The sequence below is a fragment of the Roseovarius sp. B08 genome, from assembly GCF_051417955.1.
Lineage (GTDB): Bacteria > Pseudomonadota > Alphaproteobacteria > Rhodobacterales > Rhodobacteraceae > Roseovarius.
This window is the reverse complement of the sequence record NZ_JBPRLW010000001.1, coordinates 2582344-2692992: the sequence shown is the minus strand read 5'-3', so window position 1 is coordinate 2692992 and position 110649 is coordinate 2582344. Positions and strand designations below refer to the sequence as shown.

The 110649-nt window shown below is 65.6% G+C and carries 109 protein-coding genes and 8 pseudogenes (2 of these 117 cut by a window edge); 72 read left to right on the top strand and 45 right to left on the bottom strand.

The features are described 5' to 3' along the window. Together ACSQ76_RS13630 and cobS are read right to left on the bottom strand one after the other, a co-directional pair. Positions 1-239, bottom strand: the 5' portion of a protein-coding gene (locus ACSQ76_RS13630; RefSeq protein WP_437157008.1) for a hypothetical protein. The gene continues 190 nt to the left of window position 1, outside the view; only the first 239 of its 429 coding nucleotides appear in the window; the start codon lies at positions 237-239; its stop codon lies off the left edge, out of view. 3 nt (positions 240-242) lie between these two features. Further along, the gene (cobS, locus tag ACSQ76_RS13625; RefSeq protein WP_437157007.1) at positions 243-1229 is read right to left on the bottom strand and encodes a cobaltochelatase subunit CobS; all 987 of its coding nucleotides are present in this window, start codon (positions 1227-1229) and stop codon (positions 243-245) included. A gap of 141 nt (positions 1230-1370) precedes the next feature. Here cobS and ACSQ76_RS13620 point away from each other — a divergent pair, with 141 nt between their 5' ends. The 4 genes from ACSQ76_RS13620 (at position 1371) to msrB (ending at position 3817) form a co-directional block, all read left to right on the top strand. Next, positions 1371-1919 carry a sigma-70 family RNA polymerase sigma factor gene (locus ACSQ76_RS13620; protein ID WP_437157006.1) on the top strand — a complete coding sequence of 183 codons (549 nt, stop codon included), beginning with the start codon at positions 1371-1373 and terminating at the stop codon, positions 1917-1919. Further along, entirely contained in the window at positions 1916-2611 is a 696-nt protein-coding gene (locus ACSQ76_RS13615; protein WP_437157005.1) for an anti-sigma factor, read from the top strand. Before ACSQ76_RS13620 ends, ACSQ76_RS13615 begins: the two co-directional genes overlap by 4 nt. A gap of 107 nt (positions 2612-2718) precedes the next feature. Next, on the top strand, positions 2719-3273 hold the full coding sequence (locus ACSQ76_RS13610; RefSeq protein ID WP_306130623.1) for a fasciclin domain-containing protein: 555 nt from the start codon (positions 2719-2721) through the stop codon (positions 3271-3273). Positions 3274-3346: 73 nt separating this feature from the next. Next, a complete protein-coding gene (msrB, locus tag ACSQ76_RS13605) occupies positions 3347-3817 on the top strand; it encodes a peptide-methionine (R)-S-oxide reductase MsrB (protein ID WP_437157004.1) in 471 nt (156 codons plus the stop codon). A gap of 79 nt (positions 3818-3896) precedes the next feature. On the opposite strand, the pseudogene ACSQ76_RS13600 reads toward msrB, so the two are convergent. The 5 genes and pseudogenes from ACSQ76_RS13600 to moaA form a co-directional block, all read right to left on the bottom strand. Further along, positions 3897-4519, bottom strand: a pseudogene (locus ACSQ76_RS13600) (J domain-containing protein). 106 nt (positions 4520-4625) lie between these two features. Further along, positions 4626-5039 carry a DUF4177 domain-containing protein gene (locus ACSQ76_RS13595; protein ID WP_437157003.1) on the bottom strand — a complete coding sequence of 138 codons (414 nt, stop codon included), beginning with the start codon at positions 5037-5039 and terminating at the stop codon, positions 4626-4628. A gap of 78 nt (positions 5040-5117) precedes the next feature. Beyond that, positions 5118-6158 (bottom strand): glycosyltransferase family 4 protein, encoded by a 1041-nt coding sequence (locus tag ACSQ76_RS13590; RefSeq protein ID WP_437157002.1) that lies wholly within the window; start codon positions 6156-6158, stop codon positions 5118-5120. A gap of 34 nt (positions 6159-6192) precedes the next feature. Then, on the bottom strand, positions 6193-7479 hold the full coding sequence (locus ACSQ76_RS13585; RefSeq protein WP_437157001.1) for a 3-deoxy-D-manno-octulosonic acid transferase: 1287 nt from the start codon (positions 7477-7479) through the stop codon (positions 6193-6195). Further along, complete coding sequence (gene moaA, locus ACSQ76_RS13580; protein ID WP_437157000.1) at positions 7479-8486, bottom strand: GTP 3',8-cyclase MoaA; 1008 nt, start codon at positions 8484-8486, stop codon at positions 7479-7481. The genes ACSQ76_RS13585 and moaA overlap by 1 nt, the downstream gene beginning before the upstream one ends. Before the next feature lie 86 nt (positions 8487-8572). Here moaA and ACSQ76_RS13575 point away from each other — a divergent pair, with 86 nt between their 5' ends. Continuing rightward, the gene (locus ACSQ76_RS13575) at positions 8573-9070 is read left to right on the top strand and encodes a hypothetical protein (RefSeq protein WP_437156999.1); all 498 of its coding nucleotides are present in this window, start codon (positions 8573-8575) and stop codon (positions 9068-9070) included. Between the two features lie 15 nt (positions 9071-9085). Here the strand turns inward: ACSQ76_RS13575 and ACSQ76_RS13570 are convergent, their stop codons facing one another. From ACSQ76_RS13570 to glmU, 3 genes are read right to left on the bottom strand one after another with little or no spacing between them, the layout of a single operon-like run. Beyond that, positions 9086-9760, bottom strand: a complete 675-nt coding sequence (locus ACSQ76_RS13570; protein WP_437156998.1) for a DNA alkylation repair protein — start codon at positions 9758-9760, stop codon at positions 9086-9088. Then, a complete protein-coding gene (gene glmS / locus ACSQ76_RS13565; RefSeq protein WP_437156997.1) occupies positions 9757-11580 on the bottom strand; it encodes a glutamine--fructose-6-phosphate transaminase (isomerizing) in 1824 nt (607 codons plus the stop codon). Before glmS ends, ACSQ76_RS13570 begins: the two co-directional genes overlap by 4 nt. Continuing rightward, entirely contained in the window at positions 11580-12935 is a 1356-nt protein-coding gene (gene glmU, locus ACSQ76_RS13560; RefSeq protein WP_437156996.1) for a bifunctional UDP-N-acetylglucosamine diphosphorylase/glucosamine-1-phosphate N-acetyltransferase GlmU, read from the bottom strand. Before glmU ends, glmS begins: the two co-directional genes overlap by 1 nt. Before the next feature lie 146 nt (positions 12936-13081). On the opposite strand from glmU, the gene ACSQ76_RS13555 reads away from it, so the two are divergent. Beyond that, positions 13082-13759, top strand: a complete 678-nt coding sequence (locus tag ACSQ76_RS13555; RefSeq protein ID WP_437156995.1) for an HAD-IA family hydrolase — start codon at positions 13082-13084, stop codon at positions 13757-13759. 85 nt (positions 13760-13844) lie between these two features. After that, positions 13845-15044, top strand: a complete 1200-nt coding sequence (locus tag ACSQ76_RS13550) for a DegT/DnrJ/EryC1/StrS family aminotransferase (protein WP_437156994.1) — start codon at positions 13845-13847, stop codon at positions 15042-15044. Positions 15045-15216: 172 nt separating this feature from the next. Here the strand turns inward: ACSQ76_RS13550 and ACSQ76_RS13545 are convergent, their stop codons facing one another. Together ACSQ76_RS13545 and ACSQ76_RS13540 are read right to left on the bottom strand one after the other, a co-directional pair. Next, positions 15217-15684, bottom strand: coding sequence for a CreA family protein (locus ACSQ76_RS13545; RefSeq protein WP_437156993.1), 468 nt, complete (start codon positions 15682-15684; stop codon positions 15217-15219). After that, positions 15684-16154 carry a pyridoxamine 5'-phosphate oxidase family protein gene (locus ACSQ76_RS13540; protein ID WP_437156992.1) on the bottom strand — a complete coding sequence of 157 codons (471 nt, stop codon included), beginning with the start codon at positions 16152-16154 and terminating at the stop codon, positions 15684-15686. The genes ACSQ76_RS13545 and ACSQ76_RS13540 overlap by 1 nt, the downstream gene beginning before the upstream one ends. Before the next feature lie 147 nt (positions 16155-16301). Between ACSQ76_RS13540 and ACSQ76_RS13535 the strand changes: the two genes are divergently transcribed. The 5 genes and pseudogenes from ACSQ76_RS13535 to ACSQ76_RS13515 all read left to right on the top strand — a co-directional run bounded on the left by ACSQ76_RS13535 (position 16302) and on the right by ACSQ76_RS13515 (position 20434). Continuing rightward, positions 16302-17465, top strand: a complete 1164-nt coding sequence (locus tag ACSQ76_RS13535) for an isovaleryl-CoA dehydrogenase (protein ID WP_437156991.1) — start codon at positions 16302-16304, stop codon at positions 17463-17465. 35 nt (positions 17466-17500) lie between these two features. Continuing rightward, positions 17501-17785 (top strand): hypothetical protein, encoded by a 285-nt coding sequence (locus tag ACSQ76_RS13530; protein WP_437156990.1) that lies wholly within the window; start codon positions 17501-17503, stop codon positions 17783-17785. Between the two features lie 70 nt (positions 17786-17855). Then, positions 17856-19353, top strand: a pseudogene (locus ACSQ76_RS13525) (AMP-binding protein). After that, positions 19350-19826, top strand: a complete 477-nt coding sequence (locus ACSQ76_RS13520; protein WP_437156989.1) for a lysozyme inhibitor LprI family protein — start codon at positions 19350-19352, stop codon at positions 19824-19826. Before ACSQ76_RS13525 ends, ACSQ76_RS13520 begins: the two are co-directional and overlap by 4 nt. 2 nt (positions 19827-19828) lie before the next feature. Next, complete coding sequence (locus ACSQ76_RS13515; RefSeq protein ID WP_437156988.1) at positions 19829-20434, top strand: hypothetical protein; 606 nt, start codon at positions 19829-19831, stop codon at positions 20432-20434. Between the two features lie 80 nt (positions 20435-20514). Here ACSQ76_RS13515 and ACSQ76_RS13510 read toward each other — a convergent pair whose 3' ends face one another. Then, positions 20515-21126, bottom strand: coding sequence for an OmpW/AlkL family protein (locus tag ACSQ76_RS13510; protein ID WP_437156987.1), 612 nt, complete (start codon positions 21124-21126; stop codon positions 20515-20517). 158 nt (positions 21127-21284) lie between these two features. Here ACSQ76_RS13510 and ACSQ76_RS13505 point away from each other — a divergent pair, with 158 nt between their 5' ends. The 33 genes and pseudogenes from ACSQ76_RS13505 to ACSQ76_RS13345 all read left to right on the top strand — a co-directional run bounded on the left by ACSQ76_RS13505 (position 21285) and on the right by ACSQ76_RS13345 (position 52268). Further along, positions 21285-22889, top strand: coding sequence for a carboxyl transferase domain-containing protein (locus tag ACSQ76_RS13505; protein WP_437156986.1), 1605 nt, complete (start codon positions 21285-21287; stop codon positions 22887-22889). A gap of 98 nt (positions 22890-22987) precedes the next feature. After that, positions 22988-24937, top strand: coding sequence for a biotin carboxylase N-terminal domain-containing protein (locus ACSQ76_RS13500; protein ID WP_437156985.1), 1950 nt, complete (start codon positions 22988-22990; stop codon positions 24935-24937). Next, positions 24934-25587, top strand: coding sequence for a glutathione S-transferase family protein (locus ACSQ76_RS13495; protein ID WP_437156984.1), 654 nt, complete (start codon positions 24934-24936; stop codon positions 25585-25587). Before ACSQ76_RS13500 ends, ACSQ76_RS13495 begins: the two co-directional genes overlap by 4 nt. After that, a complete protein-coding gene (locus ACSQ76_RS13490; RefSeq protein ID WP_437156983.1) occupies positions 25584-26267 on the top strand; it encodes a glutathione S-transferase family protein in 684 nt (227 codons plus the stop codon). The genes ACSQ76_RS13495 and ACSQ76_RS13490 overlap by 4 nt, the downstream gene beginning before the upstream one ends. Beyond that, positions 26254-27113, top strand: a pseudogene (locus tag ACSQ76_RS13485) (hydroxymethylglutaryl-CoA lyase). Before ACSQ76_RS13490 ends, ACSQ76_RS13485 begins: the two are co-directional and overlap by 14 nt. A gap of 63 nt (positions 27114-27176) precedes the next feature. Then, entirely contained in the window at positions 27177-27965 is a 789-nt protein-coding gene (locus ACSQ76_RS13480; RefSeq protein ID WP_437156982.1) for a crotonase/enoyl-CoA hydratase family protein, read from the top strand. Between the two features lie 81 nt (positions 27966-28046). Continuing rightward, a complete protein-coding gene (locus ACSQ76_RS13475) occupies positions 28047-29309 on the top strand; it encodes a hypothetical protein (RefSeq protein ID WP_437156981.1) in 1263 nt (420 codons plus the stop codon). Positions 29310-29627: 318 nt separating this feature from the next. Then, positions 29628-29993 (top strand): NADH-quinone oxidoreductase subunit A, encoded by a 366-nt coding sequence (locus ACSQ76_RS13470; RefSeq protein WP_057789898.1) that lies wholly within the window; start codon positions 29628-29630, stop codon positions 29991-29993. Then, positions 29984-30619: a NuoB/complex I 20 kDa subunit family protein gene (locus ACSQ76_RS13465; protein ID WP_306128809.1), complete on the top strand. Its 636-nt coding sequence runs from the start codon at positions 29984-29986 to the stop codon at positions 30617-30619. Before ACSQ76_RS13470 ends, ACSQ76_RS13465 begins: the two co-directional genes overlap by 10 nt. 21 nt (positions 30620-30640) lie before the next feature. After that, a complete protein-coding gene (locus ACSQ76_RS13460; RefSeq protein WP_306128810.1) occupies positions 30641-31252 on the top strand; it encodes an NADH-quinone oxidoreductase subunit C in 612 nt (203 codons plus the stop codon). 27 nt (positions 31253-31279) lie between these two features. Further along, entirely contained in the window at positions 31280-31447 is a 168-nt protein-coding gene (locus ACSQ76_RS13455; protein WP_306128811.1) for a hypothetical protein, read from the top strand. Between the two features lie 14 nt (positions 31448-31461). Further along, positions 31462-32697, top strand: coding sequence for an NADH-quinone oxidoreductase subunit D (locus tag ACSQ76_RS13450; RefSeq protein WP_437158206.1), 1236 nt, complete (start codon positions 31462-31464; stop codon positions 32695-32697). 73 nt (positions 32698-32770) lie between these two features. Beyond that, positions 32771-33061, top strand: coding sequence for a hypothetical protein (locus ACSQ76_RS13445; RefSeq protein ID WP_437156980.1), 291 nt, complete (start codon positions 32771-32773; stop codon positions 33059-33061). After that, positions 33061-34302, top strand: a complete 1242-nt coding sequence (locus ACSQ76_RS13440) for an NADH-quinone oxidoreductase subunit E (protein WP_437156979.1) — start codon at positions 33061-33063, stop codon at positions 34300-34302. The genes ACSQ76_RS13445 and ACSQ76_RS13440 overlap by 1 nt, the downstream gene beginning before the upstream one ends. Positions 34303-34652: 350 nt before the next feature. After that, on the top strand, positions 34653-35306 hold the full coding sequence (locus ACSQ76_RS13435; protein ID WP_437156978.1) for an endonuclease: 654 nt from the start codon (positions 34653-34655) through the stop codon (positions 35304-35306). Between the two features lie 13 nt (positions 35307-35319). Further along, positions 35320-35532: a DUF5337 domain-containing protein gene (locus tag ACSQ76_RS13430; RefSeq protein ID WP_437156977.1), complete on the top strand. Its 213-nt coding sequence runs from the start codon at positions 35320-35322 to the stop codon at positions 35530-35532. Between the two features lie 10 nt (positions 35533-35542). Further along, on the top strand, positions 35543-36838 hold the full coding sequence (gene nuoF / locus ACSQ76_RS13425; protein ID WP_437156976.1) for an NADH-quinone oxidoreductase subunit NuoF: 1296 nt from the start codon (positions 35543-35545) through the stop codon (positions 36836-36838). Between the two features lie 6 nt (positions 36839-36844). Next, a pseudogene (locus tag ACSQ76_RS13420) lies at positions 36845-37224 on the top strand (DUF3291 domain-containing protein); the annotation flags it as partial. Positions 37225-37370: 146 nt separating this feature from the next. Beyond that, positions 37371-37724, top strand: a complete 354-nt coding sequence (locus ACSQ76_RS13415; RefSeq protein WP_437156975.1) for a hypothetical protein — start codon at positions 37371-37373, stop codon at positions 37722-37724. Positions 37725-37846: 122 nt separating this feature from the next. Then, positions 37847-38260: a DUF5333 domain-containing protein gene (locus tag ACSQ76_RS13410; RefSeq protein WP_437156974.1), complete on the top strand. Its 414-nt coding sequence runs from the start codon at positions 37847-37849 to the stop codon at positions 38258-38260. Between the two features lie 6 nt (positions 38261-38266). Continuing rightward, positions 38267-40276: an NADH-quinone oxidoreductase subunit NuoG gene (gene nuoG / locus ACSQ76_RS13405; RefSeq protein ID WP_437156973.1), complete on the top strand. Its 2010-nt coding sequence runs from the start codon at positions 38267-38269 to the stop codon at positions 40274-40276. Next, positions 40273-40680, top strand: coding sequence for a hypothetical protein (locus tag ACSQ76_RS13400; RefSeq protein WP_371931312.1), 408 nt, complete (start codon positions 40273-40275; stop codon positions 40678-40680). The genes nuoG and ACSQ76_RS13400 overlap by 4 nt, the downstream gene beginning before the upstream one ends. Before the next feature lie 7 nt (positions 40681-40687). Continuing rightward, complete coding sequence (nuoH, locus tag ACSQ76_RS13395) at positions 40688-41725, top strand: NADH-quinone oxidoreductase subunit NuoH (RefSeq protein ID WP_437156972.1); 1038 nt, start codon at positions 40688-40690, stop codon at positions 41723-41725. Positions 41726-41730: 5 nt separating this feature from the next. After that, a complete protein-coding gene (nuoI, locus tag ACSQ76_RS13390) occupies positions 41731-42225 on the top strand; it encodes an NADH-quinone oxidoreductase subunit NuoI (RefSeq protein WP_103761514.1) in 495 nt (164 codons plus the stop codon). Then, positions 42222-42635: a carboxymuconolactone decarboxylase family protein gene (locus ACSQ76_RS13385; RefSeq protein WP_306128823.1), complete on the top strand. Its 414-nt coding sequence runs from the start codon at positions 42222-42224 to the stop codon at positions 42633-42635. The genes nuoI and ACSQ76_RS13385 overlap by 4 nt, the downstream gene beginning before the upstream one ends. Then, on the top strand, positions 42632-43240 hold the full coding sequence (locus ACSQ76_RS13380) for an NADH-quinone oxidoreductase subunit J (RefSeq protein ID WP_437156971.1): 609 nt from the start codon (positions 42632-42634) through the stop codon (positions 43238-43240). Before ACSQ76_RS13385 ends, ACSQ76_RS13380 begins: the two co-directional genes overlap by 4 nt. A gap of 134 nt (positions 43241-43374) precedes the next feature. Continuing rightward, positions 43375-43680, top strand: a complete 306-nt coding sequence (gene nuoK / locus ACSQ76_RS13375) for an NADH-quinone oxidoreductase subunit NuoK (RefSeq protein ID WP_437156970.1) — start codon at positions 43375-43377, stop codon at positions 43678-43680. A 222-nt stretch (positions 43681-43902) separates the two neighbouring features. Beyond that, positions 43903-45975: an NADH-quinone oxidoreductase subunit L gene (gene nuoL / locus ACSQ76_RS13370; RefSeq protein ID WP_437156969.1), complete on the top strand. Its 2073-nt coding sequence runs from the start codon at positions 43903-43905 to the stop codon at positions 45973-45975. After that, a pseudogene (locus ACSQ76_RS13365) lies at positions 45975-47524 on the top strand (NADH-quinone oxidoreductase subunit M). Before nuoL ends, ACSQ76_RS13365 begins: the two are co-directional and overlap by 1 nt. 4 nt (positions 47525-47528) lie before the next feature. Beyond that, positions 47529-48962, top strand: a complete 1434-nt coding sequence (nuoN, locus tag ACSQ76_RS13360) for an NADH-quinone oxidoreductase subunit NuoN (RefSeq protein WP_437156968.1) — start codon at positions 47529-47531, stop codon at positions 48960-48962. 87 nt (positions 48963-49049) lie between these two features. Beyond that, positions 49050-49802 (top strand): biotin--[acetyl-CoA-carboxylase] ligase, encoded by a 753-nt coding sequence (locus tag ACSQ76_RS13355; protein ID WP_437156967.1) that lies wholly within the window; start codon positions 49050-49052, stop codon positions 49800-49802. 21 nt (positions 49803-49823) lie between these two features. Further along, on the top strand, positions 49824-50594 hold the full coding sequence (locus tag ACSQ76_RS13350) for a type III pantothenate kinase (protein WP_437156966.1): 771 nt from the start codon (positions 49824-49826) through the stop codon (positions 50592-50594). 6 nt (positions 50595-50600) lie between these two features. Continuing rightward, positions 50601-52268, top strand: coding sequence for a ribonuclease J (locus tag ACSQ76_RS13345; protein ID WP_437156965.1), 1668 nt, complete (start codon positions 50601-50603; stop codon positions 52266-52268). A 118-nt stretch (positions 52269-52386) separates the two neighbouring features. Here the strand turns inward: ACSQ76_RS13345 and ACSQ76_RS13340 are convergent, their stop codons facing one another. From ACSQ76_RS13340 to ACSQ76_RS13325, 4 genes are all read right to left on the bottom strand, one after another. Further along, entirely contained in the window at positions 52387-53880 is a 1494-nt protein-coding gene (locus tag ACSQ76_RS13340; protein WP_437156964.1) for a DEAD/DEAH box helicase, read from the bottom strand. 181 nt (positions 53881-54061) lie between these two features. After that, a complete protein-coding gene (locus ACSQ76_RS13335; protein WP_437156963.1) occupies positions 54062-55033 on the bottom strand; it encodes a glycosyltransferase family 2 protein in 972 nt (323 codons plus the stop codon). Positions 55034-55111: 78 nt separating this feature from the next. Beyond that, a complete protein-coding gene (locus tag ACSQ76_RS13330) occupies positions 55112-55729 on the bottom strand; it encodes a hypothetical protein (protein WP_437156962.1) in 618 nt (205 codons plus the stop codon). Next, positions 55726-57333 carry a peptide chain release factor 3 gene (locus tag ACSQ76_RS13325; protein ID WP_437156961.1) on the bottom strand — a complete coding sequence of 536 codons (1608 nt, stop codon included), beginning with the start codon at positions 57331-57333 and terminating at the stop codon, positions 55726-55728. Before ACSQ76_RS13325 ends, ACSQ76_RS13330 begins: the two co-directional genes overlap by 4 nt. Before the next feature lie 228 nt (positions 57334-57561). Between ACSQ76_RS13325 and ACSQ76_RS13320 the strand changes: the two genes are divergently transcribed. Beyond that, a complete protein-coding gene (locus tag ACSQ76_RS13320) occupies positions 57562-57930 on the top strand; it encodes a SnoaL-like domain-containing protein (RefSeq protein ID WP_437156960.1) in 369 nt (122 codons plus the stop codon). A gap of 6 nt (positions 57931-57936) precedes the next feature. Here ACSQ76_RS13320 and ACSQ76_RS13315 read toward each other — a convergent pair whose 3' ends face one another. Then, positions 57937-58953, bottom strand: coding sequence for a Hint domain-containing protein (locus tag ACSQ76_RS13315; RefSeq protein ID WP_437156959.1), 1017 nt, complete (start codon positions 58951-58953; stop codon positions 57937-57939). 172 nt (positions 58954-59125) lie between these two features. Here ACSQ76_RS13315 and ACSQ76_RS13310 point away from each other — a divergent pair, with 172 nt between their 5' ends. The 5 genes from ACSQ76_RS13310 (at position 59126) to ACSQ76_RS13290 (ending at position 62776) form a co-directional block, all read left to right on the top strand. Continuing rightward, complete coding sequence (locus tag ACSQ76_RS13310; RefSeq protein WP_437156958.1) at positions 59126-59905, top strand: SDR family oxidoreductase; 780 nt, start codon at positions 59126-59128, stop codon at positions 59903-59905. Between the two features lie 177 nt (positions 59906-60082). Then, positions 60083-60307 carry a twin-arginine translocase TatA/TatE family subunit gene (locus ACSQ76_RS13305; protein WP_306128839.1) on the top strand — a complete coding sequence of 75 codons (225 nt, stop codon included), beginning with the start codon at positions 60083-60085 and terminating at the stop codon, positions 60305-60307. Positions 60308-60315: 8 nt separating this feature from the next. Beyond that, positions 60316-60930 (top strand): Sec-independent protein translocase protein TatB, encoded by a 615-nt coding sequence (gene tatB, locus ACSQ76_RS13300; RefSeq protein WP_437156957.1) that lies wholly within the window; start codon positions 60316-60318, stop codon positions 60928-60930. Continuing rightward, positions 60927-61940: a twin-arginine translocase subunit TatC gene (gene tatC, locus ACSQ76_RS13295; RefSeq protein ID WP_306128841.1), complete on the top strand. Its 1014-nt coding sequence runs from the start codon at positions 60927-60929 to the stop codon at positions 61938-61940. The genes tatB and tatC overlap by 4 nt, the downstream gene beginning before the upstream one ends. Continuing rightward, positions 61937-62776 (top strand): ATP-binding protein, encoded by an 840-nt coding sequence (locus ACSQ76_RS13290; RefSeq protein WP_437156956.1) that lies wholly within the window; start codon positions 61937-61939, stop codon positions 62774-62776. Before tatC ends, ACSQ76_RS13290 begins: the two co-directional genes overlap by 4 nt. 292 nt (positions 62777-63068) lie before the next feature. Here the strand turns inward: ACSQ76_RS13290 and ACSQ76_RS13285 are convergent, their stop codons facing one another. The 5 genes from ACSQ76_RS13285 to ACSQ76_RS13265 all read right to left on the bottom strand — a co-directional run bounded on the left by ACSQ76_RS13285 (position 63069) and on the right by ACSQ76_RS13265 (position 67129). Next, on the bottom strand, positions 63069-64187 hold the full coding sequence (locus tag ACSQ76_RS13285) for a peptidoglycan DD-metalloendopeptidase family protein (protein ID WP_437156955.1): 1119 nt from the start codon (positions 64185-64187) through the stop codon (positions 63069-63071). Positions 64188-64319: 132 nt separating this feature from the next. Continuing rightward, the gene (locus ACSQ76_RS13280; protein ID WP_437158205.1) at positions 64320-64973 is read right to left on the bottom strand and encodes a protein-L-isoaspartate(D-aspartate) O-methyltransferase; all 654 of its coding nucleotides are present in this window, start codon (positions 64971-64973) and stop codon (positions 64320-64322) included. Between the two features lie 5 nt (positions 64974-64978). Continuing rightward, positions 64979-65761: a 5'/3'-nucleotidase SurE gene (gene surE, locus ACSQ76_RS13275; RefSeq protein WP_437156954.1), complete on the bottom strand. Its 783-nt coding sequence runs from the start codon at positions 65759-65761 to the stop codon at positions 64979-64981. 339 nt (positions 65762-66100) lie between these two features. Further along, positions 66101-66226: a hypothetical protein gene (locus ACSQ76_RS13270; RefSeq protein ID WP_437156953.1), complete on the bottom strand. Its 126-nt coding sequence runs from the start codon at positions 66224-66226 to the stop codon at positions 66101-66103. Positions 66227-66475: 249 nt separating this feature from the next. Then, on the bottom strand, positions 66476-67129 hold the full coding sequence (locus ACSQ76_RS13265; protein WP_437156952.1) for an SDR family NAD(P)-dependent oxidoreductase: 654 nt from the start codon (positions 67127-67129) through the stop codon (positions 66476-66478). Between the two features lie 222 nt (positions 67130-67351). Here ACSQ76_RS13265 and ACSQ76_RS13260 point away from each other — a divergent pair, with 222 nt between their 5' ends. Continuing rightward, a complete protein-coding gene (locus tag ACSQ76_RS13260; protein ID WP_437156951.1) occupies positions 67352-67921 on the top strand; it encodes a biotin transporter BioY in 570 nt (189 codons plus the stop codon). Positions 67922-68055: 134 nt separating this feature from the next. Here the strand turns inward: ACSQ76_RS13260 and ACSQ76_RS13255 are convergent, their stop codons facing one another. From ACSQ76_RS13255 to ACSQ76_RS13185, 15 genes and pseudogenes are all read right to left on the bottom strand, one after another. Beyond that, complete coding sequence (locus ACSQ76_RS13255) at positions 68056-68487, bottom strand: DUF1284 domain-containing protein (protein ID WP_437156950.1); 432 nt, start codon at positions 68485-68487, stop codon at positions 68056-68058. Positions 68488-68517: 30 nt separating this feature from the next. Continuing rightward, a complete protein-coding gene (locus ACSQ76_RS13250; protein WP_306128849.1) occupies positions 68518-68781 on the bottom strand; it encodes a hypothetical protein in 264 nt (87 codons plus the stop codon). Positions 68782-68985: 204 nt separating this feature from the next. Beyond that, positions 68986-70463, bottom strand: a pseudogene (gene purF, locus ACSQ76_RS13245) (amidophosphoribosyltransferase). 156 nt (positions 70464-70619) lie between these two features. Further along, positions 70620-71066: a DMT family transporter gene (locus ACSQ76_RS13240; protein WP_306128850.1), complete on the bottom strand. Its 447-nt coding sequence runs from the start codon at positions 71064-71066 to the stop codon at positions 70620-70622. 10 nt (positions 71067-71076) lie between these two features. Then, entirely contained in the window at positions 71077-71676 is a 600-nt protein-coding gene (locus tag ACSQ76_RS13235; protein ID WP_437156949.1) for a CvpA family protein, read from the bottom strand. A gap of 34 nt (positions 71677-71710) precedes the next feature. After that, the gene (radA, locus tag ACSQ76_RS13230; RefSeq protein WP_437156948.1) at positions 71711-73075 is read right to left on the bottom strand and encodes a DNA repair protein RadA; all 1365 of its coding nucleotides are present in this window, start codon (positions 73073-73075) and stop codon (positions 71711-71713) included. A gap of 67 nt (positions 73076-73142) precedes the next feature. Further along, a complete protein-coding gene (locus ACSQ76_RS13225; RefSeq protein ID WP_437156947.1) occupies positions 73143-73847 on the bottom strand; it encodes a DNA repair protein in 705 nt (234 codons plus the stop codon). A 182-nt stretch (positions 73848-74029) separates the two neighbouring features. Then, the gene (locus tag ACSQ76_RS13220) at positions 74030-74491 is read right to left on the bottom strand and encodes a paraquat-inducible protein A (protein WP_306128854.1); all 462 of its coding nucleotides are present in this window, start codon (positions 74489-74491) and stop codon (positions 74030-74032) included. A gap of 120 nt (positions 74492-74611) precedes the next feature. Next, entirely contained in the window at positions 74612-75358 is a 747-nt protein-coding gene (locus ACSQ76_RS13215) for an ABC transporter ATP-binding protein (protein ID WP_437156946.1), read from the bottom strand. Further along, positions 75355-76140, bottom strand: coding sequence for an MlaE family ABC transporter permease (locus ACSQ76_RS13210; RefSeq protein ID WP_437156945.1), 786 nt, complete (start codon positions 76138-76140; stop codon positions 75355-75357). The genes ACSQ76_RS13215 and ACSQ76_RS13210 overlap by 4 nt, the downstream gene beginning before the upstream one ends. After that, positions 76137-77177: an alanine racemase gene (gene alr, locus ACSQ76_RS13205; protein WP_437156944.1), complete on the bottom strand. Its 1041-nt coding sequence runs from the start codon at positions 77175-77177 to the stop codon at positions 76137-76139. The genes ACSQ76_RS13210 and alr overlap by 4 nt, the downstream gene beginning before the upstream one ends. A gap of 62 nt (positions 77178-77239) precedes the next feature. Then, positions 77240-78742: a replicative DNA helicase gene (locus ACSQ76_RS13200; RefSeq protein WP_306128858.1), complete on the bottom strand. Its 1503-nt coding sequence runs from the start codon at positions 78740-78742 to the stop codon at positions 77240-77242. Positions 78743-79035: 293 nt separating this feature from the next. Continuing rightward, entirely contained in the window at positions 79036-79710 is a 675-nt protein-coding gene (locus tag ACSQ76_RS13195) for an orotate phosphoribosyltransferase (RefSeq protein WP_437156943.1), read from the bottom strand. 64 nt (positions 79711-79774) lie between these two features. After that, a complete protein-coding gene (gene pyrC, locus ACSQ76_RS13190) occupies positions 79775-80812 on the bottom strand; it encodes a dihydroorotase (protein WP_437156942.1) in 1038 nt (345 codons plus the stop codon). A 42-nt stretch (positions 80813-80854) separates the two neighbouring features. Continuing rightward, on the bottom strand, positions 80855-81820 hold the full coding sequence (locus ACSQ76_RS13185) for a phosphoadenosine phosphosulfate reductase (RefSeq protein ID WP_437156941.1): 966 nt from the start codon (positions 81818-81820) through the stop codon (positions 80855-80857). 191 nt (positions 81821-82011) lie between these two features. Here ACSQ76_RS13185 and ACSQ76_RS13180 point away from each other — a divergent pair, with 191 nt between their 5' ends. The 5 genes and pseudogenes from ACSQ76_RS13180 to ACSQ76_RS13160 all read left to right on the top strand — a co-directional run bounded on the left by ACSQ76_RS13180 (position 82012) and on the right by ACSQ76_RS13160 (position 88917). Further along, the gene (locus ACSQ76_RS13180) at positions 82012-82920 is read left to right on the top strand and encodes an AAA family ATPase (RefSeq protein ID WP_437156940.1); all 909 of its coding nucleotides are present in this window, start codon (positions 82012-82014) and stop codon (positions 82918-82920) included. A gap of 151 nt (positions 82921-83071) precedes the next feature. Further along, positions 83072-84324 (top strand): annotated as a pseudogene (locus ACSQ76_RS13175) (vWA domain-containing protein). Positions 84325-84449: 125 nt separating this feature from the next. Continuing rightward, positions 84450-86801, top strand: a complete 2352-nt coding sequence (locus ACSQ76_RS13170; RefSeq protein WP_437156939.1) for an OmpA family protein — start codon at positions 84450-84452, stop codon at positions 86799-86801. 156 nt (positions 86802-86957) lie between these two features. Next, on the top strand, positions 86958-87926 hold the full coding sequence (locus tag ACSQ76_RS13165) for an XdhC family protein (RefSeq protein ID WP_437156938.1): 969 nt from the start codon (positions 86958-86960) through the stop codon (positions 87924-87926). Then, positions 87923-88917 (top strand): annotated as a pseudogene (locus tag ACSQ76_RS13160) (molybdopterin-binding protein). Before ACSQ76_RS13165 ends, ACSQ76_RS13160 begins: the two are co-directional and overlap by 4 nt. 41 nt (positions 88918-88958) lie before the next feature. Here ACSQ76_RS13160 and ACSQ76_RS13155 read toward each other — a convergent pair. Together ACSQ76_RS13155 and ACSQ76_RS13150 are read right to left on the bottom strand one after the other, a co-directional pair. Beyond that, entirely contained in the window at positions 88959-89390 is a 432-nt protein-coding gene (locus ACSQ76_RS13155; protein WP_437156937.1) for an SRPBCC family protein, read from the bottom strand. Then, complete coding sequence (locus ACSQ76_RS13150; RefSeq protein WP_437158204.1) at positions 89387-89728, bottom strand: ArsR/SmtB family transcription factor; 342 nt, start codon at positions 89726-89728, stop codon at positions 89387-89389. Before ACSQ76_RS13150 ends, ACSQ76_RS13155 begins: the two co-directional genes overlap by 4 nt. Before the next feature lie 224 nt (positions 89729-89952). On the opposite strand from ACSQ76_RS13150, the gene ACSQ76_RS13145 reads away from it, so the two are divergent. The 6 genes from ACSQ76_RS13145 to ACSQ76_RS13120 all read left to right on the top strand — a co-directional run bounded on the left by ACSQ76_RS13145 (position 89953) and on the right by ACSQ76_RS13120 (position 95933). Then, the gene (locus tag ACSQ76_RS13145; RefSeq protein WP_437156936.1) at positions 89953-90438 is read left to right on the top strand and encodes a (2Fe-2S)-binding protein; all 486 of its coding nucleotides are present in this window, start codon (positions 89953-89955) and stop codon (positions 90436-90438) included. A gap of 6 nt (positions 90439-90444) precedes the next feature. Further along, positions 90445-90894, top strand: coding sequence for a VOC family protein (locus tag ACSQ76_RS13140; protein ID WP_437156935.1), 450 nt, complete (start codon positions 90445-90447; stop codon positions 90892-90894). 47 nt (positions 90895-90941) lie between these two features. Then, positions 90942-93305 (top strand): xanthine dehydrogenase family protein molybdopterin-binding subunit, encoded by a 2364-nt coding sequence (locus tag ACSQ76_RS13135; RefSeq protein WP_437156934.1) that lies wholly within the window; start codon positions 90942-90944, stop codon positions 93303-93305. An 11-nt stretch (positions 93306-93316) separates the two neighbouring features. After that, the gene (locus tag ACSQ76_RS13130) at positions 93317-94105 is read left to right on the top strand and encodes an FAD binding domain-containing protein (RefSeq protein ID WP_437156933.1); all 789 of its coding nucleotides are present in this window, start codon (positions 93317-93319) and stop codon (positions 94103-94105) included. Positions 94106-94515: 410 nt separating this feature from the next. After that, positions 94516-95100 (top strand): HNH endonuclease, encoded by a 585-nt coding sequence (locus ACSQ76_RS13125; protein ID WP_306128872.1) that lies wholly within the window; start codon positions 94516-94518, stop codon positions 95098-95100. 74 nt (positions 95101-95174) lie between these two features. Next, entirely contained in the window at positions 95175-95933 is a 759-nt protein-coding gene (locus ACSQ76_RS13120; protein WP_437156932.1) for a nitrilase-related carbon-nitrogen hydrolase, read from the top strand. Between the two features lie 88 nt (positions 95934-96021). Here the strand turns inward: ACSQ76_RS13120 and ACSQ76_RS13115 are convergent, their stop codons facing one another. After that, positions 96022-97317: a DEAD/DEAH box helicase gene (locus ACSQ76_RS13115; RefSeq protein ID WP_437156931.1), complete on the bottom strand. Its 1296-nt coding sequence runs from the start codon at positions 97315-97317 to the stop codon at positions 96022-96024. Between the two features lie 432 nt (positions 97318-97749). Between ACSQ76_RS13115 and ACSQ76_RS13110 the strand changes: the two genes are divergently transcribed. Next, a complete protein-coding gene (locus ACSQ76_RS13110; RefSeq protein WP_306128875.1) occupies positions 97750-98148 on the top strand; it encodes a nuclear transport factor 2 family protein in 399 nt (132 codons plus the stop codon). 98 nt (positions 98149-98246) lie between these two features. After that, positions 98247-98600, top strand: coding sequence for a MerR family transcriptional regulator (locus ACSQ76_RS13105; RefSeq protein WP_437156930.1), 354 nt, complete (start codon positions 98247-98249; stop codon positions 98598-98600). 118 nt (positions 98601-98718) lie between these two features. Here the strand turns inward: ACSQ76_RS13105 and ACSQ76_RS13100 are convergent, their stop codons facing one another. The 4 genes from ACSQ76_RS13100 to ACSQ76_RS13085 all read right to left on the bottom strand — a co-directional run bounded on the left by ACSQ76_RS13100 (position 98719) and on the right by ACSQ76_RS13085 (position 102094). After that, positions 98719-99258, bottom strand: a complete 540-nt coding sequence (locus ACSQ76_RS13100; protein ID WP_306128877.1) for a bactofilin family protein — start codon at positions 99256-99258, stop codon at positions 98719-98721. Next, complete coding sequence (locus tag ACSQ76_RS13095; protein ID WP_437156929.1) at positions 99248-100570, bottom strand: DUF5930 domain-containing protein; 1323 nt, start codon at positions 100568-100570, stop codon at positions 99248-99250. The genes ACSQ76_RS13100 and ACSQ76_RS13095 overlap by 11 nt, the downstream gene beginning before the upstream one ends. A gap of 241 nt (positions 100571-100811) precedes the next feature. After that, complete coding sequence (locus ACSQ76_RS13090; protein WP_437158203.1) at positions 100812-101612, bottom strand: ferritin-like domain-containing protein; 801 nt, start codon at positions 101610-101612, stop codon at positions 100812-100814. Positions 101613-101632: 20 nt separating this feature from the next. Beyond that, positions 101633-102094, bottom strand: a complete 462-nt coding sequence (locus ACSQ76_RS13085) for a peroxiredoxin (protein ID WP_437156928.1) — start codon at positions 102092-102094, stop codon at positions 101633-101635. 107 nt (positions 102095-102201) lie between these two features. On the opposite strand from ACSQ76_RS13085, the gene ACSQ76_RS13080 reads away from it, so the two are divergent. The 7 genes from ACSQ76_RS13080 to lpdA form a co-directional block, all read left to right on the top strand. Continuing rightward, a complete protein-coding gene (locus ACSQ76_RS13080) occupies positions 102202-105297 on the top strand; it encodes a hypothetical protein (RefSeq protein WP_437156927.1) in 3096 nt (1031 codons plus the stop codon). Next, positions 105294-105608, top strand: coding sequence for a hypothetical protein (locus ACSQ76_RS13075; RefSeq protein WP_437156926.1), 315 nt, complete (start codon positions 105294-105296; stop codon positions 105606-105608). Before ACSQ76_RS13080 ends, ACSQ76_RS13075 begins: the two co-directional genes overlap by 4 nt. Then, positions 105605-106672 (top strand): tRNA preQ1(34) S-adenosylmethionine ribosyltransferase-isomerase QueA, encoded by a 1068-nt coding sequence (gene queA / locus ACSQ76_RS13070; protein WP_437156925.1) that lies wholly within the window; start codon positions 105605-105607, stop codon positions 106670-106672. Before ACSQ76_RS13075 ends, queA begins: the two co-directional genes overlap by 4 nt. Continuing rightward, positions 106669-106956, top strand: coding sequence for a hypothetical protein (locus ACSQ76_RS13065; protein WP_437156924.1), 288 nt, complete (start codon positions 106669-106671; stop codon positions 106954-106956). Before queA ends, ACSQ76_RS13065 begins: the two co-directional genes overlap by 4 nt. Positions 106957-107136: 180 nt before the next feature. Next, the gene (locus ACSQ76_RS13060; protein ID WP_437156923.1) at positions 107137-108402 is read left to right on the top strand and encodes an MFS transporter; all 1266 of its coding nucleotides are present in this window, start codon (positions 107137-107139) and stop codon (positions 108400-108402) included. 133 nt (positions 108403-108535) lie between these two features. Further along, positions 108536-109120, top strand: coding sequence for a DUF924 family protein (locus ACSQ76_RS13055; RefSeq protein WP_437156922.1), 585 nt, complete (start codon positions 108536-108538; stop codon positions 109118-109120). Positions 109121-109268: 148 nt separating this feature from the next. Further along, on the top strand, positions 109269-110649 hold the 5' portion of the coding sequence (lpdA, locus tag ACSQ76_RS13050; protein WP_437156921.1) for a dihydrolipoyl dehydrogenase. Its footprint extends 14 nt past the window's final position; 1381 of the gene's 1395 nt are visible here — the first part of the coding sequence; the start codon lies at positions 109269-109271; its stop codon lies beyond the right edge, outside the window.

Below are 110649 nucleotides of genomic sequence, written 5' to 3'. Positions count from 1 at the left end.
CAGTCGAATTCCGTGCCGCGCGCTCGGTCGCGACCATGCACCGGGTTGGAGCGCATAATCTGGCGGTAGATCCGAACCGCGTTCAGAAAGCCGTGACAGCGCGCTGTCACGAAATCGGGTTCCGATACGAGCCTTTCCGAAATGGGTAAGAACGACTGTTCCTGATCCAAAGCCTTGCCCGGTGCCGGGGATAAAGCCGCAAGTGCGGAGAAGCCCAGGATCACGGCGAAACCTTTCACGGATCACCCCAAACTTACGCTCGCCGCGCTTTCGGGCAGTTCCTCGTCGAAGCAGCGCTGGTAGAATTCGGCCACGGTCTGGCGCTCCAGCTCGTCGCACTTGTTGAGGAAGGTCAGGCGGAAGGCGTAGCCCACGTCGCGGAAGATGCGGCTGTTCTGGGCCCAGTTGATGACGGTCCGGGGGCTCATGACGGTCGACAGGTCGCCGTTCATGAAGGCGGTGCGGGTGAGGTCGGCGACGGTGACCATCTGGCTGATCGTCTTGCGCCCGGCCTCGGTGTTCATCTGCGGCGTCTTGGCGATGACGATGGCGGTCTCGGCGTCGTGGCTGAGGTAGTTCAGCGTGGCCACGAGTGACCAGCGGTCCATCTGCGCCTGGTTGATCTGTTGCACGCCGTGGTAGAGGCCCGTGGTGTCGCCCAGACCCACGGTGTTGGCCGTGGCAAACAGGCGGAAGCAGGGGTGGGGCGTGATGATCTCGTTCTGGTCCAGAAGGGTCAGCTTGCCGTCATGTTCCAGCACGCGCTGGATGACGAACATCACGTCGGCGCGGCCCGCGTCGTATTCGTCGAACACGATGGCGACGGGGTTGCGCAGCGCCCAGGGCAGGATGCCCTCGTGGAACTCGGTCACCTGCACGCCTTCGCGCAGCTTGATCGCGTCCTTGCCGATCAGGTCGATCCGGCTGATGTGGCTGTCGAGGTTGACGCGTACGGCAGGCCAGTTGAGCCTTGCTGCGACCTGTTCGATATGGGTCGACTTGCCGGTGCCGTGATAGCCCTGCACCATGACGCGGCGGTTATGGGAAAAGCCCGCGAGGATAGCCAGCGTCGTGTCGGGGTCGAACTTGTAGGTGCTGTCGATGTCCGGCACGCGCTCGCTTTTGTCGGAGAATCCCTTGATGACCATGTCCGTGTCGATCCCGAAAACGTCGCGGACCGAAAGCTCCTCGGTCGGTTTCATGTCGTGATCCATGTTGCCGTCGGCCATCTGGCATGTCCTTCAATCGTCTGTTTTCCGCTCGCCCTTCCGTGCAACATATCGCCGGGAAGGGCAAGGGAAAGGGAAAGAATTACTGGCGCTCGCCATATGCCTGCCCTAGTTTCCGGTTTCGAAAGGAATGCGCGTTCCATGAAAGACCTCGAGGCTATCGAAAACCTTATCGGCCGGTGCGCCCTGAAGGACAGGAGCGCATTTTCCGATCTTTATTCCGCGACGTCTGCGAAACTATTCGGCGTGATCCTGCGTGTGTTGAACAACCGGGCCGAGGCCGAAGAGGTGTTGCAGGAGGTCTATGTCAAGATCTGGCGCAACGCCGATCGGTACAGCACGGGCGGGTTCAGCCCCATGACGTGGCTGATCACGATCGCGCGAAACGCGGCCATCGACATGCTGCGCAAGCGCAAGGGGACGGGCGAGCAGATGCCGGAGGGACTGGCTGAAGCGATGCCCGATTCCGCACCGGGGCCGGAGTCGCAGGCCGTGCAGGCCTCGGAGCGGGAAAAGTTGGACGGGTGCTTTGACGAGCTCGAGGCCGACCGCGCGCAGGCCGTGCGCGGGGCGTATCTTGACGGAGAGACCTATGCCGACCTGGCGGCGCGGTTTGACGTGCCGCTGAACACGATGCGAACCTGGCTGCGCCGCAGCTTGTTGAAACTGAGGGAGTGCCTGTCGCGATGAGCGAGGTGCCGGAAAAAGACGACGACGTGGTCCTGGCGGGTGAATACGCGCTGGGATTGCTGTCGGCCGAGGAGGCCGCGGCCTTCGAGGCGCGTCTTGGCGCCGAACCCGCGTTGCGCGCGCTTTACGTCCAATGGGCGGAAGATTTCGCCCTGCTGGCCGAGGAGATTCCGGAAAAGACCCCGCCGGCGCGGGTGAAGGCGACGCTGGACCGCCGCCTGTTCGCGGACGAACGTCCGGCGCGGCGCGGATTGTTCGGGTGGTTCGGACTGACAGGACTGGCCGCGGTGGCGCTGGTGGCGGCACTCTTCTTCGTGGTGGACCTGCCTGGTACGGGCGTGCAGCCCCCCGAAAACCCGGTCTATCATGCCGATTTGCGGGCCGAAGGTGAGGAAGAGATCATCCTGGCGGCCGGCTATGACGCCACCACGCAGGAGATGTATGTCGAACGGCGCGGTATGCAGGACCGCCCCGGCCGCGATATCGAGATGTGGCTGATCGCTGGGGAGAACCCCCCGGTGTCGCTGGGCGTGCTGCCCGACGATGAACGCATTCGTCTGCCGATGACGCCGGAACAGATCGAGGTGTTGCAGGGCAGCACCTTGGCGATTTCGGATGAACCCGAGGGCGGCTCGCCCACCGGGGCTCCGACAGGCGACATCCTGGCTACCGGTCCGCTTGAGGACGTCTGACGGAAAATTTCCGAAGACAGCTGAAACTTTCCGCCCACCGCTTCCGTGACTGCGTGTGAGTTGGGCAAAAAGCCCGGCTTGAGTGCATTATGTTAGGGAGTAGAGATATGTTTAACCTGAAATCCATGACCGCCGCCGCGGCCGTCGCGACCACCGCGACCGTTGCCCATGCCGACAATCCGATGGTCGGTGGCGCGGCGATGTATGCCGACAGGACGATCGTCGAGAACGCCGTGAACTCGGCCGATCACACCACCCTGGTCACTGCTGTTAAGGCTGCGGACCTTGTCGATACGCTGTCCGGTGACGGCCCGTTTACCGTGTTCGCGCCGACGAACGCCGCCTTTGGCGAGCTGCGTGAAGGCTCTGTCCAGGCTTTGCTGCAACCGGCGGCGAAGAAACAGCTGACCGAGATTCTGACCTGCCACGTGGTGTCGGCTGATGCGATGTCGACGGCGATCAGGGGCATGGTCGACGATGACGGTGGCGCGCACATGGTGCCGACCGTGGGTGGCTGCATGCTGAAGGCCACGTACCAGGGCAACACCATCATGCTGGAAGACGAGCGCGGCCGCGTGGCCAACGTGACCATCGCCGATGTCGAGCAGTCCAACGGCGTGATCCACGTGATCGACACGGTGATGCTGCCTGCCAGGCAGTAACAACCTCGCTAGCTGGGGAACGGGGGGCATCCGCCCCCCGTTGACGTCCGAACGACCACCTAAGGAGGATACGATGCAACGACGCAAATTCATTCTGTCGGCCCTCTCGGGGGGGACCATCCTGACCGCTTTGCCGGGCTTTGCCGCGCCGGGGTCGTTCGAGGTGACACGCACCGAGGCGGAGTGGCGCGAGATGCTGACCGATCTGGAATACGAGGTCATGCGCGAGGAAGGCACCGAACGCGCCTTCAGCAGCCCGCTGCACGATCTGTATAAATCGGGGACATATCATTGCCGCGGTTGCGACCTGCCGCTTTATTCGTCCGAGACCAAGTATGACAGCGAAACCGGCTGGCCCAGTTTCTGGAAGGCGATGCCGAACGCCATCGGCACCAAGCCGGATCGTTCGCTCTTCGCGACGCGGACCGAGTGCCATTGCCGCCGTTGCGGCAGCCACCTTGGGCATATCTTCGACGACGGGCCGCAGCCCACGGGCAAACGGCACTGTCTGAACGGCGTCAGCCTGACGTTCCGCGAAGCCTGAATTCCGGGCCCGAGTGCGCGCCGGGGAGTTTCAGGGCCCGGAACGGTACGAGTGACCCGGCGCGCCCCTTCGATGGCATCTACTTGAAGTTGCGGCTCTGCTTGATCTGGTCCCAGGCCCAGACAACCTGTTGCAACTGCTCTTCCTGGCTGCGGTCGCCGCCGTTGATGTCGGGGTGCAGCACCTTGATCAGCGCCTTGTAGGCCTTGCGGATCTCGGCCTTGGAGGCGTGCTCGCTGGCCTCGAGAATCTCGATCGCGCGACGTTCGGTGGGGGCAGCTTGCGCTGGCCGCCGCGGTTCTTGCCGGGGTTTTGCGTGGCATTGCCGCCCAGCACCTGATGCGGGTCCTCGATGCCGAGGCGCGCCCAGGCCCGGGCCTCGGGGTCGTTGAACGCCTTGGTCTTGCGCTCCCACACCTTGTCCGAGGACATCTGGGCATTCATCTCGGCCTCGGTGGTGCCGTTGAAGAAATTCCATTTCAGGTTGTACTCGCGCACATGCTCTTGGCAGAACCAGTAATAGTCGTCGAGCACATCGGGCGCCTTGGGGGCACGATAGACGCCCGGCTTGTCACAGCCATCGTGGTCGCAGATGCGCGTCGAGGTTTCGGACGCGCCGGACATGCCCCGCCGGCCGCGCGGATTTTTCTTTTTCGCGGACGAAACGGACATGTCGAAACCAAACGGATCGGATTTAGCCATTGGCATTCCCTTTGCGACTCGAGGCCAAGAGTGTATGTGATTGCGCGGCAAATTGAAGAGGAAAGATCGGGAATTTCCCCGCTTGCTTCGATCTGCCTCGCCCGGGTTACTCGCGCGGTTTGTCGGGGTCTTGGGGCAGGTCGGGTTCGTCGTCCCCGGTGTCGGTGGCGTCGATGCTATCCTCTTGCGAGGACTGAATTTGTTCTGCCTCGCCTTCGGTCTCCAGCGTCTCTTCCTCATACTCGTCCCAGGGCAGCGGCGGCGGGCTGTCGACGCCTTCAAGCTCTAGTGGGCGGCGGAATACCAGCATGCTGCGATAGACCGTCTGCGACGAGGTCAGGCCCTGGCGCTCTTCGCTGGGCAGGATGTCGGCGCGCAGGTATTCCCAGCCCTCGAGCGCCAGTTCGTTGATCACCGTCTCGAGCCCGTGGGCGAAACGGCCCTCGGCGCCCTTGACGCCGGGGCCCTTGCGGCCCTTGGCGGGGGCGGGGATGACCTTGTACTCGTATTTCTGGATCACGGGGAAACCTCCGAAAATTGGCAGGACATCGTAACGTTCCTGAGCCCGGGTGCAACATCAAACCTGAGGGGGCGGCGGTCAAGCGCCGGACCAGAGATCCTCGTAGACCTGTGCGATAATCCCGGCTTCTTGCGCGACGCTGAAATGGGTGCAGGCAATGTCGCGGGCGGCGTGCGACATGGCAGCGTGGCGATCGGGGTCTGACAGGAGGGCGGCCAGCGCGTCGGCGACCTGGCCCGGGTCGTCGGGGACGATGATGCCGGTCTGACCCTGGCTGGAAAAGCTGCGGTAATAGCCCGTGTCGGTGGCGACGAACGGCACGCCCGAGGCCATGCCCTCGAGCGGGGTCATGCCGTAGCCTTCGTAGCGGGGCAGCTGGACGATGGCGGAAAGTGACCGTGTGAGCGCGGGCAGGGCGTCGGGCGCGACCTCGCCGGGAAAGAGGATGCGATCGGTGAGGCCGGCGGCGGCGATCTGCGCCTTGAGCTTGTCGAGGAAGGGCTGGTCGGACCTGGCTGCGCGGCCGATGACGAGAGCGGTGAGGCCGGGTCGTTGTGGCAAGAGGCGCAGCATGGTGGCGACGAAGCGGTCGGTGCCTTTCTCGGGCCGGATGCGGCCGATGGTGGCAACGCCATGGGTGCCGGGATAGCCGGTGGCGGCCCATGCGGCGGCTCGGTCGGTGGCAGGCGTGAAACGGGCGGTGTCGACGCCGTGGGGCGCGACGGCGCGGACATGGGGGACAAAGCCGGCAGCGGCCTCGGTCGTGGCGATGACGGCATCCATGCGCGAGATCAGCCAGCGCGGGAAGGCCGAATGCCGCCGGATCGCGGCGGAGGTAAAGACGATGCGGATGGGGCGGCGCAGCACGTCGCGGACGCAGAGGGCCGCGCGCATTTCGGGATTGCGGCGGACGTGCCAGATGGTGAAGGGGCGGCCCGGTGGTGGCGTCCTGGACAGGGTGGCGGCCTGCGCCTTGCTGACGGGATCGGGGCAGCCGGGCAGGCGGTGGCCCGCGAGCGCGAGGTCGTATTGCTCGACCTGGCAGCGCACGACGCTGGCGGCGGTCGAGGACACGCCGGTGAAATTGCGGTTGAAATTGGTGACGATGAGGTCCGGCACGCGGATCGGCTTTCCTTGAGGCTCGGGGATCGTGCTAGCGCAGGCCGAGCGCCTTGGAAAGGGTGGCAGCAAAGTCGTCCAGCACATCGGCCTGCGTGGCGGCGAAGGTGCGGGTGCGGTCGCGCAGGGCGTCGAGTGCGGCGGGGTCGTCCAGATAGGTGGTCAGCTTGGCACCGAGGTCATCGGAGTCGGCCACTTCGATACAGGCGTCTCTGGCCTGCATCTGGGCGTAAGCCTCGGCAAAGTTGGCGTAGCGGGGCCCGTGCAACACGGCGGAACCGGCATGGGCGGGCTCGAACGGGTTGTGGCCGCCGACGTCAGAGAACGTGCCACAGACACAGGTGAGCGGGCTGAGGGCGTACCACAGCCCCATCTCGCCCAGCGTGTCGGCGAGGTAGACGCGGGTCTGTCCGGTGATGGTCATGCCCGTGGAGCGGCGGGCGCCTTCGAAGCGGTGCTCGGCGATGAGGCGCTCGATATCGTGGGCGCGTTCGGGATGGCGCGGCACGAGGATCAGGAGCGCGTCGGCATTGCCGCCGGTCATGGCGCGGTGGGCCGTGAGCACAACCTCGTCCTCGCTCGGATGGGTGGAGGCGGCAAGCCAGACCGGCCGGCCGGCGATGATCGCCTGCATCCGGTTCAACTCTTCGCGGTTATAGGGCAAAGGGCCGGCGACGGATTTGAGGTTGAGCCCCGGTTCTGCCTGGGCAAGGCCGAGGTCGCGCAGGTGGTTTGCGGTGCGCTCGTCCTGGCAATGGATCAGGCGGAAATGGTTCATGAGATGGCGCGCGGTGCGGGGGAACCGCTTCCAGTTGCGGGCGGAGGTGTCGGAGATGCGGGCGTTGACCAGTGCCAGCGGGACGCCGGCCTGGTGGGTGAGGCGCAGCATCTGGGGCCAGAGCTCGCTTTCGACGAAAACCGCGGCCGAGGGGCGCCAGTGGTCGAGGAAGCGGGTCACGACGCGGCGGGAATCAAGTGGTGCGAACTGATGCGTGGTGCGCGGCGGCAGACGGTTGCCGACGATCTGGGCCGAGGTGGCGGTGCCGGAGGTTATGAGGAAGGACAGGCCGGTATGGGTTTCGCCCAACTGCTCGATCAGGCGCAGGACCGAGAGGCTTTCGCCGACCGAGGCCGCGTGGAACCACAGCAAATCGCCCTCGGGCCGCGTCGCGGTGGCGTGGCCCAACCTTTCGGTCAGGCGGTTTGCCGGAATACCCTGCCGGGACAGGTTTTCCGAGACGCGGCGATAGGCCAGCCGCTCAAGCAGATTGGCCGCCACGCCGTAAAGACGCACGGGCAGGGGCGCGGCAGTGTGGGGCATCAGCCGCCGGTGTGGCTCATGTGGCGGGAGACGCGCCCGTCCACGGTCTGGCGGGAGTAGTCGAAATCGTGGCCCTTGGGCTTGCGGGTGATGGCCTCGCGGATGGCGGCCTCGAGCGGGGCGTCATCGTTCGGCGTGTTGCGCAGGGGCGCGCGCAGGTCGGCCATGTCTTCCTGGCCGAGGCACATGTAAAGCTCGCCGGTGCAGGTCAGGCGCACGCGGTTGCAGCTTTCGCAGAAATTATGGGTGAGCGGCGTGATGAAGCCGATCTTCTGGCCGGTTTCTTCCAGCCGCACATAGCGGGCGGGGCCGCCGGTACGCTCGGTCAGTTCGGTCAGGGTGTATTGCTCTGCCAGGGTGCGGCGCAGGTCGGAGAGTTTCCAGTACTGGTCCAGCCGATCCTCGTTGCCGATATCGCCCATCGGCATGACCTCGATGAAGGTCAGGTCCATGTCGCGGGATTTGCACCAAGCGACGATGTCGAAAAGCTCGTCCTCGTTGAAGCCCTTGAGGGCGACGACGTTGATCTTGATCCGCAGGCCCGCCGCCTGGGCCGCGTCGATGCCCTTGAGAACCTGGGGCAGGCGGCCCCAGCGAGTGATGTCGGCGAATTTCTTCTCGTCCAGCGTGTCGAGCGACACGTTCACCCGGCGCACGCCCGCGGCATGGAGATCTTCGCTGAACCGGGCGAGTTGCGAGCCGTTGGTGGTGAGCGTGAGTTCCTTGAGGTCGCCGCTGTCGAGGTGGCGTTTCATGCCGTGGAAGAAATGCATGATGTTGCGCCGCACCAGCGGTTCGCCGCCGGTGATCCGCAGCTTTTCCACGCCCATGCGCACGAAGGTGCTGCACATGCGGTCAAGCTCTTCCAGCGTCAGAAGTTCCTTCTTGGGCAGGAAGGTCATGTTCTCCGACATGCAGTAGACGCAGCGAAAATCGCAGCGGTCGGTGACGGAGACGCGCAGGTAGGAGATCGCGCGCTGGAACGGGTCTATAAGTGGTGCGGTCATGGGGCAGAACGTATGCAACCCGCCGATAAACGGCAAGGGGCATCTTGGCAATTGAAGCCCGGGCGCAAGGATCATAAGGTGACCGTATGAAACGATTTGTCTGCCTTGTCGCCTGTACGTTCGGCCTTTCGGCCTGTGATATGTTGCCCACCATGCAGCAGCAGGCGCCGCCGTCCGAGCCCGCGCCCGAGAGCGCCGAAGCCGGGGCGGAGGCACAGACCGCGGGTATCGCCCCGCCGGCCAATGCGCAGACCGCCGATCAGTTCGACACCACCACCGAAGAAGAACGGACGGCGGCGGTCGAAGAGGCGCAGGGCGGTGGCGGCGACAGGGACCTTGGCACCACGGTCGCGTCGCTGGGCGCAGTGGCCGAGCCGGGCATCTGGATGAAGACCCCGCTGGTCTCGGCCCCCGGCAAGGGCCGGGTGGAGTATCCCGCGAAGGGAACCACCGTGGCTGTGGACCTGATCCCACTGGACGGGGAGGCGGGATCGGGCAGCCAGCTGTCGCTGGCGGCGATGCGGCTGTTGGAAGCGGATTTGACGGGGTTGCCCGAGGTAAGGGTTTTCGCGACAGGCGAGTGAACCCTGCCGCTGAAACTACAGCAGCTTTTCGGCTTCCTTTCGGGCGAAGGGCTTCATGTGGCGGCCGTTCTCGGCCATGAAGGCGCGCACGCGGTCCGGGTCATGCTTGGACAGGTCCCGCAGCCACCATGCGACGGATTTCTGAATGAACCACTCGCTGTCCTGCACGTAGGCCGCGGCCCAGGCCAGCACGCGTTCGCGCGCTTCGGCCTCAGTCGGTCTGAGATTGTTGAGCTTGGCCAGAGGCAGGGTGACGACCATCGCGGCGCGGCGGATCCAGTGGCTTTCGGAGGTGGTCCAGGTCTCGACCTCGTCCATGCGGGTGAGATCGGCCATGAGCCGCTTTTGCCCGGCCGTCATGGCGTGGTCGGCGATGGCCCAGCTGTCGAGGTCGGGCAGCCACGCGGTGATGAGCGCCCAGACGGCATCGTCGGGCGTGATCCGGGCTTGAGTCAGCAGCTTGGCGGCGGCGAGGCGGGCCTCGAAGATGTTCGTGCGCCAGAGCGCGTCGGCCAGCGCCACACGTTCCTCGACGCCAAGCGCGCGGCGCCATTCGGTCGTCAGGTCATTGATCGCCGGGTTGGGCACGCCGAGATAGTCGCGCGGCACCTTGTGATAGTCCGCCATGCCTTCGGCCCGGCCGGGTTCGGCATGGCCGCGAAGCTGGTCCAGGGCATCTTCGAGCGTCATTCCACGGTCACGGACTTTGCGAGGTTGCGCGGCTGGTCCACGTCGGTGCCCTTGGCGACGGCGGTGTGGTAGGCCAGAAGCTGTGCGGGCACGGCATAGAGGATGGGCGACAGGACCGGGTCGACCTGTGGCAGGACCAGCGTCATCCAGGTGTCGTCGGCGGCCGCCTCGGCGCCGGGGGCGTCGGTGATCAGCATCACCTTGCCGCCGCGGGCCATGACCTCCTGCATGTTGGACACCGTCTTGTCGAACAGCCCGTCGCGCGGGGCCATGACGATCACCGGCATCTTCTTGTCGATGAGCGCGATGGGTCCGTGCTTCAACTCGCCCGAGGCATAGGCCTCGGCGTGGATGTAGCTGATTTCCTTGAGTTTCAAAGCGCCTTCGAGGGCCAGCGGATACATCAGGCCGCGCCCGAGGAAGAGCGCGTTGTCGGCCGTTGCCAAGCGATTGGCGGCCTTGTGGAAATCGGCGTTCAGTTCCAGCGTGTTGTTGATGGTCGAGGGCAGGCCGCGCAGGTGCGACAGCAGGTCCGAGATGCGCGCAGGATCAAGCGTTTCGCGGTCGGACGCGGCCTTGATCGCCATCAGCAAGAGCACGGTCAGCTGGCAGGTGAAGGCCTTGGTGGAGGCCACGCCGATTTCGACGCCCGCATGGATCGGCAGGGCGAGGTCGCTTTCGCGGGCGATCGAGCTTTCGGGGACGTTGATGATCGACAGGATCTTGGCCGCGCGCCCTTCGCAGAAACGCAGGGCGGCGAGCGTGTCGGCGGTTTCGCCCGACTGGCTGACGAAAATGGCGCCGGTCCTGGCAGGGATCGGTGGCTCGCGGTACCGGAACTCGGATGCGATATCGACATCGACGGGCAGGCCGGCCAGTTGCTCGAACCAGTATTTCGCGGTCAGGCAGGCGTAATAGGCGGTGCCGCAAGCCACCATGGTCAGGCGGTCGTACTGGGTGAAGTCGAGTTCCGGCTGCGGCAGGGTGAGGCCGTTTCCGGCCTCGGACAGATAATGGCGCAGGGTGTCGCCGATCACCGCGGGCTGTTCGGCGATTTCCTTGGCCATGAAGTGCTTGTGCCCGCCCTTGTCGACATGGGTGCTGTCGATCTGAATGGTACGGACGGCGCGGTTGGCGCGGTTGCCGCGGGCGTCGATGATGTCGAGCGTGGTGCGGGTGACGACGGCGATGTCGCCTTCCTCCAGATAGGTGATCCGGTCGGTGAGGGGGGCGAGCGCAATGGCGTCGGAGCCGACATACATCTCGCCGTCGCCGTGGCCGATGGCCAGCGGGCTGCCCTTGCGGGCGGCGACGATCAGGTCGTCCTCGCCATCGAACAGGAACCCGAGCGCGTAGGCGCCTTCCAGCCGGGCGATGGCGGATTTGGCGGCCTCGACAGGGGTCTGGCCTTGCTGCATCAGGTGATGGACCAGCATGGCGACGGTCTCGGTGTCGGTGTCGGTCTCGTGCGCGAGGCCCGCATCGGCCAGTTCGCTGCGCAGTTCGCGGAAGTTCTCGATGATGCCGTTGTGGACCACCGCCACCGGCCCGGCCTTGTGCGGGTGGGCGTTGACGGTGTTGGGTGCACCATGCGTGGCCCAGCGGGTGTGACCGATGCCGGACTTGCCGCGCAGGGGCTCGTGCACCAGTAGGTCCGACAGGTTCACCAGCTTGCCGACGGCGCGGCGGCGGTCGAGCTGCTTGCCGTTGATCGTGGCGATCCCGGCGCTGTCATAGCCGCGATATTCAAGGCGTTTCAGCGCCTCGACGAGGATGGGCGCGGCTTCGTGCTTGCCGAGGACCCCTACAATTCCACACATTATCCTGCCTCTTTCGCTTGCTTGGCCCGTCTGGACTTTAGCATTTCGAACAATTTGCGCGCCATGCCCGGCTTGTTGGCCTGCGGGCTGCGGGCGATGGCGAGCGCACCTTCGGGCACGTCGCTGGTGATGACCGAGCCGGAGCCTGTCATCGACTCGTCGCCCAGTTTCACCGGCGCGACCAGCATGGTGTTGGAGCCCACGAAGACCCGCGCGCCGATCTCGGTGCGGTGCTTCATCACGCCGTCGTAATTGCAGGTGATGGTGCCCGCGCCGATGTTGCTGGCCTCGCCCACCGAGGCGTCGCCGATATAGCTGAGGTGATTGACCTTGGCGCCTTCGCCGATGAGGGCGTTCTTGACCTCGACGAAATTGCCGATGCGGGTGTCCTCGGCCAGTTCCGCGCCGGGGCGCAGGCGGGCATAAGGGCCGACGATGGCGCCGCGCGAGACGTGGCAGCCTTCGAGATGCGAGAAAGCGCGGATCGTGGCGCCGGATTCGACGGTGACGCCGGGGCCGAAGACCACGTTGGGTTCGACGATCGTGTCGCGGCCCAGCACGGTGTCATAGGCGAAATGGACGGTCTCGGGGGCCGTCAGCGTGATGCCGTCATCGAGCGCCGTGGCGCGGGCGCGAGCCTGGAAGGCGGCCTCGGCCACGGCCAGTTCGGCGCGGGAATTGATGCCCATCGTCTCGGCCTCGGGGCAGGCGATGGCGGTGGCCGAGAGGCCCCGGTCGTGGGCGATGCCGACGATGTCGGTGAGGTAGTATTCGCCCGCCGCGTTGTCGTTGGTGACGGCGCGGATGAGGTCGAACAGCATCGGCGCGGAGGCGGCGATGACGCCGGAATTGCAGAAGGTGATGGCGCGGGTGCTGTCGTCGGCGTCCTTGAATTCGACAATTTTTTCAAGGCGGTCGCCGGACATGACCAGACGGCCATAGCGTCCCGGATCGGCAGTGTCGAACCCCAGGACGACCACGTCGTGCCGGGTGCGGGCCTCGACCATGCGGTGCAGCGTCTCCTCGGAGATGAAGGGCGTGTCGCCGTAGAGGACGATGGCGTCGCCCTCGTAGCCCGCGAGCGCGGCCTCGGCCTGCGCAACGGCGTGGGCGGTGCCGTCCTGGGTGGCCTGATGCGCGGTCAGGATGTCCGGGTCATAGTCGGTCGCCGCCGCCGCCACGGCCTCGGACCCGTGGCCGGTGACCACGACGGTGCGATCGGGGGACAGGGCCGACCCGGCCCGCAGGGCGTGGACCAGCATCGGCGCACCGGCGATCTGGTGCAGCACCTTGGGCAGGTCCGATTTCATGCGGGTGCCCTGGCCCGCGGCCAGGACGATCAGGCTTATGCTCATATGGTTTCTCTTTCCTTCCTGACGCGCCCGTTTTATCCGGTTGCGCAAGCCGTGCAAGGCTGGGCCGTATCAAAGATGATTGCGGGATGTGACAGGGGCGGGCGGAATTGTGCCGACCGTTGCAGGATGACAAGAGGGGGCGAAGTATGGGTGATGGTCCGGGCACGGTGGTGTTCGATCTGGACGGGACGCTGGCGGATACGAGCGGCGACCTGATTGCCGCCGCCAATGCCTGTTTCCGGGGGATGGGCGTCGGCGATCTGCTGGATCCCGTGGCGGATGCGGGCACCGCGCTGCGCGGGGGGCGGGCGATGCTGACGCTTGGCATGAAGCGGCTGGGGCGGGCAGATGATTTTGACGAGATCGACCGGCAATATCCAATTCTTCTGGAGGCTTACGGCGAGGCGATCGACACGCACACGGTGTTCTATCCCGGTGCGATGGACGCGGTGGAGACCCTGCGGCTGGCGGGGCATCCGGTGGCGATCTGCACCAACAAGCCCGAGGCGCTGGCGCTGAAGCTGATGACGTCCCTGGGCGTGCTGGACCGCTTTGGCGCGTTGGTGGGGGCCGACACGCTGGCCGTGCGCAAGCCCGATCCCGAGCCGTTGCGCGAGGTGGTGCGGCGGGTGGGCGGCGATCCGGGCCGCTGCCTGCTGGTGGGGGACACGGTAACGGACCGCGAGACGTCGAAGGCGGCCAAGGTGCCGTCGGTACTGGTGACGTTCGGGCCGGGCGACGAGGATGTGCGGGCGCTGGAGCCCGAGGCGACGATCGACCATTTCGACGAGTTGCCCGAGGTAGTGCGCAGGCTTTTCGCCTGAAACCCGGTTTCGGGAAAGCGAAATGCCGCTTTTCGGCAGGCGCTTGGGCGTTGACCTGCGCCGCGCGGGACCGCAATAAAAGCCCATGAGCGAGGTTTTCACACGCAGTTTCACCCAGCAGGAGCCGATCCCCGAAGAGGGGATTCGTGCCGCGATGGAGGTGATGCAGAGCGGGCGTCTGCACCGCTACAACCTGACGCCCGGCGAGCTGGGCGAGGTGGGCCTGCTGGAGCAGGAATTCGCGGCCTACACGGGCGCGAAATACGCGCTGGCCGTCGCCTCGGGCGGGTACGCGATGGCCACGGCGCTGCGGGCACTGGGCGTGCAGCCCGGCGAAAAGGTGTTAACGAATGCTTTCACCCTGGCGCCGGTGCCGGGAGCGATTGCCAGCGTCGGTGCGGTGCCGGTGTTCGTCGGCGTGACCGAGAGTCTGACCATCGACCTTGAAGATCTGGTTAACAAGGCGGGCGAGGCGCGCATCCTGATGCTGAGCCACATGCGCGGACATCTGTGCGACATGGACCGGGTGGTGGAGATCGCCTGCGCGCATGACCTGACCATCGTGGAGGATTGTGCCCACACGATGGGGGCGGCGTGGAACGGTGTGCCGTCGGGGCGGCATGGGCTGATCGGGTGCTATTCGACGCAGACCTACAAGCACATGAATTCGGGCGAGGGCGGCCTGCTTGTGACGGACGACCCAAGCGTCATGGCGAAGGCCGCGATACTGTCGGGGTCCTATATGCTGTATGGCCGGCACGGGACGGTGCCGCCGGAGGAGGAATTCGAGAAGGTAAAGTACGACACGCCCAATGTCTCGGGCCGGATGGACCACCTGCGCGCGGCGATTTTACGCCCGCAACTCAAGGCGTTGGATGCGCAATGCGCCAAATGGAACGCGCGGTATCGCGTGGTCGAGCAGGGCCTGCGGGGCACGCCCGGACTGACGTTGGTGGAGCGGCCGGAGGCGGAGACTTATGTTGGCTCTTCGATCCAGTTCCTGTTGCTGGACTGGAGCGACGGGGCCATCGCGGAGGTGGTCGAACGGTGCGCGAAACGGGGCGTGGAACTGAAGTGGTTCGGGGGCGCGGAGCCGGTGGGGTTCACCAGCCGCTACGACAGCTGGCGCTATGCGCAGAGCATGCCGATGCCCGCAAGCGACAGGGTGCTGAAAGGCATTCTGGACATGCGCCTGCCGCTGACCTTTACCCTGGACGATTGCGCGCTGATCGCGCGGATCATCCGGGCGGAAGTGGGGGCGGTGCAACAGGCCGCTGCGTCCTGAGCCGACAAGGTTAACGGCGAATCGGAGGGCAATTCCGGACGTCGGTATCACGTCGGTATCCGGGGGGGGCGGCGCGTCGGTGCGATTGTCAGACGTTGGCGGGCTTAACGAAACGCACGCGGTTAATGCACCGCGCGGTCGTCCGGCCTTGCTGCCGGCCTGTCCTGGCGGGTCATTTCTGTGAAATATCTGTTGGAATCGGGACCGTGGAGATCGAAACCTTGGCCGAGCCTTGCGACAGTTCGCGACCGTGCGAGATGTAGACCAGCGTGTTGCGGTCCGCATCGAGGATGCGTTTCACGCGCAGGGTCTTGAAGATGATCGAGCGGCTGGCGCGGAACACGTCCTCGCCGTCTTCGGAGCGGTCGATGTCGCCGATCGTGATCGGGCCGGTCTGCTGGCATTCGATGGCGCTGTTCGAGGGGTCCTCGAACCAGTTGCCGTTGGCAAGACGGTCGATCAGGCCGCGCTCGAAATAGGCGAGATGACAGGTGACGCCCTCAACCTCGGGGTCCTCGATCGCCTCGAGGATGATGTCGTTGCCGGCCCAGTCGACGCCGATCTCGCCCACCTGCTCGGCGCGGGCGGGCGAGATCATGGGAATCGTCAGCGCGGCGATCCCGAGAAGCGCGAGGCGCATCAGAACGTGACCGTGCCGTGGGTGCCCACGTCGGGCTTGTCGTTCTGGAGCGAGGCGCGGGCGAACTCGAAGAGCGACTTGGCATTGCCGTCGGTGGCCCAGACGGCGGCCTTTTTCGGGCGCATGGACACCAGCACGATGTCGTCGTCCTGACGACCGTCCTCGAACCAGACGGCGGCCATGGGCGACCAGATCTCGTCCAGCTTGGCCTCGCTGGTTTCGACTGACAGCGCGCCGTCGATATCGGCGTAGAGCTGCGCATCGGGGCAGGCGGCGATGAACTTGCAGGTCTCGCCGTTGGCCGCGGCATCGGCGATGTCGGTGCCCTTGGCGGTCACGAACCAGATGGCGTTGTCCTCGTCGGTGATGCTGGGGGCCATGGGGCGGGGCGGGGCGCTGGGTGAGGACAGCATGCCGGCTTGCAGGCTGTCGAGGCGCTTCCACAGGGTTTCTCGCAGATCATCGGACATCGGAAGACTCCTTTGTTAGAATGAGGGTGTCTGGGGGCCCAACCCGTGGCCGGCGGAATCGGTTCCGGCGCTGCGCGCGGGATTGACGGGAGGCCGGGCCGGGACTATAAATGAACAAGTGTTCAATAAACGCCGGGAGGGGTGAGAATGTTCGACGCGGTGATGAAGTTCGACCTTGGCGACGACGTGCACAGCTTGCGCGAGATGGTGCATCGCTGGGCGCAGGAGCGGGTCAAGCCGATGGCGGCCGAGATCGACCGGACGAACGTGTTTCCGTCCGAGCTTTGGACCGAGATGGGCGAGCTGGGCCTGTTGGGCATCACCGTGCCGGAGGAGCATGGCGGCGTCGGGATGGGGTATCTGGCGCATGTCGTCGCGGTGGAGGAGGTGGCGCGGGCCTCGGCCAGCGTGTCATTGAGCTATGGCGCGCATTCCAACCTGTGCGTGAACCAGATCAAGCTGAACGGCAGCGATGAGCAGCGGGCGAAATATCTGCCGGGGTTGATCAGCGGCGAACATGTCGGCGCGCTGGCCATGTCCGAGGCGGGCGCGGGCAGTGACGTGGTGTCGATGAGCCTGAAGGCCGAGAAGCGCAACGATCACTATCGCCTGAACGGCAACAAGTACTGGATCACCAACGGGCCGGATGCCGATACGCTGGTGGTTTATGCCAAGACCGAGCCGGAGGCGGGGGCCAAGGGAATCACCGCGTTCCTGATCGAGAAGGCGATGACGGGCTTCACCACATCGGCGCATTTCGACAAGCTGGGGATGCGCGGCAGCAATACCGCCGAGCTGATCTTCGAGGACGTGGAAGTGCCGTTCGAGAACGTGCTGGGCGAGGAAGGCAAGGGCGTGAAGGTGCTGATGTCGGGTCTGGATTACGAGCGCGTGGTGCTGGCCGGGATCGGCCTGGGGATCATGGCGGCCTGCCTGGACGAGATCATGCCCTACATGGCCGAGCGCAAGCAGTTCGGGCAGCCCATCGGGAACTTCCAGCTGATGCAGGGCAAGATCGCGGACATGTACACGGCAATGAACTCGGCCCGGGCCTATGTCTACGAGGTGGCCAAGGCGTGCGACCGGGGCGAGGTGACGCGGCAGGACGCGGCGGCCTGTTGTCTTTACGCCAGCGAGCAGGCGATGGTGCAGGCGCACCAGGCGGTGCAGGCGATGGGCGGTGCCGGGTTTTTGAACGATGCCGCCGTGGCGCGGATCTTTCGCGATGCCAAGCTGATGGAGATCGGAGCGGGCACGTCCGAGATCAGGCGGATGCTGATCGGGCGCGAGCTGATGGGGGCGATGGCATAGGCCCATGAAGTTTTCCGGGGTCTCCGTGGTTCTTCGTGCCGCTTCTGGCGCTGGTCTGCTGTGGCGCCGTGCTGGCGCTTCTGTTGGGCGGGCGGTCGGTGACAACGACGGAAACCGCCGTGATCGAAGCGGTGGCGGACAGGTACGTGGCCGAGGCAGGCGCCGGGGCCGAGCGGAGCGATTGCCAGGCCACGCCGGCGGAATCGGTGTCGCTGTGGCTGGTGGTGACCTGCGGGCGTGCGGGCGGTGTGCGAGTGGAGTATTTCGTGGACCGCTTTGGCGAGGTAACCGACCGGCAAGAGATGAAGGAAGGCACGTAAGGTGTTGGAGAAAAAGTCATATGATGCGTTGAGGGCCGGATTTTCCTGGGACCTTCCGGCGCGGCTGAACATGGCGACGCAGGTCTGTGACGACTGGTCCGGGCGAGAGCCGGAACGCGTGGCGATCAAGGACCTGGCGGAGATGGGCCGGGAGCTGAGCTATGGCGATCTGCGGGACATGGCGGACCGGCTGGCGCATGCATTGGTGGCGCGTGGCGTGGCACGGGGCGACCGGGTGGGCGTGTTGCGCAGCCAGGGGGGATGGTGCGCGGCGGCGCATATAGCGATCTGGAAAATCGGGGCGGTGTCGATCCCGCTGTTCAAGCTGTTTCGCGAAGATGCGCTGACCAGCCGGGTGCGGGACGCGGGGGCGAAGATCGTCGTCACTGACGTTGAAGGTATTGATATGCTTTCGGTTTTGCCGGAAGTGGAGGCCTTCGTGCCGGAGCAGGTGGACTTGCCCGACGCGGGCTGCTTCGACACGGCCGAGACCGGGCCGGACGACCCTGCCGTGCTGATCTATACCAGTGGGACGACCGGCAGCCCCAAGGGCGCGCTGCACGGGCACCGGGTGCTGACAGGGCATCTGCCGGGGGTGGAGATGCCGCATGATTTCCTGGGCCAGCACGAAGGCGACTGCCTGTGGACGCCGGCGGACTGGGCCTGGATCGGGGGCTGTTCAATATCCTGATGCCGGGGCTTTGTCTGGGCGTGCCGGTGGTGGCGGCACGTTTGCCGAAGTTCAGTGTCGATGATTGTGTGAATATCATCCGGCAGGGCACTGTTCGGAATATATTCTTTCCGCCGACCGCCTTGCGGATGCTGAAGGCGGCGGATGCGCGGATCGACGGGCTGCGCACGGTCGCGAGCGGGGGCGAGCCGCTGGGCGCCGAGATGCTGGATTGGGGGCGGCAGGCGTTCGGGCTGACGATCAACGAGTTTTACGGGCAGACAGAGTGCAACCTTGTGGCTTGTTCGTGCCAGAGCCTGTTCGACCCGAAACCGGGGTGTATCGGCAAGGTGGTGCCGGGGCACGAGGTGGCGGTGCTGGACCGCGACGGCCGGCCCACGGATGAAGAGGGCGATGTCGCCGTAAGGCGCGGGTCGGCCAGCATGATGCTGGAATACTGGAACCGGCCCGAGCAGACGGCGGAGAAGTTCAAGGGCGATTGGATGCTGACCGGCGACCGGGGGTGTGGGACGAGGAGTTCCTGCGCTTCGTCGGGCGCGAGGATGACGTGATTACCAGTTCCGGCTACCGGATCGGGCCGGCGGAGATCGAGGATTGCCTGCTCACGCATGACGCGGTGGCGACGGTGGGCGTGGTGGGCAAGCCTGACGCGTTGCGGACCGAGATCGTGAAGGCCTATGTGGTGGTGCGGGACGGCGCGACGGCGGATGAGGCCTTGGCCGAGGCGTTGAAAACCCATGTGAAAGAACGGCTTGCGGGGTACTCTTACCCCCGCGAGGTGACGTTCCTGGACGCGCTGCCGATGACGGTGACGGGCAAGGTCATTCGCAAGGAGTTGAAGGCGCGCGCCGTGGCGGAAACGGAGGGTGAGGCATGATTGGACGCAGTATTGCGATTGTCCTGATAGCGGCAGGTGCCGCGCAGGCGCAGGAGGCACGAGTGGACGAGACCACGGTGGCGGCCTGTTTCAACGGCGCCCCGCGCGATGCGGGCGTGCCGAGCTGCGTGGGCGATGCCGCCAACCAGTGCCAGACGCAGCCGGGCGGGTCCTCGACCATCGGCGTCGTTGCGTGTGTGCAAGCCGAGACGGCGGCGTGGGATGCGATTCTGAACCGGGAGTACAAGGCGACCCGGGCGCAGGTGGATCAGTTCGATACCGGCCAACCGCCTGTGTCCGAGGCGCTTTTGACGGCGCAGCGGGCGTGGATCGCGTTTCGCGACGCCGAGTGCAGCCTGGCCTATGAGCGCAACCGGGGCGGCACGATCCGGTCGGTCGCGGCGGCGTCCTGCCTGATGCGAATGACCGCGCAGCGGGCGCTGGAACTGCGCGACATGCGCGGAGGGCTGTAGGCATGGCGTGGCGGCGCGAGTTGGTCCTGATGCTGGCGCAGGCGGCCCTGTGGCCCGCGGTGGCGCTGGCCGATGACGCGCCGCTGCCGGATTTCGCCACCTGCCTGCGCGGCGAGATCCTGCGTTACGAGCAGGCGGTCGACGCGTTTGCGCCGACCCCGGCGGAGAAGGCAGGCTACCCGCTGGCCAATGTGAACGGGGTGGAGTTTTGTGGCACGATCGGGATCGTGATCTGCGACCGGTCCGAGGAACCGCTGGGCTGTCAGAAGGCGCTGGCGGTGGAGCAGGATATCTGGCGGGCGCGGGTGCTGACCGAGTTGCCGGAGCCCGAAAACGCGGAAATCGCGGAGGCGGAAAAACCTTTTGCGGACGTGCTTTACGAGCAGCTCTTCCACCTGGCGCATGGCATGTCGGCGGGGCGGGATTGTGCCGGGCACAGCCCACGGATGGAGATGTGGTGCCGGGCCCGCGAGGCCAACGGGCGGCTGCGCGCGGCCGTGATCGCGTGGCAGGTGGCGCGCCATCAGGACATGGTGCCGCCTGCCTTCAAGGCAGGCTGGATCGCCGCGCCGGACCCGGTGCGGCCGCGTTCGAGGCCGGAAGAATGACTCAGACGCTGCGTGCCACATACGGAAACGGGGCCGGCCCGAAGGCCCGCCCCGCCTGCTTCCCCGTCCCCCAGGAAGGATCAGAACGTGTGCACGTAGGACACGCCGAAGACCCACGGGTTGATCTTGGCCTTGCCGATGTCCACGCCGTTCAGCTTGACGTCGCTTTCGATGTTCATCCAGCGGATATCGGTTCGCAGGGCGCCGCGGTCGGAGACCTTGTAGTCAAGGCCCGCGTGCAGGGCGAGGCCCCAGCTGTCGTCGAGGTCGAGGTGATTGCCGGCAAGCGGGCCGACGGCCTTCGACTCGGTGAAGGTGGTATAGTTGATGCCCGCGCCGATGAAGGGTGTGACGTTGCCTTTGTTGGTGAAGTGGTATTGCAGCGAGAGGGTGGGCGGCAGGTGCTTGACCTCGCCGATCCGGGCGCCGCCGGTGTCGATGTCATGGGCGAAGGGCCAGGCCGCCAGAAGCTCGATCCCGAGGTTGTCGGCGATGAAGTATTCACCGGTCAGCGACAGCGAGTAGCCGTTGTCGATGCTGATCGGCGTGGGGCCGGCGAGCACGCCGTTGCCGCTTTCGGGGATGACGCCGGCGAGGCCGATGCCGAGAGAGACGTCGCCGCGCTCCTGCGCGAGGGCGGGCGCGGTGGTGGCGGCGATTGCTGCGAGTGCGAGGGCGGTGAGGTGTTTCATGGTCTTTCCACTTCTGTCTTGAATGGGTGGAGTATGCCTGCGCAATCGCTAAGCCGCCTTGATGCAAGTCAAAATAGCGACGGAATGTTGATGTGGCGCCGACGGGCGCCGCGCTGCTGCGCTGCGGCGGTGGAAGGGTATGTGAAAGGAGCGGTGCGATGAAGATTGCCTCGAAGATCCTGACCGGATCGGCGGAGTTCCAGGCCAACCGGGAGGCGCATCTGGAGGCGTTGGCGGTGGTGGAAGACGCCGCGCGCGCGGCGGCCGAAGGTGGCGGCGCGGCCGCGCGGGAGCGCCACAAGAGCCGGGGCAAGATGCCTCCGCGCGAGCGGGTGGCGAATCTGCTGGACCCGGGCAGTCCGTTCCTGGAGGTGGGTGCGGTAGCGGCGCACGGGCTCTACGACGGCGCGGCGCCTTGTGCAGGCGTGATCGCGGGCGTGGGGCGCGTGCAGGGGCGCGACTGCATGGTTGTGTGCAATGACGCCACGGTGAAGGGCGGCACGTATTATCCGATGACCGTCAAAAAGCACCTGCGCGCGCAGGAGATCGCCGAGGAATGCCGCTTGCCCTGCATCTACCTGGTGGATTCGGGCGGGGCGAACCTGCCCAACCAGGACGAGGTGTTCCCTGACCGGGATCATTTCGGGCGGATTTTCTACAACCAGGCGCGGATGAGCGCGAAGGGGATTGCGCAGATCGCTGTCGTCATGGGGTCGTGCACGGCGGGCGGGGCTTATGTGCCGGCGATGAGCGATGTGACGATCATCGTGCGCGACCAGGGGACGATTTTTCTGGCCGGGCCGCCGCTGGTGAAGGCGGCGACGGGCGAGGACGTGACGGCAGAAGACCTGGGCGGGGGAGATGTGCACACGCGGCTGAGTGGCGTGGCGGATTACCTGGCGGAGGACGATGCGCATGCGCTGGCCCTGGCGCGGCGGGCTGTGGGGTCTTTGGGGGGTGGGTTGTCACCCACCCTACGGCTGGAGGCGCCGGAGGAGCCGGCCTATGACCCCGAGGAGATCCTGGGCGTGGTGCCGGGGGACCTGCGCACGCCTTACGACATCCGCGAGGTCATCGCGCGGCTGGTGGATGGCAGCCGGTTCGACGAGTTCAAGGCGCGGTTCGGGGAGACGCTGGTGACGGGTTTTGCCCATGTGGAGGGATGTCCTGTGGGGATCGTCGCCAACAATGGCGTACTGTTCTCCGAAGCCGCCCAGAAAGGCGCGCATTTCATCGAGCTGTGCAGCCAGCGCAAGGTGCCGCTGGTGTTCCTGCAGAATATCACCGGGTTCATGGTGGGCCGGCGGTACGAAAACGAAGGGATCGCGCGGCACGGGGCCAAGATGGTCACGGCGGTGGCGACGACCTCGGTGCCCAAGGTGACGATGCTGGTGGGCGGGTCGTTCGGGGCCGGGAACTATGGCATGGCCGGGCGGGCCTATCAGCCGCGCTTTCTGTGGACCTGGCCGAATTCGAGGATTTCCGTGATGGGCGGCGCGCAGGCGGCGGGCGTGCTGGCGACAGTGAAGCGCGATGCGATCGAGCGGAAGGGCGGGACATGGAGCGCCGAGGAGGAAGCGGCGTTCAAGCAGCCCACTGTCGATATGTTCGAGGCGCAGAGCCATCCGCTTTATGCCAGCGCACGGCTTTGGGATGACGGGATCATCGATCCGCGGAAGTCGCGGGCCGTGTTGTCGCTGAGCCTGCGGGCGGCGCTGAATGCGCCGGTGGAGGAGACGCGGTTTGGTCTGTTCCGGATGTGAGGTGCGTGGGCGAGGGGCCAGCCCCTCGCGCTCCCCGGGATATTTTTGGCCAGAAGAAGAGGCGGCGCAGGAGATGGCGCGGAGTTTGGAGACCGAAGATGTTTGACACGATCCTGATTGCCAACCGGGGCGAGATTGCCTGCCGGGTGATGGAGACGGCGCGGGCCATGGGGGTGCGCTGCGTTGCGGTCTATTCCGATGCCGACCGGGCGGCGCGGCACGTGGCGCTGGCGGATGCCGCTGTGCATATCGGCGGGGCGGCGCCGGCGGAGAGTTACCTTGACGGCGCCAAGATCATCGCGGCGGCGCGGGAGAGCGGCGCGCAGGCGATCCATCCGGGTTATGGGTTTCTGAGCGAGAACCCGGATTTCGTGGAGGCGGTCGAGGCGGCGGGGCTGACATTCATCGGGCCGTCGGCCAAGGCGATCCGGGCGATGGGGCTGAAGGACGCGGCCAAGGCGCTGATGGACGAGGCCGGGGTGCCTGTTGTGCCGGGCTATCATGGCGAAGACCAGGATCCGGGGCACCTGGAGGTGGAGGCGGACCGGATCGGGTATCCGGTGCTGATCAAGGCCGTGGCGGGCGGCGGCGGCAAGGGGATGCGGCTGGTCGAGGACGCGAAAGATTTCGTCGATGCGCTGGAGAGTGCAAAGGCCGAGGCCCGTACCGCGTTCGGCAACGACGCGGTGCTGATCGAGAAGTATATCCAGCAGCCGCGGCATATCGAGGTGCAGGTCTTTGGCGATGGGCAGAGCGCCGTGCATCTGTTCGAGCGGGATTGTTCGTTGCAGCGGCGGCACCAGAAGGTGATCGAGGAGGCGCCGGCGCCGGGGATGACGCCAGAGGTGCGGGAGGCCATGGGGGCGGCGGCGGTGCGCGCGGCGGAGGCGATCGGCTATGCCGGGGCGGGGACGGTGGAGTTCATCGTGGACGGCTCGGATGGGCTGCGCACGGACGGGTTCTGGTTCATGGAGATGAACACGCGGTTGCAGGTGGAGCATCCGGTGACGGAAGAGATCACGGGTGTCGATCTGGTGGAGTGGCAGTTGCGGGTGGCCGCGGGCGAGGGTCTGCCGAAGCGGCAGGAAGAGCTGAGCATCAATGGGCACGCTTTCGAGGCGCGGCTCTATGCGGAGGACGTGCCGAAAGGGTTCCTGCCGGCGACCGGGCGGTTGCGGCATTTGGCGTTTCCGGCAGGCGCGCGGGCGGACACCGGCGTGCGGGCGGGGGACGAGATTTCCCCGCATTACGATCCGATGATCGCCAAGCTGACCACGCATGGGCCGACGCGGGCCGTGGCGCTGCAGCGGCTGGGCGCGGCGCTGGAGGCGACGCAGGTGGCCGGGACGGTGACGAACCTGGCCTTCCTGGGGGCGCTGGCACGGCACGCGGGGTTCGGCCGGGGGGAGGTGGATACCGGGCTGATCGCGCGGGATCTGGAGGCGTTGAGTGCGGCGCCGGTGGTGACTGACAGGACCGTGGCGCTGGCGGCGTTGGCGAGCCTTGGGTTGTTGGACGGCGGCGGGCCGGCGACGGGCTTTGTCCTGTGGCGGCCTTTGCGGTGGAGCGCGGTGCTGCGGCGCGAGGGCGAGGAGGTTCAGGTAAAAGTGCAAAGCCTGTCGGCGGAGGCGCATGACGTGGAGGTCGGTGAGCGCATGGTTGAGGCGCGGCGCGTGGGCGGGCGCTGGCAGCTGGACGGCCAGCTTGCGCCGGAGGTGGCGGTGACGGGCGACCTGGTGACGGTCTTTGCGGGCTACGGGATCGGGTTCGACATTCTCGATCCGCTGGAGCGGGGCGAGTTTGCCGCAGGCGACGCCAGCGTGATCGAGGCGCCGATGCCGGGGATGGTCAAGGCGGTGTTCGCCGAAGCCGGGCAGGAAGTGGCCAAGGGCGACCGGCTGGCGGTGCTGGAAGCGATGAAGATGGAGCACAGCCTGCTGGCCCCGCGCGACGGGGTGGTCGCCGAGGTGCTGGCCGATGCGGGCAGCCAGGTGGAGGCGGGCGCGGCGCTGATCCGGTTGGAGGAGGACGCGGAGGCGGCGGCGTGACGGAGGGGCTGCGGCTGACCGGCTATCGTTTCAGCGTCTATACGCGCAGCGTGCGGATGGTGCTGGCGGCGAAGGGGCTGGGCTATGACTATGCCGAGTGCGACCCGTTCGGCGAAGGCTCGGGGGCGCTGAGCCGGCTGCATCCGTTTGGCCGCGTGCCGGTGCTGGAGGCAGGGGCGTTCCGGCTGTGGGAGACGCAAGCGATACTCGATTACCTTGAGGGCATCGCGCCGGAACCGCGCTTGGTACCCGAAGCCCCGGAGGCCAGGGCGCAGATGCGGCAGGTCATGGGGATTGCGGACAGCTATGCCTACGGGCCGCTGGTGCGGCAGGCCTTTTCCCACGGGGTCTTCGCGGCGCTGGAGGGCGCGAGTGGAGACGATGCCGCCCTGGCCGAGGGGCTGGCCGAGGCGCCGCGCGTGCTGGACGCACTGGAGGAGATTGCGGCGGAAGACCTGGTGCTGCGGCCCGGCGCGTTGGACCTGGCAAGCTGCCACCTGTGGCCGATGCTGGACTATTTCGCCATGGTGCCGGGCGGTGCGGAGATGATTGCCGCGCGGCCCGCGCTGGCGGCGTGGTGCGATTGGATGGAAACCTGCGACGTGGCACAAGAGACGCGTCCGAACCTGACCAGGGAGGCGATGGCGTGATTGTCCTGCACCATGTGCCGCAAAGCCGCTCGATGCGGGTGCTGTGGCTGCTGTACGAACTGGAGGGCGTGGCGTTTCGCGTGGTGACTCATGCGTTCGACAAGAGCCTGCGGCAGCCCGAGTTCCTGAGCCTGTCGCCCGCAGGGCGCGTGCCTGCTTTGGAGATCGAGGGCGAGCGGATGTTCGAATCGGGCGCGATGATGGAATACCTGTGCGAGAAGTTCCCCGAGCGGGGGATGGGCCGGATGCCGGGCGACATGGATCGGATGGCCTGGCTGGTCTGGTTGCATTTCGCCGAGACAGTCAGCCAGCACGTGGCGATCCTGACCCAGCAGCACATCATGCTGCGCGAGGATCACATGCGCAGCCCGACGGTGATGCGGCTGGAGGTAGCGCGCCTGCGCAAGTGCTATGGCGCGATCGAGGCGCGGCTGAGCACGCCGGTGGAGAATCGCGACTACCTGCTGACCGGAGGCTATTCGGCCTGTGACATCGCCGTGGGGCAGGCGGTTTACATGGCGCGGCATTTCGCGACGCTGGACGGGTTTCCCGAGACGGCGAAGTGGTATGAACGGCTGAGCGAGCGGGCGGCGTACCGGGCGGCGTTGCCGGGACAGACCGACGCGCGGATATATGAACAGGCGTTCTATGCGGCGCCGGAGGAGGATGAGCGTGGCTGAACGGGTCGAGATATTCGAGGTGGGCCCGCGCGACGGGTTGCAGAACGAACAGCACGAGATCCCGGTGGCCGACAAGGTGGCGCTGATCGACTGCCTCAGCGGCGCGGGCTTTCGCCGGATCGAGGTGGCGAGCTTCGTCAGCCCCAAATGGGTGCCGCAGATGGCAGGCTCGTCCGAGGTTCTGGCGGGGATCACCCGTGTGCCGGGGGTGAGCTATGCCGCGCTGACGCCGAACATGCGCGGGTTCCAGGACGCGATGGCCGCGGCGGCGAACGAGGTGGCGATCTTCGGGTCGGCCTCGGAAGGGTTTTCCAAGGCCAATATCAACGCCACGATCGAAGAGAGTTTGCAGCGGTTTGCCCCGGTGGCCGAGGCGGCGCGGGAGGTGGGCGTGCCGCTGCGCGGCTATGTTTCCTGCGTGACGGACTGTCCTTATGACGGGAGGGTTTCGCCGGAGCAGGTGGCCGAGGTTGCGGGACGGCTGTACGAGATGGGCTGTTATGAGATCAGCCTGGGCGACACGATCGGGCAGGGCACGCCCGAGACCATCGCGGCGATGCTGCGCGCGGTAGTGCAGGTGGTGCCGGCGGAGAAGCTGGCGGGACATTACCATGACACGGGCGGCCGGGCGCTGGACAACATCGAGATGTCGCTGGAGTTGGGCGTGCGGGTGTTCGACGCGGCCGTCGGAGGTCTTGGGGGTGTCCCTATGCGCCGGGGGCGAAGGGCAACGTGGCCACCGAAAAGGTACATGACCGGCTGACGGCGCTCGGGTACGAGACCGGGCTGGACCGGCACGTGCTGGAGCGGGCGGAGAAGATGGCGCGCGCGATGCGGGCCGGGTGACAAGAATTTTTGGAAAATTCTTGTCAAAATTCCTGGAAGAATTTTGGCGCGGGGAGAGAGCGGATGTATGAGACGGTGAGGATCGAGCGCGATGCGCGCGGTGTGGCGACGCTTCGGCTGGACCGGGCGGACAAGCACAACGCGCTGTCGGCGCGGATGATCGCGGAGTTGCATGCCGCCGCCGATGAACTTGGCGCGGATGACAATGTGCGCGTGGTGGTGCTGGCCGCCGAGGGCAAGACATTCTGCGCGGGCGGAGACCTGGGCTGGATGCGCGACCAGTTCGAGGCCGATCCTGAAACCCGTGCCGGGGAGGCGGGCAAGCTGGCCTATATGCTGCAGGCGCTGAACACGCTGCCCAAGCCCCTGATCGGCCGCGTGCATGGCAATGCGTTCGGCGGCGGTTTGGGCATGGTCTCGGTCTGTGACGTGGCGGTGGGGTCCGAGGGCGTGCAGATGGCGCTGACCGAGACGCGGCTGGGGCTGATCCCGGCCACCATCGGGCCTTACGTGGCGGCCCGGATGGGCGAGGCGCGGGCGCGGCGGGTCTTCATGTCGGGCCGGCGGTTCGGGGCCGCCGAGGCGGTACGGATGGACCTGCTGGCCCGCGCCGTGCCCGGCGACGTGCTGGATGCGGCGGTCGAGGACGAGGTGGCGCCCTACCTGGACTGTGCGCCCGGGGCCGTAGCGCAGGCCAAGGCGCTGTTGCGCCGTCTGGGCCCGCCGATCGACGACGGCGTGATCGACGACACCATCAAGGCGCTCAGCGCCTGCTGGGCCGGAACCGAGGCGCAGGAAGGGATCGCGGCCTTCTTCGACAAGCGCGATCCGCCGTGGCGCGGCGGCGATTGATCGCCGGATTTCCCGCGGCTTTTAACGATAATTCAATCTTTCTGACGCTTTCTGGCCCGGGTCGGGACGGAAAGGACAGTCATGAAGCGGATGATGCAGGCCTTCGGCGCGTTGGAAACGGTGATCCTTGGCGCCGGGTTCTGGTGGCTCGCGGCGGGCTTTGCCGCGGCGCAGGAGGGTATCTATTCGTCGTCGGACGGCAGGTTGCGTGCCGATCTGCGTTTTTCCGAAGAAATGTTCGACCGCCAGAACGACGTGACGAACAAGGCGGCGCTGTTGTTGCGCGCGCGGGCCGGCGGACGGGTGCCGGAAGGGTCGCTGACCTTCGGCGGGCGACTGATCGCGACGTGGATATCCGAGCGCAGCAACACGCCGGGCAAGTTCCCGATCCTGTCGCGGCTGCCACCGACCCATACGGCGGGCCGGTCGGACGGCTATGGCGTGATCAACGAGATCTCGCTGAACGCCACGCTGGCGCTGCCCTGGGTCACGGGCTTTGTGCAAGGCGAGTTCACCGAGGTCGAGTATCCCGGGCAGGACGACATCCAGCTGCGCAAGTACATGCTGGTGCTGGGGGATCTGAGCCGGTCGCCGTTTTACCTGGCGGTGGGGCGCAAGACCTTGAATTTTGGCAATTTCGCCAGTTACGCGCCGTTCACCCACACGCATTCGAGCCACTATTTCTGGGCTCAGAGCGAGGACCCGGTGATCGAACTGGGCTATGTCACGGACCGCACCGAACTGGCCTTTACGTCGATCCCGGCGCATCGCGGCAACCGGGTGATCAGCAGCCCCAGGAACGACGGCGCGCTGTCGAATTTCGCTGTGAACGGATCGCACCGGTTCGGGGTCGCGCCGAGGCATGACCTGACAATCGGGGCCGGGTACCTGCGCGGGTCGATCTATGACAGCACGATCGCGCATCACCCGCCGGGGCGGGGGATCAACCGGTTCTGGAACGAGCTTTGGGATGTGAACCTGACCTGGAGCGGGCCGCGGTTCGATGTGCAGGCGGAGTTCACGCGGTCGATGCATGACTGGCCCGCGACGGGGCATCACGTGCAGGCCACGACGGTGCAGGCCCGCTGGCATCGGCAGATCGCGGGCAACCCGGTGACGTGGTCGATCTCGGCCAGCCGCGGCGTTCAGGGCCGTGACGGCAGCGAGTGGGAACGGATGGAGCAGGTGATTCTGGGTGTGGAGTACGAGGCCGCGCCGCATGTCACGCTGGGGGCGGAATACATGTATAACGCGGGCTTCGTGCCGCTGATCCTACCGACATTCACAGGCGACCGGTCGGTGGAGTCGCATACGCTGATCGCCGGCGTGAAGCTGACCTTCTGACCGGGGGCCGCTGAAGGGAGCGCGCGGCGCAGAGCGATATGCGTCGCGCGAAGTCGCGATCCGGGCCTGTTCGTGCCCCCGAAGTGCCGGGGCGTTTCGCGCCCGAACCGGGACGCGTCAATTTGTCTGGTACACCAAAAACCACGTATTTCCGATACAGCAGCGTATTCGCGGTTTTCCTTGTGTCGAAGGGCGCGCGAAATCACGTCTCGCTTGGTTGACCCTGCCCCGGGGCAGCGGTAAACCCTCACGAGTACTGTACGCCAATCTTATGCGCGGCCCGCCTTGACGGCACGGCGCGCATGAAAGGAGCCACACGTGGAAGAGATGCTGCGGGAGTACCTCCCGGTTCTCGTTCTTCTGGGGATAGCCATCGGTCTCGGACTTGTCCTGATCCTCGCGGCGGTCGTTCTGGCCGTGCGCCACCCGGACCCCGAAAAGGTCAGCGCCTACGAATGCGGCTTCAACGCCTTCGACGACGCGCGGATGAAGTTCGATGTCCGGTTCTACCTTGTCTCGATCCTGTTCATCATATTCGATCTGGAAATCGCGATGCTGTTTCCCTGGGCCGTGGCCTTTGCGGATCTGAGCATGACCGCGTTCTGGTCGATGATGGTTTTCCTGGCGGTGCTGACGGCCGGGTTTGCCTATGAATGGCGGAAAGGGGCGATGGAATGGCAGTAGAGGACAAGACCGCGCACACCACCGATGACGAGATGGTCACCGAGGTGCAGAGCGAGGGCTATCAGTCGCCGCGGGTCAAGACCGGACCGTCGAGCCAGGTGCCGCTGGAGGCCTATGCCGACGACTATCAGCGCGACACCGCCACGCAGGCGCTGAACCGCGAGTTGCAGGACAAGGGGTTCCTTGTCACGTCGACCGAGGACATCATCAACTGGGCGCGCACCGGCAGCCTGCACTGGATGACCTTCGGGCTTGCGTGCTGTGCCGTCGAGATGATGCACACCTCGATGCCGCGCTATGACCTGGAACGGTTCGGCACGGCGCCGCGCGCCAGCCCGCGCCAGTCGGACCTGATGATCGTGGCCGGCACGCTGACCAACAAGATGGCGCCGGCGCTGCGCAAGGTCTATGACCAGATGCCCGAGCCGCGCTACGTGATCTCGATGGGGTCCTGCGCCAATGGTGGGGGCTATTACCACTACAGCTATTCGGTGGTGCGCGGCTGTGACCGGATCGTGCCGGTGGATGTCTATGTGCCCGGCTGCCCGCCCACGGCGGAGGCGCTGGTCTATGGTATCATGCAGCTGCAACGCAAGATCCGGCGTACCGGAACGATCGTGCGCTGAGGCGCCTTTGGGGGATGCAAGATGACTGATGCGCTGACCGAACTGGCCACCCATATCGAAACCCGCCGCCCCGATTGCGTGGCCGGCTGGTCGGTGGATCGCGGCGAATTGAACATGACCGCGACCCTGTCGAGCCTGAAGGGGCTGGTGGAGTTCCTGAAGGTCGATCCGAACTGCCGCTTTTCGACGCTGGTGGACATCACCGGCGTGGATTACCCGGACCGGCCCAAGCGGTTCGACGTGGTCTATCATTTTCTGAGCATGTACCAGAACCAGCGCATCCGCCTGCGGGTGGCGGTGCGCGAAGAGGACATGGTGCCGTCGATCACCGATGTGCACCCCTCGGCCAACTGGTTCGAGCGCGAGGTGTTCGACATGTTCGGCATCCTGTTCAGCGGCCACCCGGACCTGCGGCGAATCCTGACCGATTACGGCTTTCGCGGCTTCCCGCTGCGCAAGGATTTCCCGACCACCGGTTATACCGAGGTGCGCTATGACGAGGTGCAGAAGCGCGTGGTCTACGAGCCGGTCAAGCTGGTGCAGGAATACCGGCAGTTCGACTTCATGAGCCCGTGGGAGGGTGCCGACTATATCCTGCCGGGCGACGAGAAAACCGACGAGAAGGCCAAGTGAGCCGGATCGGAAAAGGGAGCGGCGGACATGTTCTGGGCGATACTGTTCATGGCGGCGTTCGTGGTTCCCTTCTGGAAGCTGCTGCCGGGCTACGGCATTGCCAGCGCCTGGGCGCTGGTGGCGATCTTTCCGCTGGGCGCGCTGGCGCTTTTGTACCTGATGGCGTTCGGCCCCCGCGCGGACGATAGAGGATAAGGAGACCAAGGATGATGGACGGCTCCAAACCGCTGATCAAAGGCTTTGCCGATACCGAGACCGGCGAGCAGAAGATTCGCAATTTCAACATCAACTTCGGCCCGCAACACCCTGCGGCGCATGGCGTTCTGCGTCTTGTGCTGGAGCTGGACGGCGAGATCGTGGAGCGCTGCGACCCGCATATCGGCCTGCTGCACCGTGGCACCGAAAAGCTGATGGAAAGCCGCACCTACCTGCAGAACCTGCCCTATTTCGACCGGCTGGATTACGTGGCGCCGATGAACCAGGAGCACGCGTGGTGCCTGGCGATAGAGAAGCTGACCGGAGTGCTGGTGCCGCGCCGCGCGAGCCTGATCCGGGTGCTGTTCTCGGAGATCGGGCGGGTGCTGAACCACCTGCTGAACGTCACCACGCAGGCGATGGACGTGGGCGCGCTGACCCCGCCGCTGTGGGGGTTCGAGGAGCGCGAGAAGCTGATGATCTTCTACGAGCGGGCCTGTGGCGCGCGGCTGCACGCAGCCTATTTCCGGCCCGGCGGCGTGCACCAGGATCTGCCGCCCGAACTGCTGGACGATATCGAGACATGGGCGCGGGACGAGTTTCCGAAATTCATGGACGATATCGACGGCCTGCTGACGGAAAACCGGATCTTCAAACAGCGTAACGCGGATATCGGCATCGTCAGCCAGCAGGAGGCGCTGGACTGGGGCTTTTCCGGGGTGATGGTGCGGGGCAGCGGCATGGCGTGGGATTTGCGCCGGGCGCAGCCCTATGAATGCTATGACGAGTTCGACTTCAAGATCCCGGTGGGCAAGAACGGCGACTGCTATGACCGTTACCTGTGCCGGATGGAGGAGATGCGGCAGTCGGTTTCGATCATCCTGCAGGCGATCGAGAAGCTGCGTGCACCCGAGGGGCAGGGCGATATCCTGGCCCGGGGCAAGATCACGCCGCCCAAGCGCGGCGAGATGAAGACGTCGATGGAAGCGCTTATCCATCACTTCAAGCTGTATACCGAAGGGTTCCACGTGCCCGAGGGCGAGGTGTATTGCGCCGTCGAGGCGCCCAAGGGCGAGTTCGGCGTCTACCTGGTGTCGGACGGCACCAACAAACCCTACCGCGCCAAGCTGCGCGCGCCGGGTTTCCTGCACCTGCAGGCGATGGACCATGTGGCGGGCGGGCATCAGCTGGCCGACGTGGCGGCGATCATCGGGACGATGGACGTGGTGTTTGGGGAGATCGACCGCTAGGCGGTGCACCGGGTATTTCCCTGCAGAATGACAAGGCCGGAACAGGGCGGCGAAGGTTCGGAGAGACGACAAGATGAAGAAGAAGATCGGTTTGATGGGCGCCATTGCGGCGATGGGGATCGTCGCGGGCTGCACCGCGCCGCCCGAGGGGACGGGCGAGCAGGACGTGGCCAAGTTTCAGGTCGCGGTGGCCAGCATCGGCTGCACCCTGAAGACCGAGGCGGATTACCTGCCGGTCGAATTGCAGACCGGCCTCAGCCGCGAGCAATCGACCCAGATGGCCGCCTACATGGTCACCACCGAACGCGCCGTGCGCCTTGAGGGCGGCGGGATCAGAATGACGACAGGAGCCTGTGCAGCCTGATGCTGAGACGTCTACACAGAGAACAGCCCGAGAGCTTTGCCTTCACGCCCGACAACCAGGCGTGGGCCGAGGCGCAGATCTCGAAGTATCCGCAAGGGCGACAGGCGAGTGCCATCATCCCGCTTCTGTGGCGCGCGCAGGAGCAGGAGGGCTGGCTGAGCCGTCCGGCGATCGAGCATATCGCCGAGATGCTGGAGATGGCGCATATCCGGGCGCTGGAAGTGGCCAGCTTCTATTTCATGTTCCAGCTGTCGCCGGTGGGCAGCGTGGCGCATTTCCAGATTTGCGGCACCACGTCCTGCATGATCTGCGGGGCCGAGGACTTGATGGCGGTCTGCCGTGAGAAGATCGCCGACACGCCGCATACGGTCAGCGCGGACGGCAAGTTCAGCTGGGAAGAGGTCGAGTGCCTGGGGGCCTGTGCCAACGCGCCGATGGCGCAGATCGGCAAGGATTACTATGAAGACCTGACCGCCGAGCGGTTCGCCGAGATGATCGACGAGTTCGCCGCCGGCAAGGTGCCCGTGCCGGGGCCGCAGAACGGGCGCTATGCGTCCGAGCCTCTGGCCGGTCTGACGACGCTGAAGGAGTTCGACTCGGGGCATACGAAGTATAATGGCTCGGTCCAGCGGGCGGTCGATTTGAACGACACGATCAAGCGGATCGACGGGTCCGAGGTGCCGCTGGCAGCGCCGTGGCGCGAGCACGGGGCGAACCACCAGCCTGCGCCGCCGAAGGTGAAGATAAACGAGTCGCCGGCGAACCCGGGGCTGAATGCCGCGAAGCCTGACCGCTCGGAAGGGCGGCCCGCCGACGATACCGGCGTGACCAAGGCCGAGGCGCCCGCCAAGAGCAAGGCCAACCCGGTGTCCAAGGACGAGCCCGCCGGCGAGGACAAGAGCGAAAAGGCCAAACCGAAGGCCGCTGCCAAGGCTGACGCGTCGGCAGAGGGCGAGGGCACCAAGCCAGCGACGATGGACGCGCCGCGCGAAGGTGGGGCAGATGACCTGAAGATGATCAAGGGCGTGGGGCCGAAGCTGGAAAAGCTTCTGCACTCGATGGGCTTTTACCATTTCGACCAGATCGCCGCATGGGGGCCGGAGGAGGTCGCCTGGGTGGATCAGAACCTGGAAGGGTTCAAGGGACGGGTGAGCCGGGACGACTGGGTCGCCCAGGCGCAGACCCTGGCCGATGGTGGTACGACGGATTTTTCGAAGAAAGCCAAAAAGGGGGACGTCTGACAGACGATCTTCACGCCACAGGGAGTTTGAGCCATGTTCGATGATATACTGAAGTCTCAGTGCAAGCTGGTATGCTTGGGTGTCGGTGTTGCGGCGGGGATCATCGCGATCTACGCCGCGCTGGCGAAAGTCGGGATATTCGCGGCGCTTCTGCTGGGGCTTGCGATGGGCGTGTTCATGGCGCTGGTCCTGCTGCAGATCTTCTGCACTGGCGAAAACGCGGACCTGGGGCAGTTGGAGGAGATGCCCGAGGGAAGCGCCGCGACGGCGACATCGGCGGGGGCAGGCCCTCCGGCCCGCCCAAGCCGAATGCGCCCAAGGACCGCGGCACGCCCGCGCCGAATGCGCCGGTGCCCAACCCGCCCAAGCCGAACCCGCCGGTGGCCACCGAGCCCGAGCCGGTCCTGCCGAACAAGGCCGATCCGTTGAACGCGCGCACGGGCTCGGGCACCGGCGCGGCCGCAGCAAGCACCAGTGCCGCGGCGGCGGGCACCGACAAGGTCGCCATGCGGGCCGAGACGCATTCGGGCGGCAACGATGCGGCCACGGCGCAGGATCCGACCTTTACCTCGGCCACTACGGATGCCGAGGCCGGTGCCGGGGTGGACGCGGCCCCGAAGGCCGTGTCCAAGCCCAAGGCGAAGACCGGGAGCAAGGCCAAGACGACGGCCGCCAAACCCAAGGCCAAACCGGCGGAGACCGGCGAGGAGGACGTGGGCACCAAGCCCGAGATGCTGAGCGCCCCGCGCGGCGGCAAGGCCGACAACCTGAAGGAAATCAAGGGCGTCGGACCCAAGCTGGAAGGCGTCCTGCACGACATGGGGGTCTACCATTTCGACCAGATCGCCGGCTGGACGGACCAGGAGGTGGCCTGGGTCGATGCGAACCTGATCGGTTTCAAGGGCCGGGTGAGCCGCGACAACTGGATCGACCAGGCGAAAACCCTGGCGGCGGGCGGTGAGACCGACTTCTCGACGCGCGTGGACAAGGGTGATGTTTACTGAATGAGCGAGGCGCATGAGCAAACGCAACCAAGTGCCGAAGAAGGGCCGACGCGCCGGGCTGGTGATTGCCGGCACGGGCGTGTTCTGGGTGCTTGTCACCCTGATCGGCGAGAAGGAGGGGTTCAGCACCGGGCTGCGCCTCGTCTTCGACCTTGTCGCGCTGGCGGGGTTCCTGTTCGCCTTCTGGCTCATCTATCAAATCTGGCGCGACAGCCGGGGAAACTAGGGGTTATCTGATGCTGGACGATCAGGATCGTATCTTTACCAATCTCTACGGGATGCACGACCGCAGCCTGAAGGGCGCGCAGGCGCGTGGCCACTGGGACGGCACCAGGACCATCCTGGAGAACGGGCGCGAGTGGATCATCGAGCAGATGAAGGCCAGCGGCTTGCGCGGCCGGGGCGGCGCAGGCTTTCCGACTGGTCTGAAGTGGTCGTTCATGCCCAAGGAAAGCGACGGGCGGCCCGCCTACCTGGTGGTCAATGCCGACGAATCCGAGCCGGGCACCTGCAAGGACCGCGAGATCATGCGGCACGATCCGCACACGCTGATCGAGGGGTGCCTGATCGCCAGCTACGCGATGCAGGCCCATGCGTGTTACATTTACATTCGCGGTGAATATATCCGCGAGCGCGAGGCGTTGCAGGCGGCCATCGACGAGGCCTATGAGGCCGGGCTGATCGGCAAGAACGCCTGCAAGTCGGGATACGATTTCGACCTCTACCTCGCGCATGGCGCGGGGGCGTATATCTGCGGCGAGGAAACCGCGCTGCTGGAAAGCCTTGAAGGCAAGAAGGGAATGCCCCGGATGAAGCCGCCGTTCCCTGCGGGCGCGGGGCTTTATGGCTGCCCCACCACGGTGAACAACGTGGAGAGCATCGCGGTGGTGCCGACGATCCTGCGGCGCGGGGCGGACTGGTTCGCCGGTTTCGGGCGGCCCAACAACGCGGGCACCAAGATTTTCGCCGTGTCGGGCCATGTGAACAACCCGTGCGTGGTCGAGGATGCGATGTCGATCAGCTTTGAAGAGTTGATCGAGAAACATTGCGGCGGCATTCGCGGCGGCTGGGACAACCTGAAGGCGGTCATTCCCGGCGGCTCGTCCGTGCCGTGCGTGCGCGGCGAGAACATGAAGGACGCGATCATGGATTTCGACGCGCTGCGCGAGGTCGGGTCGAGCCTGGGGACCGCCGCGGTGATCGTGATGGACCAGAGCACCGACATCATCAAGGCGATCTGGCGGCTGTCGAAATTCTACAAGCACGAAAGCTGTGGGCAATGCACGCCCTGCCGAGAAGGCACGGGCTGGATGATGCGGGTGATGGACCGTCTGGTGCGCGGCGAGGCGGAGGTCGAGGAGATCGACATGCTGTTCGACGTCACCAAGCAGGTCGAGGGGCACACGATCTGTGCGTTGGGCGATGCGGCGGCCTGGCCCATTCAGGGGCTGATCCGCAACTTCCGCGACGAGATCGAGGACCGCATCAAGGCGCAGAAGACGGGCCGCGTGTCTGCGGTGGCGGCGGAGTAGCGAACGATGCCCGGCACACATCATCTTGCGCAGCTGAATGTCGGCCGCCTTGTGGCGCCGACGGATGACCCGCGCGTGGCAGAGTTCATGGGGGCGCTGGACCGTGTGAACGGCATGGGCAAGCGGATGCCGGGGTTCGTGTGGATGATGGAAGGCTCGGGCGAGCCGGGCACGGGCAACACCGAGAACAGCATCGGCGACGATCCGCAGTTCGTGGCCAACCTGACCGTGTGGGAAGATGTGGAAAGTCTGGAGAATTTCGTCTGGAACACCGTGCACCGGCAGTTCTATGAACGCCGGGCCGAGTGGTTCGAGGTGATGGGCGAGATGCATTTCGTCATGTGGTGGGTGCCGCAGGGGCATACCCCACGCTGGACGAGGGGATTGCGCGGCTGGAGCATCTGCGGGCGCAGGGCGACAGCGACCATGCCTTTGGCTGGCGCCATCTGCGCGAGGCCACGCTGTGGCAGAGCCGTGGATGTACGCCGGTGGTGGCGGAATGAAGAATGGAAGGCCGGAGAGCGTGACCAGGATGACGACGATAAGAGGCGGGGCGCGGGCCCTTCTGCTGGTTCTGATGGCCGGTGCGATGGTGGCGGGCTGTGCCCGGACCACCGAACGGGTCACGTTCAACGGGGTGTTCTACAAGCAGAAGTCCAAGGCGGCCTCGCGCGACAACCGCGAGCGGTTCGTCGTGACGGTGCCCCGGGTCAACCGCGGGTATGACGGGGCGCTGGCGGCGGGCGCCTACGAGGGCAAGCGGTACTGCGTGCAGAATTTCGGCACCTCGGAGGTCGAGTGGTACATCAGCCCGCTGGCGCCGCGCGGCACGGTTCAGCCCAACGGCAACAAGCTGACCTTCACGGGGAAATGCGTTCTGTGGTAAAATCATTTTTCATATCAAGGACATGGGCCGGCTGTTATTGCATAACAGCAGGACGCGCGGCCATCTGCGCAGCAGATGGCGCGCCGGATGGTCCGGGCGCCCTTCGTGAAAGGAAGACGGATATGAAACGTGTATCGAACAAAATCCTTGGCCTGGCCCTGGGCGCGGCCCTGACGGCGGCGGCGGTGCCGGCGCAGGCCGGATTGAAGGATGAGGCGGCGATCAACCAGGGGCTGCTGAACCTTGCAGCCGCCGACAAGATCCGCCGCGAGTGCGGCAGCATCGGCGGGCGGCTGTTCCGGGCGCAGTCCTACGCCAGCGCGCTGAAGAAGGCGGCGGCAGAGCGCGGTTACAGCGAGGCCGAGATCGACGCCTACATCAACAACGACGCCAACAAGGCGGCCATGCGCGAGCGGCGCAACGCGTATTTCAAATCGAAAGGGGCCAGCAACCTTGACCCCGCAAGCCTGTGTGTTCTGGGCCAAGCCGAAATGGCGAGTGGCAGCCAGATCGGGCGGCTTCTGAGAGCAAAGTGAGAGATAATGTCTGACCTTCGCAAAATCATCATCGACGATCAGGAAGTGGAAGTGGACGGGGCGATGACCCTGATCCAGGCCTGCGAGCAGGTGGGGATCGAGATTCCGCGGTTCTGCTACCACGAGCGGCTGTCGATCGCGGGCAACTGCCGGATGTGTCTTGTGGAGGTTGTCGGCGGGCCGCCGAAACCGGCGGCCAGCTGCGCCATGCAGGTGCGCGACCTGCGGCCCGGCCCCGAGGGCCAGCCGCCGGTCGTGCGCACCAACAGCCCGATGGTCAAGAAGGCGCGCGAAGGCGTGATGGAGTTCCTGCTGATCAACCACCCGCTGGACTGCCCGATCTGCGACCAGGGTGGCGAGTGCGATTTGCAGGACCAGGCCATGGCGTATGGCGTGGATTTCAGCCGCTATCGCGAGCCCAAGCGGGCGACCGAGGACCTGAACCTGGGCCCGCTGGTGGAAACCCACATGACGCGCTGTATTTCCTGCACCCGCTGCGTGCGTTTCACTACCGAGGTGGCCGGGATCAACCAGATGGGCCAGACCGGCCGGGGCGAGGATGCCGAGATCACCGCCTATCTGGGCGAGACGCTGGACAGCAACATGCAGGGCAACATCATCGACCTGTGCCCGGTGGGGGCGCTGGTGTCGAAACCTTACGCCTTTACCGCCCGTCCTTGGGAGCTGACCAAGACGGAAACCATCGACGTGATGGATGCGCTGGGGTCCAACATCCGGGTAGACACCAAGGGGCGCGAAGTGATGCGTATCCTGCCGCGCAACAATGACGGCGTGAACGAGGAATGGATTTCGGACAAGACGCGGTTCGTCTGGGACGGGCTGCGCCGGCAACGGCTGGACAGGCCCTATATCCGCGAGAACGGCAAGCTGCGCCCGGCCACCTGGCCCGAGGCGTTGGGCAAGGCCGCCGCGGCCATGAAGGGCAAGACGGTCGCCGGTCTGGTGGGTGATCTGGTTCCGATGGAGGCGGCGTTCGCGCTGAAACAGCTGGTCGAGGGCCAGGGCGGGCGCGTGGAATGCCGCACGGATGGTGCGCATCTGGTGGCTGGCAACCGGTCGGCCTATGTGGGCACCGCCCGGATCGAGGAGATCGACACGGCAAAGAAGATCGTCCTGATCGGCACCGACCCGGGCGTTGAGGCGCCGGTGCTGAATGCGCGCATCCGCAAGGCGTGGCTGCGCGGCGCGGAGGTGGTGCATGCGGGGCAACCCACCGAGCTGACCTATGAAGCGACCGAGATGGGCGCGCGCAACCGCGTGCTGCCGCAACTGCTGTCCGACGCCAAGGAGACCGAAGGTGCGATCGTCATCATCGGGCAGGGGGCACTCATCGGTGACGGCGGGCCAGCCGCGCTGAGCACGGCGATGCAGCTGACCGAGAAGATGGGCGGCAAGATGCTGGTTCTGCATACCGCCGCGTCGCGCGTGGGTGCGATGGATGCGGGCTGTGTGACCGAGGGCGGGATCACGGCGGCGCTGGACGGCGCGGAGGTGGTCTACAACCTGGGCGCCGACGAGATCGAGATCGCGGAAGGGCCGCTGGTGATCTACCAGGGTAGCCATGGCGACCGGGGCGCGCATCGCGCCGACATCATCGTGCCCGCCGCGGCCTATCCCGAGGAACAGGGCGTGTTCGTCAATACCGAAGGGCGTCCGCAACTGGCGCTCCGCGCCGGGCATCCGCCGGGCGAGGCCAAGGAAAACTGGGCGATCCTGCGGGCGCTGTCGGGCGAGATGGGCGCGGTGCTGCCCTATGACAGCCTGGCGCAGTTGCGCCGCGCGCTGATCGAGGAGGTGCCGCACATCGCGCAGATCGACGCGGTGCCGGAAAACGACTGGACCATGGTGGAGAAGGTCGAGCCGTCTTCAGGCTCCATCGGGGCGGCGCTGGGGGATCACTACCTGACCAACCCGATTGCACGGGCCAGTGCGCTGATGGCGGAACTGAGCGCCAACGCCAAGGACCGCCGCGAAGCGCCGGTGGCCGCGGAATGACGCAAGCCGCGCTTGGCATATGGGCGCTGTCGGTCATGGCCTGTGCGGGCCTGGCTGCCTGCGCCGCGACGGGCGCGGACCCGGAGGCGGAATTCGACCCCGAGTACCGGGGAATCGAGACGCGCCTGCTGGACGGCGACCTGGTGAATTTCCGCGTGGAAATGGCCGGGGCGCGGGGCGCAGAGGACGTCAGCCGGTACGCGGAATGCGCGGCGGCGCAGTATACGCTGATCCGGGGATATGGATTTGCGCGCCATGTGCGGACGAATGTGGACGAAGAGGGTGGTATCTGGACCGCAGATGCGGTTTACACCATCTCGCCGACGCTGCCCGGTGGCATCATAAGGATCGACGCGGAAGTCGTGGCCGCCGACTGTGCGGAGAACGGGATACCGACGGTATGAGGGACGAATGGCTGAATTTCTGACAACCCCGCTTGGGATCTTTGCCCTGATCGCGGCGCAGTGCCTTGCGGTGGTGGGCTTCGTGATGATCTCGCTGCTGTTCCTGGTTTATGGTGACCGCAAGATCTGGGCCGCGGTGCAGATGCGTCGGGGTCCCAACGTGGTGGGTGTCTATGGCCTGTTGCAGACGGTGGCCGACGCGCTGAAATACGTGCTCAAGGAAGTGGTGGTGCCGGCGGGCGCGGACCGGGCCGTGTTCATGATGGCGCCGATGGCAAGCTTTGTCCTGGCGGTGTTGGCCTGGGCGGTGATTCCGCTGAATGACGGCTGGGTTCTGTCGGATATCAACGTCGCGGTGTTGTTCGTCTTTGCCGTCTCGTCGCTGGAGGTTTACGGCGTGATCATGGGCGGCTGGGCGTCGAACTCGAAATACCCGTTCCTGGGCTCGCTGCGGTCGGCCGCGCAGATGATCTCCTACGAGGTCAGCATCGGTCTGATCATCATCGGGGTGATCATCTCGACCGGCTCGCTGAACTTCGGGTCGATCGTGGCGGCGCAGGATACCAACTATGGCTTCTTCGGCTGGTATTGGCTGCCGCATCTGCCGATGGTGTTCCTGTTCTTCATATCGTGCCTGGCGGAGACCAACCGCCCGCCGTTCGACCTGCCGGAGGCGGAGTCGGAGCTGGTGGCGGGATACCAGGTGGAATATTCCTCGACGCCCTTCCTGCTGTTCATGGCCGGCGAATACATCGCGATCTTCCTGATGTGCGCGCTGACCTCGCTGCTGTTCTTTGGCGGGTGGCTGTCCCCCGTTCCGGGGATTCCGGACGGGGTGCTGTGGATGGTCGCGAAGATGGCGTTCTTCTTCTTCCTCTTCGCCATGGTGAAGGCGATCACGCCGCGCTACCGCTATGACCAGTTGATGCGGCTGGGGTGGAAAGTGTTTCTGCCGCTGTCGCTCGCCTGGGTCGTGATCGTGTCCTTCCTGGCGAAATTCGAAGTCTTCGGGTCGTTCTGGGCCCGCTACGCAATGGGAGGCTGACGACCATGACGCAGATCGATTACGGACGCGCGGCGGGGTATTTCCTGCTCAAGGATGTCTTCAACGGCTTCAAGCTGGGGTTCAAATACTTCTTTGCCCCCAAGGCGACGCTGAACTATCCGCACGAAAAAGGCCCGCTGAGCCCTCGGTTCCGGGGCGAGCACGCGCTGCGGCGCTATCCCAATGGCGAGGAGCGGTGCATTGCCTGCAAGCTGTGCGAGGCGATCTGCCCCGCGCAGGCGATCACCATCGATGCCGAGCCGCGCGACGACGGCAGCCGCCGCACCACGCGGTACGACATCGACATGACCAAGTGCATCTATTGCGGGTTCTGCCAGGAGGCCTGCCCGGTGGATGCCATCGTGGAGGGGCCGAATTTCGAGTTCGCCACCGAGACCCGCGAAGAGCTGTTCTATGACAAGCAGAAACTGCTGGAGAACGGCGAGCGGTGGGAAGCCGAGATCGCCCGCAACCTGGAAATGGACGCGCCCTACAGATGAGCAATCCGACGAACCCGTTCGAGGCGATGATGCAGCAGGCCCAGGAGATGGTGAAAACCATGAATCCGGCGCTCGAGTCGTTCTCGCCCAAGGGGTTCGAGGCGATGTGGCCCACCATGCCGAAGGAATTCATGGAGATGATGTTCGGCCGGGGCATCAGCAAGGACGGGCTGGACGCCAAGACGCGCCTGCTGATCACGCTTGCGGGGTTGACCATGCTGGGCGCGCAAAGCGATACGCAGATCAGGATGACCGTGCGCCACTTGCTGGAGGCGGGCGCCACGAAAGACGAGATTGCCGAGACCATCGCGATGATGGCGATGTTCGCCGGCATCCCGTCCATGAACCGGGCGATGGAGTTCGCCCGCGAGGTCATGGACGAGGCCAAGGACGAGGACCAGGACACATGACCATCGCCGCGTTTTCATTCTATCTTTTTGCGGTCTCGCTGCTGGCCGGGGGGCTGTTTACCGTTGTCAGCCGGAACCCGGTGCATTCGGTTCTGTGGCTGATCCTGTCGTTTCTGTCGGCGGCGGGCCTTTTCGTTCTGCTGGGCGCGGAGTTCGTGGCGATGCTGCTGATCATCGTCTACGTGGGCGCGGTCGCGGTGCTGTTCTTGTTCGTGGTGATGATGCTGGACGTGGATTTCGCCGAACTGAAGGCGGAGATGGCGAAATACATGCCGCTGGCGCTCTTGATCGGGATCATTTTGCTGATGCAGTTCGGCATCGCGTTCGGCAACTGGCAGATGGCGAGCGGGGCCGAGGGCGCGCGCGCGGCGGTGACGCCCCTGGAGGTCGAGAACACCAAAGTGCTGGGGATGCTGCTGTATGACAAGTATTTCCTGCTGTTCCAGCTGGCGGGCCTGATCCTGCTGGTGGCAATGATGGGGGCGATCGTGCTGACGCTGCGCCACCGCTCGAACGTCAAGCGACAGGACGTGCTGGCGCAGATGTACCGCGACCCGGCCAAGGCGATGGAACTGCGGGATGTGAAGCCGGGGCAGGGGCTTTGAGGCTTCTACCCGCGCCCCGGACCTGATCCGGGGCCTCCCGGACCAATGGGCTCGGGCAAATGACAATGAGGTCCCGGGTCAGGCCCGGGACGGGATGAAAAGACAAACGAACGGGCGCGGCCCGGAGGGACGACATGATTGGACTGGAGCATTACCTGACGGTGGCGGCGGCGCTGTTCGTCATCGGCATTTTCGGGCTATTCCTGAACCGCAAGAACGTGATCATCCTGCTGATGTCGATCGAGCTGATGCTCTTGGCGGTCAACGTGAACCTCGTGGCGTTCTCCAGCTTTCTGGGCGACATGGTGGGGCAGATCTTCACCCTGTTCGTGCTGACCGTGGCCGCAGCCGAGGCCGCCATCGGGCTGGCCATTCTTGTCTGCTTCTTCCGCAACCGCGGCACGATCGCCGTGGAAGACATCAACGTGATGAAGGGCTGAGGTGATGCCAGAGGCGGGATATTCAGTCAAAACCGGGTATGTGAACGGTAAAGGCCAGGTTGTAATACGCAATACTGGGCTTGCCGGGACAGATCATGGCCAGAAAGTGTATCAAATGGCCTGTTCACACTGTGGTGAGGTCTACGGCGCGAACGGATCGGACACTCACCTCCGTAAATGTCCCGCCTGCCAAAAAGGCGCGGTTGGCTTGGGGTACAACTAATGGAACAGATCATCCTTTTCGGCCCGCTTCTGGGTGCCATCATCGCGGGTTTCGGCTGGCGTATCATCGGGGACGCGGGCGCGCAGTGGGTGACCACGGGGCTGTTGTTCCTGTCCGCGCTGCTGAGCTGGATCGTGTTCTTCAGCTTTGACTGGACGACGCAGTACGTCCACATCCTCGACTGGATCCAGTCGGGCGATCTGGATGTGGCGTGGTCGATCCGGCTGGACCGGCTGACGGCGATCATGCTGATCGTCATCACCACGGTTTCGGCGCTCGTGCACCTTTATTCCATGGGCTACATGGCCCATGACGAGAATTTCCGCGACGACGAGAGCTATCGCCCGCGTTTCTTTGCCTATCTGAGCCTGTTCACCTTCGCCATGCTGATGCTGGTGACGGCGGACAACCTGGCGCAGATGTTCTTTGGCTGGGAGGGCGTGGGCCTGGCATCCTACCTGCTGATCGGGTTCTATTTCCGCAAGCCGTCGGCCAATGCCGCCGCCATCAAGGCCTTCGTGGTGAACCGGGTGGGGGATTTCGGCTTTGCGCTGGGGATCTTCGCGCTGTTCTTCCTGACCGGCTCGATTAATTTCGACGACGTGTTCGCGGCGGCACCTGAGCTGGCCGAGACGCAGTTGACCTTCCTGTGGACCGACTGGAACGCGGCGAACCTGATCGCATTCCTGCTGTTCGTCGGCGCGATGGGGAAATCGGCGCAGCTGTTCCTGCACACCTGGCTGCCGGACGCGATGGAAGGCCCGACGCCGGTATCGGCGCTGATCCACGCGGCGACGATGGTGACGGCGGGCGTGTTCCTGGTCTGCCGGATGTCGCCGCTGATGGAATTCGCGCCGGGGGCGCTGGCGTTCGTGACGGTGATCGGCGGCATGACGGCGTTTTTTGCCGCGACCGTGGGCCTGGTGCAGAACGACATCAAGCGCGTGATCGCCTATTCGACCTGTTCGCAGCTGGGCTACATGTTCGTGGCCGCCGGCGTGGGCGCCTATAGCGTGGCGATGTTCCACCTCTTCACGCACGCCTTCTTCAAGGCGATGCTGTTTCTTGGCGCGGGCTCGGTCATCCACGGGATGCATCACGAGCAGGACATGCGGAACTATGGCGGGCTGCGCAGGAAGTTCCCCTATACGTTCTGGGCCATGCTGATCGGGACGCTGGCGATTACCGGCGTGGGCATTCCGCTGACCGGGTGGATCGGCTTTGCCGGGTTCGCGTCCAAGGATGCGGTGATCGAGAGCGCCTATGCGGGCACGGCCGGGGGCTTTGCCTTCTGGGCGCTGGTCATCGCGGCGCTGTTCACCAGTTTCTACAGCTGGCGGCTGATGTTCCTGACCTTCTGGGGCGAGCCGCGCGGCGACAAGCACACGCATGAGCATGCCCATGAAAGCCCCAATGTCATGCTGATCCCGCTGGGCGTTCTGGCCATCGGTGCGGTCTTTGCCGGGGCGATCTGGTATGGCAGCTTCTTCGGCAAGACCAACGAGGTGGTCAAGTTCTTCGGCGGCGAATACGGCGAGCCGAGCGCGGAACTGGTCGAGGCGGTGGCGGAGCGCAGCCCGAAGGCCTCGGAACTGCATTACGTGATGGAGAGCGAGCCGGGCGAGGCCGCGATCTATATCGCACCCGAGAACACCGTGCTGCACGAAGCGCATTACGTGCCGACCTGGGTCAAGCTTTCGCCGTTCATCGCGATGGTGATCGGGTTTGCCACGGCGTTCTGGTTCTACATCCTGAACCCGTCGATCCCCGGACGGCTGGCCGAGAACCAGCGCCCGCTGTACCTGTTCCTGCTGAACAAATGGTATTTCGACGAGATCTACGACTTTGTCTTCGTGCGGCCCGCCAAGCGGCTGGGCGGTTTCCTGTGGAAGAAGGGGGACGGCAACGTCATCGACGGCACGATCAACGGGGTCGCCATGGGAATCGTCCCGTTCTTTACCCGCCTCGCCGGTAAGGCACAGTCGGGATACATCTTTACCTATGCGTTCGCCATGGTCATCGGGATCGCGGTGCTTGTGACGTGGATGAGCCTGAGCGGGGGAGCGAACTAATGGAAAACCTGCTGTCCATCACCACCTTCATCCCCGCCATCGCGGCCTTCATCCTGGCGGTGTTCCTGCGCGGCGAGGACGAAATGGCGCAGCGCAACGCCAAGTGGGTGGCGCTGATCGCGACCGGGCTGACCTTTCTGGTGTCGCTGTTCATCCTGTTCGATTTCGACCCGAACAACACCGGCTTTCAGTTCGTGGAAGAGCGCGAGTGGCTCTTGGGGCTGCAATACAAGATGGGCGTGGACGGGATCAGCGTGCTGTTCGTGATGCTGACGACGTTCATGATGCCGATCACCATCGCCGCGTCGTGGAACGTGACGCACCGGGTGAAGGAATACATGATCGCCTTCCTTCTGCTGGAAACGCTGATGCTGGGCGTGTTCATGGCGCTGGACCTTGTCCTGTTCTACCTGTTCTTCGAGGCGGGGCTGATCCCGATGTTCCTGATCATCGGGATCTGGGGCGGCAAGGAGCGGATTTACGCATCGTTCAAGTTCTTCCTCTACACCTTCCTGGGCTCGGTTCTGATGCTGGTGGCGATGGTCGCCATGTTCGCCGAGGCGGGCACGACGGATATCCCGACGCTGATGACCCACGCCTTCGGGTCCGAGGATTTCTATGTCTTCGGCGTGCAGATCGTGGGGGCATGCAGCAGACGCTGCTGTTCATCGCGTTCTTCGCCAGTTTCGCGGTGAAGATGCCGATGTGGCCGGTGCATACCTGGCTGCCGGATGCGCACGTGCAGGCGCCCACGGCGGGGTCGGTGGTGCTGGCCGCGATCCTGCTGAAGATGGGCGGCTATGGCTTTCTGCGGTTCAGCCTGCCGATGTTCCCGGTAGGGTCCGAGGTGTTGACGCCACTGGTGCTGTGGATGTCGGCCATCGCCATCGTCTATACCTCGCTGGTGGCGCTGGCGCAGGAGGACATGAAGAAGCTGATCGCCTACTCATCCGTGGCGCACATGGGTTACGTCACCATGGGGATTTTCGCGGCGAACCAGCAGGGGATCGACGGCGCGATCTTCCAGATGCTGAGCCACGGCTTCATCTCGGGCGCGCTGTTTCTGTGCGTGGGCGTGATCTATGACCGGATGCACACGCGTGAGATCGACGCCTATGGGGGCCTCGTGAACCGGATGCCGGCCTATGCGCTGATCTTCATGCTGTTCACCATGGCCAATGTGGGCCTGCCGGGCACGAGCGGTTTCATCGGGGAATTCCTGACGCTGGTGGGGATCTTCAAGGTCAACACCTGGGTGGCGCTGGTGGCCACGTCGGGCGTGATCCTCTCGGCGGCCTATGCGCTGTGGCTCTATCGCCGTGTGGTGCTGGGCGACCTGATCAAGGAAAGCCTGAAGTCGATCAAGGACATGACCCGCCGCGAGAAGGCGATCTTTGCCCCGCTGGTGGTGATGACCCTGCTGCTGGGCGTCTATCCCAGCCTTGTGACCGACATCATCGGCCCCTCGGTCGAGGCGCTGATTTCCAACTATGAAACGGCCCTGGTCGACGCGGAAAGCGCGACCAAGCTGGCCGCTGCGACGGAGTAGTCCCATGCAGGCAGATCTGACTGTAATCCTGCCGGAGATCCTGATCTCGGTTTACGCGATGGCCGCGCTTCTGGTCGTGGCCTATACCGGCAAGGACCGGTTTGCGCCGCTTCTGGTGTGGATCACGGCGGCGGTCTTTGTCGTGATGGCGGCCTGGATCGGGTTCTCGGGCGACGGTGCGCGCACGGCGTTCGGCGGCATGTTCAACGATGACGGGTTCGCGCGGTTCGCCAAGGTGACGGTGCTGCTGTCGGCGGCGGCGGTCCTGCTGATGGGGCAGGAGTACATGGCGCAGCGCGACATGCTGCGCTTCGAGTATCCGCTGCTGGTGGCGCTGGCCGCGGTGGGCATGATGATGATGGTGAGCGCCGGCGATCTGATGGCCCTCTACATGGGACTGGAATTGCAATCGCTGGCGCTGTACGTCGTTGCCTCGTTGCGGCGCGACAGCGCGAAATCGACGGAAGCGGGCCTGAAATACTTCGTGCTGGGCGCGCTGAGCTCGGGCATCCTGCTGTATGGTGCATCGCTGGTTTATGGTTATTCGGGCACGACGCTGTTTGCCGGGGTCGTCGCGTCGGCCGAGGGGCAGGCGCCGATCGGGTTGCTGATCGGGCTGGTGTTCGTGTTGTCGGGGCTGGCGTTCAAGGTGTCGGCCGTTCCGTTCCACATGTGGACGCCGGACGTTTACGAGGGTTCGCCTACGCCGATCACGGCCTTCTTTGCCACCGCGCCCAAGATGGCGGCCATGGCGTTGTTGGCGCGCGTGGTGCATGACGCGTTCGGCGGGGTCGTGGGGGACTGGCAGCAGGTGGTTGCGGTACTGTCGCTGTTGTCGATGTTCCTGGGCGGCGTTGCGGCCATTGGCCAGACCGACATCAAGCGGCTGATGGCCTATTCGTCGATCGCGCATATGGGATATGCGCTGATGGGGCTGGCCGCGGGCACGGCGTTTGGCGTGCAGGCGATGCTGGTCTATATGGCGATTTACGTGACGATGAACGTGGGCACCTTCGCCTTTATCCTGTCGATGGAGCGCGACGGGCGGCCGGTGACGGATATTTCCAGCCTAAACCTTTATTCCCGCGCCCATCCGGGCCGGGCGCTGGCGATGCTGATCCTGATGTTCAGCCTTGCGGGCGTGCCGCCGCTGCTGGGATTCATCGGCAAGCTTTACGTGCTGCGGGCGGCCTATGACGGCGGGCTGGTCTGGCTGGCCGTGGCGGGGGTGATCGCGTCGGTGATCGGCGCGTTCTATTACCTGCGCATCGTTTATTACATGTATTTCGGCGAAGAGGGCGAGCCGCTGGAGGCGGGCAAGTCGCCTGTTCTCTGGGGCTTCCTGATGGTGTCGGCCGCGATCATGGTCGTGGGCATCGTCAACATGTTCGGCGTCGAAGGCATGGCGCAGGCGGCGGCGGCGACGCTTGTCAACTGAGAGACACTGGATCCTGGCAAAAGGTGACGCGCCCCTGGCGCGTCGCTTTGTTTTTCAGGCGCCTCCGGCGGGAGTAGTTTGGGAACAATGAAAGAGCCGTGGCCAGAGGGATACGGGCGGCGGGTGCTGGACGAGGTGGACAGCACCAATGCCGAGGCGGCGCGGATCGCGGCCAGCCTGCAAGGGCCGGAGTGGATCCTGGCGCGGCACCAGACTGCGGCGCGGGGCCGGCGCGGGCGGGCCTGGGCCAACCCGGCGGGCAACTTCGCGGCGACGCTGGTGATGCGGCCCACGGAAAGCCCGGACCAAGTGGCGCTGCGGTCATTCGTGGCGTCGCTGGCGCTGTACGATGCGTTCGTGGCGGCGACGGGGCGGCCGGACGGGTTCTCGCTGAAATGGCCCAACGACGTGCTGCTGAACGGCGGCAAACTGGCTGGTATCCTGCTGGAAAGCGCGGGCGCGGGCAGTGGGCTGAGCCATTTCGCCATCGGGATCGGAGTGAACCTGAAAACCGCGCCCGCGGGGGACGCGGTGGAGCCCGGGGCGCTGCGGCCCGTCTCGCTGTTGTCGGAGGCCGGGGTGGAGGTCGACCCGGAGGCGTTTCTCGACCTGCTGGCGCCGGCCTATGCCGAGTTGGAGGCGCAGTTCGTCACCTATGGATTTGCCCCGATCCGTGCGGCGTGGATGGACCGGGCGGCGAAGCTGGGCGATGTGATCACGGCGCGGACCGGGCGGGCCGAGCTGACGGGGACGTTCGAGACAGTGGACGCCGACGGCAATCTTGTTCTAACAGACGCGAAATCGCGTCACGTCATTCCGGCGGCGGACGTGTTTTTCTGACGAAAGAGAGGGGCGGCCCCCATGCTTCTGGCGATCGACTGCGGCAACACCAACACGGTTTTCGCGATCTGGGACGGGTCGGAGTTTCTGTGCACCCTGCGCACCTCGACCCACCATGCGCGGACGGCGGATGCCTATTTCACGTGGTTCTCGACGCTGGTGAAGCATTACGAGATCGAGCTGGACATCACCGATGTCATCATCTCGTCCACGGTGCCGCGGGTGGTGTTCAACCTGCGCGTCTTTGCCGACCGTTTCTTTGGCTGCCGGCCCATCGTGGTGGGCAAGCCGGAATGCGCCTTGCCGCGGCAGCCGCGGGTGGACGAGGGCACGCAGGTCGGGCCGGACCGGCTGGTGAATGCGGCCGGGGCCTATGACCTTTACGGCGGCAACCTGATCGTGGTCGATTTCGGTACCGCGACCACGTTCGACGTGGTGGCCGGGGACGGGGCCTATGTGGGGGGCGTGATTTCCCCGGGCGTCAACCTGAGCCTCGAGGCCTTGCACATGGCGGCGGCGGCCTTACCTCATATCGACGTGACGAAGCCTCAGAAGGTGATCGGCACCAACACGGTGGATTGCATGCAGTCGGGCGTGTTCTGGGGTTATGTCGGGCTGGTCAACGGGGTGTGCGACCGCATCCGGGCCGAGTACGAGACGCCGATGAAGATCATCGGCACGGGCGGCCTTGCGCCGCTCTTCGCGCAGGGCGACCTGCTGTTCGACGAAATTCGAGAAGATCTGACGATGCATGGGCTGACCGTGATCCATGCCCATAACAAGAAAGGCTGATCGGGGATGAGCAGTGAAAGATTGACGTACCTTGCCCTTGGCGGGGCGGGGGAGATTGGCATGAACGCCTATGTCTATGGCTACGGCGCGCCGGGCAAGGAAAGGTATGTCCTTGTCGATCTTGGCGTTACGTTCCCGGACATGGACGGCACGCCGGGGGTGGACCTGATTTTCCCCGACATCGCGTGGCTGGAAGAGCGGCGCGACCAGTTGGAGGCGGTGTTCATCACCCATGCGCACGAGGATCACGTAGGTGCCGTGGCGCATTACTATGATCAACTGGGCGCGCCGATCTATGCGCGGGCGTTCACCGCCAATATCGCGCGGCGCAAGATGGACGAGCATGGCCACCCCGAGAAGGCGGTGCGGACCGTCTCGCCGTGGCCCGAGACGACCGAGGCGGGGCCGTTTACCGTGGGGTTCGCGCCGATCTCGCATTCGATCCCCGAAAGCTCGGGCCTAGTGATCGACACGCCGGCGGGGCGGATCGTGCATTCGGGCGACTTCAAGATCGACCTGGATCCGGTGGTGGGCGAGGCCTTCGACGAGGCGATGTGGGCCGAGATTGCCAAGCCCGGCGTGAAGGCTCTGGTCTGCGATTCCACCAATGTATTCAACGCGCATGAAGGCCGCAGCGAAAGCAGCGTCGGCCCCGAGATCGAGAAGCTGGTCGCGGGCGCCAAGGGCATGGTCGTGGCGACGACCTTTGCCAGCAACGTGGCCCGGGTGAAGACGCTGGCCGAGGCGGGCCAGCGGGCCGGACGGTCGATCTGCCTTCTGGGCCGGGCGATGCGGCGGATGATCGAGGCGTCGGTCGAGACCGGCGTGCTGACGGATTTTCCGCGCACCATCAGCCCCGAGGAAGTGCGCGAGATCCCGCGCGAGAACGTGATGCTGATCGTCACAGGCAGCCAGGGCGAGCGGCGGGCGGCCAGTGCGCAGCTGGCGCAGGGCAAGTATAACGGGATCGAGCTGAAGCCCGGGGATACGTTCCTGTTCTCGTCCAAGACCATTCCCGGCAACGAGCGCGGCGTCATCCGCATCATCAACCAGTTCAGCGAGCAGGGCGTGGACGTGGTGGATGACAGCAGTGGGCTCTACCACGTATCGGGGCACGCGAACCGGCCCGATCTGATGCGTCTGCACCGGATCATCCAGCCGCAATTCGTGATCCCGATGCATGGCGAGCACCGGCATCTGCGCGAGCATGTGAAGCTGGCGGGCGAGAGCAAGCTGCACGGAGTTCTGGCCCCGAACGGCACGATGGTCGACCTGAGCGGCAACCGCGCTGAAGTGGCGGAATATGTCGAGACCGGGCGGACCTATCTGGACGGATCGGTGAAGATCGGGGCGCTGGACGGGATCGTCCGGGACCGGATGCGCATGGCGCTGAATGGCCACGTGACGATCAACGTGATCCTCGACGAGAGCGACGAGCCCTTGGGCGAGCCCTGGTGCGAGATCATGGGGCTGGCCGAGACGGGCACCAGCCGCGCGCCGCTGGTGGACGTTCTGGAAGAGGACCTGAGCCAGTTCATGGGGCGCGCCAAGCCCAAGACGTTGAGCGACGATGACGCGCTGGAGGACGGGTTGCGCAAGGTGGCGCGGCAAAGTGCCTTGGGCGAGATCGGCAAGAAGCCCGAGGTGACGGTGATCATCAGCCGGCTGTCGTAAGGCGCGGGGGCGCGTGGGCTTTTGCCCACCCTACGCAGACGCGAACAACGGGCGGGGCCGGGTGGGTTGGAAACCCACCCTACGGGGTGTCGCGCGGTAGATCGTTCGGCGTTGGGTCTCAGGACACCATGCGCTCGTCGAAACTCTTGGCGATGAAGCTGGGCAGGTGGTCGCCCATGCCGACGGTTTTGGACTTGTCGTCGCCCTGCTTCTTGCCGGAGCCGCCGCGTCCGCGCGAGGATTTCCTGCCCTCGTCCTGCGGTTTGTCCTCCGACTTCGCATCGGATTTCGCATCGGACTGTGCCTCGTTCTGAGGCTCGGTCCGGGTGTCCTCGGCTTTTTGCGGTGCCGTGTCCTGTGCCTCGGGCGTGTCGTCGGACTTGCGGCGGCTGCGCGAGCGGCGCGGCTTTTTCGGCGCATCCTCCGAGGGGGTGTCGTCCGAGGCGGCCTGGGGCGCATCGTAGCCTGCTGGCGCGTCGAGCTTGGGGATCTCTTTCTGGATCAGGTTCTCGACAGCAGCGAGGGCTTTTTCGTCGCGCGGGTTACAGAGCGTGATCGCCTTGCCCGCGCGTCCGGCGCGGCCGGTGCGGCCGATACGGTGAACGTAATCCTCGGGGTGGCCGGGGACGTCGTAGTTGAACACATGGCTGACCGAGGGCACGTCGAGGCCGCGGGCGGCGACGTCGGACGCGACGAGAATGCGCAGCGAGCCCGCGCGGAAGCCGTCGAGCGTGCGCGTGCGCTGGCTCTGGTCGAGGTCGCCGTGGATGGGGGCAGCGTCATAGGCATATTTCTTGAGCGACTTGGCGACGATATCCACGTCCGTCTTGCGGTTGCAGAAGATGATCGCGTTGGTCAGTTTCTCGCCCTCGGCGTCGATCAGCGCGCGCAGAAGCTTGCGTTTCTCGCTGTCGGCACGGTCGCGGCGGGAGGGTTTGAACATTGCCACGCCCTGTTCGATCGTCTCGGACGCCGTGGCCTGGCGGGCCACCTCGATGCGTTCGGGGCTGGACAGGAACGTGTTGGTGATCCGCTCGATCTCGGGCGCCATGGTGGCGGAGAAGAAGAGCGTCTGGCGGGTGAAGGGGGTGAGGCCGAAGATGCGCTCGATATCGGGGATGAAGCCCATGTCGAGCATCCTGTCGGCCTCGTCCACGACCATCACCTTGACGTCCGACAGGATCAGCTTGCCACGCTCGAAATGGTCGAGCAGGCGACCGGGCGTGGCGATCAGGACGTCGACGCCCTTGTCGATGATCTGTTCCTGTTCCTTGAAGCTGACGCCGCCGATCAGCAGCGCCTTGGTCAGCTTGAGATACTTGGAATAGGTGTCGAAATTCTCGGCCACCTGGGCGGCGAGTTCGCGGGTGGGGCAAAGCACCAGGCTGCGCGGCATCCGGGCGCGGGCGCGGCCACGGGCCAGGAGCGACAGCATCGGCAGGGTGAAACCTGCCGTCTTGCCGGTGCCGGTCTGGGCGATGCCCAGTACGTCGCGGCCTTCGAGGGCGGGAGGTATTGCGCCCGCCTGGATGGGGGTGGGGGTCTCGTAGCCGGCTTCTTCGACGGCTTTCAGAACCTTGGGGTTGAGGTTCAGGTCAGAAAATTTTGTCATGTATGTCCACAGGTTTGCGGACACGATTCTGGCCCGCCATCTCGAATTGGCCCGCGAATTTCGGGCCTTGGTCCACTTCCCCTATCTCAAGGGCGGGCGTGGGTCAATGTGTGACGCCGCGTGTGAGACAAAGTCCGCAATAGGGGTCAACTGTGTACGTCGCGGCAGCAATCACGGGCTATCAGGCGAAATTCGGGAAGTGGCGGGCGCGGGTTGCGTCGAGGTCCAGGGTGACCGGGTGCAGGTGGCCGAGCGCGTGAAGCCGGGCGCGCAGGTCCGGCGTGGCGACGCAGACCTCTTCGTAGAAGGCGCGCAGGGCTTGTTCGCCGCCTTCGTCCTCGAGCAGGGAAAACAGCTGATGCATGGTGAGGGCGGTCTCGGAGTGCCGGGCGTTGGCATTGAGGTCGGACCGGTAGGAGCCGTGGTTCAGGCGATAGCGGAACCGGGCCTGCCAGTCCTCCCAGCTGGGGGCGTGCAGATGCACGAGCTGGCAGTCGAAGAGGTCGAACGGGCTGGAATCGCGGGTCTTGCCGACAAAGGCGCTGTGGATGCGGATGGTCACGTCGGGCTGGCCGGTGCGCACGAAGACCTTGCCGGCGACATGGCTGAGGAAGCCGCCATTGAGGTGCTCGCCGTAGCGCGGGTAAATGGTGGCGGTCTCCTCGCGGCGGATGCTCAACATCGGATGGAAGCCCTTGCACCAGATCTGGCCGGTAGGCGGCGGGTCGGTGGGATCGGGCTGCATCGCCTCGATCGGGCGGACACGGGCGGAGAGGACACCGTGCGGGATTGCGGCCAGTTGATCGGTCAGGGGCGCCAGCGGTTGCAGGAATTCGTCCACGTCGGTGTGAAAGAGCCAGTCGACCTGCGGCTCGCGGTTGTAGCAATGGGTGGCGTTCAGGACCTGCCGATACTGGTGGCCGTTCGGGCGCCCCTTGGCGCGGCGGCGGCGTTTCCAGTAATTCTCGTCGGTCAGGATGACGCGGCACTTGGGGTGCCGCTTTAGCGCGGAGCGGGCCTCGGGCGCGTCCTCATCCAGGTAGACGAACACCCGGTGGGCGCCCAGCTCGAGGTAGTGGGCGGCGAAATTCAGGATATCCTGGGCGGGCGCCTTGATGGTGGCGACCACGCCCCATGTGGGGGCACTGCTCATGGCCGGAGCATGTGACAGGGGCGGTGCGCGCGCAAGAGGCCGGTGCCTCCGGCGGGGATATTTGGAGCCAGGGGAAGATCAGGGGTTCTGTTGCGTGGCCGAGTGGTGCGGAACGGGGCGGTACCCGGCGGCCAGCGTGGCGACGCTCGAGGCCGGGGTGAGCACGGGCGCGGGACCGGTGCTGCGGGGGAGGGCGGCGGTGTAGCCGCCGGGGGCGTAGCGCAAGAGATGCCCGCCCCAGACCAGGTGCGGCGCGTCGTCGTGCAGGATGAAGGCGCCGTCGGGCAGCGTTTCGAGGGCTCCCGTGTGACGGACCTGCGCGCGCCTGCGGGTGACGCGGTCGCGGTGCATCAGGCGGTCGATCCCGGCCAGTGTCGCGGTGCCGTTGGCGGCGTGGAAAAGTGCGACGAAGCGTTTGAATTCCGCGCGGCGGCATTCGCCACAAGGGCGGTGTCCGGCGGCAAGCGCGGTGGGCTCGTCGAGGAAGAAAAGCTCGGTGTAGTTTCCCGGCTGCATAAGGGCGCGGCGGCGGTTCTTGAAGCTGAGCTGACAGGTGACCCAGTGGGGATGCCGCCAACGCGCCTTTCCCAGCCGGTGGTCGGCGTCATGCAGGATGCCGCGGTTGCCCATGAGGGTGCCGCGTTCGGGTATGGCCGCGATCTCGCCGGTGGGCAGGACGCGGTTTTGCAGGGTCACACCATCATTTCCTTGGTCGCCGACAGTTTTATCTCGGGGTAGTCCCGCTCGACGCGGTCGATGTCCCATTGCAGGCGGGTGAGGTAGACCGTGTCGCCGTCGTTATCGAGCGCGATGTGCTGCTTATTGGCATTGGTGAATTTCTCCACCGCCTCTTTCGGTCCGTGAACCCAGCGGGCGGAGGTGAATTGCGACGGCTCGAAGCGGACGGGCAGGCCGTATTCCAGCTCGATCCGGCTGCCTAGCACCTCGAATTGCAACTGGCCGACGACGCCGACGATGAAGCCCGCGCCCATGGTGGGTTTGAAGACCTTGGCGGCGCCTTCCTCGGCGAATTGCATCAGGGCCTTTTCCAGGTGCTTGGCCTTCATCGGGTCGCCCGCGCGGCAGTTCTGCAAGAGTTCCGGCGCGAAGGACGGGATGCCGGTGACGCGTAAGCTCTCGCCCTCGGTCAGGGTGTCGCCGATGCGCAGCTGGCCGTGGTTGGGGATGCCGATGATGTCGCCGGCCCAGGCCTCTTCGGCGAGTTCGCGGTCGGAGGCGAGAAAGAGCACGGGCGCGGAGACCGTCATGGGTTTCTTGGAGCGCACATGGGTGAGTTTCATGCCGCGCTTGAAGTGCCCCGAGGCCATGCGGACGAAGGCGACGCGGTCGCGGTGCTTGGGGTCCATGTTGGCCTGCACCTTGAATACAAAGCCGGAAACCTTTGATTCCTCTGGTGAAATCTGGCGTGGCTCGGCCGATTGCGGCTGCGGTTCGGGGCCGTAGGTGCCGATGCCGTCCATCAGTTCCTTGACGCCGAAGGAGTTGATGGCGGAGCCGAACCAGATCGGGGTCATGTGGCCTTCGAGCACCGATTGCGGGTTGAGATCGGGCAGCAGTTCGCGGGCCATCTCGACGTCTTCGCGCAACTTTTCAACCAGGTGCGCAGGCACGTGATCGGCCAGTTTTGGATCTTCCAAGCCATTGATGGCAATGGATTCCGCGACCTTGTTGCGGTCGGCGCGGTCCATCAGTTCCAGCCGGTCATTGAGCATGTCGTAGCAGCCGATGAAATCGCGACCGACACCGATCGGCCAGGAGGCGGGCGTTACGTCGATCGCCAGGTTTTCCTGTATTTCGTCAATGATATCAAAGGTGTCACGGCTTTCGCGGTCCATCTTGTTGCAGAAGGTCAGGATCGGCAGGTCGCGCAGGCGGCAGACCTCGAAGAGCTTTTGCGTCTGGCTTTCCACGCCTTTCGCGCCGTCGATCACCATGACGGCGGCATCGACCGCGGTGAGCGTGCGGTAGGTGTCTTCGGAGAAATCCGAGTGGCCGGGCGTGTCGACGAGGTTGAAGCGGAAGCTGTTGAAATCGAACGACATTGCGGAGGCCGAGACGGAAATGCCCCGGTCTTTTTCCATCTGCATGTAGTCCGAGCGGGTGCGCCGTGCCTCGCCCTTGGCGCGCACCTGGCCGGCCATCTGGATGGCGCCGCCATAGAGCAGGAACTTCTCGGTCAGGGTGGTCTTGCCGGCATCGGGGTGGCTGATGATGGCAAAGGTGCGCCGCCGGGCGATTTCAGGCGGCAGATCGGGGCGATTTGGGACGGTATCCAACATGAGCGACGCTATAGAGGCGGGGCGGGGCGGGCGCAAGATTCGGGCGTCGGTATCGCGTCGGTATTCGGGTTGTATCGCGTCGGTGTCATCTTGGCGTGCCACGGTGATGCTGTCAGGATGTGGCGGGAAGCGGCATCGGAGACCAAGACGCAAGTGGACCGGATAGGCCCGGGGTGACAGGGTGTGAACATTGCGTGAACATCAGCATGGGAGATCGGACAGATGGACATGAAGCAGATTGCAACGGAATTGGTGGTCGGGTGCCGCGAGGGCCGGGCGAAGGAAAACCTTGACCGGCTTTACGCCGCCGACGCGGTGTCGGTGGAGGCCGTCGACATGGGGCAGGGGCGCGAGACGCACGGGCTGGACGGGATCCGGGCCAAGCACGAATGGTGGGAAGACGCCATGGAGATGCTGGAGGCGGAAGCGACCGGCCCGATGTGGCACGGCGACGACCGGTTCGCGGTGATCTTCCGCTCGAAGGTCCGGGAGACGGGGACCGGCACGGTGTCGGACATGGAAGAGGTCGGCGTCTACACCGTGCAGGACGGCAAGATCGTGCGCGAGGAGTTCTTTTACGCCTACTCGGAGGTGTGAGGCGGCTTAGCGCGTCGAGGCGGCCTTGAGCAGCTTTGCCATATCGGGCTGAATGTCGGCCTCGTTCACCTCGAATTCGAGGTGGGCGCGGTTGCCGTGGCCGCCCATCGGCAGGGCGCGGGCCAGTTCGTCGTTGAGATCCTGCGGCAGGACGGCGCGGGTGCGCGTGTCGACCAGCAGGGTTTCGGCGGCGATGCCCTCGGCATAGATGATCTGGTGGGTGTCGAAGAGCAGCTGGTAATATTCGACGAAGCCGCCGTCCTGCTGCACCACGGTGTCGCCGTTGACCAGGTGGCGGGCGCGGATCAGCACCTCGGACCGGCCGGCGCCGAGCGCGTCGGAGCGCTGGTACACGAACAACCGGTGGTCGGGGCTGACCAGCAGGTCGCCGGTGTTGTTCATGGCGCCCGCGCGAATGCGGATGGGGGAGAACTCGCCCACCGCGCGGACGGTGGACTGGCCGATCCAGCGCACGGGCTGGGGGCCGTCGTCGCGGGTGAGGACGCGGTCGCCGGGTTTGAGATCCTCGATGGGGGTCTGGGCGCCGGACGCCATGGTGATATGCGTGCCCTTGGAGAACGACACGCAGGCCACCTCGGCGAATTTCTGACGGGCGTTGACGGTGTCGATGCCGACAAGGCTGTAGCCGGTGCGCGGTTTCAGCCGGGCCAGCGGATGGGCATAGACCTGGGCCACGTCACCGGCGGCGTCGACCTCGACCAGGATCAGGATCTCGGAGGTCTGGCCGTTGGCGGACATCATCGTCAGGCAGCTGTCGAGATGGACGGTGGCACCGGGCGTGCCAAGGCGTGAGCCGTCCATGATGGTGAGCGCGTTGCCGTCGCCGGGGGCCAGCGACAGGCGGTGCAGGCGGGCGCCGACGCGCAGGTCGTAGGTGTCGTCGAGATCGAGCTCGTGCGCGAAGGAAATGGAATCGCCGAGGTTGGCCCCGTTGATGACCGTGAAATCCGCCGCCCGGTGGACGGGGATGGCATAGGCCGGACGGTCTGGACCCTTGGTCATGCTGTTCCTTGTTCCTGTTGCGGCCCGTTGGCGGACCTGCGCTGCCCTGCTTGGACGGCATAGACTAGGATTGTGGCGTCATGTGGTCAACACGGCGACGCGCGACGGGGTTTTGCTGGTCCTGAGGGCGGAGGGAATGCTAACTGGGGGCGGAAGATCGGGAGAGAGTATCATGGACCTTGGAATAAACGGTAAACGCGCGCTTGTCTGCGCCTCGTCGAAAGGGCTGGGGCTGGGCTGTGCGCGGGCGCTTGCGGAGGCGGGCGTGGACCTGGTGATGAACGCGCGGGGGGAAGAGGCTCTGCAGGCGTCGGCGCAGGCCATTCGCGACGACTTTGGCGTGAAGGTGACCACCGTGGCGTGTGACGTGACCACGCCGGAGGGGCAGGAGAAGGTGATAAGTGCCGCGCAGGGCGTTGATATCCTTGTGACAAATGCAGGTGGCCCGCCGCCGGGGAAGTGGACGGACTGGGACCGCGAGGATTTCATCAAGGCGCTGGACGCAAACATGCTGACACCCATCGCGTTCATCAAGGCGCTGGTGCCGGGGATGATGGAGCGCGGCTGGGGCCGGGTGGTGAACATCACCTCGCAAAGCGTGAAGGCGCCGATCCCGGTGCTGGGGCTGAGCAATTCGGCGCGCGCGGGGCTGACCGGATATGTCGCGGGGACGGCGCGGCAGGTGGCGGGAAAAGGTGTGACGATCAACAACCTGCAACCCGGTATTCACGCGACGGACCGGGCCGATTCCCTGGACCGCGGCGTGAGCGAGGCGCAATCGATCACCCTTGACGAGGCGCGCGCGCAACGGGCAGCGACGATCCCCGCCGGGCGCTATGGCACCGCCGAGGAATTCGGCGCGGCCTGCGCGTTCCTGTGCAGCCGGCACGCGGGGTTCATCGTGGGGCAGAACATCCTGCTGGACGGCGGCGCGATCAACGCCACGATGTAGGGGGCGGCAATTTTCGCGAAAATTGGACCGGAAATTTCGAAATTTCCGGCTCTCCCCCGGAAAAACCCGGATTCTGCGACGGATTGGTTCTTCCAACCGGCGGCGCAACCGCATAGATACGGTTGACGTACATCCTGCGGGACCCCAGAAACGGGGCCGGGATAAGGGAGACATATCATGCTGAACAACATCGGCCTTCCGGGCCTTTTGCTGATCGCGGTGGTCGTGCTGGTCCTTTTCGGACGCGGCAAGATCTCGTCGCTGATGGGCGAAGTGGGCAAGGGCATCACCTCGTTCAAGAAGGGCGTCGCGGAAGGAAACAAGGAAGTCGAGGACGCCAGCAACGACGCTGCAGACTCGGCTCGGGACGTCACGCCCGAAGAGAACAAAGACAAGGTTTGATCCCCTGAATGTTCGACCTGGGCTGGACCGAGCTCTTGGTGATCGGCATCGTCGCGCTGATCGTCGTGGGGCCAAAGGATTTGCCGGGCATGTTCCGGACCGTGGGACGGTTCGTGGGCAAGGCCAAGCAGATGGCGCGCGAATTCAGCCGGGCGATGAACGACGCGGCTGACGAGGCGGGCGTCAACGAGGTGTCCAAGTCGTTGAAATCGGCCACCAACCCTATGGGCGCGGCGATGGACGAGGTCAAGAAATCGACCGACAGCTTCACCGCCAAGACGATGGCGGGACCCACGCCCAAGCGGGCCGAGTTCGACGACGACCGCAAGGCGATGGTCGACAAGATTTCGAAACGCTCTGCCGAGATGGCCGACGAGCGCAAGGCGGCGGAAGAGGCGGCGAAGGCGAAGGCGGCGGACCCTGAGGCGCCCAAGCCCGCGGCGGAGAAGGCCGGTGAGGCCGCCAAACCGGCCCCGGCCAGGAAGAGCCCTGCGAAAAAGGCAGCAGCCAAGACGGGGGCCAAGGCTGCGCCCAAGAAGGCGGCGCCGAAAAAGGCGCCTGCAAGCAAGGCGGCGGCGAAAAAACCTGCGGCCAAGAAGCCCGCCTCGGATAAACCTGCATGAGTGCCGCGGACGACGACGACATCGAGATGAGCTCGGCCCCGCTGATCGAACACCTGGCGGAGCTGCGCACGCGGCTGATCCGCTCGGTGCTTGCGTTTCTCGTGGGGATCGTGCTGGCCTTCGTGGTGGCCGAGCCGATTTTGCAATTTCTGCTGGGCCCGATCGAGGCGACCTTGCGGGAACTGGGCGACCCGTCGCCGACGCTGCAATATACCAGCCCGCAGGAATACCTGTTCACGCTGTTCCGGATCTCGATGGTGTTCGGCTTCATGCTGGCCTTTCCGGTGATCGCGCAGCAGATGTGGCGCTTTGTTGCGCCGGGGCTGTACCGCAACGAGAAGGCGGCGTTCCTGCCATTCATCATCGCCTCGCCGCTCATGTTCGTGCTGGGGGCGGCGTTCGCGCATTTCGTGGTCACGCCGTTGGCGATGAACTTCTTTTTGGGGTTCGCCGATGTCAGCTCGATCTTCGCCAACCTGCTTACTGGGGCGATCGGCGAGGTCGAGACGGTGGCCGACCCGAACCTGCCGGTGGTGCCCGACAACCTGGGCGCGGTGGTGCCGGAAACCGATGAAGGCATCAAGATCACCTTCTTCGGGAAGGTGAACGAGAGCCTTGATATCACGCTGAAATTCATCATGGCCTTCGGCATCTGTTTCCAACTGCCGGTGCTGCTGACGCTGATGGGCAAGGCCGGATTGGTGAGCGCCGAGGGGCTGGGTGGCGTGCGGAAATACGCGATGGTGGGCATCCTGGTGCTGGCCGCCCTGGTGACGCCGCCGGACGTGGTGACGCAGCTGATCCTGTTCACGGTGGTCTACGGGCTTTACGAGATTTCCATCTTCCTTGTGCGCCGGGTGGAGAAGACCCGCGAGGAAAAGCTGCGTGCCGAGGGCGTGTGGTTCGAGGATGATGGCGAAGAAGACCCGATGGAAGCCGAGTTCGACGCCGATGACGAGGATGACGCGGGCGACCTGGACGATCTGGACGAAGACCGGAGCAAGACGTGACCGCAGACCCGATGGAACGGATCGCGGCCGCGCTGGAGCGGATCAGCCCGGCGCCGATGGCGACGCCGGATTTCGACGGCGCCGACGCGTTCGTGTGGCACGTGGAGCCGGACCGTTTGCACCCCGTGCAGAACGTGAACCGGGTGGATATGGATCTGCTGGTGGGGATCAACCGGTCGCGCGATACGCTTTTGGAGAACACACGGCATTTCGCCAAGGGACTGCCTGCGAACAACGCGCTGCTTTGGGGCGCGCGGGGGATGGGCAAGTCGAGCCTGGTGAAGGCGGTGCATGCCGCCGTGCGGGTCGAGGGGCACGACCTGAAAATCGTGGAGTTGCAGCGCGAGGACCTGCCGAGCGTGGGACGGCTGCTGAATATTCTGCGCAAGAGCCAGGCGCGGTTCATCCTGTTTTGCGACGACCTGAGCTTTGGTCACGATGACCAGCATTACAAGTCGCTGAAGGCGGTGCTGGATGGCGGGATCGAGGGCCGGCCCGAGAACGTGGTGTTCTATGCCACCTCGAACCGCCGCCACCTGATGCCCCGCGACATGATCGAGAACGAGCGGTCGAGCGCGATCAACCCCAGCGAGGCGACCGAGGAGAAGGTCTCTCTTTCGGATCGGTTCGGGCTTTGGCTGGGGTTCCATCCCTGCGATCAGGACGAATACCTGTCGATGATCCGGGGGTATTGCGATGCGCATGGGATCGAGATCGACGACGCCACGCTGCGGGCCGAGGCCATCGAGTGGCAGGCGACGCGCGGGTCGCGGTCGGGCCGGGTGGCGTGGCAGTATTTCACCGATCTGGCCGGTCGGCGGGGCGTGAGCCTGTAGGCTTTTTTTCGAAGATTTGGGGACTGAACGTGTGGCGGCCGCCGGGCGTGGGGTTGGTTTGGCGTGGCGCGATGGAGATGGCACGGGGTGGGGTGAAACCCCACCCTACAGTGGCGTTCAATTGTTGAGGCAGAGCAATGATATTGAGTGGATTATTGCTCGAACGGATCCGAGGGTTTGGAAACCGAGCGCGTGGCGGCCACCGGGCGTGGGGTTCATTTGGCGTGGCGCGATTGGCGAGCGCGGCGTGGGGGTGGGGTGAAACCCCACCCTACGTTGACAGCAGCTGCGCCTATTGCAGGTAGGGCAGCGGGTCGACGCTGTCGAAGCCTTCGCGCACCTCGAAATGCAGGGCGGCGGTGCCGTCGGTGCGGATTGCGGCCAACTGGCCGCCGCGCGCGACCTGGTCGCCCTTGGACACCTTCACGTCGCCCACATTGGAATAGACCGTCAGCAGGTTCTGGTCGTGCTTGACCACGATGATGGGCACGCCGTTGGTGTCCTTGGTGATGGCCGCCACGGTGCCGGCCTGGGCGGCGCGGACGGGCGTGCCGGCGGGGGCGGCGATGTCGATGCCGTCATTCTTGCCCTTGGCATATTCGCGGATGATGTCGCCTTTCACCGGATAGCTCATCCGGGCATTGCTGCTGGCGCTGGCGGTGTTGCCGCCTAGATCGGGCGCCGCGGTGGATTCGACCGGCTTGGCGGCGGGCACGGTCTTTTCCTCGGGCAGAGGCTGGGCCGCGGAGGGCGGGGTGGGCGTGGGGCTGCCCTGGCCCGGCACGGTCGTTTCCAGCGCGGTGGTCTGGACCTCGTTCGGCGAGGCATCGGGCATCGCCACTGGAATCAGCAGGTACTGGCCTTCGCGCACTGCGAAATCTGGGCCGAGGCCGTTCCAGTCTGCCAGGCTGCGGACCGAGACGTCGTAGAGCCGGGCAATGGTGAAGGCGGTCTCGCCGCGCTGAACCTGGTGGCGGACCGGCTCGACGCCCGACTGGCCGCTGTCGAGGGTGCGGTTGGACGTGGTCCGGCCCGCGCTGGCATTCTCGATTGCGGTGCCCGCGACAGAGGTGATGTCGACGCCGGGCCGGGGTGTGAGCGGGCCCCCTGAGGGTTCGGCGACACGGCCGGGCAGGGCGATGACCTCGCCTTGGCGCAGGGTGTCGCCCGGCTGAATGCCGTTGTAGCGCGAAAGCTCGCCCACATCGGCGCCGATGCGGCGCGCGAGGCTTTGCAGGGTGTCGCCGCGGCGGGCCACGGCAACCTGGTAATTCGGGTAGGAGATGATGCCGCGGCTGTCGGGCGTGGGCCGGGTGGCGCTGGCGTTGCGCGCGGCCTCGGCGGTGCTGGAGCCGCCGTTGCGCAGGTCGAGGTCGAAGTCGTCGCATCCGGCCACGGCCAACAGCGCCACGGCGCAAACGACGGGTCGCAGGGGGTCTTGAAGTGGCTCATCTCGATCTTGTCCTCATCTCGGTCCCCTTGTTGGCCGGGGATCAAAGCGGCGACCGGGACGGCCCCGGCCTTGTGGTTCTGTCCTGTCCTGTCAGTCCCGGCCCAGCCCTTCGAGCAGGGGCACGAAACGCACCGGGCGCAGTTCGTCGTAGTCGAAGCCCGTTTCGGACCGGGTGACCCGGATCAGGCTTTGTACCGTGTCGGACTGCCCCACGGGTACGACCATGATACCCCCGATTTTCAATTGCGCCAAGAGCGGCCCGGGCGGATCTTCGGCCGCTGCCGTGACCAGGATGCGGTCGAACGGGGCCTGTTCGGGCAGGCCGAAGCTGCCATCGGCGGTCAGCGCGGTGATGTTGGTCAGGTCGAGCGCCTGGAAAATGGCGCTTGCGTCGGCCACCAGCGCCTTGTGCCGGTCGACGGTATAGACCCGGCGGGCAAGCTGGCTGAGGATCGCGGCCTGGTAGCCCGAGCCGGTGCCGACCTCGAGCACCTTGTCGCGGGGCGTGACCTTGAGCGCCTGGGTCATCAGGCCGACCACGGAGGGCTGCGAAATGGTCTGGCCGCAGGTGATGGGCAGGGGCGTATCCTCGTAGGCGCGGGTGGCGAAGTGACCGCGGACGAAGGCGCCACGGTCGATCTTTTCCATGGCCGTCAGGACGCGCTTGTCGGTCACCCCGCGCGAGCGCAGCGCGAAAAGAAACTGCATCTTGCGTTCGGCGATATCGTCGGCGTCGTCGGTCATCGGCGTCATTCGATCGCCTTGAGCGCATCGAGCGCGTCATGCGCGGTGAGGTCGGCGCGCATCGGCGTGACCGAGATGTAGCCCTTGAGGTTCCAGTCTGCATCGGTGCCGTCGGCGGTGGGCTCGCCCTGGGGCGCGCCTGTGACCCAGAGAAAGCGGCGGCCCGAGGGCGAGGTCGTGGGCTGCACGCCGAAGCCCATGTCGCGGCGAAAGCCCTGGCGGCAGGCGCGCAGGCCCTGCACCTCGGCGCCGGGCACGGGCGGGAAGTTGATATTGTAGAAGATGCCGTAGTCGTCGCGGGTCCACACGCCCTTGTCCAGAAGGGTGCGCAGGGTGGCAAGGCCGTGCTGGCGGCTTGATTCGAACTGGTCGTCGAGGTCGCGGTTGCGGGGGCCGTAATACTGGCTGAGGGCGACGGCGGGAAAGCCCTGAAGCGCGGCTTCCATCGCCCCGCCGACGGTGCCGGAATAGACCGCGTTCTCGGCCGCGTTGTTGCCGCGGTTGACGCCCGACAGGATCAGGTCGGGGGGCGTGTCCTTCATCACGTCATGCACGGCCGCCAGCACGCAGTCGGCGGGCGAGCCTTGCGCGGCGAAGCGGCGCTCGTCCATCTGGCTGATCATCATCGGCGTGGTGTAGGAGATGCAGTGGCCGACGCCCGATTGCTCGAAGGCGGGGGCCACGGTCCAGACCTCGCCCGAGGGGCCGGCAAGGTCGGTCGCGATCTCTTCCAGGACGGCGAGGCCGGGGGCCGAGATGCCGTCGTCATTGGTGATGAGAATGCGCAAGGGGCTGCTCCTGCCGTTGGGTGTTCGGGGCGGGGTTTTGCCTTGTGTAGCGGGGCGGCGGGCTCGGAGCAAGCGCTGCAGGGAGGGCTGTACGGGGCCGCGTCCGGAGGGCAACAGGAGGTTCGGGCGTGGCGTCAGGTGGCCGGCGATGGAGGTGAGTATTTTTGGCAAGAAAAAGCCGGGGCGGAACGGATGCAACTGTCGATGCATTCGGCCGGCAAAGACCTGCAATCGCCGGGACGCCGCGCAGTCTGCCAAGCGTGTCCCGGGGCTTAACGGGACCGTATCCTAAGTCTATGCTGTTGCCGCTCCAGGACCGTGAGAGGCAGTTTGCCGAACTCAGTAGCTGAGTTCTGCGGCGAAAAGGCTGGCGATCTCTTCGCGTGTGATCCGCGACGGTGCTTCTTCGGCCGGTGCTTCAGCCTGTTGGCTGCGTTTTGTCAGAACACTGATAAGCATGCGCATCTGTGGTCCCCTGTCTTTTCCGCGCCCCCGCAAAAAAGAGACGGAACGCTCTGGCGGATAGTTTCAGGGAAATGCAGTAAATTTTTCAAGAAACAGGCAAGCCGTTGTTTTTATGGGGTATATTGCGAGGTGCAACGGGTCTGCCGCTCGTGCAACAGGACTATCTGGCGTCTTTGCGCACGCGTTTTCCAAGGAGACAGGCGCGTGTGCCGGCACTTGCCGCAGGGGCGCGACCAAGCCTGTAAGGCGCTACAGGATCTCGGGCAGCAGCCGTGCGGCCACGTCGGGCGCGGTGGGCAGCGCGTCGCGGTCCTCGCCGGGGAAGAAACGGGCCCGGGTCGCGGTGGCGATGGGGCCGGGGTCGAGCACCTGCACCCTGGGGCCGAGCTTGACCGTTTCAGCCTGCCAGCTGCGGGCCAGCGCGATCTGGGCGGCCTTGGTGGCGCCGTAGGTGCCGAAGAATTTCTGCCCGGCGCGGGGGTCGTCGAAGAAGACGGCGCGGCCGGTCTCGCCCAGAAGCGGGCTGACGAAGCCGATGAGGCGGGCGACGGCGTCGACATTGGTGTTGAGCGAAGTGCGCCAGTCCTTGGCGTCGATCTGGTGCGTGGGCGTCATCGGGGCGGCGTGAACGGCGGTGTGCACCCAGAGGTCGAGCGCCCCCCAACGGTCGTAGATCGACCGGCAGAGCTGGGCCATGGCGGCCTCGGTATTGATGTCCATGGGCGCCAGCGTCGCGTCGCCGCCCTGTGCCTTGATGCGGTCGTCGAGCTCTTCCAGCGCGCCGGTGGTGCGGGCGACGGCGACGATGTGATGCGTCGGCGCCAACGCCTGGGCGAGGGCTGCGCCAAGGCCGCGCGAGGCGCCGGTGACGAGGGCGATCTTACGAGAGGGTGCGGTATCCATGTCCTGCCAAATCTCATTCCGGCGGGGCAATATCAAGCGTAAAGCGTCGTGCCGGCACCCCGGGTCAGGAAATTCGCCGGGCCGTCGCGCGACGCCCGGACGGTGCACGCGCCCCGCCTTTTGTCGATGTTCCGGATCATCGGAGGGACGCTATAATCGCTTGACACTTGGCCACGCGCGCCCAAGAAAGGCGGGTGAAACGAGACAGGAAAGGACAGTGCCATGGCGGACACCGTTTTGAGCAAGGCCGTGATCGGCCACGAAGGTCTGACGAAAAAACTGGGGCTGGTGATCGGCGGGTCGCTGTTCATCGCGATGGCCGCGCAAGTGAGCATCCCGTTCTTCCCGGTGCCGATGACGTTGCAGACGCTGGCGATCCTGATCGTCGGGCTGACCTTCGGCTCGCAGCTGGGCCTGGCGACGCTGGTGACCTACCTGGGCTACGGCGCGATGGGCCTGCCCGTCTTTGCGAACGGCGCCTCGGCGGCAGCGCTGATGGGCCCGACGGCGGGGTTCCTCTATGGTTTTGCCGCGATGGCGTTCCTGGCCGGTCTGGCCGTGGAAAAGGGCCTGGCACGGGGTGTCGTGTCGACCGCGGTGATCGCGATGGTGATCTCGGCGTTGCTGTACATCCCCGGGCTGGCATGGCCGGCGATGGTGATGGGCACGACATTGCCCGAGCTTTGGGTCGGCTGGATGGCGCCGTTCCTGCTGGGTGACGCGGTCAAGGCCGTGATTGCGGCGATGGTCGTCTGGGGCGGCTGGAAAGCGCTGCAGGCGCGCAAGGGCTAAGACCCGACGTACAAGAGTTTGCAAGCGCCGTCCCGTTTCGGGGCGGCGTTTCTCGTTTGGGCGGGGCAGAATTTGCGCAAATTCTGTGCCGGAAAATTCGAATTTTCCGGGTCGTTTTCTCCGCAGAAAACGGCTCAGGCGCTTTCGTGGAGTTCTATCACGGCGGCTTCGCACAGGCCCAGCTCCAGCCACTGGCAGCCGGCGCAAAGCTGCGAGAGCGCGCCGGGTGGGACGTTTGCCGCGATACGTCGCTTCGCGTCGCCCCATGTCAGGCGCGTGCCCACGGTGAGGCCAAGCGCGTCGGCGTGCCGGGTGTCGAGCGCGGCGATCTTGTCTTGCGAGGTGCAGCGCGTGCCGCGCCGCTTGGGGCAGGGGGCGCAGATCTCGTCGGTGGCGGCGACGACCTCGATTTCAACGTCATCGCCGCCGGGCGCGCGCAGGCGGTCCTCGACGATGCGGGCCATGTTGGCGGTGAACGCGTCGGAATAGCCCTTGCCCTGGAACCCCAGCGAGCAGAGGAAGTGATGCGGGCGATAGCGAAGAGGCGCGTCGGACATATCGGGCATGTGCCCTGTCGGGCCGGGCGCGGTCAAGGCTTAGCCGCGCGGCATCTCCAGCGTCGTAGTGTTGGTGCCGCGCATGAGCACGAGCTTGCCTTCCTCGATGGCGATGACCTTGGCGTTGCCGATGGTGGCGCCCTTGGTGACGGTCGCGATCTTGCCCGAGGCGGTGCGGATCAGCGCGCGGTCGCCATCGGGTTTGAGGAAGGTCCCGAGCAGCGCGAGGCGTCCCGAGGGAAGCGCGTTCTTGAGGGTCGCGGTCTCGAGCGTTTCGCGGGGAGTGTCGGTCTCGGATGCCATTTTCTGCCTGCTTGCGTTACATGTGTGAACAGCCGGCACCTATGTGCCGCGCGAGGCAATGAAAACCCGGATTCGCGAGGATCGGCGGATTGACGCTGCGTTGCAGCATCGGGGTGGCGGCCGGCCGCTTACCTGCCCGTGCGGGCGGTCTTGTCGCAGGGTTCGGCTTGTAGATTCCGCCCGCCGAGCGACCGGCAAGACGCCTTACTCGGCCGCCTTGAGCGCGAAGCCTTTTTCGATCTGGTCGGAAGGTTCCACAGGGTAGTCGCCTGAGAAGCAGGCGTCGCAATATTGCGGGCAGCCGGTGTCGCGGCCCTTGGCCTCGCCCACGGCGCGGTAGAGACCGTCGAGCGAGATGAACTTGAGGCTGTCGACGGCCAGATGCTCGCGCATCTCGTCCTCGGACATGGTGGCGGCCAGCAATTTCTCGCGGTTGGGCGTGTCGACGCCGTAGAAGCAGGGCCAGGCCGTGGGGGGGACGCGATGCGGAAATGCACCTCGGCCGCGCCGGCGTCGAGGATCATCTCCTTGATCTTGCGCGAGGTGGTGCCGCGCACGACGCTGTCGTCGACGAGGATCACGCGCTTGCCCTCGATCAGGGCGCGGTTGACGTTCAGCTTGAGCCGGACGCCCATGTTGCGGATCTGCTCGGTCGGCTCGATGAAGGTGCGGCCCATGTACTGGTTGCGGATGATGCCCATGGCGTAGGGGATGCCGCTTTCCTGGCTGAAGCCGATAGCGGCGGGGGTGCCGGAATCGGGCACCGGGCAGACGAGATCGGCGTCGACCGGGCTTTCCTTGGCCAGTTCCACGCCGATCTGGCGGCGCGTCTCGTAGACCGAGCGGCCGCCGATGATGGAATCGGGGCGCGAGAAATAGACATGCTCGAAGATGCAGAAGCGCGAGCGGCGCGGGCGGAAGGGGCGGTGGCTTTCGACGCCGTCCTCGTTGATGACGACCATTTCGCCCGGTTCGATCTCGCGCACGAAGCGGGCGCCGATGATGTCGAGCGCGCAGGTCTCGGAGCTGAGCACCCAGCCGTCGCCGACCTGGCCCAGCACCAGCGGGCGCACGCCCAGCGGGTCGCGCACGCCGATGAGCTTTTCGTCGGTCATGGCGACGATGGAAAACGCGCCCTCGACCCGGCGCAGGGCGTCTTCCATGCGTTCGGGGATGTTGCGTTGCAGCGAGCGGGCCATCAGGTGGATGATGCACTCGGTATCGGAATTGGACTGGAAGATCGAGCCGCGCTCGATCAGTTCGCGGCGCAGGGCGTTGGCGTTGGTGATGTTGCCGTTATGGGCAATCGCAGCGCCGCCCATGGCGAACTCGCCGAAGAAGGGCTGGACGTCGCGGATCACCGGATTCTTGCCGCCGGCAGTGGAATAGCGGACATGGCCGATGGAGAGCGGGCCGGGGAGGGTTTCCATGAGGCTTTGGCGAGTGAAGTTGTCGCGCACGTAGCCGAAGCGGCGGGCGGAGTTGAAGCCCTCTTCGGGGTGGTGGGAGACGATGCCGCCGGCCTCTTGCCCGCGGTGTTGCAGGGCGTGCAGGCCGAGGGCGACGAAATTGGCGGCATCGGTGACGCCGATCACCCCGAAGACGCCGCATTCCTCGTGCAGCTTGTCCTCGTCGCCGGTGTCGCGCACCGCGTCGAAGTCGAAAGGATGGGCAGGGGGCATATGCTTGTCGGACAAGGGGCAGCTCCGAATCCGTGGACGCTTGAGCCTCTAGATAGTGGCTCGGGGCGGATATGTCACGAAACTATCATGTGAAAATTTGCGCCGTGACGTGACGTGCCGAACGGGCGACGGTTGTGCCACGTGGCGCAGGCGCGTTCAGTAGCGCGAGAGCACCGCGCCGGCCGCGACCAGCAAGGCGGCGACGATGCGCTGCAGCGAGACGTCGCGCGGGGCAATGCCGAAGGCGCCGAAGTGGTCGAGCGCGAGGGCGGCGACCATCTGGCCCAGGATCAGCACCGTGGTGGTGGTCAGCACGCCCAGGATCGGCACGGCCCAGAGCGCGGACCACACGTAGACGGCCCCCAGCGCGCCGCCGATCAGCAGATATTTCGGCACGAAGGGCGCGCGGGCCAGCGCCGGGCCGTCGCCGTGGACGATCGAGAGCGCCAGAAGGATGAAGAAGCCCACGCCGAAGGAGATCGTGGCCGCGGCCAGCGTGCTGTCGATGGAGCGCCCCAGGGCGGAGTTGATCGGGGCCTGCATGGCGATGAAGGAGCCGCAGACCGCGATCAGGATGGCCGCGAAGAGGGGGGCGGAGGGCAAACCGCTGCGCCTATTGCTGTTGCGTTTCGGTGGGCTGGGGTTCGACGGGCTCGGCCGGGGCGTCGCAGGCGCTGACCAGGTCCTCGTATTTCTGGGTGATCCAGCCGAGCGCCTGTTCGGGGTTGCCGTCCTCGACCTTTGACGTGAGCTGGGAGAAGACGCGGGCCGAGCGGCTGTCGTCGATCATCTGGATGTCCTGGCTGGTCACCACTGTTTCGTAGACAAAATAAGCGATGGCCACCAGAAGGATGCCGCGGGCGACGCCGAAAAGGAAGCCGAGCCCCTGGTCTATCCCGCCAAGCGCGGAGCGCTGCACCACGGACGAAAAGAGTGGCGTTATCAGAGAGGTGACGATCAGCGTGAGGGCAAAGATTGCCGCGGCGGCGGCCAGCATGGAAAGCGCGCAGGTGTCGGCGAGGAAATCGCCCACGACGGGTACTTCCTTGACCAGCGGTTCGACCTGCGGGGCGAAGAGAAACGCCAGAATGGCGGCCACGACCCAGCCGGCGATGGCCAGAAGTTCACGCACGATGCCGCGCGAATAGGCCAGCAGTGCCGACAGCACGATGATCAGCGCGACGATGCCGTCGATGATGGTGAAGCCTTCCATGAGCGCGTCCTGTTTTTACCTTTGGTTGGGCGCGCTACCCCGCGCCGAAAATCTCACCTACGAAGCTGGTCAGGTCGCCCATCCGTTTCAGAGACAGACCGCCCGTGCCGCCGGTCTTGCCACCGGCGGGAATGATTGCCGAGCAGAAACCAAGTTTTGCGGCTTCTTTCAACCTGTTTTCTGTTTGCGACACCGGGCGCAGGGCGCCGGAGAGGGAGATTTCGCCGAAAAGGACACAATCGGAGGGCAGGGCGGTGTCTTCCCGCGCACTGAGAAGCGCGGCGGCGACGGCAAGGTCGGCGGCGGGCTCGGAGATGCGGATGCCGCCGGCGACGTTGAGATAGACATCGAGCCCGGCGAAGGGCACGGCGCAGCGGGCCTCGAGCACGGCGAGGATCATGGCGAGGCGCGCGCCGTCCCAGCCCACCACCGCGCGGCGCGGCTGCGAATGCGGCGTGGGCGCGACGAGCGCCTGCATTTCCACCAGCACGGGGCGGGTGCCTTCGATGCCGGCGAAGACGACCGAGCCGGGCGAGGGGTCGCCGCGGCCTGACAAAAAGAGCGCGGAGGGGTTGGGCACCTCGGCGAGGCCCGCGCCCGTCATCTCGAACACGCCGATCTCGTCGGCGGGGCCGAAGCGGTTCTTGACGGCACGCAGGATGCGGAACTGGTGGCCGCGTTCGCCCTCGAAATAGAGAACCGAATCGACCATGTGCTCGACCACGCGGGGGCCGGCGATCTGGCCTTCCTTGGTGACGTGGCCGACCAGGACGACCGAGCATCCCTTGCGCTTGGCGAAGGTGACAAGTTCGTGCGCGGCGGCACGGACCTGGGCCACGGAGCCGGGCGCGCTGTCGACATTGTCGGCCCACATGGTCTGGATCGAATCGATGATGACAAGCTGGGGCGTGTCGCGGTCGAGCGTGGTGATGATGTCGCGCAGGGCGGTGGCGGTGGCCAGTTTCACGGGCGCGTCGCCGAGGCCGAGGCGCTGGGCGCGCATCCGGACCTGGGCGCTGGCCTCTTCGCCCGAGACGTAGACGGTTTGCAGGCCGGCCTGGGCGAAGCGGGCGGCGGCTTGCAGCAGCAGCGTGGACTTGCCGATGCCGGGATCGCCGCCCACGAGCGTGGCCGAGCCCGGCACGAGGCCGCCACCGAGGACGCGGTCAAGCTCCGCGATGCCGGAATGGGTGCGCGGCGGGGGGGCCTCGGCGGTGGAGAGGTCGCTGAGGGCGATGGCGTTGCCGCGTTTCGCGCCGAGGGATTTCGAGGCGGGGCCGGCGGACAGCGGCGCCTCTTCGATGATCGTGTTCCATTCGCCGCAGGCGTCGCAGCGGCCGGACCACTTGGAATGGACGGCGCCGCAGGCGGTGCAGGTGAAGGAGGCGGTCTTTCCCATAAGGTGGGTCATGCCCCAAGCGCGGGGCGCGGTCAAACGCTGATCCTGCGCGGGTGCGCGAGCCGCGCTATTCGGCGGCGCGGTTGGGCAGGCCGACCACGGTATCGTCGAGGCTTGAGACCTCCTCGTAGCCCAGTTCGGGCAGGATCGGGCGCAGGTCGTCGCGCAGACGTTCCAGCTGGCTAACCGCGACGCTTTCCTCCATCTCGACATCCATGGCCCATTGCTTGAGCCGGACGCCGACGGCCTTGGCGTGATCGAGACGCTTGTTGAATTGCTCGATCTCCTGCTGGCGCTGCTTGAGGAAGGCGCGGGCGCGGTCGACCTTGTCGTCGGAATAGACCTCGGCCAGTTCGCGGCTGATGTAGGACATCTGCGCCGCCACCTCCATGATCTGCGGTTCCAGCGATTCCAGGTCGGGGTGTTCGCGCATGTAGGCGAGGCGCTCGCGCACGGCGTCGAATTCGGACTGGATCCGGAACATGCCGGCGCGGTCGGCGGCGTGGGCGGCGGCATAGGCCTGCGTCACGTCATGCATGTTCATGTGAAAGCGGCGGTGCGAGTTTTCCAGCGCGATGACGCGGGCGTTGGCAGGCAGGTAGAAGCACAGCAGAACGGCGAGGGCGGTGATGCCGATCTGGGCGATCTTCCCTGCGTTTTCATATACTTGACCGCCGAAGCTCACAGGGAACTCGAGCCAGGGCAATACGCCGAATGCGGACGATACGGTGGCAGCTGTCAAGATCAGCGCGGCCAGCGCGAAGGTTGCCACGGCAAGACGATTCAAAAAAAATTGTGCAATTACGAATACCGAACGAAGAGTCTCGGTCATCACTTCCCCCAAAAAAGTGTTACCAACATAACATCGGCAAGTTTACGCCTGTATTAGCAATTCACCTACTGGAAATTTCCAAACTGCGCTCGGAAGAGGGTGAAACGGCGATTCTTCCGTCGTCAACGCCGGTCCTTCGGGATGGTTCCAGCGGGCCGCAAAGGTTTCTCGCTCAGGTGGCCGATGACAATGGAGGCGAGAATGCAGGCGGTGAAGAGGTAGAGGCCCCAGGCGGTCTCGATCCGGCCGACGCCGATGCCTTTGGAGAGCGTGATGTAGAGGGCGATGAGAAAGATATCGGCCATGGCGAGTTTGCCGAGGATTTGCAGGGCCGGCAGGGTCTTGCGGCGCAAAAGGCCGAAATGGATGAGGGCGAGGCCGATGGTTTTCACGTAGGGCGCGAAAAGGGCGAAGAAGGTGACCATGAGGGCCAGGAACACGTCGCTGTTCCAGAGAGATTGCAGCCCGGTGATGACGGAGATTTCCGACAGGCCGAAGAGCGGGAGGAGACCGGCGCGCATCAGGGGGGCGAACCAGGCGATAGGGAAAAGGACCAGCAAGGTCAGGTTGAGGTATTTGAGCATGAATGGCCTTGGGCGGGTATGACCCAGAGGTAAGGGGACGAAAGAACAGGAGCAAGCGCTGGGGGCGGACTCTTGAAAAGAGTCCGGGCGTTTTCTTTTCAAGAAAACGGTTTGGAGAGGTCAGCGGACCGCTTCGATCGGGCCTTCGGCGGAGCCGGTGACGAACTGTTCGAGATAGGGATCGCCGGAATTGTCCATGCCAGAGACCGGGCCGGTCCAGCGGATCTTGCCGCCGTGGAGCATGGCGACATTGTCGGCGATGGCGCGCACCGACGTCATGTCGTGGGTGATGGTCATGGCGGTGGCGCCCATCTCCACCACGATTTCGCGGATCAGCTCGTTGATGACGCCCGACATGATCGGGTCGAGGCCGGTGGTGGGCTCGTCGAAGAAGATGATCTCGGGCTCGGCGCAGATGGCGCGGGCGAGGCCAACGCGTTTCTGCATCCCGCCCGACAGCTCGGCGGGGAACTTGTCGGCCTGCTCGGGGGTGAGGCCAACGCGGCGCAGTTTCTCGATGGCGATCTCGCGGGCCTCCGCCCAGGGGCGCTTGAGCGAGCCGCGCAGGAGGCGGAAGGCGACGTTCTGCCAGACCGGCAGCGAGTCGAAGAGCGCGCCGCCCTGGAACAGCATTCCGAAACGGGCGAGGAAGGCATCGCGGTCGCCCTTGGTGACGTCCTGCCCGTCGAGGGTGATCAGGCCGCTATCGGGCTGGATCAGGCCCAGCACGCATTTCAGGGCCACGGATTTGCCGGTGCCGGAGCCGCCGATGATGACCATCGACGTGCCCTTGGGAATCGACAGGTTCACGCCGCGCAGGACATGGTTGTCGCCGAAAGCCTTATGGACGTCCGAAAGCTCGATCATACCGAGAAGAACACCCCCGTCAGCAGGAAGTTGGCGGCGAGGATCAGGATGGCGGCGGCCTGGACCGAGCCCTTGGTGGCGCGGCCGACGCCCTGTGCGCCCCGGCCCGAGTTCATGCCGTAATAGCAGCCCATCACGGCGGCGATGACGCCGAAGACCGCGCCCTTGACGAGGCTCGAGACGATGTCGAGCGGTTCCAGAAAGTCGACGGTGTTCTGGATGTAGGTGGCGGCGTTGAAGCCGAGGTTCTGCACGCCCACGGTGTAGCCGCCCAGGATGCCGATGATGTCGCCCACGCCCACCAAGAGCGGCACGGTGATGAGCGCCGCCAGCACGCGGGGGGCGACGAGGTATTTCATCGGGTGGGTGGAGAGGGTGACGAGCGCGTCGATCTGCTCGGTCACCTTCATGGTGGCGATTTCGGCGGCGATCGAGGACGTGACGCGGGCGGCGATCATCAGGCCGACCAATACGGGGCCCAGTTCGCGCACCATGCCGATGGCGACGATCTGGGGCACCACGGCCTCGGCGTTGAAGCGCGCGCCGCCCGAGTAGATCTGCAAGGCCAGCGCGCCGCCGGTGAAGATGGCCGTGAGGCCCACCACGGGCAGGGAGAGCCAGCCCACCTGCATCAGTGCGTTGAACACCTCGCGCGGGTAAAAGGGCGGGCGCAGGATGTGGCTGAAGGTCGAGAGGGAGAAGAGCGTGATCCGCCCCAGCATCGCCAGCGCCGCCAGCGTCTTGCGCCCGAGCGCGGCGAGGGGCGACAGGATCAGGGTCATCCGCCGATATAGAGCCGGTCGTAGCGCGCGCCCATCGCCGTCAGGATCTCGTAGCCGATGGTGCCGGCGTTGTCGGCGAGGTCGTCGACGGTCTGTTCCGCGCCCAGGATGCGCAGCCACTTGGGGTCAAAGCCGAGATCCGTGATGTCGACCGAGATCGAATCCATCGAGATGCGGCCCGCCACCGGGCAGGGCGTGTCGTCGGCGTAAAGCACGGTCTTGGGGCCCATGATGCGGTGAATGCCGTCGCCATAGCCCGAGGACACGGTGGCGATCCGGGTTTCGCGCGTGGCCGTGAAGGTGTTGCCATAGCCCACGGTCTCGCCCGGTTCCAGGTGGCGGGTCTGGATCACGGGCAGATCGAGCGTGACCACGGGGCGGGCATCGGCAAAGGGCAGGCCGCCGTAGAGCCCGATGCCGGGGCGGCACATATCGAAATGATACTCGGGGCCCATCAGGATGCCGCCCGTGGCGCCAAGGCAGCGGGGGATGCCGGTGCCGTCGGTCATGTCGCGGAATGCGGCAAGCTGTTGCGCGTTCATCGGGTGGTCGGGGTCGTCGGAGCAGGCCAGATGCGAGATCAGCAGCACCGGGTTGGCGGACAGTACCGTGTCGCGCACGGCGGCCCATTCGGCGGGTTCCATCCCCAGCCGGTTCATGCCGCTGTCGAGCTGGATGCCGAAGGGGTGACCGGGCAGCGCCTCGAGATGGCGGATCAGCTGGTCGGTGGTGTTCAGCATGGGCGTGAGGCCGAGATCCGAGATCATGTCGGTGTCGCCGGCCATGTGACCGGAAAAGACATGGATGTCGGGCGCAGGCCCCACCGCCTGGCGCAGGGCGACGCCCTCTTTCGGGACGGCGACGAAGAAGGTGCGGCAACCTGCGCGGGCCAGCGCGCGGGCGACACGGTCCATGCCGAGGCCATAGCCATCGGCCTTGACCACGGCGGCGGTCTCGACCTCCGTCTGCGCGTCGAGCGCGCGCCAGTTGCCTGTCAGTGCGTCGAGGTCGATTGTTAGCTTGCCGGTACTACTCATGAGGCCGTGGTTTTGACCGGATGTTGCGGTGGGTCAAGAGGAAACGCGGGCCGGGCGCGGGTTCAGAACTCGCCGCCATCCTGCTGCCACGGTTTGGCGAGGTTGCCGAAGCGGGTGAACTGGCCTTCGAAGCTGAGTTCGACGGTGCCGATGGGGCCGTGACGCTGCTTGCCGATGATGACCTCGGCGCGGCCGTGCAGGCGCTCCATGCGTTCCTGCCAGGCGGCGATTTCCTCGAGCTTGTCGTCGGAGGGCTTCTCGCGCTCGGCGTAGTATTCCTCGCGGAAGACGAACATCACCACGTCGGCATCCTGTTCGATCGAGCCGGATTCGCGCAGGTCGGAAAGCTGCGGACGCTTGTCCTCGCGGCTCTCGACCTGGCGGGAGAGCTGCGACAGGGCGATGACGGGGATATCCAGTTCCTTGGCGATGGCCTTGAGGCCTTGGGTGATCTCGGAGACCTCGTTGACGCGACTGTCCTTCGCCGACGCGGGGCGCACGAGCTGAAGGTAGTCGACGATCAGCACGTCCAGCCCATGCGTCCGCTTCAGCCGGCGGGCCCGCGCGGCCAGCTGGGAGATGGGCAGGGCGGGCGTGTCGTCGATGTAGAGCGGGCAGGATTCGAGGGTCTTGGCGGCCTCGACGAAGCGGCGGAACTCGGTTTCCGTCATGTCGCCGCGGCGGATCTGTTCCGAGGGCACCTCGGCGGCCTCGGACAGCACGCGGGCGGCAAGCTGTTCGGCGCTCATCTCGAGCGAGTAGAAGCCGACGACGCCGCCCTCGACCGCGCCTTCGGAGCCGTCGGGGAGCGTGCCGCGGTTGTAGGCCTTGGCGATGTTGAAGGCGATGTTGGTGGCCAGCGAGGTCTTGCCCATCGAGGGGCGTCCGGCGAGGATGAGAAGGTCGGACTTGTGCAGGCCGCCCAGCTTCTTGTCCATGTCGATGAGGCCGGTGGAGATGCCGGCGAGGCCGCCGTCGCGCTGATAGGCGGCGTTGGCAACATTAACAGCATCGGTTACGGCCCTGAGAAAGCTTTGAAATCCGGTCTCGGACTGGCCCTGTTCGGAAAGTTTGTAAAGCTTTTGCTCGGCCTCGACGATCTGGTCGCGCGGCTCCAGGTCGACCTCGGCGCGCTGGGCCTTGCCGGCGATGTCGTGGCCAAGGCCGATCAACTCGCGGCGGATCGCCATGTCGTAGATCATCTGGGCGTAGTCGCGCGCCGCAAAAGCCGAGATCGCGGCGCCGGCGAGGCGGGCGAGATAGGCGGGTCCGCCCAGTTCCTTCAGGCCCTCGTCGTCTTCAAGAAAGGTCTTGAGCGTCACCGGCGAGGCGAGGTTGCCCTTGGCGATGCGGGCGGCGGCGGTCTCGTAGATGCGGGCATGGACGGGATCGTAGAAATGCTGCGGGCCGATCAGGTTGGCGACGCGGTCGTAGATGTCGTTGTTGGTCAGGATCGCGCCCAAGAGCTGCTGCTCGGCCTCGGTGGAGTGCGGCATCTGCTCGGGCGTGGCGGTATCATGTCCCTGGGCCGCGCCGGACGCGTTTATGGTGGCAACTTCGTTCATGTTCGTCCCCATACTGCTCTGATCCCGGGTTGCGGTGCGCTGTCCCCTAGCGTGCCTTGTCCCGGTAGGCTGGTCTCTTAGCGAGCGGGCCTGCGCGGTGGCAACTGGTATGTTTTCTGTGGATACGCTGTGGATATCCTGAGCCTACAACATATTGCCCGCTGGCACCCCGTTCCGTCAAGATTTCGTGTGGGCAGCACGGCGCACCAGCGCGTACGTTGCGTCATCACAACGATAAAAATAATTCACCTCACGGGTTGCCATACGGGGGGGTGCCGCGACTCAGGCGTGGATCAGCTGCGGGCGGCCTGCCAGGCGCGCGGATCGTCGAGGAACGATTCGACCCCGTCGAGCGTGGCCGCGTCGAAGCTGCCCTGCGCGCGTGCCTCGGCCAGCACGTCGCGCCAGGTGCAGAGGTAATGCAGGGCGACACCGTGATCGCCGAGCGTCTTTTCGGTTTCGGGGAAGATGCCGTAGTAGAAGATGACGGCGGTGTGCCCGCAGCTGGCGCCGGTGTCGCGGATGGCGTCGACGAAGCTGAGCTTGGAGCCGCCATCGGTCGTCAGATCCTCGACCAGGAGAACGCGGTCGGTGTCGGTCATCGCGCCCTCGATCCGGGCATTGCGGCCATAGCCCTTGGGCTTTTTGCGCACGTAGGTCATGGGCAGGGCCATGCGTTCGGCCACCAGCGCGGCGAAGGGGATGCCCGCGGTCTCGCCCCCGGCGATGTTGGTGAAGGCCTCGAAGCCCGCGTTGCGCATCACGGTGATGGTCAGGAAGTCCATCAGGGTGGACCGGATGCGGGGAAAGGAGATCAACTTGCGGCAGTCGATATAGGTCGGGCTGGGCAGGCCGGAGGCCAGCGTGAATGGCTCGTCCGCGTTGAAATGGACCGCTTCGATCTCCAGCAGCATCCGGGCGGTGAGGCGGGCGATTTCATTTTGGCTGGGGTAGGTCGAAGGGATCATGCGGTTGGTCCTTGGTGCAGAGCGCCGGAGCCTCCGGCGGGGATATTTGGGGCCAGAGGAAGTCTCAAATTACGCGCCAGTGCAGCGGCATTTGCGGATCAAAGAGTGTGACGGGGCCGTCGCCGGTGTCGATCTTGGGCGGGTAGGTGACGGGGTCGCCCCTGGAAAGCGTGATGGTGTCGGCGCTGACGGGCAGGCCGTAGAAGCGGGCCCCGTGTTCCGAGGCGAACCCGGCGAGGCGGTCGAGCGCGTCTTCCTGCTCGAACACCTCGGCAAGGATCGAGAGCGTGTTGGTGGCGGTGAAGCAGCCGGCGCAGCCGCAGGCCGATTCCTTGTTCGGGTCGGTGTGCGGGGCGCTGTCGGTGCCGAGGAAGAAGCGGGCGTCGCCCGAGGTGGCGGCGGCGCGGAGCGCAAGGCGGTGTTCCTCGCGCTTGGCCACGGGCAGGCAGTAGTAATGCGGTTTGATGCCGCCCACGAGGATGTGGTTGCGGTTGATGACGAGGTGGTGCGTGGTGATGGTGGCGCCGAGGTTTTCGGCGTTCGATTTGACATACTCCACGCCTTGCTGCGTGGTGATGTGTTCCATGACGATGCGAAGGCCGGGCGTGGCGCGGCGGAGCGGATCGAGCACGCGGTCGATGAACACCGCCTCGCGGTCGAAGATGTCGATGTCGGCGTCGGTGACCTCGCCGTGCACGCAAAGCCGCATGCCGATTTCGGCCATCTTTTCGAGCACCGGGCGCACGCGGTCGAAATCGCGCACGCCGGAGGCGGAGTTGGTGGTGGCGCCCGCCGGGTAGAGCTTGACCGCCGTCACGAGACCCGAAGCGTGGGCGGCGGCGACGTCTTCGGGGTCGGTCTCTTCGGTCAAGTAGAGGGTCATCAGCGGGGTGAAATTCATGCCGTCGGGCAGCGCATCCATGATCCGGTCGCGGTAGGCGGCGGCCTGCGCGCCGGTTACCACGGGCGGCACGAGGTTGGGCATGATGATGGCGCGGCCGAAATATCGGGCGGTTTCGGGCAGAACGGCCCGCAGCACCGCGCCGTCACGCAGGTGCAGGTGCCAGTCGTCGGGGCGGGGGATGGTCAGGGTCCGGCTCATGGCCCGAGGGCTTACAACAGCCCGCGCGCCTGCGCCAGTGGATCAGTCGATTTCGCGCGGCGGCATCGGCAGGCCCTGTTCCCGGGCCTTGTCATAGGCGGTGCGGACCGCGCGGCGGAAGCGCGGCCCGGGGGTGGTGCGCATCACGTGCTGGGCCAGCCGGGCCGTGAGGTAGTGCCGGCCATCATCCTCGAGCCGGGCCACCACCGCCTTGAGGTAGGGCACGTCCTTGCGCCGCGCCCGGTAGAGCCGCGCGAGGCTGGCGGTGTCGAGCTTGTCCGCGCTGAGCTGGGCGATGAGGCGCAGCAGGATGTGCATGCGCATCAGCGCGCGGTCGAGGCGCGACCCCATGAAGCGCATCCGGTAGCGGAGGACGTTGCTGCGGGCAAAAAGCGCCGCGTGCATCGCGTCTTCCTCGACTTCGGGATCGTAGAGGATGACGGCGCGGTCGGCCGCATCCAGCATGTCGGGCGCGTAGCCGTAGCGGGTGGTGAAATCGAGCCGGCGGCGGCTGCGGAATCGCGTGTCCCATTCCGTCATGCGGGGATCGAGCGTGGCCTGGGGCTGGATGGCCAGGACGCGGGCGCCGGGCGCGGCCACCGAAAAGGCGGCGGCGGCATAGCCCGCGGGCCCCGCGCCGTAGAAGATCACCTGGTCGAATTCCTCGAAGAAGCCGTCGTCGACCAGCCGGTCGAAATAGCCGTAGACGCGGCCTTCGCGGAACCAGCTGTCGGTCTGGCTGGCGAGGCAGAGATGCGACCAGCCCAGGGCGCGGCAGAGCTGCCAGCCCAGGGGCTGGGCGTCGGACGAGGTCACGCGCAAAGCGGGAAAGGACTCGAAGGTGACCAGCAGGGTCGGCTTGTGCTCGATGAAGATGGCGGCATGCGCATCGCCCAGACGCTCGACATAGCCGTCGGCATCGGCGGTATCGTCCAGCTTGTCCAGCCAGTCCTCCCAGTCCAGCCCGGACAGGGATATATCCAGCGCCCCGGGATATTCTGCGCTCATGCTCGGACCTCAATGCTCGGGTTTGTCCCCGCTTTGCACGGGTGATTGGCGTACAAGCTATGAAGCAATATAGGCGAAAATTTGGAAAATTGATGGGGTTTCTGCGGGGTGGGGGCGTGGCGCGCCGGGCGTCGCGGGCCTTGACGGCGGACGGAAGCCGTGCAGGTTTGCAGCGCAAGGGGGGGCCGTGCATGACGGAACTGACTTCGATCGACGACGTGGAGGCGATGCTGGCCGGGCAGGACTATGTCTGCGGGCGCAGCCTTGCGACGGTGGTGTTCCTGGGCCTGAAGCTGGGCCGGCCGCTGTTCCTGGAGGGCGAGGCGGGCGTCGGCAAGACCGAGATCGCCAAGGCGCTGGCGGCGGGGTTGGGGCGCAGGTTGATCCGCCTGCAATGCTACGAGGGGCTGGACGCGTCGAGCGCGGTCTATGAATGGAACTTCGCCGAGCAGATGATTGCCATCCGGGCCGCCGAGGCCACGGGGGGCGTGGATCGCGAGCGGTTGACCGACGAGTTGTTCACCGAGGATTTCCTGATCGCGCGTCCGCTGTTGCAGGCGATGCGCCCGCAGGAAGGGGGCGCGCCGGTGCTGCTGATCGACGAGCTGGACCGCACCGATGCGCCGTTCGAGGCGTTCCTGCTGGAGGCGCTTAGCGATTTCCAGGTGACGATCCCGGAACTGGGCACGATTGCGGCGCCCGAGCCGCCCATCGTGGTGCTGACCTCGAACCGCACGCGCGAGGTGCATGATGCGCTGAAGCGGCGCTGTCTTTATCACTGGGTGGACTACCCCGGCTTCGATCGCGAGATCGAGATATTGCAGGCCCGCGCGCCCGAGGCCGCCGAGGCCCTCAGCCGCGAGGTGGTGGCGTTCGTCCAGAAACTGCGCACGGAAGACCTGTTCAAGAAACCCGGCGTGGCGGAGACGATCGACTGGGCCAAGTGCCTGCTGGCGCTGGACGTGATTTCGCTGAGCCCCGAGGTGATCGCCGACACGCTGGGCGCGATCCTGAAATACCAGGACGACATCCAGAAAATGCAGGGGTCCGAGGCCAAGCGTATCCTTGACGAAGCCAGGGCAGGGCTGGAGCCGGCATGAGTCTTCCTCTGGCCGGAAATATCCCGGGGGTTTGGGGGCTGGCCCCCAATCGGCCCTGTGTTTGGGGACTGGCCCCCAATAGAACACGTGTTTGGGGGCTGGCGCCCAATCCGGCATGTGTTGGGGGGCTGGTCCCCAACTGCGACGGCTGATGGAATACCCCGACCTCGACCTACCCGAGCACCCAAAGCTCGGCCACAACATCACCCATTTCGCCCGTGCCCTGCGCAAGGCCGGGGTGCCGGTGGGGCCGGGGCGGGTGATCGATGCCGTTCGCGCGGTCGAGGCGGCGGGGTTCACCTCGCGGTCGGATTTCTTCTACACGCTGCGCGCCTGTTTCGTGTCGCGGCCCGAGCATCGCGCGGTCTTTGCGCAGGTGTTCCGTCTTTACTGGCGCGACCCGCGCTACATGGAGCACATGATGGCGATGATGCTGCCCGCCATCCGCGGCGTGCAGGAAGACCGCAGCGCGCAGGCGGCCGAGAAACGCGCGGCCGAGGCGCTTTTGGACGGGATCGAGCCGGAGATGCCCGAGGCGGAAAGCCAAGACGCCGACGAGGAAACGCAGATCGATATCGATGCGTCCCTGACCATGAGCCGCGAGGAGCGGCTGCGGACCCTGGATTTCGAACAGATGAGCACCGCCGAGATCGCGCGGGCCAAGCGGATGCTGGCCAGGCTGCGCCTGCCGGTGAAGCCTTTCGCGTCCCGCCGGGGGATGCCTGCAACGACCGGCACGCGGATCGACGCGCGCAAGACGCTGCGCGCGGCCATGCGGCAGGGGGCGAGATGCGGCGCATCCACGTGCAAAAGCCGCGCCCGCGCTGGCCCAACCTGGTGGTGCTTTGCGATATTTCCGGCTCGATGAGCCAGTACAGCCGGATGGTCCTGCACTTCCTTCATGCCGTGGCGAACGAGAAAGGCGCGGGCTGGGCCGCCGTGCATGCGTTTACCTTCGGCACGCGGCTGACCAACATCACGCGCCATCTGGCGTCGCGTGACGTGGATGCCGCGCTGGCCGCGGCCGGCGCCGAGGCGCAGGACTGGGAAGGCGGCACGCGGATCGCGGCCTGCCTGCACGCGTTCAACCGCGACTGGTCGCGGCGGGTGACCGGGCAGGGCGCTGTCGTCCTGCTGATCACCGACGGGCTGGACCGCGACGACAGCCATGACCTGGGCCGCGAGATGCAGCGACTGCACCTGGCGTCGCGGCGCCTCATTTGGCTGAACCCGCTGTTGCGCTGGGACGGGTTCGCGCCGCGCGCCACCGGCATCCGGGCCATGCTGCCGCATGTGGACGCGTTTCGTGCCGGCCACTCCATCGCCACGCTGGAAGACCTCGCCGCCGCGATCAGCGCGCCGCAGGACACCGGCGAAAAGGCGCGGCTGATGGAACTTCTCTGACCCGTTCTTACCGGCAAGGTTCCGCCGAAGCTCTTTGCCCCGGTGCGGAACACTCCGCCGCGCCGGGCGTTAACACGTGACGCCGCGCGATTTCGCGGCAGACGTATTTAGGGAGAGAACCAGACATGCGCCGAACGACGTTGACATCCACGACGGCCGCGATCGCCCTTGCGATCGGCCAGACCGCCCCGCTGCCGCTCGCGGCACAAACCGCCGTGGGCGACATGCCCACCTGTTCGGGCGAGTCCCAGTTGCCTTGCGCTGTGCCGGGACTTGACGTGGTGGTCGAGAACGAGGTCGACCGCCAGACGCTCGCCATGTGCGGCCAGATCGAAACCAATGGCACGCAAGCCACTGAGGAATGCAGCGAGGCGCAGGTCGCCGAAGTCGTGGCGGACCTGTCGCCCATCGGCGATGCATCCGGCGCGACCACGCAGGCGCAGGATGTGGCGGAAGAGGCCAGCGACATGGCCGAAGGGACCATGCGCACCGCGCAGGCCGAGGTCGAGGAGGTCGAGCCCGAGGTAAATGCCGAAGCCGAAGCCCAGGCCGCCGCAGAGGCGGAAGCTGCCGAGCAACAGGCAGCCGAGGCCGAGGCGGAAGCACAGGCCGCCGCAGAGGCGGAAGCTGCCGAGCAACAGGCAGCCGAGGCCGAAGCCGAAGCGCAGGCCGCTGAACAGCAGGCGGCGGAAGCCGAAGCGCAAGCCGCGGCCGAAGCGGAGGCCCAGGCTGAACAGCAGGCGGCTGAAGAGCAGGCGGCTCAGGCAGAAGCGGAGGCAGCGGAAGCCGAGGCGGAAGCGGCCGATCAAGAGGCGGCTGAGGCCGAAGCGCAGGCTGCGGACGAGCAAGCCGCGGAAGCCGAAGTGCAGGCTGACGAAAGCGAGGCCGGCGGGCAGGAGCAGCAGGAAGCCGAGGCTTCTGCAGAAGCCGAAGCTGAAGCCGAAACCGATGCGACCGCGTCAGATACCGCCGATCAGGAGGTTGACGAACTGGAGCAGGCGCTGGAAGCCGAGCAGTCCGAAGCCGAGGCGACGACGGAGGCCGAAGCCGAAGCAGAGACGCAGGATGCGCCCGCGGACGCGGACACGGCCGAAACCGACGCGCCCGCCGATACGGCCGACAGCGAGACCGACGAACTGCAGCAGGCGCTAGAGGCCGAACAGGCCGAAACAGAAGCCGAAGCCGAGAGCACGGCAAATTTCGGGCAGAGCGACCAGTCGACGGGCGCCGAGGCCGAAGCCGAAAGCACGGCGAACTTCGGGCAAAACGGCGAGGCGACTGACGCCGAGGCCGAGGAGCAGACGGAGACGACTGCCGATCTGCCGGAGCCCCAGATCGACGAAGACCCCGAAGCGCAGGCCCAGGCCCAGGCCGAAGCCGCCGCGCAGGTCGAGGAGCAGGCTGCCGCGGCCGCTGCCGCCAACGAAGACGCCGAAGCGGTCAGCAGCGAAGAGGTCACCCTGACCGAAGAGAACACGCGCTCGTCCGACGAGGAGTTCGAAACCGAGGTCGGCGGCAACGCACAGACCGAGGCCAATACAGAGACGGCCCCGGCCGCAGGCACGCCGCGCACCAGCGACGACCGTGACGAGAACCTGCGCGACATCCTGACCGCCGCCGCGGCGATCGGGCTTGGTGCCTATGCCATCGGTCAGGTGACCGATGATGGCGGCACGGTCGTGGCGAACACCGGCGACCGCGTCGTGGTCGAGAACAACGGGCGGTACCGGATCATCAAGGACGACGACGCCCTGCTGCGCCGTCCCGGAAGCGACGTGCGGGTTCAGACCTTCGAGGACGGCTCGACCCGCAGCACGGTCACCGCAGAGGACGGCACTCAGACCGTGACTGTGCGCGCCGCCGACGGCCGTGTGCTGCGCCGGACCCAGATCTATCCCAACGGGGACCAGGTGGTGCTGTTCGACGACACGCGCCAGGTCGAGGCCGTGAACGTGCAGCAATTGCGCGACACCCGGGCGCAGGAATACGAGTATGCCAACGCGTCGGAAGACGAGTTGCGTACCGCCATCCTTGCCACGCGGAACGCGCCTGACACCCGCCGCTACTCGCTGAACCAGGTTCGGTTCGTGGACGCGGTGCGCCACCAGGTGCCGGTGATCGCGCTGGACACGGTGAACTTCGAGACCGGCAGCGCGGTGATCCGCCCGGAAGAGGCCAGGGATCTTTCGGTTCTGGGCAATGCCATGCGGGACGCGATTGCCGAAGATCCGCGGCAGGTGTTTTTGATCGAAGGTCATACCGATACGGTCGGCCCGGCCAGCATGAACCTTGCCCTGTCCGACCGCCGCGCGGAGTCGGTGGCGCTGGCGCTGACCGAGTATTTCGACGTGCCCCCGGCGAACATGATCGTGCAGGGCTACGGCGAATCCGACCTCAAGGTCCGCGAGGCCGGTGACATCCGGGCAAACCGCCGCGCGGCGGTTCGCAACATCACCAGCCTGCTGAACGAAAGCTGAGCGCGTCCCCGGGGGACCGACAGGGCCGCCCTCCGCATATCGCGGGGGGCGGCTTTTCCATGTGCGACGCCCAAGATTCTTCGTACGAAGAATCTTGGGCCGGCCCGGGCCGAAATTGCGTTTGTGAAAGCGGTGGGACGGGCCCATATTGGCGCCATGACGGACCGTTTCGACACCATCCCCGAAACCGCACTCGCCTGGTTCGAGGCCGGCAAGGGCGCTGCGCTGGCCACTGTGGTCGAGACGTGGGGCAGTGCGCCCCGGCGCGTGGGCAGCCAACTGGCCATTTCCGGTGAGGGCGAGATCGAAGGCTCGGTCTCGGGCGGCTGCGTCGAAGGCGCGGTGGTGGCCGAGGCGTTGGACGCCATCGAGGGCGGCAAGCCGGTGATGCTGGAATACGGCGTCAGCGACGGGGACGCCTTTGCCGTGGGGCTGGCCTGTGGCGGCACGATCCGGGTCTTGGTGGAGCCGGTAGGTTCGGTGATGCCGGTCGATATCCTGAAAGACCTTGTGTTGGCGCGCGAGGCGCGTGTGCCTGTGGCGTATATCACCGGCATGAAAGCCGAGCGCAGGCTGGAGCGCGAGGGTCATGCCGAGCGTTTCCGCGCTGATCGCTCGGGGTTCGAGGAAGACGGCACGACCTTTGTCGCGATCCACAACCCGCCCTTGCGGATGATCATCGTCGGCGCAGTGCATATCGCCCAGGCGCTGGTGCCGATGGCGCGGGTGGCTGGGTACGACCCGCTGTTGATCGATCCGCGCGAAAGCTTTGGCAGCGAGGCGCGGTTTCCCGGAGAGACGATTCTGCACGACTGGCCCGACGAGGCGGTTGCAGCCTACGGGCTGGACAGCCGCACGGCCTTGGTACTGCTGACCCATGACCCCAAGCTGGACGATCCGGCGCTGGAGGCGGCGCTGGCGTCGGAAGTTTTCTATATCGGGGCGCTGGGCTCGATCCGGACCCATGCGAGCCGCGTGGCGCGGCTGGAGGAGAAGGGGTTCGGCGCCGATCAGATCGCGCGCATTCACGGGCCCGTGGGGCTGGATATCGGCGCGGCGGGACCGTCGGAGATCGCCGTGGCGATCCTCGCGGAAGTGACGCAAGTGCTCAGGAAAGGCGGATGAAGTTCGGGCCGGTCGCGCTGGCGGAGGCGGAGGGCGCGATCCTGGCGCATAGCGAGCACCTGCCGGACGGTCGGCTGCGCAAGGGGCAGGTTCTGGCGGAGGCGGATATCGCGCGGCTGCGTGCGGCGGGGTTTGCCGAGGTCGTCGTCGCCATGCTGGAACCGGAGGACCTGCACGAGGATGCCGCCGCCGCGCGGCTGGCCGAGGCGGTGCTGGACGGGGCTGCGGGCCTGTCGCTGAGCCGTGCGTTCACCGGGCGCGTCAACCTGGTGGCGGAGGCGCCCGGCGTGGTGGCGGTGGACGCGGGCAAGGTCGCGGCGGCCAACATGCTGGACCCGATGATTACGCTCGCCACTGTCGCGCCGTGGTTCCAGACGCATCCCGGCGGCATGGTGGCGACGGTCAAGATCATCTCTTACGGGGTGGCGGCAGAGGCGCTGGACCGCGCGGCGGAGGCCGCGCGCGGTGCGATCCGTCTGCACCGGCCGCAGTTCGGGACCGCCAGCCTGATCGTCAGCGACACGGCCGATGGTCCCGGCCTGCGCGGGGTGGAGGCGATCCGCACGCGGCTGGCGAGCCTGGGGATGCGGCTGCGCCAGACGCTGAGTTGCCCGCACGAGACGCCCGCGCTGGCCGAGGCGATCTCGGCGGCGACCGGAAAGGTGGTTCTGATCCTGACCGGATCGGCCACGTCGGACCTGCGCGACACCGGCCCCGAGGCCCTGCGGCGGGCCGGCGGGCGGGTCGAGCGGTTCGGGGTGCCGGTCGATCCCGGCAACCTGCTGTTCCTGGGGCGGCTTGAGAGCGCCCGGTGATCGGCCTGCCCAACAGCGCGCGTTCGCCGGTTCTGCACGGGGCGGACTGGGTGCTGGCGCGGGTGGCCTGCGGGGTGCCGATCGGCGCGGCAGACTTTGCGGCGATGGGCGTAGGGGGCCTGCTGAAGGAGATCCCCACGCGCCCGCAGCCGCGACAGCGCAAACAGACCGGTTAGTTGCGCCGGGCAGGGGGCAGGCGCCCGCCCGGCGTCTGGTTTCAGGCGTCCAGCTGCGACAGCTTTTCGAGGATGCCGGTCCAGCCCCAGCGATGGCCTTCGCGCTGATCCTCGCTGACGAAGCGGACCTGCGTGAGCTGCACGCGCGTGCCGCCGGAGCCGGGGGTGAAGGTGATCGTCACCTCGCTGTCGTCGCGTGAGGCATGACTTTCCCACGTAAAGACCAACCGGTTGGGCCGGTCGATAACCCTGTAGGTGCCGGTGTGGGGCAGGTCCTTGTCGCCGTTGCGCATGATGATCTCGAACCGCCCGCCCTCGACCGCGTCCGAGGACGCGCTGGGCACGATGGTTTCGCCGGGGCAGATGAAGCGTTTCATGGTGTCGGGGTCGAGCCAGGCGTCGAACAGGCGCTCGGGCGTGGCGTCGATCACGCGTTCGACGGTGAGCGTGAGGTCTTTTTCGGTGACAGTCATGGGGCGGTCTCCTGTGTGAGCAGATGGTCGAGCGCCTCCAGCCGGAGGGCCCAGATCGAACGCAAGTCGCGGAACCAGCGGTCGACATGGGCCAGTTCCTCGACCCGCAATTCGATCATGTGCTCGCGCCATTCGGTGCGGCGCGTGACCAGCCCCGCGCCTTCGAGCACCTTGATGTGCTTGGAGACGGAATTGAGGCTCATGTCGAAATGCGCGGCGATGTCGGTCACCCGGAGCGGTCCCTGCTGCGCCAGGAGCGTCAGGATGGACCGGCGGGTGGGGTCGCCTGCGGCCTTGAAAATATCGGTCAGTCGGTGCTGTGATTTTTGTTCAACCATAAGGGTGAATAACACGGCGCCGGCGGTCAATCAACCAAATAGGTGAATGATAGAGCGCGTCTGCGGCGGGCCGGGTCGATCCGCGAGCGCGGGAACCGCGCGCCGGCAGGACGCGCGCAAGTACGACGAAGGCAGGGGGCGGCGCGACAGAAAGTGCCTTCTCAAGCGTGGGGCGGCGTGTTTAACTCCGGGCAGCCAATTAGAAAAGCCAATGGGAGGAGCCGATGGCACAGGTCAAGATGACCGTGAACGGCAAGCCTGCGTCCGGCGAGGTGGAAGGACGCACGCTTCTTGTCGATTTTATCCGTGATACGCTGGGCCTGACCGGCACGCATGTGGGCTGTGACACCAGCCAGTGCGGCGCCTGCGTGGTGCATGTGGACGGCAAGGCGGTGAAGGCCTGCTCGATGTTCGCGGCCGAGGCCGAGGGCACGGAGGTGACCACGATCGAGGGAATGGCCGCGGAGGACGGCACCATGACCCCGGTCCAGCAGGCGTTCCAGGAGTTCCACGGGCTGCAATGCGGGTTCTGCACGCCGGGCATGGTGATGTCGGCGGAGGCCCTGCTGAAGGACAACCCGACGCCGACCGAGGCAGAGGTACGAGAGTATCTGAAGGGCAATATCTGCCGCTGCACCGGGTATCACAATATCGTCAAGGCGATCCTGGCGGCGTCGGGACAGGATGTCAGCAAAATCGCGGCGGAGTAGGCGCGGATGCTGACCAGCCCCCCCAAGCTGCGCACCTGCCTTTGGTTTCACGACCGCGCCAGGGAGGCGGCCGAGCTTTACGTGACCCTGCTGCCCGACAGCCGGATTGACGAGGCCAGCGAGGTCGATGCTGATGTGGTCGTGGTGGAATTGACCCTCGCGAATGTGCCTTATCAGTTCTTGCAGGCGGGACCGCATTTCACCCTGACGCCTGCCGCGTCGATCAGTGTTCTGACCGAGGATCAGGCAGAGACCGACCGCCTTTGGCACAAGCTGAGCGACGGGGGCGAGGAAGGGATGTGCGGCTGGCTGACGGACCGGTTCGGCGTCAGCTGGCAGATCGTGCCGCGCCGGTTGCTGGAGTTGCAGGGCGGCCCCGGTGCCGAGGCGGTGCGGGCGGCCATGTTCAAGATGAAGAAGATCGAGATTGCGGCCCTGGAAGAAGCCGCGGCCTAAACAACAGGATCGGGCCAGTGCGCCCGCCAATATGGGAGGACTAACACATGCCCAAAGATGGTGGCATCGGCGCCAGTTCCAAGCGGCGCGAGGACGTACGGTTCCTGACGGGGGCCGGCAATTATACCGACGACATCAACCTGCGCGGACAGGCCTATGTGTATTTCCTGCGCTCGGACGTCGCACACGGCACGCTGGACAACGTGGACACCAGCGCCGCCGAGGGCATGCCCGGGGTGCTCAAGGTTTTCACCGGCGCGGATTTCGCCGAGGTGGGGGGCATTCCCTGCGGCTGGCAGGTGACCGACCGGCACGGGCAGCCCATGCAGGAGCCGCCGCACCCGGTGCTGGCGCAGGGCAAGGTGCGGCATGTCGGCGATCCCATCGCCGCCGTGGTGGCGGAGACGCGCGACCAGGCGCGCGACGCCGCCGAGGCGATCGAGGTGGACATCACCGACCTGCCCGCCGTCATGGACATGAAGGAGGCGCTGAAGGACGGGGCCACCAAGGTGCATGACGACCTGACCGACAACCTCTGCTACGACTGGGGGTTCGTCGAGGAGAACAAGGACGCGGTCGAGGAGGCGATCAAGAACGCCGCGCATGTCACGACGCTGGAACTGGTGAACAACCGGCTGGTGCCGAACGCGATGGAGCCGCGCGTGGCCGTGGGCGATTACAGCCGCGCGACCGACGACAGCACGCTTTATACCACGTCGCAGAACCCGCACGTGATCCGCCTGCTGATGGGCGCCTTCGTGCTGGGCATTCCCGAGCACAAGCTGCGGGTGGTGGCGCCGGACGTGGGCGGCGGTTTCGGGTCGAAGATCTATCACTATGCCGAGGAAGCCTTCTGCACCTTTGCCGCGAAAAAGCTGAATCGGCCTGTGAAGTGGACCTGCTCGCGCTCGGAGGCGTTCATCAGTGACGCCCATGGCCGGGATCACGTGACCAAGATCGAACTGGCGCTGGATGCGGACAACAACTTTACCGCTGTACGCACGGAAACCTATGCCAACATGGGGGCGTATCTGTCGACCTTCGCGCCGAGCATCCCCACGTGGCTGCACGGCACGCTGATGGCGGGCAACTACAAGACGCCCAATATCTACGTGAACGTGAAGGCGGTCTTTACCAACACCGTGCCGGTCGATGCCTATCGCGGGGCCGGGCGGCCCGAGGCGACGTACCAGCTGGAGCGCGTCATCGACAAGGCGGCGCGGGAGTTGGGCGTGGACCCGATCGAGCTACGGCGGCAGAACTTCATCACCGAGTTCCCCTATGCCACGCCGGTGGCCGTGGAATACGACACGGGCGATTACAACGCCACGATGGACAAGCTGCTGGAGATCATCGACAAGGACGGTTTCCAAAAGCGGCTGGAAGAGAGCAAGGCGAAGGGCAAGCTGCGCGGGCTTGGCATCAACTGCTATATCGAGGCTTGCGGCATCGCGCCGTCGAACCTAGTGGGTCAGTTGGGCGCGCGTGCCGGTTTGTATGAATCGGCCACCGTGCGGGTGAATGCGACCGGCGGGATCACCGTCATGACCGGCAGCCACAGCCACGGACAGGGGCACGAGACCTCGTTTGCCCAGGTGGTGGCCGACATGATCGGGATCGACGAGAGCATGATCGAGATCGAGCATGGGGATACGGCCAATACGCCGATGGGCATGGGCACCTACGGGTCGCGCTCCATCGCCGTGGGCGGCAGTGCCATGGTCAAGGCCACGGAAAAGATCATCGCCAAGGCCCGCAAGATCGCGGCGCACCTGATGGAGGCCTCGGAGGCCGATATCGAGCTGAAGGACGGCCAGTTTACCGTCGCGGGCACCGACAAATCGGTGGCCTGGGGCGACGTGACGTTGGCGGCCTACGTGCCGCACAACTATCCGCTGGAGGAGATCGAGCCGGGACTGGAGGAGACCGCGTTCTACGATCCGGCAAATTTCACCTATCCCTCGGGCGCCTATGCCTGCGAGGTCGAGGTCGACCCCGAGACCGGCAAGGTCACCATCGAGAGCTTTGCCGCCGCGGACGATTTCGGCAATGTCATCAACCCGATGATCGTGTCGGGCCAGGTGCATGGCGGGCTGGCGCAGGGGATCGGGCAGGCGCTCTTGGAGCAGACCTCCTACGATGCCGACGGTCAGCTGCTGAGCGCGTCTTACATGGACTACGCCATGCCGCGCGCCGATGACGTGCCGTTCTACGATGTCGACCATTCGTGCCAGACGCCCTGCACGCACAACCCGCTGGGGGTGAAGGGCTGTGGCGAGGCCGGGGCGATCGGCAGCCCGCCATCGGTGGTCAACGCCGTGGTGGATGCGCTACAACGCGCGGGTCATGACGTGACGCATATCGACATGCCGCTGACGCCCTCGCGCGTCTGGGCCGCGATGCAAGGGTAAGGAGAGAGACAATGTACGCATTCGAAATCGAACGCCCGAGCACTGTGGCCGACGCGGTCGCGCTGCTCAAACAAAGCGACGAGAACCAGGCGCTGGGGGGCGGGCAGACCCTGATCCCCACGCTGAAGCAACGGCTGGCGGCACCCGAGGTGCTGGTCTGCCTGAGCGGGATCGACGAGATCAAGGGCGTCTGCACGGACGACGAGGGCCGCATCTGCATCGGCGGGGGCACGACCCACGGCGATGTGGCGGCGGGATCGGGCGCCTATCCGGCGCTGGTCTGGCTGGCACAGAATATCGGCGACCCGGCGGTGCGCAACCGGGGCACCATCGGCGGGAGCCTGGCCAACAACGACCCCTCGGCGTGCTATCCGGCGGCGGTGCTGGCCTCGGGCGCGACCGTGGTGACGAACGAGCGCGAGATCGCGGCAGATGATTTCTTCGAGGGCATGTTTGCGACCGCGCTGAACGACGGCGAGATCATCACCGAGGTGAAATTCCCGGTGCCGGAGAAGGCGAACTACCAGAAGTTCGAACAGCCCGCCTCGCGCTTTGCGCTGGTGGGTGTCTTCGTGGCGAAGTTCGCCGACGGGGTGCGCGTGGCGGTCACCGGCGCGTCCGAAGAGGGCGTGTTCCGTTGGACGGAAGCCGAGGAGGCGCTGAGCGGCAATTTCTCGGCCTCGGCGCTGGAGGGGCTGTCGGTGCCGGCGGACGGGATGATCTCGGACCTGCATGGCTCCGGCGCTTATCGTGCGCATCTGGTGGGCGTGCTGACCCGGCGGGCGGTGGAGGCCGCCTGAGGCCAGAGCGGCTCGAGAACTGCGAAACCCGGCCCTTCGAGGCCGGGCTTCGCCTTGAGCAGCCCATTTTTTGCGTAAAAAATGGACTGGAAAATGCGCATTTTCCAAGGCGGAAATTACGTAAATTCCGGGCCGGAAAATTGCAATTTTCCGATCCGATTTCTTGCAAGAAATCGGTCGGGGCGTTGATCATGACGCGGCAATTGGGAGGCTTGCAGCGCGGTGCGGCCCGCCTTGTGGATAAGTGTCACATGCCCGTCACGGAATCGCGCTACCCAAACCGCAAGATGTACCGCCATATCCGGCGCTTGCCAGAGACGAAACACGATATATAGTGAACACAACAACAGGGGCGGCTGCCACGCCCCGCACCAGAGCATGAGGCGATACGAGCGGGGGTAAGTAAGGTCATGGATGCAGATTTCAGAACGGAATTCGTAAGGGCGCCCTCGGCGCTGAAACATCATCCGGCGCTGGTTCTGAACGCCGACTATCGCCCGCTGTCCTATTACCCGCTGTCGCTCTGGCCCTGGCAGGATGCGGTAAAGGCGGTGTTCCTCGACCGGGTGGATATCGTGGCCGAGTACGAAGACACGGTGCGAAGTCCCTCGACCGAGATCAGGATACCGTCGGTCATCGTCCTCAAGGATTATGTCAAACCTCAAAAGCGCGTGGCCTTCACGCGCTTTAATTTGTTTTTGAGGGACGAATTCCGCTGCCAGTATTGCGGATCGAAGGGCGACCTGACCTTCGACCACGTGGTGCCGCGCGCCAAGGGCGGGATCACGTCCTGGGAGAACGTGGTGGCGGCGTGCAGCCCGTGCAACCTGCGCAAGGGGTCCAAGAGCCTGCGGCGCTCGGGGCTGAGCCTGCGCAAGCCGCCGCGCGCGCCGGCCGCGGAACAGCTGCGCAATCTCGGGCGGAAGTTTCCGCCCAACCACCTGCATGAAAGCTGGATCGACTTCCTTTACTGGGATGCCGAGCTGGAGGCCTAGGGCGATTTTGTAAAAGATTGACCTCAGACCGATCTGCGTGTTGGCTTTGCCGGGCAAACGCGCGGGAGGGTGGGATGCGTCTGGGAATATTTCAATGCGATGCGGGCGGTCTGTCGACCAGTGCCCGGCTGCGCGCGCTGGAGCTGCGGCTGGCCGAGCGTGAGGTCGACCTGATGGTCTGCCCCGAACTTTTCGCCTCGGGCTATATGGGCGCGGATCACGCGGCGCTGGCCGAACCGGCCACGGGGCCGTTTTTCCAGGACGTGGCCGAAATGGCGAAGCGGCACGAAACGGCCGTCTGCTATGGCTATCCGGAAGCGGCGGATGGCGTGATCTACAATGCCGCGCGGCTGGTGGGAGCGGATGGCGCGGCGCTGGCCAACCACCGCAAGCGGTTGCCTTCGCCGGGGAGTTTCGAGGACGAGAGTTTCGCCAATGGCGATACGCTTACGCTGGTGGATCATGGCGGGATGCGCATCGCGATCATCATCTGCTACGAAGTCGAACTGCCGGAAAGCCTGCGGGCGGCGGCGTTGCACGGGGCGGAGCTGGCGCTGGTGCCGACGGCGCTGGTCGATGAGTGGGGCCTGGTGGCCGAGAAACTGGTGCCGACGCGGGCCTTCGAGAACGGGCTGTGGCTGGCCTATGCCAATCACGCGGGCGAGGAGGGCGGCGCGCGCTATCTCGGCGGCAGCCGGATCGTGGCTCCGGACGGGGTGGAAGAGGCCGTGGCGGGCGCGGAGGAGACGGTGATTGCCGCCGATGCCGATGCCGAACGTGTGGCGGCGGCGCGGGGTCGGCTGCCGTTCCTGCGCGATGCGGTCAGATTGTGAAGCGCTGACATGACCGGTCCATTTGGACCAGACGCCGAGAACATTGGATGAAACAGGCCGGGCAGGGGCCCGGCCCGTCATTTATGGCTCAGGCCGCGGCGCGGTTGCGGCGGCGTTGGCGGCGGGGTTTGCCCGCGCCCTGGTTCTGACCACCGGCGTTCGCGTGGGCTTGTCCATTGCCGCCCTGCGAAGGCTTGCGGCGGCGGCGGTTCGGGCCGCCGTTGCGCTTTTTCGGGCCTTGATTCTGCTCGTTGACCGGGGCGGTGCCACTGGCGACGGGAACGGTAATCTTCATCACCTTCTCGATGTCGCGCAAAAGGTCCGCTTCTTCAGGGGCGCAGAGCGAGATGGCCTCGCCTTCGCGGCCCGCCCGCGCGGTGCGGCCGATGCGGTGGACGTAGTTGTCGGCCACTTCGGGCAGATCGTAGTTGACCACGTAGGCGACGCCCGGAATGTCGATGCCGCGTGCGGCCACATCCGTGGCGACGAGGATGTTGGTGGTGCCATCGCGGAACGCCTTCAATGCGCGGTCACGCTGGCCCTGGCTTTTGTTGCCGTGGATCGAGGCGGCGTTGAAGCCATCGGCCACCAGCCCCTTCATCAGCCGTTCCGCGCCGTGCTTGGTGCGGGAGAAGACGAGGGTCAGCGCGTGCGGATCATCGGCCAGGATCTCGCGCAGCTTGGACGACTTGTCGTTCTTGGCGACGTGGTGCACCGATTGTGTGATCTTGTCGGCGGCCTTGCCCGGGGGCGAGACCTGCACCCGGCGCGGGTTGGTGAGGTAGGCGGCGGAGATCTCTTCCATCTGCTTGGGCATGGTGGCCGAGAACAGCATGGTCTGGCGCGGGCTGCCCAGGTGCGGCGCGATCTTGCGCAGGGCGTGGATGAAGCCCATGTCGAGCATCTGGTCGGCCTCGTCGAGCACCAGGTGGCGCGCGGTGGACAAATCGAGCGCGCGGCGTTCCATCAGGTCGATCAACCGGCCTGGCGTGGCGACGAGTATGTCGGTGCCGCGCGACAGAAGGCTGATCTGCTTGCCGATGGACTGCCCGCCGACGACGGTGACGACGCGCAGCTTGGTGCCTTTGGTCAGGCCGCGCAGCGACTCGGCGATCTGGTTCACCAGTTCGCGGGTGGGGGCGAGAATGAGGGCCTTGACGGTTTTCTCGGCGGGCTTGCCGGGCATGTCCAGCAGGTGCTGGATGAGCGGGAGGCCGAAGGCCAGCGTCTTGCCGGTGCCGGTTTGGGCGAGGCCCATGACATCGTGACCTTCCAGCGCCAGCGGAATGGCCTTGTTCTGGATGGGCGTCGGTTCTGTCAGACCGGCGGTCTTGAGGGCGGTATTGAGTTCGGGCGCGAGGCCCAGCATGTCGAAATCGTACAAGTCGTATCCTTTGCGGGCCACAAGGCGGACTGCCCACGGCCAATGGGGGAGGCCCGCACGGGATGCGCGAACCAAGAGGGTTGGGCGGCGGCCTTAAGACGGGGCGGGCGTATCCCGCGCCACCTGGCGCCGCATCAGAAACCCTGCGTGATGGGGGAACTGGAAAAATCGGGCTGGTTGCTGGTTCGGGCGGCTGGCCCGGCTCACGCGCAATCGCAGCGATAGGCGACAGATGGGGGATTGCGGGGTAAGTGTCAAGGGATAGTTGGGTCTCGCGCCCCATCGCCCGAAGCCGTGCACCGCAGGACCGGCAGTCTCCCCGGAAGTTGCAGTTTTAGCAGTGAGAAAACCTTTGACCCTGACGTTAGTGTCAGGGCGCTAAGCGTGGCTTTCATGCAATTCGAGAGATTCGCACACAGGAGATCATGCGACATGACGGAAAGAACCACGGAGGCACTGCGCGCCAAGGTCCAGGACCTTATGAAATACGGCACCAGCGCAAACATGGAAGAGTTGGACAAGATCTATCACGAAGATATCGTCGTGATGGATCTGAGCATCGACGGGCGGCTTGTCACTTTGCAGAAACAGGAGTTCATGGCCATGCTGAAGGACGCGTTCAAAGACAAGATCCCGGAAGATCACATGTGGTCGAGAATTCACAGCGTGACAGTGGATGGTGATCGCGGCCATGTCCTTATATCCCGAAAGATCCCGGTGGGAGGACCCAGCATGCACATCGAACTCAGCATCGATTTCATCTTTGAAGACGGACGCTGGCAGGTGATCCGCGAAGTCAACTTCAGCCGCCCGGACGCAGAGACGGCCTGATGCCCGGTGGGCCGGGTGGATGCGATCATCCATCCGGCCCAAACTTGAACGACGCCGGCATGGTTTCCATCTGTGTCGGGCCAGACGGAGGATGCAACATGCAGGCGAAGGAAGCAGCGGAACGGCTGGGGCTCACGCAGCGCATGTTGCGCCATTACGAGAAGGAAGGCCTGCTGGAGGTTGGCCGCGCCGTCAACGGGTATCGCAGGTATACCGACGCCGATTTACGGCGCGCAGGCCGCATCCGCGATTTCATAGCCACGGGATTCTCGACGCGCGAAATCCGCGCGATGAGTGCCTGCCTGTCCGACGATGGTGCCGGGCCATGTGCCGGCGGCATAGAGAAATTGACCGAGAAGCTTGAACATATCGACCGACTTGGATCCGAGCTTGAAGAAAAGCGCAAAGCTATTCTGGAAAGGCTCGACGCCCTGAGAAAGGCCCTGCCGTAGGCGCTCGGTCCGATGTTGGTCGCGCACAAGCCACCTCGATGCGGCTTGGATCCATGAGCGTCACAACAAAAAGGCGCCGCGGTTTTCCCGGCGCCTTCCTATTGAGTATGCATCGCGGTCAGCTTTTGGCGGGCTCGTTGGCCGCGGCAGGCGCGGGGGAGGCCGATTGCTGTGCCGGTGTGGCGGGTTTCTTGCCGCCGGCGTTGAGCGGGTCGTCCTGGCGTTGCACCGAGCCCTCGAAATGGGCGCCGGATTCGATGGCGATGGTCTTGTGGATGATGTCGCCTTCGACGCGGGCGGTCGAGGTCAGGCGCACCTTGAGGCCACGCACGCGGCCCACGATGCGGCCGTTGATCACCACGTCGTCGGCAATCACCTCGCCCTTGATCGTGGCGCTTTCGCCGATGGTCAGCAGGTGGGCGCGGATGTCGCCCTCGACAGTGCCTTCGACCTGGACGTCGCCGGTGGTCTTGAGGTTGCCGGTGACGTGCAGGTCGGTCGACAGGACCGAGGCGGGGGGCTTGGCCTTGGGGGCCGTGGCCTTGAATTCGCCGCTGCTGGCGGCGCTGGTGTCCTTGCGCGGTTCGGCCGGCGCGGCGGGTTTGGCCGCAGAATCCTGCTTCGGCGCGGGGTCGTTGATTTTGCTTTTAGAAAACATCTCTTGCAGCCTTGATGTAGATCATGGGATTGACGGCCTTGCCGCCGACACGGACCTCGTAGTGTAGATGGGTGCCGGTGGAACGTCCAGTGCTCCCCATATCACCAATTCGATCCCCGCGCGAGACCCTTTGGCCCTTTTTGACCCGGATCTGGGACATGTGGGCGTAGCGCGTCTCGATGCCGAACTCGTGCTGGATCTTGACCAAGCGGCCATAGCCCGACTGCCAGCCGGCGTGAACCACGACGCCATCGGCGGTGGAATAGATGGGGGTGCCGTGAGGCGCCGCGAAATCGGTACCCGAATGCATCCGGCCCCAGCGCATCCCGAAGCCCGAAGTGTAGCGGAAGGAGGACTTCACCGGCATGGCGAAGGGCGCCTTTTGCGCCGCGATGCGGTAGAGGTTCAGCTTGTCCATGCCCCGAAGGATGCCGTTGGCGCGGCTGGCATCCGCCGAGGGTTCCTCGCCGCGGGTGGAGAAGCTGAGCGGCATCAGCGGGCCGCCCTGGCCGGAATAGCCCGAGCGCACGGTGGCGATGAGGTTGTCGGGGTTCATGCCGGCGGCGCTGAACATCTTGTCCAGCGGCTCGACCGAGATCGCCATCGCCTCTTCGAGTTGTCGAAAGATCTGGTCGTTCTGGTCCTGCATCAGCTGGATCTGGCTGGCCATCTCGTCGGCGCGCAGCAGCGCATCCTGCGCGTCGGCGGTGATCTGGTCGCGTTCCTGCGCGGTCGCGGCCAGCTGGGAGGACAGGAAATCGACCATCGGATCCTCGCCCGTGCCGCCCGGCGTACCGGGCAGGGGCGTGTCGCCGGAATTCTCGATCGCCGCGGTCAGCTGTTCGGCCTCGTTGCGGGCGCTGTCGCGGTCTTTCATGGTGCGGCGCAGGGTCGACTGGATCACCTCGATCCCGGTTTCCAGTTCACGACGGCGGGTCTCGGAGGACAGAAGCTCGGTCTGCATGACCGAGATCTGTTCAAGCGCGGAGTTGAAGCGGTTCTGCGCGGCCAGTGCCTCTTCGGCGCGCTTGTCGCGCTCCTCTTCCAGGGCGTTGAGCCGGGCCTCGTAGGTGCGCTGATCGCGTTTGGCCTGTTCGCGGAAATTGCCGGAGCCGATCGAGTCCATCACCAGAACGGCGGTGGCGATGATCGCCCAGGCCACGATGGCCGATGCGCCGAGAAAGGCGATGAGTTGGGTTGCAGGGCGTAGACGGATGAAGCGTGTGTCTGTGTCGGACCGCAGGAAAACGCGGCGTTCCGGGAAGTGTTTTTCCAACAGGTGATTCAGCTTGATCAAAAATCGACTGCGCACGATCGGATCCGTCCCTTTCAGCCTTTCCCAATGTCGATGCTCAAACCTTCGCCGCGTCTTGCTGGATCGCGGAGCTGTCCATTCACTGCCGGATGGTCCGGTGGCATCGTCCGAGGTTGGGTACACAGAGGTTCACTTTTGGGCAAGGTTTTTGACCACCTTGATGAGAACAGACGGCGATTTGACGCGTAATTGGCAGAATATTGCCGATTTATAAGGGCTTGATGGCACGAATGCGCTTTCAGGACCCTGTTTTGCGCTCTGCCAGGGGCCAATAGAAGTCTGGCGGCAGGCCGGCCTCGGCGCGTTTTTCCTCGTTGAAGGGCGGTTTGAGCGCGCCGTGGAAATAGCGGCGGACAAGATCGTGAAACGTCTCTTTCGGATCCATGTCGTGTCGCCCGCAAAGGAAATGGAACCACTTGGAGCCATAGGCGACATGGCCCACTTCCTCGGCGTAGATGACCTTGAGCGCCTCGACGGTCCGGTCCTCGCCGGCGTTCCGGAAGAGGTCGATCATGCCGGGCGTCACGTCGAGGCCGCGGGCCTCCAGCACCATGGGCACCACGGCCAGACGGCCCATGAAATCGTCGGCCGTGTCCTCGGCGGCGCGCCACATGCCGGCATGGGCGTCGAGTGCGCCGTAATGGCTGTCCTTCGCTTCGAGGCAGTCGCATACGAGGTTGAAATGCTTGGATTCCTCGTCGGCCGACTTCACCCAGTCGTCGTAGAAGCCGATGGGCATCTTCACGTCCGTGAAGCGCGCGATGATGTCCCAGTGCAGGTCCACCGCGTTCAGTTCGATATGCGCCACGGCGTGCAGAATCGCCAGCCGCCCGGGCGCGGTTCCGGGGCGGCGGCGCGGCACGTCGCGCGGGTCGAGCAGGCGCGGCAGGTCGGGGCGCGCCGGGCGCGGCGGCGGCGCCGCCTGGCCCACGGGCAGGTCCCGCCCGGCCGCGCGGGCGGCGAACCAGGTCTCGGCATGGCGCCGCGACAGTGCGGTCTTTGCGCGGCCGTCGGCCGTGGTCAGCACCTCGACGGCCATCTCGGCAAGGCTTTGGGCCGTCAAAGCGCGCGCACCGCGTCCAGCACCTCTTCGGCGTGGCCGTCGACCTTCACCTTGGGCCAGATCCGCGCGATCATGCCGTCCTGGTCGATCAGCACGGTGGTGCGTTCGATCCCCATGAAGGTCTTGCCGTACATCTTTTTCTCTTTCCAGGCGCCGTAATCCTCGCACACATGCGTATCAGCGTCAGAGAGAAGGGGAATGCCCAGCTGATGCTTGTCGCGGAACTTGTCGTGCTTGGCCACGGTATCCTTGGAAATACCAAAGATTTTGGCGCCGACCGCGTCGAAGTCCTCGACGAGGCCAGTAAAGGCGATGGCCTCCTTGGTGCAGCCGGGCGTGTCGTCCTTCGGGTAGAAGTAAAGGACCACCGGCGCGGGGCGCTGGTCGGACAGGGTGACAAGGTCGCCGCCGTCGCGGGGCAAGGCGAAATCCGGGGCCGGTTGGCCAGTCTCGATCATGCGGGATTCTCCCATGAGTAAAAAGTGAGTTCCAAATTAACGCTCAAGCGGCAAGAATAAAGCCGTGGGAGCAGACAAAAGCGCGGCCAACGCGCAGTAACGGGAAAATGAGCGACACAGCGCAGACAAAACCGCGTGGCAAACGCCTGAAACGGTTCGGCCTATGGAGCGCCGGTCTGGTGCTCGTGCTGTGCCTGGGGCTGAGTGTTGCGGTGATGGCGCTGGTCGGGACGCGCATATCGGCGCCGGAATGGGTGCGCGAGCGCGTGACGCGCGAGGTCAATGCCGCGGTCGACGGCGTGTCACTGCATTTCGGGGACATGGCGGTGGTGGTCGAGGAAGGCTGGGTGCCGCGCCTCTGGCTGCGCGACGTGTTGGTCCGGGACGAGACCGGCCTGCCCATCGCCAGCCTGTCGGACGTGCAGGGCACGGTTAACATGGGGGCGCTTTTGCAGGGCAAGGTTCAGCCAAGCGCGATCCGGCTTTCGGGGGCGCAACTGAGCTTTCGCCGCACCGGGGCGGGCGAGGTCGGCGTGACGCTGGGCGACGATCAGGCGACCACGCGCGAGCCGGTGACGGTGGCCACGCTGGCCGAGCGGCTGGACGATATCCTGAACCGGCCGGCCTTTCAGGCGCTTTCCCGGATCGAGGCCACCAACGTCTCTCTGCGCTACGAGGACGAGCGCACCGAGCGCGCGTGGACCGCCGATGGCGGGCGGCTGGAGGTCACGCGCGAGGGCGACGATATCCGCCTGCGCGGGGATTTCGCGCTGATCGGCGCGCGCGATTTCGCCACAACGTTGGCGCTGAACTATACCGGGCGGCTGGGCACGGCGGAATCCGAACTTGGCCTGAGCTTCGAGGACATGCCGGCGCGCGACGTGGCGGGGCAATCGCCCGCGCTGGCCTGGCTCGATGCGATCGACGCGCCGATTTCGGGGGCCTTGCGGGCCTCGCTCGACGCGGCGGGCCAGTTGGGGCCGCTCAATGCCACGCTGCAGATCGGCAAGGGCGCGGTCAGGCCCAACGACGCGACCGAGCCGATCGCCTTCGACTCGGTGCGCAGCTATTTCACCTACGATCCGTCCGAACACCGCATCAGCTTCAGCGAGCTGTCGATCGACAGCAAGTGGGTCAAGACCAGCGCTTCGGGGCATGCCTATCTGGTGGGGGTGGAGAACGGCTGGCCCAAGGAGATCCTGCTGCAGGTCGGCCTGTCGGAGGTGGTGGCCAACCCGATGGACCTTTATGTCGAGGCGATCACGCTTCAGGGCGCGCGCATGGACATGCGCCTGCGGCTGAAGCCTTTCGTGCTGAGCCTGGGTGAGCTGAGCCTGTCGGACCAGGACGAGGTGCTGCGGTTCAGCGGCGAGGCGCGGGCCGAGCCCGAAGGCTGGGACGTGACGCTGGACGGCCACATGGACCGGATCAACCCCGACCGGCTGATGCAGCTTTGGCCGGAACGGCTGGAGGTGAAGACCCGCGACTGGATAACGAAGAATATCCGCAGCGCGGACCTGCAGAATATCCAGCTTGCCCTGCGCAGCCTGCCGAAGCGCCGCCCGGATTTCTTTCTGGGGTTCGATTTCGAGAATTTCAGCACGCAGTTCATCCGCGACTTCCCGGTGATCGAGGACGCGCATGGGCACGCCTCGCTGATGGACAACCGCTTTGTGGTGTCGGCACTGGGTGGGCATGTGACGGCGCCGCAGGGTGGACGGGTGGACATCACCGGCACCAGCTTCGACATCCCCGACGTGACGGTGAAACGCACGCCGGCGCAAGTGAGGTTGCGCACGCGCAGCACGATCACCGCGGCGCTGTCGCTGCTGGACGAGCCGCCCCTGCAATTTCTGACCAAGGCCGGGCGCGAGGTGACGCTGGCCGACGGGATGGCGGAACTGGCCGGCGTGCTGGATCTGCGCCTTCTGGACAAGCTGACGGTGCAGGACGTGGACTTTGACGTGGGTGGCACCCTGCGCGACGTGCGCAGCGAGGTTCTGGTGCCCGGCAAGGTCCTTTCGGCGGCGGCGCTGGACGTGGCGATTGCCGACGATGTGCTGAGCGTGGCGGGCGCGGGCCGGATCGGGCAGGTGCCTTTCGACGGGCGGTTCGAGACCGATATCAGCCCCGGCGGCAATACCAGCACGGTGCGCGGCTGGATCGAGCTGTCCGAGCGTTTTGCCGAAGAGTTCGGCATCGGCCTGCCGCCGGGCAGCGTGTCGGGCGCGGGTCGGGCCGACATGGAGATCGATTTCGAGAAAGGTGCGCCGGGGGTGTTCCGCCTCAGCTCCAACCTGGCCGGGGTGGGGTTGCGCGTGCCACAGCTGGATTGGGCGCTGTCGCAGGGCGGCACGGGGCGGCTGGAGGCGTCGGGGCGGCTGGGTGAGCCGCCCTCGATCGACCGGCTGGAGATTGCCGCCGCGGGGCTTAACGCCCGTGGGGCGGTCAGCCTGCGCGACAACGGACAGCTGGACCGGGCCTCGTTCTCGCAGGTGCAGGTCGGCAGCTGGCTGAGCGCGCCGGTGCAACTGGTCGGGCGCGGAGCGGGCGTGACGCCGGCGGTGCGCGTGCAGGGCGGGTCGGTGGATTTGCGCCAGACCTCGCTGGGCGGCGATGGTGGCGGCGCGGCGCAGCAGGGGGCGCGGCGCGGCGGGCCGGTGTCGCTGGCACTCGACCGATTGCAGATATCCGATGGCATCGCGCTGACCGATTTCCGCGCCGATCTGGACATGTCGCGCGGGGCTGACGGCAGCTTTACCGGCCGGGTCAACGGCCAGACGCCGATCACGGGCCGCGTGATCCCGCAAGGCGGGCGCAGCGCCTTTCGCATACAGGCCGAGGATGCCGCCGGGGTGCTGGTGTCGGCGGGGCTGATCAAGGGCGCCCGCAACGGCAAGCTGGACGTGACGCTGGTGCCGGGCAAGGGGCCCGGTGTCTACGAGGGCAAGCTGACCGCAAAGGGCGCGATGCGCCTGAAGGATGCGCCTTCGATGGCGGCGCTCCTGAATGCGCTGACCGTCGTGGGCCTTCTGGAGCAACTGGGCGGCGAGGGCATCCATTTCGAACTGCTCGAAGCGCGGTTCCAGCTTTCGCCCGAGCGCGTAACGCTTTATTCCAGCAGCGCGGTGGGCGCCGCGATGGGGATCACGATGGACGGGTACTACTATCTTGAAAGCGGGCAGATGGACATGCAGGGGTGATTTCGCCGGTTTACCTGGTCAACGCCGTGGGCGGGCTGTTCACCCGGCGGGGCGAGGGGCTGTTCGGGTTCAACTACACGCTCAAGGGTCCGGCGCGCAGTCCGCGGGTCAGCGTCAACCCGCTTTCGGCCTTCACGCCGGGCATGTTCCGCGAGTTGTTCCGCCGGCCGGCGCCGGAACTGCCGCAATCGACACGGCCCGCGCAGGGTGATCAGCAAGGCACGCAGGGCGGCACCGACAGGCCGCAGTCGCAGGCGCCGCAGTCCAGCCCGCGCGTGCGCGACTTCAACAATCGTGAAGCCGGCCGATGAAGCTGTCGGATTTCGATTTCGACCTGCCCGAGACGCTGATCGCGACCCGGCCCGCAAGGCCGAGACCGTCGGCGCGGCTGCTGGTGGCCCAGGGCGAGACCATCACCGACGCGCGGGTCTATGACCTGGGCCTGTACCTGCGCCCCGGCGACCGGCTGGTCCTGAACAACACCAAGGTCATCCCCGCGCGGCTGTCGGGGCTGCGGCGGCGCGACAGTGCACAGGGCGAGACCGAGGCGCGGATCGAGGCGACGCTGCTGGACGCCACACCGGAGGGCGACTGGCGGGCGATGATCAAGCCGCTGAAGAAGCTGCGGACCGGCGAGTTGGTGCGCTTTGGCGCGGGGCTGGAGGCGACGCTGCTGGACAAGGAGGACGGGCAGGGCGTGCTGCGTTTCAACCTGTCCGGGGAAGATTTCGACGCCGCGCTCAACGCGGCGGGCGCGATGCCTCTGCCGCCCTATATCGCCAGCAAGCGCGCCGCCGACGACCGCGACCGGGACGACTATCAGACCGTCTTTGCCAAGGAGACCGGCGCCGTCGCGGCCCCCACCGCCAGCCTGCATTTCGACGACGACCTGCTCGCGAAGCTGGCGGCGCAGGGCGTGGCCTTCACCGAAGTGACGTTGCATGTCGGGGCGGGCACGTTTCTGCCGGTCAAGGTGGAGGACGTGACGACCCACCGGATGCATGCCGAATGGGGCGAGGTCGGCGAGGCCGCCGCTGCCGAGATCGCCGCGACGAAGGCGGTGGGCGGGCGGATCATCCCGGTTGGGACGACCGCGCTGCGCCTGATCGAGAGTGCCGCGCGCGGTGGCGCGATCTCGGCGTGGCGGGGGGAGACGGACATCTTCATCTATCCCGGTTTCGAGTTCCGGGTCACGGATGCGCTGATGACCAATTTCCACCTGCCCAAAAGCACGTTAATGATGCTGGTCAGCGCCCTGATGGGGCCGGACCGCATTAAGGATATCTACACCCACGCGATCCAGAATGAGTACCGATTCTTCTCCTACGGGGATTCGTCTCTGCTGGTGCCGCATGACGGGAGGAGGACAGAATGAAACTCAGCAAGGTGCCCGGATTCGTCAACCGCGTCATGTGGGTGGGGCTGATCACCAGTGCGGCGCTGTTGATCCTGAACTACGTGATCGAGGGGCTTGTCTGTGCAGCTATCGTCTTTGCCGCCAACCTTGCCCTCAAGCGCGAGCCGGTCAAGCTGTGGGTCTTTCGTGTGCTTACGGGGCTGTCCAAGGAAGAGCTGGAACGCGCGACACTTGCCGATTTGCAGGCCGGCGCCACCGCGCCCGCCGGCACCGAGGGCGAGCGCGACGACACCGACCGCTGAGCGCCCATGCAGGCCATCGCGCGGACGTCCGCCCATGCGCAGGCGGCGTGGACGCGGCGCGTGTTGAAAACTGGCCCAAACACTGGCAAGGCCTGCACCAGCGACGGAACGAGTCGCGTTTGAGCCAGACCCGCCGTCGGCCGCCCGGCTAGACGGGCACAAAGTTATTGGAGCCTCTGCATGTTTTCCGTTCTTTCCAGCGCCTGGGCCCTGTTGCTGGGCATGATGCTCTTGCAGGTCGGCAACGGCATGCAGGGCACGCTCCTGGGTGTGCGCGGCCAGATGGAAGGCTTCTCGACGCTGGAAATGTCGCTGGTGATGTCGGGTTATTTCCTGGGCTTTCTGTTCGGCTCGCGCATGGCGCCGGAGATGATCCGGCGGGTGGGGCATGTGCGGGTCTTCGCGGCGCTGGCCTCGATGATCTCGGCGGTGATGATCCTGTACCCGGCCTTCGCCAACCCCTGGGCCTGGGGCGTGGGGCGCGTGTTGATCGGGTTCTGCTTTTCCGGCGTGTACGTGACGGCCGAAAGCTGGCTGAACAACGCTGCCACGAACGACAACCGCGGCAAGGCGCTGTCGCTTTACATGATCGTGCAGATGGTCGGCATCGTCAGCGCGCAGGCGCTGATGCTGACCGCCGATCCGGGCGGTTTCGTGCTGTTCATCATTCCGTCGGTTTTGATCTCGTTGTCCTTCGCGCCCATTCTGCTGTCGATCAGCCCGACGCCGGCCTTCGACACCACCAAGCCGATGACGCTGCGCGAGATCATGAAGATCTCGCCGCTGGGTTGTGTCGGCATGTTCCTGCTGGGCGGGGTCTTTGCGGCGCAGTTCGGCATGGCGGCGGTCTATGGCGCCGAGGCGGGGCTGACCGTGGGGCAAATCTCGACCTTCGTGGCGACGTTCTATGTGGGGGCGATGCTGGTGCAGTACCCGCTGGGCTGGCTGTCGGACCGGATGGACCGACGCCTTTTGATCCTGATCGCGGCGGCCATCTCTGCGCTTGGCGCGGTGATCGGCATGGCGCTGGGTGGCGTGTTCTGGCTGTTGCTGGTGGCAGCCTTCCTGGTGGGGGGCATGTCGAACCCGCTCTATTCGCTGCTGATCGCCTATACCAACGACTTTCTCGGGTCCGACGACATGGCCGCCGCCGCGGGGGGCATGGTGTTCATCAACGGGCTGGGCGCTGTCTTTGGCCCGATCATCACAGGCTGGATCATGGGCGTGGTGGGGCCGAGCGGATACTTCCTGCATATCGCCACGCTGTGCACGCTGATGGCGGCCTATGCCGCGTACCGGATGACACAGCGGGCCGCGCCCTCGGCGGAGGAGACCGAAAGATATACCGCCGTCATGCCGAACGCGTCGCCCATGGCCGTGACCTATGCGCAGGAAGTCGCCATGGAAGCGGCGGAGGAAAATGCCGAGGATGGACAGGCCGCATGAGATTGCACATATGCACGGCACAGGCAGGAGAATGTCACGAAAGGTTGCCGTTGTTGCAATTCTTTACTGTCCATGCGGCGGTTCATGTCGTTAACCTGTTACATATGCGTGCTGCCCATTACGGGAGGATAGGATGACAGCGCCCGAAGATATATTGAGTTTCTGGCTCGACGAGGTCGGGCCGAAGGGTTGGTACGAGGCATCCGACGATCTGGACGAGACGGTGCGCGAAAGGTTTCTCGATGCCTATCGGCGCGCCTGCGACGGCACCAACGGCCTGTGGCTGACCTATCCCAGCGGCACGCTGGCCTATATCATCCTGATGGACCAGTTTCCGCGCAACATGTTCCGGGACGACGCGCAAGCCTTTGCCACCGACAAGTTCGGGCTGGCAGCCGCGAAGGCCGCGATCAACAAGGGCTGGGACACGCGCATTGACGTGCCTGCGCGGCAATTCTTCTACCTGCCGTTGATGCATTCCGAGAACCTGTGCGACCAGGATCGCTGCGTGCGGCTGATCTGTGAGCGGATGCCCGAGGACGGCGAGGGCAACCTGCTGCATGCGCGCGCCCACCGCGAGGTGATCCGCAGCTTCGGCCGCTTTCCGTATCGCAACGAGGTGCTGGGGCGCACGAGCTCGGACGCCGAGAAGACCTTCATGAAGAAGGGCGGGTATGGCGGCGTGGTGCGCGAGTTGCAGGACGCCGCCGCCGCCTGACGCCTGGCGCGTGACTCCTTGGAAAACATGGACAAACCGGGCCGGCCCGTGGCATCTTGTTGCGGGCAGGCTTTGCCGCGTTGTGGTGGGCCGCAAGATAGTTTAATATCAAACTATATTTTGGACACACCGGGAAACGGAGCATCGCATGGCCGCGCAATCCTATGACATGATCGTAATCGGGGCAGGGCCGGGGGGCTATGTGGCCGCCATCCGGGGCGCGCAACTGGGCCTGAAGGTGGCCGTGGTCGAGCGTGAGCACCTGGGCGGGATCTGTCTGAACTGGGGCTGCATCCCGACCAAGGCGATGTTGCGCTCGTCCGAGGTGTTTCACCTGATGCACCGGGCCAAGGAATTCGGCCTGAAAGCCGAGAAGATCGACTATGACCTTGACGCGGTGGTCAAGCGGTCGCGCGACGTGGCCAAGCAGCTGACCTCGGGCGTCGGTCACCTGATGAAGAAAAACAAGATCACCACGATCATGGGCGAGGCCAGGCTGACGGCCAAGGACAAGGTTTCGGTCAAGACCGAGAAAGGCAGCGAGGAACTGACCGCCAAGACCATCGTTCTGGCCACCGGCGCGCGGGCGCGCGAACTGCCCGGGCTGGAGGCCGATGGCGATCTCGTGTGGACCTACAAGCACGCGCTGAAGCCGCCGCGGATGCCGAAAAAGCTGCTGGTCATCGGCTCGGGTGCGATCGGGATCGAGTTCGCCAGCTTCTACAACACGCTGGGCGCCGAGACGACGGTGGTCGAGGTGATGGACCGCATCCTGCCTGTCGAGGATGCCGCGATCTCGGGCTTTGCCAAGAAGCAGTTCGAGAAGCAGGGCATGAAGATCATGGAAAAGACCACGGTCAAGCAGCTGGACCGTGCCAAGGGCAAGGTGACCGCGCATGTGGAGAAGGGCGGCAAGACCGAGAAGCTGGAGTTCGACACGGTGATTTCCGCCGTGGGGATCGTCGGCAATACCGAGAATCTCGGGCTGGAAGATCTGGGCATCAAGGTGGACCGGAGCCACGTGGTGGTGGACGAATATTGCCGCACCGGTGTCGAGGGGGTCTATGCCATCGGCGATCTGGCCGGCGCGCCCTGGCTGGCGCACAAGGCGAGCCACGAGGGCGTGATGGTGGCCGAGCTGGCCGCGGGCGGGCATCCGCACCCGGTGCGCCCGGACAGCATCGCCGGCTGTACCTATTGCCACCCGCAGGTGGCCAGCGTCGGCCTGACCGAGGCCAAGGCCAAGGAGGCGGGATACGAGGTGAAGATCGGCAACTTTCCCTTCATCGGCAACGGCAAGGCCATCGCCCTGGGCGAGGCGGAAGGCATGATCAAGACGGTGTTCGATGCCAAGACGGGCGAGCTTCTGGGCGCGCATATGGTCGGCGCGGAAGTGACCGAGCTGATCCAGGGCTATGTCGTGGGCCGGCAGCTGGAGACCACGGAAGAGGACCTGATGCACACTGTCTTCCCGCACCCGACGCTGAGCGAGATGATGCATGAAAGCGTGCTGGATGCCTATGGGCGGG

Excerpts from the sequence above, each read along its gene's own strand:
- cobS (WP_437157007.1), bottom strand. The coding sequence starts at position 1,229 with ATGGCCGACGGCAACATGGATCACGACATGAAACCGACCGAGGAGCTT.
- ACSQ76_RS13620 (WP_437157006.1), top strand. The coding sequence starts at position 1,371 with ATGAAAGACCTCGAGGCTATCGAAAACCTTATCGGCCGGTGCGCCCTG.
- ACSQ76_RS13615 (WP_437157005.1), top strand. The coding sequence starts at position 1,916 with ATGAGCGAGGTGCCGGAAAAAGACGACGACGTGGTCCTGGCGGGTGAA.
- ACSQ76_RS13610 (WP_306130623.1), top strand. The coding sequence starts at position 2,719 with ATGTTTAACCTGAAATCCATGACCGCCGCCGCGGCCGTCGCGACCACC.
- msrB (WP_437157004.1), top strand. The coding sequence starts at position 3,347 with ATGCAACGACGCAAATTCATTCTGTCGGCCCTCTCGGGGGGGACCATC.
- ACSQ76_RS13585 (WP_437157001.1), bottom strand. The coding sequence starts at position 7,479 with ATGCCCCACACTGCCGCGCCCCTGCCCGTGCGTCTTTACGGCGTGGCG.
- moaA (WP_437157000.1), bottom strand. The coding sequence starts at position 8,486 with ATGACCGCACCACTTATAGACCCGTTCCAGCGCGCGATCTCCTACCTG.
- ACSQ76_RS13575 (WP_437156999.1), top strand. The coding sequence starts at position 8,573 with ATGAAACGATTTGTCTGCCTTGTCGCCTGTACGTTCGGCCTTTCGGCC.
- ACSQ76_RS13570 (WP_437156998.1), bottom strand. The coding sequence starts at position 9,760 with ATGACGCTCGAAGATGCCCTGGACCAGCTTCGCGGCCATGCCGAACCC.
- glmS (WP_437156997.1), bottom strand. The coding sequence starts at position 11,580 with ATGTGTGGAATTGTAGGGGTCCTCGGCAAGCACGAAGCCGCGCCCATC.
- glmU (WP_437156996.1), bottom strand. The coding sequence starts at position 12,935 with ATGAGCATAAGCCTGATCGTCCTGGCCGCGGGCCAGGGCACCCGCATG.
- ACSQ76_RS13555 (WP_437156995.1), top strand. The coding sequence starts at position 13,082 with ATGGGTGATGGTCCGGGCACGGTGGTGTTCGATCTGGACGGGACGCTG.
- ACSQ76_RS13550 (WP_437156994.1), top strand. The coding sequence starts at position 13,845 with ATGAGCGAGGTTTTCACACGCAGTTTCACCCAGCAGGAGCCGATCCCC.
- ACSQ76_RS13545 (WP_437156993.1), bottom strand. The coding sequence starts at position 15,684 with ATGCGCCTCGCGCTTCTCGGGATCGCCGCGCTGACGATTCCCATGATC.
- ACSQ76_RS13540 (WP_437156992.1), bottom strand. The coding sequence starts at position 16,154 with ATGTCCGATGATCTGCGAGAAACCCTGTGGAAGCGCCTCGACAGCCTG.
- ACSQ76_RS13535 (WP_437156991.1), top strand. The coding sequence starts at position 16,302 with ATGTTCGACGCGGTGATGAAGTTCGACCTTGGCGACGACGTGCACAGC.
- ACSQ76_RS13520 (WP_437156989.1), top strand. The coding sequence starts at position 19,350 with ATGATTGGACGCAGTATTGCGATTGTCCTGATAGCGGCAGGTGCCGCG.
- ACSQ76_RS13515 (WP_437156988.1), top strand. The coding sequence starts at position 19,829 with ATGGCGTGGCGGCGCGAGTTGGTCCTGATGCTGGCGCAGGCGGCCCTG.
- ACSQ76_RS13510 (WP_437156987.1), bottom strand. The coding sequence starts at position 21,126 with ATGAAACACCTCACCGCCCTCGCACTCGCAGCAATCGCCGCCACCACC.
- ACSQ76_RS13505 (WP_437156986.1), top strand. The coding sequence starts at position 21,285 with ATGAAGATTGCCTCGAAGATCCTGACCGGATCGGCGGAGTTCCAGGCC.
- ACSQ76_RS13500 (WP_437156985.1), top strand. The coding sequence starts at position 22,988 with ATGTTTGACACGATCCTGATTGCCAACCGGGGCGAGATTGCCTGCCGG.
- ACSQ76_RS13480 (WP_437156982.1), top strand. The coding sequence starts at position 27,177 with ATGTATGAGACGGTGAGGATCGAGCGCGATGCGCGCGGTGTGGCGACG.
- ACSQ76_RS13475 (WP_437156981.1), top strand. The coding sequence starts at position 28,047 with ATGAAGCGGATGATGCAGGCCTTCGGCGCGTTGGAAACGGTGATCCTT.
- ACSQ76_RS13465 (WP_306128809.1), top strand. The coding sequence starts at position 29,984 with ATGGCAGTAGAGGACAAGACCGCGCACACCACCGATGACGAGATGGTC.
- ACSQ76_RS13460 (WP_306128810.1), top strand. The coding sequence starts at position 30,641 with ATGACTGATGCGCTGACCGAACTGGCCACCCATATCGAAACCCGCCGC.
- ACSQ76_RS13455 (WP_306128811.1), top strand. The coding sequence starts at position 31,280 with ATGTTCTGGGCGATACTGTTCATGGCGGCGTTCGTGGTTCCCTTCTGG.
- ACSQ76_RS13450 (WP_437158206.1), top strand. The coding sequence starts at position 31,462 with ATGGACGGCTCCAAACCGCTGATCAAAGGCTTTGCCGATACCGAGACC.
- ACSQ76_RS13445 (WP_437156980.1), top strand. The coding sequence starts at position 32,771 with ATGAAGAAGAAGATCGGTTTGATGGGCGCCATTGCGGCGATGGGGATC.
- ACSQ76_RS13440 (WP_437156979.1), top strand. The coding sequence starts at position 33,061 with ATGCTGAGACGTCTACACAGAGAACAGCCCGAGAGCTTTGCCTTCACG.
- ACSQ76_RS13430 (WP_437156977.1), top strand. The coding sequence starts at position 35,320 with ATGAGCAAACGCAACCAAGTGCCGAAGAAGGGCCGACGCGCCGGGCTG.
- nuoF (WP_437156976.1), top strand. The coding sequence starts at position 35,543 with ATGCTGGACGATCAGGATCGTATCTTTACCAATCTCTACGGGATGCAC.
- ACSQ76_RS13415 (WP_437156975.1), top strand. The coding sequence starts at position 37,371 with ATGACGACGATAAGAGGCGGGGCGCGGGCCCTTCTGCTGGTTCTGATG.
- ACSQ76_RS13410 (WP_437156974.1), top strand. The coding sequence starts at position 37,847 with ATGAAACGTGTATCGAACAAAATCCTTGGCCTGGCCCTGGGCGCGGCC.
- nuoG (WP_437156973.1), top strand. The coding sequence starts at position 38,267 with ATGTCTGACCTTCGCAAAATCATCATCGACGATCAGGAAGTGGAAGTG.
- ACSQ76_RS13400 (WP_371931312.1), top strand. The coding sequence starts at position 40,273 with ATGACGCAAGCCGCGCTTGGCATATGGGCGCTGTCGGTCATGGCCTGT.
- nuoH (WP_437156972.1), top strand. The coding sequence starts at position 40,688 with ATGGCTGAATTTCTGACAACCCCGCTTGGGATCTTTGCCCTGATCGCG.
- nuoI (WP_103761514.1), top strand. The coding sequence starts at position 41,731 with ATGACGCAGATCGATTACGGACGCGCGGCGGGGTATTTCCTGCTCAAG.
- ACSQ76_RS13385 (WP_306128823.1), top strand. The coding sequence starts at position 42,222 with ATGAGCAATCCGACGAACCCGTTCGAGGCGATGATGCAGCAGGCCCAG.
- ACSQ76_RS13380 (WP_437156971.1), top strand. The coding sequence starts at position 42,632 with ATGACCATCGCCGCGTTTTCATTCTATCTTTTTGCGGTCTCGCTGCTG.
- nuoK (WP_437156970.1), top strand. The coding sequence starts at position 43,375 with ATGATTGGACTGGAGCATTACCTGACGGTGGCGGCGGCGCTGTTCGTC.
- nuoL (WP_437156969.1), top strand. The coding sequence starts at position 43,903 with ATGGAACAGATCATCCTTTTCGGCCCGCTTCTGGGTGCCATCATCGCG.
- nuoN (WP_437156968.1), top strand. The coding sequence starts at position 47,529 with ATGCAGGCAGATCTGACTGTAATCCTGCCGGAGATCCTGATCTCGGTT.
- ACSQ76_RS13355 (WP_437156967.1), top strand. The coding sequence starts at position 49,050 with ATGAAAGAGCCGTGGCCAGAGGGATACGGGCGGCGGGTGCTGGACGAG.
- ACSQ76_RS13350 (WP_437156966.1), top strand. The coding sequence starts at position 49,824 with ATGCTTCTGGCGATCGACTGCGGCAACACCAACACGGTTTTCGCGATC.
- ACSQ76_RS13345 (WP_437156965.1), top strand. The coding sequence starts at position 50,601 with ATGAGCAGTGAAAGATTGACGTACCTTGCCCTTGGCGGGGCGGGGGAG.
- ACSQ76_RS13340 (WP_437156964.1), bottom strand. The coding sequence starts at position 53,880 with ATGACAAAATTTTCTGACCTGAACCTCAACCCCAAGGTTCTGAAAGCC.
- ACSQ76_RS13335 (WP_437156963.1), bottom strand. The coding sequence starts at position 55,033 with ATGAGCAGTGCCCCCACATGGGGCGTGGTCGCCACCATCAAGGCGCCC.
- ACSQ76_RS13325 (WP_437156961.1), bottom strand. The coding sequence starts at position 57,333 with ATGTTGGATACCGTCCCAAATCGCCCCGATCTGCCGCCTGAAATCGCC.
- ACSQ76_RS13320 (WP_437156960.1), top strand. The coding sequence starts at position 57,562 with ATGAAGCAGATTGCAACGGAATTGGTGGTCGGGTGCCGCGAGGGCCGG.
- ACSQ76_RS13315 (WP_437156959.1), bottom strand. The coding sequence starts at position 58,953 with ATGACCAAGGGTCCAGACCGTCCGGCCTATGCCATCCCCGTCCACCGG.
- ACSQ76_RS13310 (WP_437156958.1), top strand. The coding sequence starts at position 59,126 with ATGGACCTTGGAATAAACGGTAAACGCGCGCTTGTCTGCGCCTCGTCG.
- ACSQ76_RS13305 (WP_306128839.1), top strand. The coding sequence starts at position 60,083 with ATGCTGAACAACATCGGCCTTCCGGGCCTTTTGCTGATCGCGGTGGTC.
- tatB (WP_437156957.1), top strand. The coding sequence starts at position 60,316 with ATGTTCGACCTGGGCTGGACCGAGCTCTTGGTGATCGGCATCGTCGCG.
- tatC (WP_306128841.1), top strand. The coding sequence starts at position 60,927 with ATGAGTGCCGCGGACGACGACGACATCGAGATGAGCTCGGCCCCGCTG.
- ACSQ76_RS13280 (WP_437158205.1), bottom strand. The coding sequence starts at position 64,973 with ATGACCGACGACGCCGACGATATCGCCGAACGCAAGATGCAGTTTCTT.
- ACSQ76_RS13270 (WP_437156953.1), bottom strand. The coding sequence starts at position 66,226 with ATGCGCATGCTTATCAGTGTTCTGACAAAACGCAGCCAACAGGCTGAA.
- ACSQ76_RS13265 (WP_437156952.1), bottom strand. The coding sequence starts at position 67,129 with ATGGATACCGCACCCTCTCGTAAGATCGCCCTCGTCACCGGCGCCTCG.
- ACSQ76_RS13260 (WP_437156951.1), top strand. The coding sequence starts at position 67,352 with ATGGCGGACACCGTTTTGAGCAAGGCCGTGATCGGCCACGAAGGTCTG.
- ACSQ76_RS13255 (WP_437156950.1), bottom strand. The coding sequence starts at position 68,487 with ATGCCCGATATGTCCGACGCGCCTCTTCGCTATCGCCCGCATCACTTC.
- ACSQ76_RS13250 (WP_306128849.1), bottom strand. The coding sequence starts at position 68,781 with ATGGCATCCGAGACCGACACTCCCCGCGAAACGCTCGAGACCGCGACC.
- ACSQ76_RS13235 (WP_437156949.1), bottom strand. The coding sequence starts at position 71,676 with ATGGAAGGCTTCACCATCATCGACGGCATCGTCGCGCTGATCATCGTG.
- radA (WP_437156948.1), bottom strand. The coding sequence starts at position 73,075 with ATGGGAAAGACCGCCTCCTTCACCTGCACCGCCTGCGGCGCCGTCCAT.
- ACSQ76_RS13220 (WP_306128854.1), bottom strand. The coding sequence starts at position 74,491 with ATGCTCAAATACCTCAACCTGACCTTGCTGGTCCTTTTCCCTATCGCC.
- ACSQ76_RS13215 (WP_437156946.1), bottom strand. The coding sequence starts at position 75,358 with ATGATCGAGCTTTCGGACGTCCATAAGGCTTTCGGCGACAACCATGTC.
- ACSQ76_RS13210 (WP_437156945.1), bottom strand. The coding sequence starts at position 76,140 with ATGACCCTGATCCTGTCGCCCCTCGCCGCGCTCGGGCGCAAGACGCTG.
- alr (WP_437156944.1), bottom strand. The coding sequence starts at position 77,177 with ATGAGTAGTACCGGCAAGCTAACAATCGACCTCGACGCACTGACAGGC.
- ACSQ76_RS13200 (WP_306128858.1), bottom strand. The coding sequence starts at position 78,742 with ATGAACGAAGTTGCCACCATAAACGCGTCCGGCGCGGCCCAGGGACAT.
- ACSQ76_RS13195 (WP_437156943.1), bottom strand. The coding sequence starts at position 79,710 with ATGATCCCTTCGACCTACCCCAGCCAAAATGAAATCGCCCGCCTCACC.
- pyrC (WP_437156942.1), bottom strand. The coding sequence starts at position 80,812 with ATGAGCCGGACCCTGACCATCCCCCGCCCCGACGACTGGCACCTGCAC.
- ACSQ76_RS13185 (WP_437156941.1), bottom strand. The coding sequence starts at position 81,820 with ATGAGCGCAGAATATCCCGGGGCGCTGGATATATCCCTGTCCGGGCTG.
- ACSQ76_RS13180 (WP_437156940.1), top strand. The coding sequence starts at position 82,012 with ATGACGGAACTGACTTCGATCGACGACGTGGAGGCGATGCTGGCCGGG.
- ACSQ76_RS13170 (WP_437156939.1), top strand. The coding sequence starts at position 84,450 with ATGCGCCGAACGACGTTGACATCCACGACGGCCGCGATCGCCCTTGCG.
- ACSQ76_RS13165 (WP_437156938.1), top strand. The coding sequence starts at position 86,958 with ATGACGGACCGTTTCGACACCATCCCCGAAACCGCACTCGCCTGGTTC.
- ACSQ76_RS13155 (WP_437156937.1), bottom strand. The coding sequence starts at position 89,390 with ATGACTGTCACCGAAAAAGACCTCACGCTCACCGTCGAACGCGTGATC.
- ACSQ76_RS13150 (WP_437158204.1), bottom strand. The coding sequence starts at position 89,728 with ATGGTTGAACAAAAATCACAGCACCGACTGACCGATATTTTCAAGGCC.
- ACSQ76_RS13145 (WP_437156936.1), top strand. The coding sequence starts at position 89,953 with ATGGCACAGGTCAAGATGACCGTGAACGGCAAGCCTGCGTCCGGCGAG.
- ACSQ76_RS13140 (WP_437156935.1), top strand. The coding sequence starts at position 90,445 with ATGCTGACCAGCCCCCCCAAGCTGCGCACCTGCCTTTGGTTTCACGAC.
- ACSQ76_RS13135 (WP_437156934.1), top strand. The coding sequence starts at position 90,942 with ATGCCCAAAGATGGTGGCATCGGCGCCAGTTCCAAGCGGCGCGAGGAC.
- ACSQ76_RS13130 (WP_437156933.1), top strand. The coding sequence starts at position 93,317 with ATGTACGCATTCGAAATCGAACGCCCGAGCACTGTGGCCGACGCGGTC.
- ACSQ76_RS13125 (WP_306128872.1), top strand. The coding sequence starts at position 94,516 with ATGGATGCAGATTTCAGAACGGAATTCGTAAGGGCGCCCTCGGCGCTG.
- ACSQ76_RS13120 (WP_437156932.1), top strand. The coding sequence starts at position 95,175 with ATGCGTCTGGGAATATTTCAATGCGATGCGGGCGGTCTGTCGACCAGT.
- ACSQ76_RS13110 (WP_306128875.1), top strand. The coding sequence starts at position 97,750 with ATGACGGAAAGAACCACGGAGGCACTGCGCGCCAAGGTCCAGGACCTT.
- ACSQ76_RS13105 (WP_437156930.1), top strand. The coding sequence starts at position 98,247 with ATGCAGGCGAAGGAAGCAGCGGAACGGCTGGGGCTCACGCAGCGCATG.
- ACSQ76_RS13100 (WP_306128877.1), bottom strand. The coding sequence starts at position 99,258 with ATGTTTTCTAAAAGCAAAATCAACGACCCCGCGCCGAAGCAGGATTCT.
- ACSQ76_RS13090 (WP_437158203.1), bottom strand. The coding sequence starts at position 101,612 with ATGGCCGTCGAGGTGCTGACCACGGCCGACGGCCGCGCAAAGACCGCA.
- ACSQ76_RS13085 (WP_437156928.1), bottom strand. The coding sequence starts at position 102,094 with ATGATCGAGACTGGCCAACCGGCCCCGGATTTCGCCTTGCCCCGCGAC.
- ACSQ76_RS13080 (WP_437156927.1), top strand. The coding sequence starts at position 102,202 with ATGAGCGACACAGCGCAGACAAAACCGCGTGGCAAACGCCTGAAACGG.
- queA (WP_437156925.1), top strand. The coding sequence starts at position 105,605 with ATGAAGCTGTCGGATTTCGATTTCGACCTGCCCGAGACGCTGATCGCG.
- ACSQ76_RS13065 (WP_437156924.1), top strand. The coding sequence starts at position 106,669 with ATGAAACTCAGCAAGGTGCCCGGATTCGTCAACCGCGTCATGTGGGTG.
- ACSQ76_RS13060 (WP_437156923.1), top strand. The coding sequence starts at position 107,137 with ATGTTTTCCGTTCTTTCCAGCGCCTGGGCCCTGTTGCTGGGCATGATG.
- ACSQ76_RS13055 (WP_437156922.1), top strand. The coding sequence starts at position 108,536 with ATGACAGCGCCCGAAGATATATTGAGTTTCTGGCTCGACGAGGTCGGG.